The sequence below is a fragment of the Bacillus sp. FSL K6-2431 genome, from assembly GCF_038005165.1.
In the GTDB taxonomy this organism is placed as follows: domain Bacteria; phylum Bacillota; class Bacilli; order Bacillales; family Bacillaceae; genus Bacillus; species Bacillus pumilus.
In genome coordinates this window covers 863869-975869 of the sequence record NZ_JBBOSQ010000001.1, presented here as the reverse complement: position 1 = coordinate 975869, position 112001 = coordinate 863869, and the positions used below count along the sequence as shown (strand labels likewise).

Sequence of the window (112001 nt, the reverse complement as noted above, 5' to 3'; positions counted from 1 at the left end):
GGCTGCTCATTTAATAGAATGTACAGCTGCTCTCTAAAGCTTCGTTTAATTTCTTCAATTGTATAGGCATTTTTGTTAAACGTTCGAATGCCGCCGATCGTTCCAAGGACATAAGCAGAGCCGGCGGCTGCTTTTGCGATTTGTACCGCCTTTGTATTGATGCGCTTTGTTTCCTCCTCTAAGCCGTAGCGGGATAGTTTAATATAATTTGCGCCGTACGTATTTGTTTGAATGATGTCCGCACCAGCCTGCACATATGCTTCGTGCACGCGCCTTACTTCATCTTCTTTCGATAAATTTAATTCTTCAAAGCAGCGGTCAATGCCGTAAGAGTATAAAAGTGTTCCCATTGCACCGTCAGCAATCAGTACGCGGTTTTGTAAGTCTTGTAATAGGCCCATTGGTTTCCTCCTTATTTTTATGTAACAAAAAAAGCCTTCTGATAAGAAGAAGACTTTTTGGCTGTATCGTAATTCTTCTTCTTATCTTCCAAGCAGTTGCTTGCTGGATTTAGCACCTTGGTCATAGAAAATATATTTCTACTACACCGGTTGCTGAGGCTTCACAGGGCCAGTCCCTCTGCCTCTCTTGATAAGAAAGCGATATGAACATGTCAATAAATTGAACTTCCATCCACTGTATCGAAAAAATCGGAAATAATCAATGGAAAATTTGAAATTTATCGAAAATTTATAAATTGAACGTCAATCGGTAAATCTGCCTTGCGCATAAGAGAAATAACCTCTTGTAAATCATCTTTATTTTTTCCTGTTACACGCACTTGGTCATCTTGAAACTGTGACTTCACTTTGATGCCGGATTGCTTAATGAGTGCATTGATCTTTTTGGCGTTGTCTTGATCAATTCCGCTGATCAGTTTCGCGCGCTGGCGTACGGTTCCGCCAAGGGCATGCTCGGTTTTTCCGTAGTCGATGTTTTTAGTTGGAACATTTCGTTTGATCAGCTTTGACACAAGTACATCTTTTAGCTGCTCCAGCTTAAAATCATCATCAGAGATGAGCACGAGCTCCTCTTTTTCAAGAGAAATATCACTTTTACTTCCTTTAAAATCATAACGGTTTTTAATTTCCTTCAGCGCTGCTTGAACGGCGTTTTGCACCTCAGGCAGTTCAACCTTTGATACAATGTCAAATGAGCTTTCTTTTGCCATAACGCATGACCTCCATGGATAGATATTGCGTCTATTTTATCATGCAACGTGGAGAAGAAGAAACTTTATCAAAGAGATGAGTCAAAGAGTTCTGCCAGCAGCGGTATAAATCGCGTTCGGTTTGACCACTTTAGCTAACAGAACTAGAGATGTTCATGTGAGGAGAAGTATAGTAGAATAAAGTGAATCAAAAGATGAACGAACGCTCTTTTATGAGCAGATAGGAAGGAAGAGAACATGAGACCAGGTGAGCAACTGACCTTGCAAATAGAGAACGAGATGGAATACGGCTACTTTTTGACAGATGGTGAAGATTCTGTCCTCTTGCACCGCAGTGAAATGACAGAAGATATTGGTGACCAAGATGAAGTAGAGGTCTACTTATACGTAGATCATGAAGAAAGACTAGCTGCGACGATGAAAATACCGACAATCAATGCGCATACATATGGCTGGGTAGAAGTCGTAGACGTCGTAGAAGACATGGGCGCATTTGTGGATGTCGGGCTTTCAAAGGATGCACTTGTTGCAACAGAACATCTACCGCCTTTCGAGGAAGCATGGCCGAAAAAAGGAGACAGACTTTACTGTATGCTGAAAGTCACAAGCTACGGCAGAATGTTCGCAAAGCCAGCCACTGAAGATGTGATCAGTGAATTGTTTACAGAGGCACCCGAAACCTTAATGAACAAAGAAATCACTGGTACGATTTATCGCTTAATTGCGACAGGCTCGTTTATGCTGACAGATACAGGCGTGCGAGGGTTTATCCACCGCACGGAACGAAAGGAAGAACCAAGATTAGGATCGACCGTGACAGGACGCGTCATTGCAGTGAAAGAGGATGGGACCGTGAACGTTTCTCTGCTCCCTAGAAAACAGGAAGCGTTATCTGTCGATGCAGAAGAAATTTTAACCTATATGAGAACGAGAAATGGTGCCATGCCTTATGGAGACAAAAGTGATCCAGAAGACATCCGTGAACGATTCCAAATGAGCAAGGCAGCCTTTAAACGAGCATTAGGTCATTTGATGAAAAACGGCCTAGTCTACCAAAAAGAGGGCTGGACATACGAGAAAAAATGAGCAGCGTGAAAGAGAACCCTAACCTCATGGGTTTTCATATCACACTGAAATGAAGAAAAAGGGATAAAATCATCATGGTTTTATCCCTTTTTTTATATTTGTGATAAATAATGGGTTTTTTTAGTGAAAAAAGTCATGAAAAAAGCTGAAAAACCTTCACTTAATCATTGAAACAACGCCTCTCAAATCCGATAAGAAAGGAGTAAGGATGACAAAAGGAGTGTGTGTTTGGATGAAAGTGAAAATTTCATTGCTTCTGTTGGTAGCCGTGCTTATGGTGCTCGCCGCATGCAGCAATCAACAAGGGGAACCACCAGCATCAAATGCGAAGCATATTGGCGTTATGCTCACAGATGATGGTCTTGGTGATCAATCATTTAACGATTCATCGTTTAAAGGATTAGAAAAAGCACGTGATGACCTAGGTATTGAATTTGATTATAGAGAAATTGCAGAAACCGATACATATGAAAAAGGACTGACCGAGCTTGTAAAAGCTGGCAATGATCTCGTCATCGGGGTAGGCTTTAGTATGCAAGAAGACTTAGAAAAAGTCGCAAAGAAATATCCGAAGAAGCACTTTTTGCTCATCGATGCCGTATCTGAGCTGAAAAATGTGACCTCCGTGACGTTTAAAGAAGAGCAAGGCAGCTATTTAGCGGGCGCACTTGCTGCCATGACAACGAAAAGTGATGTCATTGGATTTGTTGGCGGTGTCGATGCGGAGTTGATCCATCGTTTTGAAAAAGGGTTCCAAAAAGGCGCCAAATCAGTGAATCCGAACATCAAGATCTTATCCACCTATGCTAATACGTTTAGTGATGCGGACAAAGGCAGTAAAATAGCCAAAGGCATGATCAAAAAGAAAGCAGACGTTTTATATGCCGCAGCTGGCTATACAGGTGTCGGTGTATTAAAAGAAGCGCAAGCGCAGGGCAAATATGCCATTGGTGTAGATAGTGATCAGTACTACACCGCTGAAAAAGCGGTGATTTCGTCCATGGTAAAAAAAGTCGATGAAGTGGTCTATCAATTCAGCGAACAGCTCGTCAAGAGCAATCAAATCAAAAATGGGCATGTTATCTACGACTTAAACAATGACGGAATCGATATGGCAAGAATTCGGGTGCTCAAAGATGCTGAAACATTGACCAAAAAAGTAAATGAACTGAAGCAGAAATTGCTAAAAGATGAGGGGGACGCATCATGAGCTTGCGCATCAAAATTTTACTCAACTCACTCGTCTCACTTCTTTTAGCAGTTGGCGTCATCGCCTTTATCATTGTCAGTATGACAAAGATCCAATCATCAAATGAAACAGAAGTTCAAGCCTTATTAAATGTTCAAAAAACGAAGGCAAGCTTTGAAAGCGTCGAACAAACCATGACCAATTATTCAATGACCCTTTCTGATGAACAGCTAGAGGTTGTTCAAACCGGTATTTCTACAGCAAAAAAACGGCTGCAAACGTTAAACAAACATGCAGGAAATATAAATAAAGATGAATTAACAAGGTTAAATGCAAAATATGACACGTGGACCAAGGAAGCAAATAATGCCATTGGTGAAAAAAACGCATCGGATGCAAGACGGGTCGCTGCAAGAATTGATGGTGTTTTAAACGACATCCATACAATGAATAAAAGAGCAGAAGAAGCATATAAACAAAATCTAGAGAATACAGCGGATAATGTGCAATGGATCATCACAAGTGCACTCGTCGCAGCCCTCACACTGATTGTCATTGCTGTCTTTTTAAATATTGGATTAACAAGATCCATCGTGACACCGATTAAATCACTTTCCTACCGAGCGAAGCAGATCGCAGAAGGCAACCTTGCTGTCGAGCGAATGGACATTCAGCGTAAGGATGAAATCGGCGGCTTGAATGAATCCTTTAATCAAATGACAGATCAACTGATTAGTTTGATTAAAGAAATCAGTAATGTCTCAAGTCAAGTAGAGACATTCTCGATCCAGTTAGATGATGAAAACAAAAAGCTGATGGAATCTGCAAATCAAGTATCTGTCTCGACAGACGAAATGGCAAATGGGTCACAGGCCATTTCAGAGGATCTCCAGCATGGCGTTAGCTTGATTGAAAAGATGGATCAGCATGGACGTAAAAATTCCGAACGTTCACAAACAGTCATCCAAAGTACAGGGGATGCGATAGAAGCAGTGGAAAGTGGAAAGCACACGTTAACAGAAACCAAAACGGCGATTGAAAAAAATACACATGCCACAAGGCAAATCGAGCAGTCGGCAGGAGAATTCACGCAATATGCTAGTGGGATCTCGGCTATGGCCAAAACAGTTTCTGACATTGCGGATCAAACAAACTTACTTTCGCTAAATGCAGCGATTGAAGCGGCAAGAGCAGGTGAGGCTGGAAAAGGCTTTGCCGTTGTAGCAGATGAAATTCGTAAGCTAGCCGACGAATCATCTAACGCTACAAGACAAATCTTTGATATGGTCAGTCATATTGAAAGAGGCATTCAATCCATTAGTCAAACTGTCAAAGAAGGAGTCAAGCTTTCACTTCAACAGCAGGATGCGATGGACAAAACCTCACACTCCTTTGAAGATATAGAAACAAAAGCGCAGCACATTAAACGAGAAATGGCGGTCTTAAATGACCAAATTGTTCAATCAACAGAGCTTGGCGGACAAGTACTCAACTCGATTGAAAATATTAGTGCGGTTGTAGAAGAAACAGCAGCTGGCAGTGAAGAAATTTCTGCCTCGGCCAATGAACAGCTGCAATCTTTCCATCAAATGAACAAACAGGTAGAAGAACTGATGAGTATGACGGCAAGGTTAAATGAAACCGTCCACCGTTTTAAACTTTCATAAGTCATAAGAAAAGCACCCTTCCCGTGATGTGTCAGGGAAGGGTGCTTTTTATGATGGTTTGCCTGTAAAGAAGATGGCAAGCGTACCTGGGCCTGAATGGGACCCAACAGCTGCGCCGACAATCTGAATATCAATTTCTTTTGGATGAAATTCGGCTTCAATCAATTCTCTCATGTCTTCTGCAAGTGCAGGATCATCACCATGACTAATGCCAACAGTTTGATTTGACCAATCCGTTCCACGTTCTTTCATCAGTTCAATAATGCGTTTCAACAGCTTTTTACGTCCGCGGATTTTCTCAAGGGGGATGAGCTTTCCATCCTCGACGTGTAAAATGGGCTTAATACTCAATAAACCGCCAACAAATGCGGACGCTTTACTAATTCTTCCGCCTCTTGCTAAATACGATAAATCGTCTACAGTAAAAATATGTTGTAAAGATTCGCAAAAATGCTTTACAGACGTTTCAATTTCTTGTATTGTATTTCCGTCAATGGCAAGTGATTGAGCGTGTTTGACAGCAAGCCCATAGCCGAGTGAAGCACATTTAGAATCAATGATTCGTAAATCAAAATCAGGGTATTCTTCCTTCACTTCGTTTGCCATCATCACAGCGGTTTGATATGTACCAGAAAGCTCTGATGAAAAGGCAACATAGATTGCAGATGTATGGGTTTGTGCGAGAGAAACAAAGGCTTCTTTGATTCGGTTTGGTGAAGCTTGTGACGTTTTTGGGCTAGCGCCTTGTCTCATCGCATCAAATACTTGTTTTGGTTCAATGGTGACCAAATCTTCAAATTCCTCTTCGCCAAGCAATACACGGAGCGGAATAACCGTCATGTTATGTTCATCATAATAAGAAAGAGGCAGATCAGCAGCACTGTCTGCTATGATATGAACAGTCATCAAAATCCCTTCTTTCTAAAAAAATCAGCCATATTTTACAACTTTTTAGCCTAACTATATCACAGAAATCAACTTTTCGTGTTCAAATTCTAAATTTTAGGGAAAACCATAGAGAGAATGGTAAGTGGAGGAATGACAATATGTTCATCGGAGAAGCAAAAAAACTCATTGTCGTCGTCATTGGTGCACTGCTCAATGCGATTGGACTAAATTTATTCTTAATTCCAGCTGATGTATACGCGAGTGGGTTTACAGGGGTAGCCCAGCTGTTATCTAGCTTAATGGATCAATATGCGCCATTTTATGTATCCACAGGGATTCTATTATTTATTTTAAATATTCCAGTCGGCATTTTAGGGTGGATGAAAGTGGGCCGTTCCTTTACGTTTTACAGCATCATCAGTGTGGCCCTGACGACCATTTTCCTCGGCATCTTACCAGAAACGAGTGTTTCACATGATATTTTACTAAATGCTGTGTTTGGCGGCGTGATATCAGCAGTAGGGATTGGGATCACGCTCAAATTTGGGGCATCGACAGGCGGACTCGACATCATAGCCATGATCTTAGCGAAGTGGAAGGATAAACCAGTCGGCACGTATTTCTTCATTTTAAATGGTATCATCATTTTTACAGCAGGATTATTACAAGGTTGGGAGAAAGCATTATATACCCTTGTCACATTGTATGTGACCACAAGGGTCATTGATGCCATCCATACAAGACATGAGAAGCTGACCGCGATGATTGTGACGAAGAAGGCTGATGAAATCAAGGAAGCCATTTATGGAAAAATGGTCAGAGGTATTACGACTGTACCTGCAAAGGGAGCTTTTACCAATGAGCCAAAAGAAATGATGGTGATCGTCATTACAAGGTATGAGCTGTATGAACTTGAACAAATTATTAAAGAAGTCGATCCAAAAGCCTTTACAAATATTGTGCAAACAACTAATATTCTTGGATTTTTCAGACGAGATTAAAAGGTGGGTAGCGAATGAAAAAAGGGTTGGTGCTTCTTCTCGTTGTATTGATTTTAACCGCTTGTGGACAACAAAAAAAGGATGAACCAAACAAGGAGGTATCAGGTCAAATGGGAGAAAAAACGGTTGTACTCACAGTAGACCCCGTCCAGAAAGGTTCTTCGGTTCAATTTAACATGTCACTGAAAAATGAATCAGATCGAGATATTGAATTTACCTTTAACACAAGCCAGAAATTCGAGCTCAGTGTGTATGATGAAAACGGAAATGAACAATACCGCTACTCAAAAGACCGTATGTTCACTCAGGCCATCCAATCATTTGTACTAAAGAAAGGCGAAGCCTATGATTTTCAAGATACGTGGTCAAATGGTGTCAAGCCGGGAACGTATGAAGCGGTCGTCACATTTAAAGGAAAAGCAGAAGGGCTGAAGCAAATCACGGAAAAGAAAACGTTCCAAGTGAAATAAGTGCTTTCAGCTTCATGAGAAACAGAAAAAGCTGTCCGATGGTGTGGACAGCTTTTTTATGTTAGAGATCATCGAGCAAGTCTTGGAAGGTATGCAGCTGGTTTCTTTCTGCATCTGTCGAATTGGCAAATGCAGATGATACGGCATTTTTGGCTCGTTTGACCGCCTGTTGACGCTCTAACCCAGATGGAAATGAAGAAGTAAGGGCTTCTTCAGTAAATGATTTGGCTTGATCAAAAAGTTCGTTTCTCACAATGAACCTCCAGAAGCATCAGTCTTCATATTTCCCCTGTCCTCCGCAGCTTCTTCAAGCGTAGAACGATAAGGAAAACGTGCATCATGCAGACTGACTGAATCTTTACCTTGTTGTATAAAGCGTTTCGATTTGCTTCTTTTACCCATTCGGAATCCGCCCCTTTACACAAGCTGACAGGACAACCTGTCTAAAGGTAGTATGCCCGCTTCCATCTGGTATGTATGAATGGAAAAATTAAAGCGAGAAGTAATTCGTTAGAAACTTTGCAATTCCATCTTGTTCGTTTGTATCAGTGACTTCATTTGAAATACGTTTCACAGCATCGATTCCGTTGCCCATAGCCACACCGCATCCAGCAAATTCAAGCATTTCTAAATCATTGTCTTCATCTCCGAATGCCACAATCCGCTCCTGTGGAACGCCGTAATAATCACTGATCTTTTGCAGTCCAACGGCTTTGTTCATGCCTGTTTTAATGATCTCAATCACGTGCCACGGAGCAGCCCATCGCCTATGATCAATCACTTCTGCATGAACATCTGATAAATAGCTTCGAATGGCTCCAACGTCCTCTTCTTTTGCGTGAATTAACACGCTCGTCACATTCTCTCCAAGGTTGTCTCTAAGGTCTCCAACAGTAACTTTATTTGCATTCATATTAAATATATCAATGAGCTTCTCATCATGATAATGGAAATACAAATCGTCTAACACTTCAGCTAGCACATTGTGTACTTTATACTCCTCACTAATGTCTACAAGCTGTTTAACGACTTGAAGATCAAGTGACGTATGAAACCTTCCCCATTTTTCATCAAGAGGATGATGGACAAACGCTCCATTAAAATTCACAATGGGTGAATCAAGCTGTAATTGCTGATAATAAGGAGAGCTGGAACGAAATGGCCGTCCGGTTGAAATACAGACATGATGCCCGCTGTCTTTCACTTTTTGAATGACGTCAAGTGTGTGTGTAGAGATGGTTTTATCATCTTTTAATAACGTGCCATCCAGGTCAAGTGCGATTAGATAAGGTTTAGTCTCCATAAAATCTCCTTTGATCTGTAAGTGATAGGAGGCAGTTCTTGCGGCGCCTCTACCTATAGTGTATCTTTATCACATCTTTGTTGTCTACATGTTAAAATAAACAAAGACGGGAATGATAAAGGAGGATTCATAGGCTGTGATCACCATTGATGAGCAAATTGCGCGCGATATTCCATTTTTACATATCGTAAAAACTGAAAATAAAAACAAACCGCTGCCGCTTGTATTTTTTATACACGGATTTACAAGTGCACGCGAGCACAACTTACACTTCGCCTTTCATTTGGCGGAAAAAGGCATGAGAGTGATTTTGCCTGACTGTGCTTATCATGGTGTAAGATCAGAAAACCTCAGCTTAGAGGAACTGGCGTCAAGGTTCTGGGAAATTGTCCTGAACGAAATACGTGAAATCGATATACTCAAAACATTTTTTCAAGAAAAACAATTGATTGAAGCCGATCTGATCGGTGTTGCAGGTACTTCCATGGGCGGCATCACGACCTTTGGTGCACTCGCCAAGCATGATTGGATTAAAGCGGCAGTTAGCTTGATGGGCAGTCCGAAATATACGACATTCCTACAAGCACAAATCATGAACATGCGGAACAAAGGGTTGATGAAAGAAATTACAGACGAAGAGGTTCATCAGCAATTAGACGCGCTGCGTCCTTATGATTTAACGCTGCAAACAGATCGATTAAACAAAAGACCGCTGTTATTCTGGCATGCAGAAAACGATCCAGTTGTCCCTTATCGGCATGCAAAAGCTCTTTATGACGAGTTAGTAGCAACCCAATATAAAGAAGATCCGCACCTGATTCGTTTTATTACAGATGGACAAGCTGGCCATAAGGTCTCAAGACAGGCAATGTTTGAAACGATTGACTGGTTTGTGACACATCTGAAAAGCACAAACGTTTAGTCAAAAGAAAAAGTACGTTATACTAATGGAAAAGGAGTGGATATCATGGATGAAGCATTGAAAGAAAATATTTTAGGCGCCCTAGAACAGGTGATTGACCCTGAGCTGAATGTCGACATCGTCAACCTTGGACTTGTCTATGATGTCGATCTTGATGAGAATGGAAAAGCGGATATCACGATGACCTTAACATCAATGGGGTGTCCCCTTGCACCAGTTATCGTGGATGAAGTGAAAAAAGCATTAAGTGATCTTCCAGAAGTGAAAGAAACAGAAGTTCACATCGTATGGAATCCGCCTTGGACACGAGACAAAATGTCAAGATACGCAAAAATCGCGCTCGGTATTCAATAAGCACAAATGAAAATGCCTGGTATGAGTTGAACTCATGCCGGGTTTTTTTATGAAAAAATAAGGTGGAGGAAGAGAATAGTACGATATAATGGGTGTAATTTCATAGAACGGAGTACCTATAATGAAACGAAAATGGTTATGGATTGTTCTTTTGATGGGATATGCTGCTGCATTTTTTACATCAATCACCATTCGTGAGGAGCAAGCACACAAAAAACAAGACCTTGAGGCATTTACAGATGTCAGTCATCTCATGCCTGTTAAAATAAAAAAAGTCGTTCAAGGTAAAGAAATAGACACTTTAAAAGAAGTAGTAGAAGAAGCGAAAGCAAAAAACCTGCCGATATCCATTGCCGGCAAACAGCATAGCATGGGCGGCCACACGTATTATGAAAATGGCATCGTGCTCGATATGACAGAATTCCGCCAAATTTTAGCATTTGATAAAAAAAAGAAAACCATCCGTGTCCAAAGCGGCGCTACATGGGATGATATACAAAGATATGTCAACCCATATGGTCTTGCCGTGAAGGTCATGCAATCACAGAACATCTTTACGATTGGCGGTTCCCTTAGTGCAAACGCACATGGACGTGACATTCGCTACGGATCACTCATTGACACCGTTCGTTCTTTCAGATTGTTAAAAGCAGATGGTGAGATTATCACAGTGAAGCCAGGCGATGATTTATTTACTGCCGTTATTGGAGGGTACGGCTTGTTCGGTGTCATTTTAGATGTTGAACTTTCCTTAACAAAGGATGAATTATATAAAATGGAGACAACCTCTCTAAATTACGATGAATACACTGATTATTTTCAAAAACATGTCAAACAAAATAAACAAGTACGCATGCATCTTGCCAGAATCTCAACATCGAAAACCAACTTTTTGAAAGAGATGTATGTAACGAATTATTCCCTCACTTCACAACAAGAGATCGAATCATATCAAGAGCTGAAAGAGGATCAACTCGTTATGCCACTCAAATTTATGCTCGGTCTTTCAAGAAGGTTTGATATGGGGAAAGATCTGCTATGGAATTTGCAAAAGAAGTATTTCCAAAGTCAAAATGATCAGCTGATCACAAGAAATAATGTGATGCGCTCAGATTCTGCTTTTTTAGACTATGAGAATGAGTCAGACACAGATGTACTGCAGGAATATTTCGTCCCAGTGGACCGCTTTCGTGCGTATATCGATGAAATGAGACACTTTTTACAACAGGAAGATTTGAATTTAATGAACATCACGATTCGCTACGTACAAAAAAATGAAAAAGCGGATCTCTCATATGCGAAAGAAGATATGTTTGCCCTTGTTCTTTTAGTGAATTATGGTTTTAAGAAAGAAGAGAAGGCAGAAGCAGAGCGGATCATCCGGCAAATGACAGATATCACGCTACGGCACCATGGAAGCTATTACTTACCGTACATGCCTTATCAAACGAAGGTACAAATGAAACAGGCGTATCCTAAAACGGATGTGTTCTTCCAAAAGAAAAAGCAAGCAGATCCGGATGGCAGGTTTATCAATTACTTTTATGAAAGGTACAATACACAATGAATGCAAAAGCAATGAAATGGTTCGTCTACTCACAAAGTCTGCTGTTTTTCGCCAGCAGTTTGATTTTCCCTTTTTACATTCTTTTTATTAAAAATGTTGGATCAAGCTACTCTCAGTTTGGTCTTGCCTATGGCCTGTTTGGTTTAAGCGGAGCGTTTATTCATTTACTTTTAGGGAAACTGCCCGAAACCACCGATAGGCGGCTCTTTTTGATTATTCATTCGTTCGGTATGGCATTTCTTTTGCTGCTATTTCCGCATATAACAGAAGTCGCGCAAGTGTATATGATTCAGCTGGTACTTGGTGCACTAGGCGGCTTTCAAAAGCACGGGGAAAAACTCATCGTTACGGAACTGACAACAGAGAATAAAAGAATGAAGGAGGTCGGCCGCTATCATTTTTGGACAGCTCTTTTTTCATCGATAGCAATTATGCTTGGCGGCCTGTTTGCAGATTTCTTCACCGTTTACTTCATTTTTTATGCAAGCTCTATCATATATTTATGCAGTGCTCTCATGATCATCTTGATGAAATATGAAAGATAAATCCGCATATCTCACGTAGATATGTGGATTTTTTTATGAAAAAAAATGAAAAGAAATATTAAATATACAATTGAATTAATTTTTATACATGTTATAATGTTAAATAATTTCACAAAGATCAAGAGGGTGTATTGACGTTGAAAATAGGTATTATAGGTGCTACGGGATACGGTGGTGCGGAATTAGTTCGTATCTTCAAGCAACATCCACACGTGGATGAATGTATATTGTATTCATCGAGTGGTGATGGGCAATTATACAGTCAATCTTATCCGCATCTCACAACGATTACTGATCAAACATTAAAAGCCATTGATCCTGCTGCCATTGTGCGAGAAACAGATGCTGTGTTTTTAGCGACACCAGCAGGCGTATCAAGTGAACTCACACCGAAGCTCATGAACCAAGGAGTGCCTATCATTGATTTATCAGGTGATTTGCGCATTCAAGACGGTGCAACCTATGAAGCTTGGTATAAACGAAGGGCAGCTGATCAAGCATCTGTTCAACAAGCTGTGTACGGGTTATCTGAATTGAATCGTGAAACGATTGAGCAGGCTGAAGTTATTGCAAATCCAGGGTGCTTCCCTACCGCAGTTCTTCTCGGTTTAGCACCGCTGATGAAACAGAATCTAATCGATGAATCTATGATCATAATAGATGCAAAAACAGGAGTGTCCGGTGCAGGACGATCTGCCTCACTTGGAACGCATTTTTCAGAGCTAAACGACAACTTCAAAATTTATAAGGTAAATGAACATCAACATACACCTGAAATAGAGCAAATATTAAGAGAATGGAATACGCACACGGCGAATATCACATTTTCAACGCACCTTGTCCCGATGACAAGGGGGATTATGGCGACGATGTATACCCAGCTGAAATCAGATATCACAAAAGAGGAATTGATGAAGCATATGAAAGGCTTTTATGAAGATTCCTATTTTGTCAGAGTGAGAGATCACGGGGTGTATCCGCAAACAAGGGAAGTATACGGCAGTAATTTCTGTGACATTGGCTTTCATTTAGATGAACGTACAGGCAGACTCACGATTGTGTCTGTGATCGACAATCTCATGAAGGGCGCAGCCGGCCAAGCGGTTCAAAACTTCAACATCATCAAAGGCTTAGATGAAGAGGCGGGCCTCACAATGACACCTCTCTATCCATAAGAACAGGGGAGACAACAAACATGATCGAATTGAATGAAAAAAGCATTGTTAAAATAGACGGTGACGTATCATCACCAAAAGGCTTTGAAGCAAAGGGGATTCATATTGGATTACGTTATTCAAAAAAAGACCTCGGACTGATCGTCAGTGAAGTGCCGGCAGCGAGTGCAGCGGTATACACACAAAGTCACTTTCAAGCTGCGCCTCTACAAGTCACTCAGAAAAGCTTAAAAAAGACAGGGCAATTAAAAGGGGTCATTGTCAATAGTGCCATCGCCAATGCATGTACCGGTGAGCAAGGTTTGAAGGACGCATACGAAATGCAGGCAGCTTGCGCAAATATGTTAGGGGTAGAACCTGATTACATTGCTGTTTCTTCTACTGGTGTCATTGGAGAGTGTCTGGATATGGAGAAAATCAAAAAAGGCATCACTCAGCTGAAAGAAGCAAAAGCAGGAAATGGTCATTTTGAAGAGGCAATCTTAACGACAGATACAGTCATTAAAAACACAACATACACCCTGACGATAAACGGCAAAGAGATTCTCATTTCAGGTGCAGCGAAGGGCTCAGGTATGATTCATCCAAACATGGCAACGATGCTTGGCTTCGTGACAACGGATGCAAATGTCGAACAAGAAGCTCTGCAAAACGCACTGCGTGATATTACCGATGTGACCTTTAATCAAATTACTGTCGACGGAGAAACATCGACAAACGATATGGTACTCGTGATGGCAAATGGCATGGCAGAAAATGATGTGCTAAATGAAGAGCATCCAGAATGGCCATTGTTCAAAGAAGGATTAAAGCTAGCTTGTGAGGATCTTGCCAAAGAGATTGCAAGAGACGGAGAAGGTGCAACGAAATTAATTGAAGCGCAAGTCGCTGGCGCTAAAAATCATTTAGAAGCCGGCATCATAGCGAAGAAAATCGTCGGTTCAAGCCTAGTGAAAACAGCCGTATACGGCACCGACGCCAACTGGGGGCGTATCATTGGAGCGATTGGCCATAGCGCAGCGTCCGTCACACCACAAGAGGTAGAAGTGTATTTAGGCGGGCAATGTCTGTTTAAACATAATGAACCGCAGCCATTCTCAGAAGAGGAAGCAAAAGCGTATCTAGAGCAGGATGAGATCACGATTTTGATTCAAATGAATGAGGGGAATGGTCAGGCAGCGGCATGGGGCTGTGACCTTACCTATGATTATGTGAAAATTAACGCGAGCTATCGCACATAATGAAGGAGATAGACATGGATAAAACGATCGTATTCAAGTGTGGAGGCAGTGTCATTCGAGAACTTTCAGATACCTTTTATGAAAATGTCCGCTCACTTCAAGCTGCTGGATTTAAGCTGGCTATCGTCCATGGCGGAGGCCCTGAAATCACGAACATGATGCAAAAATTAGAAGTGGAAACAGAATTTGTTGACGGGCAGCGCAAAACAACGAAGCCAGTATTAGAGGTAGCGGAAATGGTCCTTTCAGGAACGGTCAATAAATACTTTGTATCAGAGCTCGCAAAGCATGGTATCTCATCTGTCGGCGTGTCTGGGAAAGATGGTCAGATGCTTGTCGCTGATTTTCTTAATCAAGACGTGTACGGGTACGTTGGTGAAATCAAAGAAGTGCATCCAGAGATGGCAGAAGCATTAATGGAAAAACAATTTATTCCTGTGATTGCACCACTGTCTATGACAGAGGAATGCCAAACGTTAAACGTAAACGCTGATTTAGCAGCATCAGCTGTCGCAGGAGCGATGAAAGCTGATAAGCTCATGTTTGTTACAGATGTGGAAGGCATTTTAAAAAATGGCGAGCTATTAGATGTCGTCACCGAACAAGAAGCTCTCACGCTCATTGATGAAGGCATTATTTCCGGGGGAATGATTCCAAAGGTGCAATCCGCTTTGAGTGCTTTATCAGGAGATGTGAATGAAGTCATGATCGTGAATGGCAAAGGCAGTATCTTTACAGGGGAAACCTTTAAAGGAACAAGAATTGTGAAGGAAAAGGAGGCGGTCCTGTGAGTCATCTCTTTCAAACTTATGGACGGTGGAATGTTGAAATTAAAGAGGCAGCAGGTTCTTGGGCATTCGATACAAGTGGGAAAAAATATTTAGACTTTATACAAGGCATTGCGGTCACAAATCTCGGTCACAATCACCCAAAGGTCAATCAAGCCATCAAGAAACAGCTTGATCACGTCTGGCATGTATCGAATCTATTTGAAAATGGACTGCAAGAAAAAGCAGCAGAAAAACTGGCTGCAAACAGTTCAGGGGATCTCGTGTTTTTCTGTAATAGCGGAGCTGAGGCAAATGAAGGTGCAATCAAATTAGCGCGTAAAGCAACAGGGAAAACAAACATCGTGACATTTCTGCACTCTTTTCATGGGCGCACGTATGCTGGTATGGCTGCTACAGGTCAAGATAAAATCAAAACGGGTTTTGGTCCCATGCTGGAAGGCTTTCATTATGTCCCGTTCAATGACCCAGACGCTATTGCTGCATGTGAAGTCGATGATGTGGCAGCGGTGATGCTTGAGGTTGTGCAAGGAGAAGGTGGCGTAAATCCAGCGACAACAGAATTTCTAGAAGCTGTTCAAGCGTTTTGCCAAAAGCATGAAGCACTTCTGATCGTAGATGAGATTCAAACGGGTATTGGACGTACAGGAACAGCATTTGCATACGAACAGACGGGACTTGATCCTGATATTATCTCTTCTGCTAAAGGATTAGGAAATGGCTTCCCAGTCGGTGCAGTCATCGGGAAAAAGGCTTTAGGAGACGCATTCTCACCAGGTTCACATGGAACAACTTTTGGTGGCAACATGCTTGCCATGGCTGCTGTGAATGCAACACTCGATGTCATTTTCAAAGATGAGTTTCTGACAGAAGTCAAAGAAAAAGGTGCTTATCTGCTAGAAAAACTGCAAGATCTGAAACAACTGAATATCGTAAAAGAAGTACGCGGAAAAGGATTGATGGCAGGGGTTGAATGTCATCAGCCAGTCGGAGATTATATCACAGCTCTGAGAGAACAGGGGTTGCTAGTACTTCCAGCTGGTCCGAATGTGATTCGGTTATTGCCTCCGCTGAATGTAGAAAAAGCAGAAATAGATCAAGCAATAGAAGCGATGACTCATGTTTTAGCAAATGAAACAGTGACAGTATAAATTTTTTTACACCAAAACGCATAAAAATGCATTTATATTACTAATTATTCAATTTGGGGTGACACAAGCATGAAAGGTTATTTAAATTTAGAAGATGGAGCCTCTTTTGAAGGAGAACTGACAGGAGAAGCTGGCATGACAGGTGAAGTGGTTTTCTTTACAGGGATGACAGGTTACCAAGAGGTGCTCACAGACCCTTCCTATAAGGGACAAATCATTGTTTTCACATATCCACTCATCGGAAATTATGGCATTAATCATGAAGACTTTGAGAGCAAAAAACCACAAGTGAAAGCTGTCGTTGTGTATGAAGCAGCGGATCATTTCTCTCACCATCTTGCAGCGGTTAGCTTAAAAGATTATTTACAGAAGTGGAACATTCCGCTTCTGACTCATACCGATACACGTGCAGTCGTGCAAAACATCCGGGCAAATGGGACGATGAACGCTGTGATCAGTGTAGACGAAAACGAAACACCGCCGGCCATGAAACAAGACAATGTGATCGCACAGGTGACAGACGATGAAATCTACACTCAAGGCAGCGGCGAGGAACATGTAGCGCTTATTGATTTTGGCTTTAAAAAATCAATAGCAGATTCGCTTGAAGCGCGCGGCTGTAAAGTAACCGTCATTCCGTTCAAACATCTGGAAAAGGTGTTTGAGATTAAGCCAGATGCGGTCCTGCTATCGAATGGACCTGGAGATCCCAAAACAATGAAGCCATATTTAAAAACCATTCATGACATCATGATGACCTTCCCGACACTTGGAATCTGCTTAGGTCATCAATTAATCGCTCTTGCACTTGGCGGGGATACGTATAAGCTTCCATTTGGCCACCGCGGGGCGAATCACCCTGTACAAGATACAGAATCCAAACGTGTTTTCATGACAAGTCAGAATCACAGCTATGTGGTGAATGAAAAAAGCATGAATGACAAAGAAGTGGACGTGAAATTCCTTCATGTTAATGATGGATCTGTCGAAGGATTCATTCATAAAGAGAAGCTCATTATGTCAGTTCAATTTCATCCAGAAGCACACCCAGGTCCTGCTGAAAGTGAATGGGTATTCGATGATTTTATTGAGAAAGTGAAACAAGCAAGGAGAGAAGTTGCACATGCCTAAAGATCAAAGCATACAAACCATTCTAGTCATCGGGTCTGGTCCAATCATCATTGGTCAGGCAGCTGAATTTGATTACTCAGGAACACAAGGATGTATGGCCCTAAAAGAAGAGGGCTACAAAGTCATTTTAGTGAATAACAACCCAGCAACCATTATGACAGACGAATCATTTGCTGATGAAATCTATTTTGAACCGCTTTCAGTTGATTCAGTGACAAGAATCATCGAAAAGGAAAAACCAGATGGTCTTTTAGCCAACCTTGGCGGACAGACCGCTTTAAACCTTGCTGTCGAGCTCGAAAAAGCCGGTGTGCTGAAAAAGCACGGGGTAACCCTGCTCGGAACGTCAGTTGAAACAATTGAAAACGGTGAAGATCGAGAGAAATTCCGTGCTCTCATGAAGCAGTTGAACGAACCTGTGCCAGATAGTGAAATTGTGGATAATGCAAAGGATGCCCTTCAATTTGCAAAGGAAGTAGGTTTCCCAGTCATCCTAAGACCAGCATACACACTTGGCGGAAAGGGCGGCGGAATTGCTTTAACAGAAGAAGCGTTTAAACCGCTTATTGAAGGAGCCCTTTTAGCGAGCCCGATTCATCAGTGTTTAGTTGAAAAAAGCATTGCGGGCTTTAAAGAAGTCGAATATGAAGTCATGAGAGACCGTCAAAATACGTGTATTACGGTTTGTAATATGGAAAATATCGATCCAGTTGGTGTGCATACAGGAGATTCGATTGTCGTTGCACCTTCGCAAACATTAACAGACCAGGATTATCAAATGCTTCGTTCAGCAAGCCTGAAAATCATTTCAGCACTCGATGTAGTCGGGGGATGCAACATCCAATTTGCCCTTGATCCACTCAGTAAAGAATACTTTGTCATTGAGGTGAATCCGCGGGTTAGTCGTTCATCTGCTCTTGCCTCAAAAGCAACGGGCTATCCGATTGCTAAAATGGCAGCAAAGCTTGCGGTAGGCTATACACTAGACGAACTGAAAAACCCGCTCACAGGCACAACTTATGCTAGTTTTGAGCCGGCACTCGATTATGTCGTCGTGAAATTCCCGCGCTGGCCGTTTGATAAATTTAAACAGGCAGATCGGCAATTAGGTACAAAAATGAAGGCGACTGGCGAAGTCATGGCGATTGACCGTAATTTAGAGTCAGCCATCCAAAAAGCGGTCGCCTCTCTTGAAATCAAAACAAAGGGTTTCCACCTGCCAGAATTGAAAGACCAATCGACTGAACAACTATTTGAGCTTGTCAAAACACCAGACGATCGACGTTTCTTTGCTGTCATGGAACTTCTTTCAAGACAGGAAACGGTTGAAGCGATCCATCAAGCGACGAAAATCGATCTATTCTTCTTACATGTATTCAACAATATGATCACGCTCGAACAGGAATTGAAGAACCATGAAGGAACGCTCTCCAAAGACACCTTGAAAAAGGTAAAGGAAAAGGGCTTCCTTGATGAAACGATTGCTCTTCTAACAGGCAATAGTGAAGAGGCGATTAGACAGCTTCGTCAAGAATATGGCATTACGGCTTCATTTAAGATTGTCGACACATGTGCAGCGGAATTTGATGCAAAAACGAACTACTTCTATTCCACATACTTTGGCAAAAGTGATGGAGAGCATCAAGAGAAAACAAAACAGCGTGCACTCATCATTGGCTCTGGTCCAATTCGAATTGGGCAAGGAGTCGAGTTTGACTATAGTGCGGTGCATGGCGTTCTTACCCTGCAAAAGCTTGGCTTTGAAACGATCATGATGAACAACAATCCAGAGACGGTCAGTACGGATTATGAAATCGCAGATCGTTTATATTTTGAGCCCATTACATTAGAGCACATCTTAAACGTTGTGGAAGCAGAGCAAATTGATTTCGTCATCGTTCAATTTGGCGGACAGACTGCCATCAATGTAGCAGAAGGCTTAGAAAAAGCGGGCATTACGTTGTTAGGTACATCCTTTGACACGCTAGATGCGCTGGAAGATCGTGATCTGTTCTATCAGCTTCTTGATGAACTGAACCTACCTCATGCAAAAGGAAATACAGCTCATTCAAAAGAAGAAGCGCTCATGCATGCTAACAGCATCGGTTACCCTGTGTTAATTCGCCCATCGTATGTCATTGGCGGAATGGGCATGATTGTTGTCCAGTCAGAAGCGCATTTGACGTCACTACTTGATCAGCCAGATCATTTGCCGTATCCAATTTTAATTGATGAATATGTCACTGGAAAAGAAGTTGAAGTGGATCTGATTTCTGACGGAAAAACGACCTTCATCCCAACGATCGTGGAGCATATTGAGAAAGCAGGCGTCCATTCAGGTGACAGCTTTGCCATCTTACCAAGTGTCTCCATCAGCGAGGACATCAAACAGCAGGTGCATATTGCGTCCGAACAAATAGCGAAGAAATTAGCGTTTAAGGGCATTATGAATATCCAATTTGTGATCAAAGGGGATCAGGCGCTTGTACTAGAGGTGAATCCGCGGGCGAGCCGGACCGTTCCAGTTGTCAGCAAGGTGATGGGCATTGACATGATTCCGCTTGCGACTCAATTACTAGCGGGTGCAACGCTTGAAGAACTGAACCCAGTAACGAAAAACAAAGGGGGAACAGCGGTCAAATTCCCAGTCTTCTCATCACATGCCATTCAAGATATTGACTTAAAGCTGACACCTGAAATGAAAGCGACAGGAGAAGGAATGTGTGTAGGCAAAAACGCCGAAAGCGCCTTGAAAAAAGTGTTTGCATCGATCTGGCATCAGAAAGGTAGCCTCTTTATAAAAGGCAGTGAACAATTGGTAGATGAAGCAAAACATGCAGGCTTTGACGTCTGGACGGACAGCTTCGACACTTGGCTGCAAAACGAAGATAAATCCCTTCATATCCATTTAGGCGAGGATGAAGAGGCAAAAGAGCAACGTGTAAAAGCACTCACACACGGCGTCCAAGTTCTAACCGAATATGAAACAGTTCAAGCATTCCTACAAGGAAAAAATGGAGATGTATCACCAGTATCGCTCCAAGAATTATACAAAAAGGAAGTGACGGCATGAGTCAAGTTGACGTGCAACCGACATTATACGGAAAAGACTTTTTATCATTAAAAGATTTCTCAATCAATGACATTGCTTATTTAATTGAAAAAGCGGAAGAAATGAAACAAAACCCATACCAAGATTTATTCAAAGGGAAAACGTTAGCGATGATCTTTGAAAAATCGTCAACTAGAACCCGTGTATCGTTTGAAGCGGGAATGACGCAGCTGGGGGGACATGCGCTCTTCCTCAGCTCAAATGATTTGCAAATCGGCAGAGGAGAAACGATCAGTGATACAGCGCAGGTGCTGTCTGGCTATGTAGACGGCATTATGATTCGAACCTTTGAACATGAGAAGGTCGAGGAGCTGGCACAATACGCGTCCATTCCTGTCATCAATGGACTGACTGACTACTCCCATCCATGCCAGGCACTTGCTGATTTATTGACGATAAAAGAAGCAAAAGGAACATTAAAAGGAATCAAAGTCGCCTACATCGGTGACGGAAATAACGTGGCTCACTCCTTGATGGTTGGCTGTGCGCAGCTAGGCTGTGATATTGCAGTTGCATCACCAAAAGGCTATGAACCACTTCAAGAAGTAACAGACACAGCACGTGAATTTGCAAAACAATCAGGCGCAGAAGTCATCGTTACGACAGACCCTGTCGCTGCTGTCCAAAATGCAGATGTCATTTATTCCGATGTGTTTACAAGCATGGGGCAGGAAGCAGAAACAGAGAAACGCCTTGCTGAATTTAAAGAATATCAAGTCAATGATGAACTAATGCGTCATGCAGCAAAAGATTATATTTTCCTTCATTGTCTCCCAGCACACCGCGGAGAAGAAGTGACAGCAGACATTATTGATGGACCGCACTCAAAAGTATTTCAGCAGGCAGAAAACCGCCTGCATGTACAAAAAGCATTAATCAAAGAGCTCATGTATCAACAAACCAAATAAATGAAAAGCATCCCTGACTCGTAGGAGCAGGGACTTTTTGCATAAAGGATTGGAGAGGCAAGTCACGGGACATAATAACATCATCGAGAAAGGAGGATGGAAATGGGTCAGCAGCATCAGTTTAAATCAGGGAATAAAGCACCAAATAATGGTGTGTATGTCGAGATCGGTGAAACCGGCAGTATGGTGAAAGATCCTTTAAAGATTAAGCTTCAAGCAGGCGACGTCTTTCCGGATAACTCGAACCATAACCGTGTTTGGACCTATCAGAGAAAGCCATAAGCAATTGACTAAGAGTCGGCTGGAATAAGTCTTTAGAGGCATGTGTCATGCCTCTTTTTTCTTTATAATAAAAAACAATTAAGTTCAAATTTTCAAATAAATAGTATGAATAAAAGAGAATTTAAGGTAAAATATGTAAGTGAGATTAACTAGTTGAAAGGATTTGTGTGATGGAAAAGACGAATCTCAGTGAAAGTGTTTGGAATAAACGCTTCACCTCATTATTCATATCAAGACTCATTAAAAACACAGGAGAAAGTTTTGCTTTTACATCCGTCCTTTGGCTATTGATTTTGAGAGGGGATGGAGCGCTCGGTACAGGACTTCTCCTAGCAGTAACCGTACTTCCTTCATCTTTGCTAGCCCCAATACTAGGACCTCTTATGAAAAAGCACCATTTGTCTAAATGGATGTTCGCATCAGACGTCGTTCGAGCAACCATTGTACTCATTATTCCGCTACTGCATTTTTCGCATCTATTGCCATTATGGTTATTGATCTCATTAATGGTTATTCAATCGGCAACAGGTGCAGCGTATAACCCAGCCTCGGTGGCGATTTTACCGCAGATTGTACCGAAGCATCTGATTCAAAAAGCAAATGCCATCCTGCAATCTTCTTTTGAAATTGTCGCACTTGCAGCAGTCATGGTCGCTGGTCTCTTAGTCAAATTAATCGGACCTGCAGATACCCTGCTCATCACCACTGCCTTATTCATCATATCCGGCCTGTTTATTATCGGTGTTAAATTAAAGAAAACCGCTGAAGACAAAGCAGCAGGTATAAAACAAGCAAAGAATACATATTTTTATAACTTAAAAAGAGGGTTTCTCGTCGTCAAAAATCATCACATTTTATTTGCACTGACGCTGTATTGTATTTTAATGAATGTCGCTGCAGCTCCGTGGCAGGCACTATCTGCTGTATACGTAGCAGAAGCATTGCAAAGCGATTCTATGGTGTATTCCATTTTAAGAGGTGTTGCTGCAGTCGGCGCGTTTATGATGGGCTTTGCTCTGGCGAAGATAAAAATTAAGAGATTTGGTTTGTTCTTTATTGTCGCTGGTATGATTGAAGGAGCTGCGTTCTTTATCACAGGGATGAGTACATGGCTGCCAGTCGTTCTACTAGCTTCCTTTATATTCGGTGCCGCCGTTAGTGCGATCAATGTACCGGAAATGGTCATTATTCAAACGTCTGTCGACCAAGATGATCAGCCGCAAGTATACGCGGTGATCAATGCTTCATCAAATGTTTTCCTCCCGTTTGCAGCTGTCGTATCAGGCGTTCTGGCAGAAAGATTTGGAGCGGGACCTGTCATTGCTGGCGGCGGGGTCCTTGAAATTTTATCAGGTATCGCGATCTTCCTGTTTACAGGGCTTGCGAAAAGCCATTTGACTCAAGACAAACAGAAGTCCGAAACCGTCGAGGTGTAATCAATAAAAAACCCCCTGTAGCTGCAGGGGGTTTTAGCGTACCGCTTTTCAAGCAAAAAGAAAAAGAGCTAAAATCAAGATCATTTTAGCTCTTTCTCGCATTCATCTCTTACGTATTAAGAGTGTTTTGTTGAACTTTCCGTTTCTTTCATTGGACTTACTTCAGCAAAGATGAATAAAATAACCGTAAACACCACTGCAAGAATAGAAGTCAAAGTAAAGTCATAAGCAGCGCCATTCATCGAAGCAACGATGTAACCAGCCATATGTGTCAGCAGAAAAGTCCAAATGAGGGTGATAATATAATGCATAATCCCACCGTCCTTTATGTAACAATCTATTGATTATCATACCATAGGTACGAGTGAGGGGAAAAGACTGTTTTAGCCTTTATGTGACCATTTTTAGACCTTCTTCTATAAAAATAAAAAGAATTCTTCTGTCATTAGGGGATTTCCTTATTCCTACAAGAGTTGTTGTTCATATCATAGAAAGCAGAATCACTGAAAGGAGGCTGGCCATATGGGTGTAAGCGAACGGTTTTTCCAGCTTGGTTCCCAGTGGAACGTCATTCACCTTCCTCAAAAACCAAATGGCTTTGGCATTCTTATCCTCGGTGACCGAAATCACTTTGTGCAGGAAAATACATCATTCTGGCTTCAGCACTATGGAAGAAACCAGCTTTTAACTGCCTTAAAGGATGAAGGATATACATTGTTTAATAGTCATCTTCATGGGAATCACTGGGGATGCGAAGATGCTGTTTTTAGTACAAAGCAGCTCGTTCATCACACATTAAAACAAGAAATATTAAACCGGGAAATTCATGTGCTGGCAGAGGGGATGGGTGCACTCGTTGCTATGAGCCTTGCTGAAGAGATGCCAGAAGTGCTAAGATCCATTGCGATGGTGAATCCATGTCTGCATCTCTATGCACAACGGGAAAGAGAAAAGGAACACAAATTCTTTTATAAACAGCTAATCAAAGAATTAGCGAAAAGCTACGGCTGCTCTGAAAAGGAAGCGGAAACGTATCCGCTCCCAGCTTTCCCTGTTCATTCTGCTCATGTACCGATTCACATATGGCAAAGACTAAACGGTGCACCCTATGCATATGAACTGCATGCAAAGCCTTTTATTGATCAGCACATGAAGAATCCAGAGCATTGTCAGATCGATCTCACCTTGCATATGTTTGATCATCCGAGAAGAATCTTTCAATCCATTCACAAGTTTTATAAATCGCATGAAAGAGAATTGTGATGAATAGGATGATAACAGCCCTTCATGGAAAGGGCTCTTCTTTTTATTCGATAAGCTAAAAAAGGGGACATGAACATGGAGACAGGACTGATCATAGGGGCAGATGAATTTTTTGGCCTAGCGCTGTGTGAATATATGATGAAAGAGGGCATTCAAATGGATATCACATGCCCTCATGAGCAAACAGAAGAGCAAAAGAGGTTATTAGAAGAACGAATGATGTGGCTTGGCAGAAATGATCTTTTCCGTGTCATTGACCTTCAGGATGGGAAAGACACGTATGATCTGATCTTTATTCAATCAGAAGAACCAGATAAAAGATACGAAGACCTGAAAGCGGCGCAAGGTATGTACCGGGTTCTTTACGAAAAAAACGAAGACGAATCATCCAATCAGAATGTGCCGGCTGTTATTCTACCTCGCATGTTTGGACCATGGACACTTGATAAAGAAAGAACGAAGCGTGATGAGGCATTTTTTGTAGAAGATGTAGCAAGGGATTTGTTCAAATGGGCATCAGGCTCTGAACAAAGACAGGAAATAACACATGAACTGAAGGTAGAAAGACAAACAGATGACAAACAAGTAGAAGAAATGATGGCAGAATGGAAAAGACAAAACTCAACATTTTTCGACAAAAAGCAAGAATGATCTTCCATCTTATCTTTTTTCAGTATAAAATAAACCTATATTTAACATACAGGTTCATGCCTGCATGTGGCAAAGGGAGTTGAACATGGCATGAAGTATCAGCGGCTTGTCATGATCTTTTCGTTCCTTCTCCTATTATCTGCCTGCTCACAGGCACCTTTAAAAGGACAGATTGAGAAGGTGGGTTTACTCGTCCCCGATACAATTAATGATCAAGTTTGGGGAACGAAAGGTTATAAAGGCTTATTAAATATTCAATCAACATTTGGTGTAGATGTTTATTATAAGGAAGGAATGGTCGACAAAGAGAAAATCGTTGATGCCATTGAAGAATTTCACAAAAAAGGAGTCAATTTGATTATTGGCCATGGCAGTGAATACAGCGAAATTTTCAACATCATTAGTGAAGATTATCCGAAAACACAATTTATCACGGTAAATGGAAACAAGCCTCAGGCGGATAATGTTGCGAATGTGACGTTTAAAGGTGAAGCGATGGGCTTTTTCGGAGGCATGACAGCAGCACATATGTCAAAATCAAAAAAGATTGGTATTCTTGCTACATATGATTGGCAAAGCGAAGTAGACGGCTTTATTAAAGGTGCAAAATATCAAGATGAACATGTACAAGTGCTTGCCGAGTTTGTTGAAAACTGGGATGATGCGGACAAAGCCGTGGAGCTCTATCGAAAATTGGAAAAACAGGGCGTAGATGTTGTATATCCAGCAGGTGATGGTTATAATATCCCTGTCATTGAACAAATCAAAGCCGATAATTTATCAGCGATCGGATATGTCACCGATCAATCCAACCTCGGCAGCCATACCGTCTTAACAAGCACAGTCCAGCATGTGGATAAAGCGTATAGTATTATTGCGAAGAAATTTAATGAAGGCAAGCTAAATGCACAAGGTGAGTACTCCTTTGACTTTAAAGAAGGAGTGATCGAAATGGGGAAATTTAGTTCCACCATTGACCGTGCTTTTTTGAAAGACATTGAAAGTGATATTGCGTCTTACAAAAAAACTGGCAAACTGCCAAATGAAAAGTGAGGATACAACGATGCAGCACGAAAAATCGATGGAGTTTTTACAAATTGCCATGAAGTATTTTCCGCAGGCAAAAGAAGAATTAGATAAAGCAGGTATTCAGCTTGAGCCCGAAGCTCTTCAGCCGCTTTTATCATTGTTTACATCTGTTATGCAAGAGGCATATGAGCTTGGAAAAGCAGATGCAGAATCAGAAAAAGCCACAGAATAGTGGCTTTTTTTTATGATAATTTTTTCTTGAAGGCACTAATCATAGGGCCAACATCTTTAAACACAGGCTTCAGCTCATCGATGGAGTTCATAATGTTCCCAATTTGGTTCATGACATGCATGTAGTCAATGGACTCTTCACTTGAAGTTGTCTCCACGCGTTCCTCCTTTGCTTCTTCCTTGCTTTTCTCCTTTTCAAGCGGCTGTCCAAACATCATAGCCGAAAAAATATCTTTTTGCGCCATATCAAATGCTCCTTTCTACGATTGGTATATCAATAATCTATGAAAAAAGTGAGAGGAAAGGTTAGACGTTTGTATTGCCAAGGAGAAAAAAATAAGTTAAAATTAGTACCAGATACTAATATAAGATCACAATATCACATGCTCGTATGAGTAAAAGGAGTCTTATTCAATGAATGCTGGAATTATTGGCCTTGGCCGCTATATACCTGAAAAAGTGTTAACAAATCTTGATTTAGAAAAAATGGTTGAAACTTCTGACGAATGGATTCGTACTAGAACAGGTATAGAAGAAAGAAGAATTGCTTCTGATGATGTCAATACATCACATATGGCGCTTGCTGCTGCAAAAAAAGCATTAGCTGACGCAAATGTAGCTGCAGAAGATATCGATATGATTCTTGTGGCGACAGTCACGCCAGATCAATCATTTCCGACAGTCGCTTGTATGATTCAAGAGCAGCTCGGTGCACATAAAGCATGTGCAATGGATATTAGCGCTGCGTGTGCTGGCTTTATGTATGGGCTTGTTACTGGAAAACAATTTATCGAATCAGGTACGTTCAAGCACGTGCTCGTCGTTGGCGTTGAAAAACTTTCTCGCATTACCGACTGGGATGATCGCAATACTGCTGTTCTGTTTGGAGATGGAGCAGGTGCTGCTGTGTTAGGAGAGGTCAGCGAAGGGAAAGGAATTCTCTCATTTGAGCTTGGAGCCGATGGAAGAGGCGGTAAGCACTTGTACTTAGATGAAAAAGATCATACAATCATGAATGGACGAGAAGTATTTAAATTTGCTGTAAGACAAATGGGCGAGTCAAGCGTAAACGTCATCGAAAAAGCTGGACTATCAAAAGAAGACGTTGACTTCTTGATCCCGCATCAAGCAAATATTCGCATTATGGAAGCAGCCCGCGAACGCCTAGAGCTGCCAGTTGAAAAAATGTCGAAGACAGTCCATAAATATGGAAACACATCAGCAGCATCCATTCCGATTTCACTATGTGAAGAAATCGAAGCCGGAAAAATTCATGACGGCGATGTGATTGTAATGGTAGGTTTTGGTGGCGGATTAACGTGGGGCGCAATCGCTATGCGATGGGGCCGATAAAAGAGTGAGGTGCACAAATTAATGGATAAAAAACGAGTAGTTGTTACAGGATTGGGTGCTTTGACACCTCTTGGCAACGATGTAGAATCAACATGGAAAAATGCTTTAGCAGGTGTATCAGGAGTTGGACCAATCACACGTGTCGACTCAAGTGAATATACAGCAAAAGTGGCTGCAGAATTAAAAGATTTTAACATTGAAGATTACATGGAGAAAAAAGAAGCACGAAAAATGGCACGCTTCACACAATATGCAGTCGTTGCTGCTCAAAAGGCGCTAGAAGATTCACGTCTTGAAATCACAGATGAAATCGCACCGCGTGTTGGTGTATGGGTTGGATCTGGTATTGGCGGACTTGAAACATTTGAAGAGCAGTTTGAAGTGTATTCAAATAAAGGGGCAAGACGCGTAAGCCCGTTCTTCGTTCCAATGATGATTCCAGATATGGCAACAGGCCAAATTTCAATTGCACTTGGCGCAAAAGGGGTTAACTCTTGTACTGTCACAGCATGTGCAACAGGAACAAACTCAATTGGTGATGCATTTAAAGTCATTCAGCGCGGAGATGCAGATGCGATGATCACAGGCGGAACAGAAGCGCCGTTAACAAAAATGTCGTTTGCTGGCTTCTGTGCGAACAAAGCTCTTTCGACAAATCCTGATCCAGAGACAGCAAGCCGTCCATTTGACAAAAACCGTGACGGATTTGTGATGGGTGAGGGTGCAGGGATTGTCGTTCTTGAAGAACTTGAGCATGCATTAAAACGTGGCGCGACGATTTATGCAGAAATTGTTGGATATGGATCAACTGGAGATGCGTATCATATTACAGCACCGGCTCCAAACGGAGAAGGCGGCGTACGCGCAATGAAAGAAGCGATTCGAGATGCTGGTTTGTCTGTGGAAGAAATTGATTATATCAATGCCCACGGAACAAGCACACCGTACAATGATAAATTTGAAACAATGGCGATTAAAGAAGTGTTCGGAGAGCATGCGAATCAGCTTGCGATCAGTTCGACAAAATCGATGACAGGTCACTTACTTGGCGCAGCAGGTGGAGTAGAAGCTATTTTCTCTGTGCTTGCGATTAAAGACAGCGTTATTCCTCCAACCATTAACCTTGTAACACCGGATGAAGAATGTGATCTTGATTATGTGGCAAATGAAGCACGTTCAAAAGAAGTACAAGTGGCTCTAAGTAACTCACTTGGCTTTGGCGGACATAATGCGACAATTATCTTTAAAAAATACGAAGCGTAATATTTCCTAAGAAGGCGGCGATCTATAATCAGATCGCCGCTTTTTTGCATATGATGAAAATGGAGGTGTTTAGTAGTATGGGTCTAGTCAATACACAATATCTCATTCATCAATCTTCATCATTTCAGGAGCTTGCGTCGCGCTTTGTTCCTTATTTTAAAGGGGCGGAGGAAAAAGAATGGTCCTCTATTCTCTCCCACCTGCAACATCACGGCATGATTCGGTCTTTTCGATCATGCAAAGACATGATCGACAAGCTCAAAGAAAAAGGGTACTTCCAGCTCGTCATGAAAGAATACCGGGCGCTGCAAAAGCAGTGGAAAGGCCCTGACATTCCAGTCTTTATTTTGCCAGTCAATGAGAGCAGTAAAGAAATTAGAGAGCAATTTTATTATCAATCCGGCATGGCATTTGACGACAAGGTCTTTCTCTTTTTGTCGCCAAATACCCCGAAAGAACGTATCGGCACATTGCTGACTCATGAATATCACCATGTATGTAGGTTGCATTTTCTCACGAAAGAAGAAAAAGATTTTACATTCCTTGATACAATCATGATGGAAGGGCTCGCTGAATATGCTGTGTATCATAGATACGGAGAAAGCTATACAGCCAAATGGACCACTCTCTATGACGAAACGCAGCTTCAGCGTATGTATCAGAAATGGGTATCCAGTCATCTTGATCAAAAAGTGCAGGACGACGAAAGACTGATACAGAACCTCCTTTATGGAAAAGGGAACTACCCCAAAATGCTTGGTTACGCCACTGGGTTTTATATCGTGAAAAAGTATTTCAGCGAACACAGAATCAGCGAGGAGTCTATGATTGCAGAGCCGTCCGAAACTTTTTTAAAGGCGATAGACTCATAAAGTGAATGATTCACACAAAAAGAGACATATTACAAATTTACTAAATTCTTCTTGATTTCGTCATAACAATGTAATAATATACAAATATAAATTTTGATAATTCTTTTTATTCGAAAAAGATGAAATTTTTAGATTTTGTTCTATTGATTGATGGTGAAAGGGGCGAATACATGACCACGCTGCTTGAAGTGCAGAACTTAAAAACCTATTTTTTTAGAAAAAAAGAAGCGATACCTGCTGTAGATGGCGTTGATTTCAGTATCAACAGAGGAGAAACTGTCGCATTAGTCGGTGAGTCTGGATCTGGTAAAAGCATTACGTCCTTATCCATTATGGGCTTGATTAACGGCACTGGTGGAAAAATTATGGACGGTTCCATCAAGCTAGATGGCAAGGATCTCGTTACATATGGTGAAAAGGAATTATGCAGCATTCGTGGTAATGACGTGTCGATGATCTTTCAGGAACCCATGACCTCACTTAATCCCGTCCTAACCATCGGGGAACAAATAACAGAAATCCTCATCTATCACAAAAAACTTTCAAAAAAAGAAGCGACAAAAAAAGCGATTGACCTGCTGAAGCTTGTTGGTTTTTCCAGACCGGAACAAATCATCAAAGATTACCCGCACCGTTTATCAGGCGGCATGCGGCAAAGAGTGATGATTGCCATTGCGCTAAGCTGTGATCCGAAGCTCCTCATTGCAGATGAACCGACAACTGCCCTAGATGTTACGATTCAAGCCCAGGTGCTCACATTGATGAAAGATTTATGCACGACATTTGGTACATCGATTCTCCTCATCACTCATGATCTAGGTGTCGTGTCTGAAGTGGCAGATCGAGTCATTGTCATGTACTGCGGACAGGTTGTTGAAAATGGGACCGTCGAAGAATTATTTGATCAGCCGCTGCATCCTTACACAGAAGGGCTGCTTGAATCGATTCCTGTCATTGACGGAGACATACAGCCGCTAACAGCAATAAAAGGGAATGTCCCTGCACCGGATCAGCTTCCAGCCGGCTGCCGATTTGCTCCTAGATGCCCGCAAGTGAAGGAGCGCTGCCTAGGTGAACTGCCTAAACTGAGGACTTTTGAAAATGGCAGAAGCGTCAGATGCTTCTTATATGAGGAGGCAGACCAAACATGACCCTTGCTCAAAATCAACCACATGCAACAGATCTAATAGAGAAAGAAACCATAATTGAACTGAAACAAATCAAAAAACATTTTCCGATTAAAGCAGGCGTCTTTCAGAAGAAAGTCGGTGCAGTCAAAGCTGTTGACGGCATAGATTTGAAGATTTATAAAGGTGAAACGTTAGGGATAGTGGGGGAATCAGGATGCGGTAAATCAACATTAGGCCGGACCATGATTCGTTTATATGAGCCAACTGACGGTCAAATCCTTTTTAAAGGGCAAGATATCTCCCGTGTATCAGAATTAAAGCTAAGACAATCAACACGAAAAAACATCCAAATGGTTTTTCAAGATCCCTTTGCATCACTCAACCCTAGAAAAACACTTCGAAGCATCATCAAAGAACCCTACAAAACACACCACTTATATTCCTTAAAAGAAAGAAATGAAAAAGTAGAACAGCTTTTATCAAAGGTGGGCCTTCATCCAAGCTTTGCAAATCGCTATCCCCACGAATTTTCTGGCGGGCAGAGGCAGCGAATCGGCATTGCTCGTGCGCTTGCCATGAATCCTGAAATGATTATCGCAGATGAGCCGGTTTCAGCACTTGATGTATCCATTCAGGCGCAGGTGATTAATCTGATGGAGGAACTTCAGGAGGAATTTGACCTGACCTATCTATTTATCTCTCACGACTTAAGTGTGGTCAGGCACATTAGTGATCGAGTCGGCGTGATGTATCTCGGCAAAATGATGGAGCTTGCCGATAAGCACAGCTTGTACGATGAACCGCTCCACCCATATACACAGGCATTGCTTTCTTCTGTCCCTGTTACCCGTAAAAAAGGTCAGATCAAAAGAGAACGGATCATGCTTCAAGGCGATCTGCCAAGTCCTGCAAATCCGCCAAAAGGGTGCGTATTTCATACAAGATGCCCGTATGCGAAACAAATCTGTAAAGAAAAAATACCAGCATTTCAAGAATTAAAACCAAACCACTTCGTTGCCTGTCACCTCTACGACGCTTAATCGGCTTGGATGAATTCATCTTTGAGAGGGGGGATGAAGCGGCATCTGTCGTCATTTCTAAAAAAGGATAGGGGGAATTGTATATGAAAGGTAGAAATAGAAAATCCATATTGATTAGTTTACTGCTGATCTTCACGCTCATGCTTGCGGCTTGCTCTAGTGGAAATAAAACCTCTGGAGACAGTGAAAAGAAATCCACCGGTAAACCTGTACAGGGCGGAGATCTTGTCATCGGTTCCATTGCAGAACCAACATTATTTAACTCGCTGTATTCAACAGATGTGGCTAGCTCTGATATTGAAGAAAGAATTTACAGCTTCTTACTTCAAACTGATGGAAAGTTGAACCCTCAGTTATCACTCGCAGAAGATATTAAAGAATCTGATGACGGGAAGCAGTTTGATGTGACCATTAAAAAAGGCGTAAAGTTTCATGATGGAGAAGAATTGACAGCTGATGATGTTGTGTTTACATACAGCATTCCGATCAATAAGGACTACAACGGGGAGCGCGGATCAGGATTTGAAGTATTAGATTCAGTTAAAAAGACAGGGGATTACTCAATCGAATTCAAGCTCAATAAAAAAGATCCCTATTTTTATAATGTCACACTAGGAAGCTACGGCATTTTGCCTAAGCATATTTTAGGTGATGTGCCTATAAAAGATCTCGGTGAAAATGAATTTAACCGAAAAAAACCAATTGGTTCAGGTCCATTTAAATTTGCCGAGTGGAAAGAAGGCGACTACGTGAAACTAGAAGCCTTTGACGATTATTGGGATGGACGTCCATATCTTGATACCGTCACGATTAAAACGATTCCTGATCAGAACGCAGCAATTGCCCAGCTTTCAGCAGGTGATATTGATTTCTTTGCTGTACCGGGAGCAGAGCTGCAAACGGCTGAAAAAGTCAGCAACATTAAAATTGAATCTGATTTAGGGCTCAATTATTCATACATTGGCTGGAACCAGAAAAATGATCTCTTTAAAAGTAAAAAGGTCCGCCAGGCGCTGACACATGCCATTGATCGCCAAACGATTGTCGATCAAGTGTTAGATGGAGACGGCAAAGTAGCCAACATTCCAGAAAGTCCGCTGTCATGGAACTACCCTAAAAATGAAAGTGTTCCAGTGTTTGAATTTGATCAAGAAAAAGCGAAAAAGATGCTGAAAGAAGAGGGCTGGGAGGATACAGATGGAGATGGCTATCTTGATAAGGATGGCAAGAAATTCTCCTTTGTTATAAAGACCAACCAAGGAAACAAAGTCCGTGAAGACATTGCTGTCGTTGTCCAGCAGCAGCTCAAAGAAATTGGTGTGGAAGCGAAGCCGCAAATTGTGGAATTCAGTGCACTCATTGAGCAGACGACACCGCCTAAGTGGGATTATGATGCGCTGCTGCTCGGCTGGAGCCTTGCCACATTCCCTGATCAATTCAGCATCTTCCACTCAAGCCAGTCAGAAAAAGGCTTGAATAACATCTGGTATAAAAATAAAGAGGTCGATAAGCTGTTAGTAGATGCCAAGAACTTAAGCGATCGAAAAGAATATTCAAAGGCATATGAAAAAATTTATGAATTGATCGCAGAAGATCAGCCATATACGTTCCTTTATTATGCCAACTCACATCGCGCGATGCCATCTAATCTCCAAGGCTACTCTTACCACCCGAAAGATGAGTATTACAAAATCGAGAAATGGTGGATTGAACAGTAGGCTGCTAGTGAAAGAAGAGGAAAGTTCTCTCCTTTTAGCGTGAAGATATACCCTTTCATTCACCGAGCACCAGTTAGATTGAGAGGGTTCTCATATCACGATGCAATGAAGACAGAGGGCTAAAAGAAAGATCATTTTAGCCCTTTTTCATCACAGTATGGCGATCCGATGAAAAAGGAGTTGTGCATATGGTTACATATATCATTAGAAGGACACTGCTTTCCATTCCCATCTTATTTGGGATTACCATTTTGTCCTTCGCCATTATGAAAGCAGCACCAGGCGATCCGATGTCACTTATGATGGACCCAACCATTAGTGCGGCAGACCGGGAAGCTTTTATTGATAAGTACGGCTTGAACGACCCTGAATATGTGCAGTATATGAAATGGCTTGGCAATATGCTTCAAGGTGACTTTGGCACCTCCATTGTTAAAAAGGGAACGCCTGTGGCTGATTTGATTTTTGCCCGGCTGCCAAATACCCTCATCCTCATGATCTTTTCTACATTAGTCGCCCTGATTATCGCCATCCCATTCGGTGTTCTTTCGGCAAAACGTCCATATACAAAGCTAGACTATGGCATTACATTTACATCTTTTATCGGACTGGCTATTCCGAACTTTTGGTTTGGACTCATTCTAATAATGGTTTTATCTGTGAATTTAGGATGGTTCCCAACAGGCGGCGTCTCTACCTTAAACGCCGATTTTAATGTATTTGACCGGCTTCATCACATCATTTTACCAGCCTTTGTTTTAGCAACCGCTGATATGGCAGGGCTCACCCGGTACACAAGGTCGAGTATGCTTGATGTCATGAGGCAGGATTACATTCGTACCGCAAGAGCGAAAGGCTTTCGAGAAAACAAAGTCATTTTCAAGCACGGGTTAAGAAACGGTCTTATGCCTGTCATTACGATTTTCGGATTGATGATTCCATCCTTTATTGGTGGTGCAGTCGTAGTGGAACAAATTTTCACTTGGCCAGGGCTTGGAAAGCTGTTCATTGATTCTGCTTTTTCGAGAGATTATCCGGTCATTATGGCGATGACTGTTATTTCCGCAGTGCTCGTGGTGGTTGGAAATTTAATTGCGGATATTCTCTATGCGATCGTTGATCCGCGTATTGAATATTAGAAGGGAGCTGAAGCACAATTGGCACAGCCTAATATGGGAACACCTCCTGTTGATCTCAAATTAAAGGAGGGTCTTCCGCCAAAGCCAGAGACGATGCTGCGTTTATTTTGCGAGAAATTTTTCAAAAATAAATTGGCGGTTGCCGGCTCCGTGATCTTATTGGTCATTATCTTTTCAGCCATTTTCGCTCCTGTGATTGCCCCTTACGCACCAGAGCAGCAAGATTTATTAAAACGGCTCCAGCCGCCAAGTGTTGAGCATTTGATGGGAACTGACAAGTTTGGCCGCGATATTTTCTCAAGGGTGCTTTATGGCGCGAGGGTCTCTTTATTAGTCGGTTTCGTTTCGGTGGTCGGTGCGATTACCATTGGCACTGTGGTCGGAGCGGTAGCGGGGTATTTCAAAGGATTTGTTGATTCCTTGTTAATGAGATTTGTGGATGTCGTGTTGTCGATTCCCGACATTTTTCTCTTGATCACGCTCGTTACTATTTTCAAACCGGGCATTGATAAATTGATTTTAATCTTTGCTTTGACCGGATGGACCACAACCGCGAGACTGATCCGCAGTGAATTTTTATCACTGCGAACAAGAGAATTCGTACTCGCAGCAAGAACCATTGGAACGAAAAACCATGTCATCATCTTTTCGCATATTTTACCGAACTGTATCGGTCCTATTATTGTGTCAGCTACATTAAAAGTAGGTTCCGTCATTTTAGCCGAATCAACACTGAGCTATCTAGGGTTTGGCATACAGCCGCCAACAGCGAGCTGGGGCAACATGCTGCAAGATGCACAAAACTTCTCGATTATGGTGCAAGCGTGGTGGTATCCGCTCTTCCCAGGTTTACTGATATTGCTGACCGTTTTATGCTTTAATTTCTTAGGAGATGGGCTGAGAGATGCGCTTGATCCTAAAAAGTTAAAGTAATGCCTCATTTTTATGACAAGATGAAAGGGACTCTGCGACACCCTTTCTTTTCTTTATGTCATCAAGAAAAGCATGCCAGCATTCGCTCTGCTTGAAGTTTAATAAAGTTGGAATAATTTCTCTATCCCTTGCCCATACTGTGGACAACAGTTTTTATAAAGTGAGGGATTGGTTATGTTATTTCTTCATGACGTATGGGTGAATTGGTTTGAAGGGGAAGAAAATGGCTACAATGTGTGTCATTTTCATGAGTGGCGCAAGGAGGACAGTGTGGAGCTGTTAGATCAAGTACCTTTACTCAAGGTGCAGAGTCCTTTGTATGATTACATAGAGAATGATCTTTCAGAGCTGCCGAAGACGCTGCTAGAATCTGTTTTTGAGAAATCATATATTCGAAAAAATCATGAACGGCGTAAATTAGAATATTGCTTTGTGGTGACAGACGGCATACGAATTATTGCTGTGGATACGATTGGGTATTCTATTCCTGTGAGGAAAAGCCGCTTAATCCCAAGGCAGGAGCAATTGGTGTATGAAATGGTGAAGGATGTGAAGGCTGAGGAATATGAATTCTCTCAGGACCGTCTTGAGTCGGCGAAGGAGTATCACATTTTGTCTTTGCCGCCGCAGCACATCAGCGGATTAACGAGAAAAGAAAGACAGCTGAAGCAGCTAATGTTTATGGCGCTCGATCAATTAAAAGGTCTTCAAAACAGGGCGGAGATTGCGTATTGGTATACGGAATGGAATCCGCGCATGTACAATCAAATCAAACGAATGTCATTCGAAGAGATTTGGAACATGCTTTACAATGAAACCATTGATGGATGGTCAGAGAATCATTTAGCATTTTGTGAAAAAATGATTAAGGGACAGCCGTTTTTTGAAAAGCTTTGGGAAATGGAAAACGAATCAAAGGTGAATTAGAAAAAGCTTGCAGCGTGATGTGCTGCAAGCTTTTTTTATTTGCGCTTTCTGCCAAGACCCATTGCATTCTCCATTTTTTTCAGCATTTTGTTTGCTGCGCGGTTTGCTTTTTCAGCACCTTCGTCAAGAATGCGATCAAGCTCGTCTGACTCAATGAGTTCATAGTATCGATCTTGAATTGGTTTTAAAGCATCAACAACGACGTTCGCAAGATCTCCCTTAAACTCACCATACCCTTTGCCCTCATACTTTTGCTCAAGCTCTGCAATCGATATGTTACCTAACACAGAGTAAATCGTCAGCAAGTTGGCAATCCCAGGCTTGTTCTCTTTGTCGTACTTAACGATGCCTTCTGAATCCGTCACAGCACTTTTGATTTTCTTTTCAAGCTGCTTTGGTTCATCTAATAAAGTAATGAACGATTTTTGGTTCGGATCGGATTTGCTCATCTTTTTCACCGGATCTGCTAAAGACATAATCCGAGCGCCTTCTTTTGGAATCTTCACTTCAGGTACAGTGAAGATGTCATTGTATTTGCGGTTAAAACGTTCAGCAAGCGTTCTAGTCAATTCAAGATGCTGCTTTTGATCTTCTCCGACAGGGACTAAATCAGTACCATATAATAAGATATCGCCAGCCATTAATGGGGGATACGTTAATAGTCCTGAAACAACCGCTTCCTTACCAGCGGATTTGTCCTTAAATTGGGTCATTCTTTCTAATTCCCCAATATAAGCAACACATTGCAGCATCCATCCTGCCTGGGCGTGAGCAGGTACCTCTGATTGGATAAACAATGTCGCCTTCTCTGGATCAAGTCCAACCGCTAAATAAAGAGCTGCTAAGCTTCTAATATTTTGGCGAAGGGCTAGCCTGTCCTGACTCACCGTAATCGCATGCTGGTCGACTACACAAAAATAGCCGTGATAATCATGCTGCAAATCGACAAATTGCTTCATCGCTCCAATATAGTTCCCCAATGTGACCGAACCACTCGGCTGAATGCCTGAAAAAATTGTCTTCTTTGTCATACTAAAACCTCTTTTCTTCAATATAAAAAGGCCCACCCGTCACTTTTCAACAGAAAAGGGACGAATGAACCGTGGTACCACCCTTGTTATTTCACATGGAAATCACTCAAGACGTTGATATCGGAGACTGCTCCGTCTAAGCCTACTTACTTTCAAAAGTGTTCGGTTAGCTGCTCCAAAGCCCATTCCATACATGCCATTATCTGCTCGCACCAGCCGCAGACTCTCTGTAAATGGTGAATATATGTACTCTTCTTTTTCATCGCAACATTATGTCTATCTATTATAAAGGATGACCATGAAAAAGTCACGAAGCCCTCATGTGACCTTCTCATCATGTCGTTTGACACTTAAAATTTTAGGTAAAATACCAACTATCTGTCAGATTTTTTTAAAAAAGGATGATTAATTATATGTATAAAACATTATTCCTGCTGAATTTGTTAAATTATTTTAATCAATTTCCGCTTTAATTTGTTGAAGTGATTGAGACTTTAGTTTATAAAAATCCCTCTTTATCCCCATTTACGTTTTTTAAAAATATATGAAATTGATATTGCAATAAATTATTCTATTCATTATAATTAATTTGTTCACACGTTTGTGCTAGGCTCTTTACATAGTGAAAATTCAGAAAAAACAAAAGAAATAGAAAGTAAGCTATTTAGGGACTTTTTTACGCTATTTCTTAAATCTGAATCTCATCTTCTATCGAGACCTTTGAACTAAAACATATTATAAGGGGGAATACAGTTGAAAAAGCGTTGGTCTGTTGTTACTTTAATGCTTATTTTCACACTTGTATTAAGCGCTTGTGGTTTCAGCGGAAACAAATCAGGCGACAGCACGAGCAGTTCTGGAGAGGCTAAAACAACACTAAATGTGAATATCTCCACTGAGCCTTTTTCTCTACATCCGGGATTGGCAAATGATTCAACTTCAGGAAGTGTCATCCGTCAGACTTTTGAGGGATTAACAAGAATTAACGCTGAAGGTAAGCCAGAAAATGCAATGGCTTCTGATATCAAAACAAGTGCTGATGGTAAAACATACACATTCACACTTCGTGATGCAAAATGGTCTAATGGTGACCCTGTCACAGCTAAAGATTTCGAATATGCTTGGAAATGGGCATTAGATCCTAAAAATGAATCTCAGTATGCTTACCAGCTTTACTATATTAAAGGTGCTGAAGCAGCGAACAAAGGGAAAGCGAAAGTTGCTGATGTTGGTATTAAAGCAAAAGATGACAAAACGCTTGTAGTTGAGCTAGAGAACCCAACACCGTTCTTTACTGAACTAACTGCATTCTATACGTATATGCCAGTCAACAAAAAAGTGGCTGAAAAGAATAAAAACTGGTACACAAATGCTGGTGAAAACTACGTATCTAACGGACCATTCGTTCTTTCTAAATGGAAACATGGCGGTTCTATCACGCTTGAAAAGAACAATGAATACTGGGATAAAGACACTGTGAAATTGAAAAAGATTAACATGTCTATGATCAAAGACACAAACACTGAGCTTAGCATGTTCAAAAAAGGTGAGCTTGACTGGGCTGGTTCTCCAACTGGAAACCTTCCAACAGAATCTTTACAAACATTGAAAAAAGATGGCGGTCTTAAAATTCAAACGATCGCTGGTATTTATAACTACAAATTCAACACAGAATCAAAACCTTTAAATAATGCAAACATCCGTAAGGCCCTTGCATACTCAATCAACCGTCAAGCAATTGTTGACAAAATTACGCAAGGTGAACAAGTTCCAGCAATGGCAATCGTTCCTCCAACAATGGAAGGATTTACTGATAACAAAACTGGCTACTTCAAAGATCACGATGTAGCAACTGCTAAAGAATTTCTTGAAAAAGGTGTGAAAGAATTAGGTTATAAGTCAGTTTCTGATCTTCCAGCATTGAAACTTTCTTACAACACAGATGAAGCTCACCAAAAGATTGCACAAGCAATTCAAGAAATGTGGAAAAAAGATTTAGGTGTGAAAGTTGAACTTGATAACTCTGAGTGGAACGTATACATCGACAAAATCCACAGTGGAGATTACCAAATTGGACGTATGGGCTGGTTAGGTGACTTCAACGATCCAGTGAACTTCCTTGAGCTTTACAAAGATAAAGACGGTGGAAACAACGACACTGGATGGGAAAACAAAGAGTATCAACAATTGTTGAATGATTCTGCGAAAGAAACAGATAAAACGAAGCGTGAAGAAATGCTGAAAAAAGCAGAGAAAATCATCATCGACGATATGCCTATAGCACCAATCTACTTCTACACTCAGCTTTGGGTACAAGATCCAAAACTTAAAGGTGTCGTCGTATCTGGACTTGGTGATGTTCAATACAAATGGGCTCATTTCGAAAAGTAAGATTATAGTGTAAGAGATCTACGGCAAGGATCTTAAGGTATATGGAGGATGTCTCTCCATATACCTTTCTTGCTGATTAGAGAAAATGTTGTAAAATCATGGAGGTGCAATTCCGTTGCTTAAATATATCGGTAAGCGATTAATATATATTTTAATCACACTGTTTGTTATTGTAACTGCAACTTTCTTTCTCATGCAGGCAGCACCTGGTGGTCCATTCTCTGGGGAGAAGAAACTTCCTGCTGAAATTGAAGCAAACCTAAACGAGCACTACGGGTTGGACAAGCCCTTATTTGTTCAATATGTAAGCTACTTAGGTTCAGTTGCAAAATTAGATTTTGGTCCCTCATTTAAATACAAAGGACAAACCGTAAATGACTTAATCGGTTCTGGATTCCCCGTTTCCTTTACCCTCGGAATTGAGGCAATTCTCCTCGCATTAGCATTTGGTGTATTGTTTGGGGTCCTTGCAGCGCTCTATCATAACAAGTGGCAAGACTATACGATTGCTATTTTAACGATCTTTGGAATCTCAGTTCCAAGTTTCATTTTAGCGGCGCTACTACAATATGTATTTGCATCTGAGGCAAGCATTTTAGCGATTTTCCCAGTTGCAGGATGGGAGTCTTGGGCCAGCACCGTACTACCTTCTATTGCACTTTCCTTCATGCCAATGGCATTTATCGCTAGACTTTCACGGTCAAGTATGCTTGAAGTGCTAAACAGTGACTACATTAGAACGGCTAGAGCGAAAGGATTAACGAAATCAGCTGTTACGATCAAACACGCGATTCGAAACGCATTGTTACCTGTCATTACTTACATGGGACCAATGGCTGCTTCAGTTTTAACAGGTAGTTTTGTCGTGGAGAAGATTTTTGGCATTCCTGGATTAGGCTCTCACTTTGTCACAAGTATTACAAACCGTGATTACACCGTCATCATGGGTGTCACAGTCTTCTACAGTATTATTCTATTAATCAGTATTTTAGTCGTTGACATCCTCTACGGTATTATCGATCCTAGAATTAAACTGACGAAGGCGAAGAAAGGGGTCTAACACATGGAAGAGATGAGAAAAGACTTATTTGTGCCGGCGACGGCTGATGCAGCAGAATCTGAAAAAATTTCTAAACCTAGTCTATCTTTATGGAAGGATGCTATGCTTCGCTTCCGTGCAAATAAACTTGCAATGGTTGGGCTTACAATTATTTTCATTGTTGTGATGCTGGCGATCTTCGTTCCGGTGTTTTCTAAATATGATTACTCTACGACAGATTTGCTTAATGCAGATCAGCCGCCTTCAAAAGAGCACTGGTTCGGTACGGATGATTTAGGCCGAGACATGTTTGTTCGTACATGGGTTGGGGCAAGAATTTCGATCTTTATCGGTCTTGCAGCAGCTGTTCTTGACGTGATCATCGGTATTATCTGGGGAAGTATTGCTGCATTCAAAGGCGGACGTACGGACGAAGTGATGATGCGTATCGCAGACGTTTTATGGGCAATCCCAACACTATTAATGGTTATTTTAATGATGGTTGTTCTGCCAAAAGGATTATTAACGATTATCCTCGCCATGACAGTTGTAGGCTGGATTAACATGGCACGTATTGTTCGGGGACAGGTTTTACAATTGAAGAGCCAAGAGTACGTTCTTGCCGCACAAACATTAGGTGCGAAAACATCTAGACTTTTATTTAAACACTTGATTCCAAACTCAATGGGACCAATTCTTGTCACGATGACACTAACAATTCCTTCGGCTATTTTCACGGAGGCATTCTTAAGCTATCTAGGGCTTGGTGTACCAGCTCCATTAGCTAGTTGGGGAACAATGGCGTCTGACGGAATTCCAGCCATGACTTACTACCCGTGGAGATTATGGTTCCCAGCCGCATTTATCTGTATTACAATGTTTGGTTTTAACGTGGTTGGAGACGGACTAAGAGACGCTTTAGATCCGAAGTTGCGTAAATAAGGAGTGATTAGGATGGAACGTGAACGTATTCTAGAGGTGAAAGACCTTGCAATCTCATTTAAAACATATGGTGGAGAGGTTCAAGCCATTCGTGGTGTGAACTTCCACTTAAATAAAGGCGAGACACTTGCTATTGTAGGTGAATCTGGCTCTGGTAAAAGTGTGACATCACAGGCCATCATGAGATTAATTCCGATGCCGCCGGGTTATTTCAAGCGCGGACAGATCCTGTTTGATGGGCAAGATATTGTCAAGAAAACTGAAAAACAAATGCAAAACATTCGAGGAAAAGACATCTCAATGATCTTCCAAGATCCGATGACTTCCTTGAACCCAACGATGAAGGTCGGGAAACAAATTACAGAAGTGCTGTTCAAGCACGAACAAATTTCAAAAGAAGCGGCTGAAAAAAGAGCCATTGAATTACTGGAGCTTGTTGGAATTGCAATGCCTGAAAAAAGAATCAAACAATACCCACACGAATTTAGTGGCGGGATGAGACAACGGGTTGTCATTGCGATGGCACTTGCAGCAGATCCAAAGCTATTGATTGCCGATGAGCCGACAACAGCTCTAGATGTAACAATTCAGGCGCAAATTTTAGAATTAATGAAAGAAATTCAGCAAAAGGTTGAAACGTCAATTATCTTTATTACGCATGATCTTGGTGTTGTCGCCAACGTCGCTGATCGTGTAGCTGTTATGTATGCAGGTCAGATTGTTGAGACAGGAACTGTGGATGAAATTTTCTACAATCCACAACATCCGTATACATGGGGACTATTGGCATCAATGCCAAGCCTAGACACAGATGGCGGAGCTGAAGGAAAGCTGACTGCAATCCCAGGAACACCGCCAGATCTGACAAACCCGCCGAAAGGAGATGCATTTGCACTCCGAAGCGATTATGCAATGAAAATTGACTTTGAACAAGAACCGCCAATGTTCAAAGTATCAGATACGCATTATGTGAAATCATGGCTACTTCATCCAAATGCACCTAAAGTTGAACCGCCTGCTGCTGTAAAGGCGAGAATGCGTGAACTAGAAGGTAGCTACGAAAAACCTGTATTAGTAAAAGAGGGTGAATAGCATGGCAGAAAAATTGTTAGAAATCAAAAATTTAAAGCAGCATTTCCATACAGCAAGAGGAACGGTGAAAGCAGTTGACGGCGTTTCATTTGATATTTACAAAGGTGAAACACTAGGTCTTGTAGGTGAGTCTGGATGTGGTAAATCCACTACGGGCCGATCCATCATTAGACTTTATGATGCGACAGATGGCGAGGTTCTTTATAAAGGAGAAAATGTACACGGGAAGAAATCAAGACAAAAAATGCTTGAGTTCAACCGTCAAATGCAGATGATCTTCCAAGATCCATATGCCTCACTGAACCCTAGAATGACAGTCCTTGATATCATTGCAGAAGGCATCGACATTCATGGCCTTGCGAAAACAAAGCAAGCACGTAAAGAGCGCGTGTACCAATTGCTTGAAACTGTTGGATTGAACAAAGAGCATGCAAATAGATATCCGCATGAATTCTCTGGTGGTCAAAGGCAGCGTATCGGAATTGCCCGTGCATTAGCAGTTGAGCCAGATTTTATTATTGCCGATGAACCAATATCTGCATTAGATGTGTCGATTCAAGCACAGGTCGTTAACTTAATGAAAGAACTGCAAGAAGAAAAAGGCTTAACGTATTTATTCATTGCCCATGACCTGTCCATGGTAAAATACATCAGCGATCGTATTGGCGTGATGTATTTCGGGAAATTGGTAGAGCTGGCACCAGCGAATGAATTATACGAAAATCCGCTTCATCCATATACAAAATCATTACTATCTGCGATTCCGCTTCCAGATCCAGATTATGAGCGTAACCGCAAACGAATCAAGTATGATCCGTCCGTTCACAAAGGAACAAACACTGATTTCCGTGAAGTGAAGCCAGGTCACTTTGTGAGCTGCACAGAGGAAGAATTCAAAGAGCTTCAGGCAAAACAATTATAAGAAGGAAGGAGCACTGCTATGTCAGTGCTTCTTTTTTTTATTTTACAAAAAAACGAGATGATGGTAATTTTTAGTTAAAAACAAGCAGGTTCTAGGAGGAAATCAGATGTCGATATGGAAGACGTTTCGTTATTCATTCTTTCACTTTCTCATTGTATTCATGCTTTTTTCAACGTCCTTTTTGAGAAAGCCAAATGGAGGACAGTGGATGCTCATATTTATGGTGCTCATTGGCATCGTGTCTTTTTCCGTGGAATATATGCTTCACCGGAAAACAAGCAATCAGAAAGAGGAAGCACGGCGCAGCAAGTATCTTTATTTCATCATGTTCCAAACTGGGATGACACTTATCCTGTTTGTCTGTTTTCAATTACTCATGAATCGTTCGATATAAAACTTTTTTTCTGTTGTTTGAAAAAAAGTGAAACTAGAGGAGACTTTGCTGCGTCTTACTAGTACAGGCGTTTAAATAGCAGGAAATCGGGAATATCTAAGGAAGTGGTTCTTAACGATATCATAAGGAGCGGATCCATGAATTGGTATGTAAAGCTCAGTGAATACTTCCCGATAGAAGAAATGAAGTCAAAAGAGCATATGGAAGCTTTATTAAAGGAAAGAAGTGATGTTTATCATAAGGAGGAAGGACCTCATCATGTGATGATGTACGCCGAATTTGATAATTTTATCTTTATTGATTATTTATTTGTTTCCAGAGATGCAAGAGGTGAAGGCCTCGGATCAAAGCTCATTCATAAGCTGAAGGAAAAAAAGAAACCGATCTTGCTTGAGGTTGAGCCTGTAGATGAAGATGATGCAGATACTGCAAAACGCCTAAAGTTTTACCAAAGAGAGCACTTCAAGCATGCAGAATCAATCGGTTATAAACGCAGGTCACTTGCAACAAATGAAGTGAACCGCATGGAAATCCTTTATTGGTCGCCTCTTACAGATAATGAGGAAGAAATGATGGAGGCTATGAGGAAAACCTATGAACGAATCCATACGTATAAAGATGAAGAATGGTATGGGCAGTCGTATGAGGATGTTGATGATGTATTGAAGGTCATTGAAAATAGAAAACAAAAAAATATTTTCGATCATCTCGACTAAATGAGAATGTTCAGACATCAAGCAACACGAGAAAATGAATGAAATTGTCTAGTTTTTGTCACAAAAATTGCAAGAAAATCTGTTCACACTTACTTTTTTATAGTATAATCACTATAAAGATTACTTATTTAGAACAATTTTAATTTAAGAATACAGATCAATATTCATTCTACAAATTGAGGAGTGAAGATTTATGGTAACATTATACACATCACCAAGCTGTACATCATGTAGAAAAGCAAGAGCGTGGTTAGAAGAGCACAATATTCCGTATCAAGAGAGAAACATCTTTTCAGAGCCTCTTTCAATCGATGAAATCAAAGAAATTCTTCGAATGACTGAAGACGGTACAGATGAAATTATCTCAACACGTTCAAAAGTATTCCAAAAGCTAAATGTGAATGTTGAGACAATGCCTCTTCAACAATTGTATAAACTGATCAATGAGCATCCAGGTCTTTTAAGACGTCCAATCATCTTGGATGAAAAAAGACTACAAGTTGGCTACAATGAAGATGAAATTAGACGTTTCCTTCCAAGAACGGTTCGTACATTCCAACTAAGAGAAGCTCAGCGACTTGCTAACTAATAGAAAAACGAAAAGCTGCCGATCATTTGGCAGCTTTTTTCATTTGTTTTCAGCCGTTTGTTCGTAAAACAGGCTGGCTAAAATGACCATGACGACCGTTAAAAACGGAAGCATCAATTCAAGAGTTGCATGCTGAGCCATAAATTCATTCAATTTCACATCACGAACAATCATTTCACCGCCAGTAAAAGCCAAAAGAGCACTTCCTCCGTATAAAAGAAACGGGAATTTGGTGAAAGCGGCATGAATCAGCTTACTTCCCCAAATAATAATCGGTACTGAAATCATCAGGCCAAAAGCGGTCAGCAGCATGTTGCCTTTTGCCGCTCCTGCAACTGCAATCACATTATCAAGTGACATAAAGAGGTCGGCAATCACAATGGTCTGAACCGCACGCCAAAGGGAGCCGCTGCTTTTAATGCGAATTGATTCTTTCTTTTGTTCAATTAACAAATTGTATCCTATATAAAGGAGAAAAAGTCCGCCGATAAATTGCAAATAAGGGATGGTCAATAAATAAACTGCGGCACCTGTCATTGTAATTCTCATCAGCACTGCCAAAAGTGTGCCGATCCATATGGCTTTATTGCGTTTGTCATTTGACAAGCTGCGGCTAGCCATCGCAATGATCAACGCGTTATCTCCGCCTAAAATCAGATCGATGCCAATAATCATCAGTAAGGATATGATCCATTCTGTTTCCATCCATTTCACCTCATGTCTAATAGAGCTCGTACAACCAATATATGAAGACAATTCAAATATATGTTTCTGTAAGTTTTCTCTGCAAAAAATGCGTTTTTATTTCTTTTATTCATGTTTTATCATAAAATAGACAGTACGAAGCAATACCTCAATTCTTTAAAAGGTTAACATGTAGACGGAACGGGTAAAGTGTAGTAAAGTACTATTAATTGGGAGCTTGTATGTCCCTTCAACATCTTATATAGAAGGGAAGGTTGGCAAAATGGAAATCGAAAGAATTAATGAACATACAGTGAAATTTTATATTTCCTACGGTGATATTGAAGACCGCGGATTTGACCGTGAAGAGATTTGGTATAATCGTGAACGCAGTGAAGAGCTGTTTTGGGAAGTAATGGATGAAGTGCACGAAGAAGAAGAATTTGCAGTTGAGGGACCGCTTTGGATTCAAGTGCAGGCACTTGACAAAGGTCTTGAAATTGTCGTGACGAAAGCCCAACTTTCTAAAGATGGACAAAAGCTCGAATTGCCGATTCCAGAAGATAAAAAAGATCAAACAGATGAAGAAAGTCTAGACGCACTGCTTGATGATTTTCAAAAAGAAGAGCAGGATCAAGAAGACCATAATGAGAAGGACAAAAAACTTCAACTTCAATTTGTGTTGAAAATGGATGACTTTGAAGATTTGATTGCACTTTCTCAATTAAATATGCAGGATTTTACCTCAAGTTTATATTCGTTTGAAAACCGTTATTATCTATATGTTGACTTCCACGAGGATTTGTCAGATGAGCAAGTGGAGAATAAGCTCAGCATTTTGCTTGAATATGCTCATGAATCAGTGGTCAGCATTTACAGACTGAAAGAATATGGTCAGCTGATTATCGAAGGAAATGCCCTTGAAACGATTCAACAGCACTTCTCGTAACCAACAAAAGTCGATTTCTATAGAGGAATCGGCTTTTTTATCGGAATGAATAGGTAAATAAAGAGATCGGCAAGGAGAAAATGAAATGAGAAATTTAGTCAAAGTTCTATTTTTTCTTATCATTACGATAGGTGCTTATTTAGTCATTCAATTAATTGCCGGTGATTTAGCGGTAAGTGTATTAAGTTCAGTCAGCGTTCTGTTCACTTTATCGATTATCTTCATCGGGTTTGTCATATTCTTGGAGAACCGGAATCCATCTCAAACGATAACGTGGCTTGTCCTGCTTGGCAGCTTTCCGTTATTCGGCTTTTTGTTCTATATTTTCTTTGGACGCAATATCAAAAAGCGCCGGTTGTTTGAAAAGAAAGCCATCCTGGACGAACAGTTAATCCAGGAAGATGAACATATTCATAGAGAAGCGATTGAGAAAATGACGCATATGGGTGATCATCAGCAGCTCTTATTTAAGCTGGCCCACAGACTTGGACATACCCCTATTACGTATCGCACGTCCTCTAAAGTCCTGACGAATGGAGAAGAAACATTCTCTCATATTTTTGAAGAAATCAAAAAGGCGACACATCACATTCATTTAGAATATTATATTCTCCGCCACGATGACCTTGGACAAGAATTAAAAGATATTCTCATTGATAAAGCGAAAAATGGCGTGATTGTCCGCTTTTTATATGACGATGTAGGGAGTTTAAAGCTCTCTCGTCAATATATTGCTGACCTCGAAAAGGCTGGCGTTCAGATCGTTCCATTTTTACCCGTGAGGCTGCCACTGTTAAATAATAAAATCAATTTCCGAAATCACCGAAAAATTGTCGTGATTGATGGAGAAGTTGGATTTGTTGGCGGGCTAAACATTGGAGACGAATATATGGGCAGAAGCAGACAATATGGATTTTGGCGTGACACGCATTTGATGATTAAGGGTGAAGCTGTTCGTGATCTGCAGCAGATTTTCATGCAGGATTGGTACTATATGACGAATGAGAGATGTGCAGGTGTGGAATACTTCAAAGATTTCACCCACATTGAGATTACAACAGAAGGCGTACAAATGATTGCTGGTGGTCCTGATAAACAGTGGGAGGTCATTAAAAATCTCTTTTTCTCTATGATTATCTCTGCCAAAAAGTCTATTTGGATTGCTTCACCATATTTTGTGCCGGATGATGATATTTTGTCTGCATTGAAAATTGCTGCATTAAGCGGAGTAGACGTACGGATTATTGCACCGAAGAATCCAGATAAACGGATCGTCTTCCATGCGTCCCGTTCATACTTCCCGGAGCTTTTAGAAGCAGGGGCAAAGGTGTATGAATATGATCAAGGCTTTATGCATAGTAAATTTATCATTGTAGATAGCGAGCTGGCTTCGATAGGCACGGCCAACATGGATATGAGAAGCTTTCATTTGAATTTTGAAGTGAATGCCTTCCTCTATAAAACGAAAAGCACTGAGAAGCTCGTGAACGACTTTTTAGGTGATTTAGAACAGTCGCACGAGATTGTCCCAGAAGAATTTGCAAAGAGACCGTTAAGGGTAAGACTCTTTGAATCAACAGCAAGATTATTATCGCCATTACTATAAAGATTGTATTTTCCCCCTTTTTATCAGGGGGTTTTTTCATTTTCCTCAAGAAAACATCAGTAAAATCATATTTTCACACAATAAAAGCTCATTTTGCCTATTCGCTCTCTTATAGACGAACAAGCTATAATACGGTCATCAAAAACTAAGGGGCGAGCTGAATGAATACAGCGATCATGGATAATGGAAAGCTTATTCGAATTACACATCACTTATCTAAAAACAGGTTGGAGCATGTCAGGACAACGTGCAAATTTTACTGCCCTGAATGCAGGGAAGAAGTGCAATTAAAGCTTGGTGAACAACGTGTTTATCATTTTGCACATAAACAGCTGACAGCATGTCCACTAGCCTCAGGCGAAACGGCATATCATCAGGCGGGGAAAGAAGCCATGATGAATTGGCTTCAGCAGCTGGGACATAAACCAGTGCTTGAAAAGTATGTGTCAATGGTTCATCAGCGTCCTGACGTGACCGTCTCTATTGGAGGAACAAGCTATGCAATCGAATATCAATGCTCAAATATTTCACGGCAAGAGCTCCGTAAAAGAACAGCAGGACTCCGCGAAGCAGGGCTCTTCCCTATATGGGTCCTAGGAGCAAATCGTTTAAAGCGAAAATCTGCCCAGCTCTTTTCCTTCTCCTCCATTCATTGGGGAATGCTAAGGGAATCACAGAAAGGAAGTCTGATTTTTTATTGTCCGCTCCAGAATCGATTCATCCATCTTGCTCAACTCCTTGTATTTCAACCAACGAAAATATGTGCTGCCATGACTGTCAGACCGCCAACAGCATACCGCAAACTTTCGGATATCCTATCGCCGCCATCAAGCAAGCGTCAAGTTTCTAAGCAATGGCTAAGGTGCATACAGCAATTTAGGCAGCGGCCTCCTCGCATTTTATCAAATGAAAGCAAACGGTTGAGAGACGTTTTTTATGAGCATCATCAAACAGCTTTCCCTTTTCTACCGGCTGAATTATTTATCCCGCTGCCAGAAGCGTACATCTTTACAAGTCCCGTTTATGTCTGGCAGGGGTGTCTATATGATTGGATAATAAGGAAAAAAGGAAGCAGTCCAGTGACGATTCAACTGCTGATGAAAGAAATCAAGCGGTGTATCCAGATGAAAGAAGTAAAGCTTCGATATGGGGATGTTTCAATAGAAGAATTAAAAGAGGTTATCACATCATATGTTCATGCGCTTGTCAGACAAGGGTTTTTACACATGACGAAAGAGGGTAATTATGAAGTAGCGTCAAATCAAATGCCGATACAAACAGTAGATGAAGCGTTCAAACGAGATGCTTTCTTATTTCATTAGCATGTTTCATGCCCACTTTGATCATGATAAGAAAAAGGTGGTGCTGCGATTGAATAGAAAGAAACGCTTTTTTCTCATTTTTTTAGTCTGTTTGGTATTTATTTCTGCATATGATTTGACAAATATAGTTCAAAACAAAGAAGATAAATACAACACCAATTTCTTTCACTTTCCGAAAGGTTGGTTCAACACAACTTATGCAAGGGGGATTCATATGACTTCACAAAGCAAAAACAACCATTTACCAGACAGAAGCGAAGTAAAAGAAGAAAACAAATGGCGACTTGAAGATATTTTTGAAAGCGTCGATGCATGGAACAAGGAATTCGAAGCGGTCAAAAAAGAAATTCCTAAGCTCGCCCAATTTAAAGGCAAGCTCGCCCATTCTGCTGATGTACTGTATGAAGCCCTAACCTTTCAGGATCAGCTTTCTGAAAAGCTTGGTAAGCTTTATACATATGCGCACATGAAATACGATGAGGATACAACTAACTCATCATTTCAAGCGCTGAATGATAAAGCATCGAATTTATTTACACAACTCTCTAGTACTTCTGCTTATATTGTTCCAGAGATTTTATCGATTCAAGAAGATAAATTGCAGCAGTTTATTCTGGAAAAAGAAGAATTAAAACTGTATTCTCATGCTCTTGAAGAAATTAATAAAGAACGTCCACATATTTTAAGTGAGGAGCAAGAGGCCTTATTAGCTGAGGCATCTGAACCTCTCTCAACTTCATCTACTACTTTTAGTATGTTTAACAATGCTGATATTTCGTTCCCTTCTGTAAAGGATGAAAATGGGGAAGAAAAGAAAATTACCCATGGCAACTTTATCACATTTTTAAACAGTGATGACCGTGAAGTGAGAAAGAATGCCTTTAAAGCTGTGTATAAAACGTATGATCAGTATAAAAACACGCTTGCTTCGACACTGAGCGGTTCGATTAAAAAGGATAATTTTTATGCAAAAGTACGAAATTATAAATCGGCAAGAGAATCAGCACTATCTCGAAACAGTATTCCAGAAGAAGTATATGACAATCTAATTGATACAGTTCATCAATATTTACCGTTATTACACCGTTATATTGAATTGCGTAAAAAGGTGTTAAAGCTTGATGAAGTGCACAATTATGACTTGTATACGCCACTTGTAAAAGATGCTGGCATGAAGCTAACCTACGATGAAGCAAAGGATTATATGCTAAAAGGGTTAGCGCCATTAGGAGAAGAATATGTGTCCGTGTTAAAAGAGGGACTCAATAATCGCTGGGTAGACGTTTATGAGAATAAAGGGAAACGTAGCGGTGCGTATTCATCTGGAAGCTATGGCACAAATCCATATATCCTCATGAACTGGCAAAATAATATTGATAATTTATTTACACTGGCTCATGAATTTGGGCACTCCGTCCACAGCTACTATACAAGAAAGCACCAGCCATATCCGTATGGAAACTACAGCATCTTTGTAGCTGAAGTAGCTTCTACGACAAATGAAGCGTTACTTGGCGAATACCTGCTGAATCATCTAGATGATAAAAAGCAGCGTTTGTATGTGTTAAATCACTTGCTAGAAGGATTTAGAGGAACGGTATTCAGACAGACGATGTTTGCTGAGTTTGAGCATTTGATTCATGTGAAAGCACAAGAAGGAGAGGCTTTAACGCCAGAATTCATGACGAACCTTTATTACGACCTGAATAAGAAGTATTTTGGAGACGGCATGGTTGTGGATAAGGAAATCGGATTAGAATGGACGAGAATCCCTCACTTCTATTACAACTATTATGTCTATCAATATGCTACAGGCTATAGTGCTGCACAGGCATTAAGCAAGCAAATCTTAGAAGAAGGAAAACCAGCGGTAGAGCGCTACACAGACTTCCTTAAAGCAGGAAGCTCTGATTATCCAATCAATGTGCTGAAAAAAGCGGGTGTTGATATGGCTTCCAAAGAACCAATCGAAGCAGCATGTCAATTGTTCGAAGAAAAATTAAAAGAAATGGAAGAGCTCATCTCTAAAACGGGTGAGTAATGAAAAGACTTCTGTCAGACGTGTGAGTGCAAACTCATCTTTTGACAGGAGTTTTTTTCACAAAAAAGACCTCTTCACATGTAGAGGCCGTTCATTATCATCAACCTTTAAATCCCTTAAAGGTCTTCCGGTGGTTCAGTCGATAAAGTGTAAAAAGTATTGCAGCAAATAAGAGTGGCGATGTGAGATAAAGAGGAAGCATTTTCATTAAGCCTAATATGTTTAAAAAGAAACATAAGCCAATGGAAACAAGTCCAATGGTTGTGCTGCGCATGCAGATCCCTCCATTTTTTCGTTACTTTCACTATATGAAAGTGACAACCCTCTTATGTTTTGTGACAAAAATATGAACATATAGTATATCTGTTGTCATAAGTCGACAAAATTTGATATACTAAAGATGTGAAATTAATCACATACAAACATTACCCCTTTGTTTGACCGTGAAAAATTTCTCCCATCCCCTTTGTTGTCGTTAAGACATAGTGAAACCGCGCTTATCCCGGCGCGGTTTCTTCGTACCTAAAAATAGAACAAATGTTCTTTTGGAGAGTAAAGAAAAAACATGGGTCAGCACCCATGTTCATTCTCACAGCGATAGACATCAAGATCTGAATGATGATCATCTTCTTTATAGCGCCAAAACATTTCTTGCTGCACTTGTACACGTTCGACTTTTTTAGCGAAAGCCAGCTTTTTCATTTCTCGTTCAACTTCATCAAGTGTCAGGTCATAAACGACCGCAATCTCTTTGGCAGATGCAAATTGAAAGTAAGCAATAAACCATTCAATTGGAGGCCGTTCTGATGGGGTTGGTTTTTCACCAATCATTTCAAAAAGGATTTCCTCGTATACATCATAAGAGTACGCACCTGAAATTTTTAATCCTTCATCTCCGTTTACTGTATTAAAAAAGGCAAAGGTCGGAAGCTCAGACACGTCCATTTCAGCGGCAATTTTCATATCACATTTTAGTGCTTTGACAGCACTTTGAGAATGAATATCGCGCTGGAATTCCTCGATGTCTAGTCCAGCGCTTTTTGCATTTTCTAGCAGTACATGTTCACTTGTGACATCTTGCTGATGGCAAAAAAGTGATTCTTGAATGAGTCGCAGAAATTTCATTCCGCATTTTCTACCTTGAAGTTCAGCCGCTTTTAATGCAAGCGAGGCGAGATAGGGTGAAGTCACAATTTGTTCAGACAGCATTTGATCTTTTTTGGTCTGAGTTTTGGTCGCAAATTTCCCCCATGCTTCGGTCAGTAAATGCTTTTTTCGTTTTCGATTCAATGCATTAATACTAGAACTTGTCACCGTTCGTAAAGTGAAAAAACGGCCGTACTTCATTTTTAATTTTTTAATGGATGGTTCTAATAACCAGCAGTCTGGACTTAGAGGGTCAATGAATACATAGATTTCAATCGGCTTTTGAGGATGTCCGTGACAGTGTGAGAAATATTGATCGTGCGTATTGCAGCTCAAGATCGTCCATCCTTTTCAGGTGTTTGATTGACCATATGACGAGCCGTTAAAGAAAGTCGCTCAAATAAAAAGTCACGAATATCGCCGGTTAATCCTACTTGATCCATTGCATCCTCCATGCATTCAAGCCATGCGTCAGCCCGCTCCTCAGTAATTGGAAAAGGGAGATGTCTCGCCCGTAGCATAGGGTGGCCATGCTCCTCTGTATAAAGCGGGGGTCCGCCTAAATATTGCGTTAAAAACTGTTTTTGTTTTCTTGCTGTTTCTTTTAAGTCATCCGGGAAAATAGGATGAAGCAAAGGATGACACTTTACATTTTCATAAAAAGTATCAACAAGTTGCGATAGAAGTTCCTCTCCAACCGCTTCGTAAGGTGCGTTAAACGATTGTACCATGTTGACTACTCCTTTTACTCGTAGTTAATAGGATGAAGCGCCCTATTGTGAATTCATTTATTTCAAAAGTGATATTCAGTTTGTTCTATTTTAATGTTTCTATTCTTGTACTTATTTTAACAACCTCATCTCAATTCCACAAACAAACCGCTTTGGTCTATTGGAAATAAGGGGAGAGGTGGGTTCCGTGATCAATTGACCATATCATAACACATTCAGTCAAAAAAGGGTGAAAAGCGACATACAAAAAACCGAAGAGGTTATTCTCTTCGGTTTAAGCGAAATATTGTGCTGTGATTTTCTTTACATAATTTTGTGTTTCTTTAAATGGTGGAATGCCGCCGTATTTATCAACATTTCCAGAGCCTGCATTATAAGCAGCTAAGGCGAGTGAGACATTTCCATTGTATTTCTGAAGCATTTGTTTGATATACTTCGTGCCGCCTTCGATGTTTTGAGCCGCATCAAAGGCATTATTCACGCCAAGTGACTTAGCAGTTGATGGCATAAGCTGCATAAGGCCAAGCGCGCCTGCATGGCTGACCGCATTCGTACGATAGCCAGATTCTTGCTTAATGACCGCATGAATTAGCTTTTCTGGAACACCATGTTTTTGAGCCATTTGTGACACAATTTGATTAATTTCCTTTGATGATGAGCCGCTTGAAACAGCCTTTTGAAGCGGCGGCGTGTAGCTGTTGTTTAAGACATTCCCAATACCATTTGCTGTATTCAATGGAGCGTCATTCGCATATGAAGGTTGAGCTTGAAGCTGCTCACCGCCAGCGATAGCAGATAAGTATGGGTTTGTACGCGCGTATTGCGTGTTCGGAGCCGTTGATGGGTCCGTTCCCATAAATGCAGAAATTGAAAGCGGCAGGCGTGATAATTCTGATCCGCCTAAAAAATCTTGCAGCAGCGACTGAAATGAAGCTTGTGCAGTCGATTCTTGGCCGCCCGGCATTTGCGTTTGTCCAGGGTCTGATTGTAATGTTTTAAGCGCTTGGAGCTGCATAAAGGATTGAAGTTGATTGACGTTCATCATGTTCCTCCTTCAAGGAATTCATCTATTCTGTGTTTTCATTTTCTCTTCATAAAAACGTACGACTTTGTTTTTCGTGTTTCGAACAGGGATTTGGAATTGTTGGAGCAATGCGGAGAATGCGGCTTGTCCGATTTCCAGGTCGCTCACTTCAAATTCAAGTTCATGGTCCTCTACTGTTAAATATCGGCTGTGATCCAAAACAATTAAGCCTTCTTTGATCATTTTTTCTGCTCTTGACGTTTCAAGTGAACCAAAATACACAATTTGATCCTTTTGAATGTTCAAATGATCTAGCCTGTCAGCCACTTCACCTTTTGGCAGCTGGAAATCGTCAAGGCTTGAAGGAGGAGCGATCGTTTGGTGGGTTTCGAGCAAGCCTATTTCGTGTGGTTCCTTTAACGTGAGAACCCACTGACCGTTTCTTTCTCTCATTCTTAATGCAGCGAATTGAGATTTTATATCAAATTGAGGTGTATCAAAGTAATGGTTGGTTTGCGTGTGAAAATCCGAATCCTTCAATTGAAAATGTTGTTTCAACTGTTCAAATTCTTCTTTCATTAACAATTGCTTTAGTTCTATTTCAATTTCCTGTGCCATTTTGACATCAACCTTTCATTTAGAGGAAATATGATTATTGTACATGAAGTATGTTCATCATGTAAAAGACTGTTTTTATCTATTATTTCTCTTTCCACATGTGCCAAAATCAATGGATAATTACGTGAAAGGATCATTTATAAGAAGAAAATAGGATTTTCTCAATAAGTTCGGTTTATCAATATTGAACTTGATATGATAAAATAAAGCTGTACTTTGTTGTAAAGGAGATCATGATGCAAAACCGAATTGAAATCGCAGAAGCAACTTTAAAAGAAGACAGGCTGATTTTGACGACCAAGTCAGAAGAGCAAATCCAAAAAGCAAAAGCATCAGGACAAATGCTTGTTGATTCTGATCACTTTGCGTTCGTTTACATACTTGAAAACGAGGAGTCCTTTTCATATCTTATCTTAGGGAAACATACATGGACTCCATTAAAAGAAGCAATGAATCTTGACATCCCTGTCTATTTGACAGCGGGAGGACATTTGTTAGAACTCATTCAGCTTCATCAAGAATTACATTATTTAATCGACAATATTAAAGACAATGCCAATTACGGAGATATGGAAGAGAAAGTGAAGAGCACATTCCTCTGAAATAATTAGGTATATGGAATTGGGGGAAGTTTCATGGACAAAAAACAATGGGATCAATTCCTCGCACCGTATAAACAAGCAGTCGAAGAATTAAAAGTGAAACTAAAAGGCATTCGAAAGCTGTATGAATTCGAGGATGACCATTCACCAGTAGAATTTGTTACAGGCCGAGTGAAACCTGTTGCCAGCATATTAGAAAAGGCAAAGCGTAAAAACATCCCAATGCATGAAATCGAAACGATGCAGGATATTGCTGGGCTTCGCATTATGTGCCAGTTTGTAGAAGACATACAAGTCGTGAAAAAAATGCTCCAGTCACGAAAAGACTTCGTGGTTGTTGATAAACGCGACTATATTGCAGAGCATAAAGAAAGCGGATACCGTTCGTACCACCTTGTTGTGTTATATCCGCTGCAAACGATTAATGGAGAGAAGCAGCTCCTCGTCGAAATCCAAATTCGTACACTTGCGATGAATTTTTGGGCGACCATTGAGCATTCTCTGAATTATAAATATAGCGGGAATATCCCGGAGAAAGTCAAGCTGCGCCTTCAAAGAGCTTCCGAGGCAGCATCTCTTCTTGATGATGAGATGTCTGAAATTAGAGGGGAAATTCAAGAAGCACAAGTGGCATTTTCCCGGAAAAAGAAAAACGATAGCTGAGCCTGTGCTTGATCAAATATGATGCTGCCCTCTCATAGCAGCAAGGTGGAAAAGGAGAAGAATTCATGAAATTTGCAGTTTCTTCGAAAGGGAATTCTGTATCTGACACACTCAAAAGTAAAATTCAGACCTACTTATTGGATTTCGGGATGGAACTTAATGAAGAGGAACCCGATCTTGTCATTACGGTTGGTGGAGACGGCACCCTTCTTTATGCGTTTCACCGTTATAGCGACCGTCTGAATGAAACAGCTTTTGTCGGTGTTCATACAGGTCATCTTGGTTTTTATGCTGACTGGGTGCCAAGTGAAATTGAAAAACTCGTTTTAGCTATTGCGAAAACCCCTTATCACATTGTGGAATATCCGATCTTAGAAGTCATTGTCAGATACAACGATGGTGGCAGAGAAGAGAAATATTTAGCCATGAATGAATGTACGATTAAAAGTATGGAAGGGACACTTGTGGCAGATGTTGAAATTAGGGGTCAGCTGTTTGAAACATTCAGAGGTGACGGTCTTTGTCTGTCTACGCCGTCTGGCAGTACAGCCTATAATAAAGCACTTGGGGGCGCCATTATTCATCCTTCCATTAGAGCCATTCAGCTGGCAGAAATGGCTTCAATCAACAACAGAGTGTTTCGAACGGTCGGTTCGCCGCTTATTTTACCAGACCACCATACTTGTGTCATTAAACCGAGGAATGATGTCGATTTTCAGGTAACCATTGATCATTTGACGCTGCTTCATAAGGACGTCAAATCCATTCAATGCCGGGTAGCAGACGAGAATGTCCGCTTTGCCCGATTTAGACCATTTCCGTTTTGGAAAAGGGTGCAAGATTCCTTTATCGGAAAAGGTGAATAAGAAAGAGGTCGTTCTCGCTGGAATACTTTACACTAAACAAAACCATGACAGCCAAAGAAGAAGGGCTGCTTTTAAAGGATTATTTAATAGATATTGGCATTTCGAAAAGAATGCTGACGGATATTAAATTTGATGGCGGTGATCTCCTCATTAATGGAGAGCATGTGACTGTGAGATACAAGCTGCATAACGGAGACAGGCTCACCATTTTATTCCCAGAGGAAAAAGTGAGTGAAGGGCTAAAGCCTGCTCCGATTCCGCTTGATATTTTATTTGAGGATGAGCATGTCCTTGTGCTGAATAAAAAGCCATATATTCCGTCCATTCCTTCTCGGGAGCACCGAGAGCACAGTATTGCGAATGGATTGCTGCATCATTATGCAGAGCAGTCTGTTCGGCTGACGGTTCATTTAGTGAACCGCCTTGATCGTGATACATCTGGCGTCATGCTTGTGGCCAAGCATCGCTTTGCCCACAGCCTTTTATCAAAAGCGCAGAAAAGTGGAGCGGTCAAACGAACATACAGAGCGTTTACACATGGCATGATCAAAGAAAAGCATGGAACCATTCGTGCAAAAATTGCCCGAAAAGGAGATAGTATCATCGAGCGAATGGTCGATGATACTGGGCAGGAAGCTGTGACGCATTTTACAGTGCGAGCGGTGGATGCTGAGTTGAACATGTCAGATGTGACGCTGGCACTTGAAACGGGGAGAACCCATCAAATTCGTGTTCATATGCAGTATCTTGGTCATCCGCTCATCGGAGATACGTTATATGGCGGGACGAGTGAGCAGATGAACCGGCAGGCACTGCATAGTGAGACTCTTGTCTTTCCTCATCCGATGACCGGGGAGGAAATGACATTCTCGGCTCCGCTTCCTGAAGACATGAAATCATTGCTGCTTTAAATAGAGAAACCCGGCTACCTGCAAGCGCAGGACCGGGTTTTTTTATGATGTGAAATGCTGAAACCTTGAATCGTCATAAGGCATAGAGGAAGGAACAGAAACCGTTTCAAGCTCAGGATATTTAAGGGCAGACAGCCGATGGCCAAATACACAGCCTGTATCAATGTTGACAGTTCTGCCAACGAATCGCGGTTCTTTCACTGGTGTATGTCCGTAGACAATCCATGGTTTTCCGCGATATTCCTTTGCCCAATCCTTCCGCACAGGTCGCCCATCCGGCCACGTTTCTCCTGTGACTGCGCCAAATAATAGATAGGATCGCATCTGTTTGTTCGGCTTTCTTCCAATGTCCTTTTCCTTCATCGCTGCGTGAGCAATCATCAGTTCATCAGGAATAAGTACATCGTAAAGCGGAGCCTTCTCAAATAGCTGCTTAAATTCATGTGACAATTTGGTTTGTTCATGAAGGGGCAGCTTTTTTATTTCGTTCACTGTGGTTTCAATGCCATGAAGTAATTTCACCGGATTTCCTTTTAAATAGCGATAAAGCTTAAAGCAATGGTTGCCAGGTACGTAGCGGATCGCGCCGTGTGCGTAGGCATGAATGACAAATCGCATGACATCTACTGACTGAGGTCCTCGATCTGTTAAATCACCGACAAGTGCTAGCGTTCTCTTATCAGGATGGACGGGTAATCCATGTTTGAATTCGTATCCTAGTTTGTGTATGAGGGCAAGCAGCTCTTCGTAGCAGCCGTGGATATCACCAATGATATCAAATTTCATAAGATTTCCTCCTGATTTTTCTCATCCATTCATCGGGGTTAAAGAAGTTTGAATTTTAGAACATATAACGAATGGCTTTCTTTTCATTTAGGCAATTGTTAGAATCAATGCTTTAACGTAAACCATAAAAGATTAAACATCAATGTTAGGAGGCTTTAGCCAATGGAGCATACATCTGTTTCATCACTCGTTGTCGTTATTATTGTTGCCTTTTTCACCCCACTTTTATTGCACCGATTTAAGCTGACCATTCCGGTCGTTGTTGCTGAAATCATCATGGGGCTCATCATTGGAAAAAGCGGTCTTCAACTGGTAGTTGAACATGATGCATGGTTAGATACGTTATCCATGCTCGGTTTTATTTTTCTGATGTTTTTAAGTGGACTTGAAATAGATTTTTCTTCTTTCGAGTCAAAGAAGAAAGCACGAGAACTACCAAATGGTCTAAAAGAACCGAATACGTTTAAAGCAGCCACTATTGTTTTTCTTGGCGTATTTAGTATTTCTTTTATTCTGTCCTATGCGTTTGTCCTTGCAGGGTTTATCCAAAATGCCTTTTTAATGACGCTCATTATATCGACGATCTCATTAGGGGTAGTGGTTCCCACCTTAAAAGAGGAAAAATTGATGCAGACGAATATCGGTCAAATCATCTTGCTTGTCGCTGTCATTGCGGATTTGGTGACGATGATTTTACTTGCTGTATTTTCCTCCATTTATGGCGATGGTACAGGGAATATGTGGCTTCTGCTCTTATTATTTGCTGCGGGCATCCTTCTTTATTTATTTGGCCGCGTATTTAAGACAAAGTCAATTTTTCAGTCCATGTCAAAAGGGACTGTGCAAATTGGGACAAGGGCGATCTTTACTCTCATTATAGTCTTAGTTGCTTTATCTGAATCACTCGGTGCTGAAAATATTCTTGGGGCGTTTTTAGCGGGCGTACTTGTGTCCCTTCTTTCGCCGAATAAAGAGCTTGTCCAGCAGCTGGATTCATTTGGCTACGGATTTTTGATCCCCATCTTCTTTGTGATGGTCGGAGTGGATTTGAATATATGGGCACTGTTCAAGGACCCAACTATTATGATCATGATCCCGCTGCTATTTATTGCATTACTGATTAGTAAGCTCATCCCGATTCTTTATTTGAAAAAATGGTATGACATGAAAAAAGTAATCGGCTCTGGCTTTTTATTAACATCGACATTATCACTCGTCATTGCAGCTGCGACGATCGGGGAGCGGCTCGGAGTCATTGATCATAAAATGTCCGGCGCGCTGATTTTAGTCGCGATACTCACGAGTATTTTAACGCCAGTTTGGTTTAAAGCACTGTTTAAAAAAGAACAAGCTGTGAGCCATAAAAAACGTGTGACCTTTATTGGTGCAAATCAGCTGACCTTACCTGTCACACTCGATTTACATCAGGATGAATATGATATTCGAATTTTGCATGTCTTTCAAGAAAATAAAGAAGCGATGCTCGCCGACTCCATCTTTGAAGTCGAATCAATTGAAGAGTACGACGATGAGACGCTGCGAAAGGCAGGCGTTGGCCAGGAGGATGTCCTCGTCGTCGCAACAGGCAGTGAGACGAAAAATAAGGAAATTGCTTTATTTGCAAAGGAAGAAGGAGCAAAACAAGTCATTGCGAGTGTGAATAAAGCTGAGGCAGAGCTAACATTGAAGGAAGCGGGCATTGATACGTTTTCTAATTTCCTATCATCTAAAACGGTGCTAAGAGCCTTGATTGAAGCACCGGATGCGATTCGATTATTAACAAATGAGGATACTTCCTTGTATCAAATTCAAATGAACAATCATCGCTATCACAATGTCATGCTGAGGGAATTTCCGTTTACCGGCGATTTGGTCTTTGTCCGTATTTTCAGAGGGATAGACAGCTTAGTACCACATGGAGATACGACGCTTAGAAGCGGTGACCGTGTTCTTGTGTCGGGCTCTCGTGAGTATGTAGCAGGACTTAGAGCCCAATTAGAGTGAGAATGAACCCTTGACCAATGAACAATTCCTGATTAAGATAGAAGTACAACATCATATATTTGATCCACTAGGGGAGTCCTTTAAAAGGGCTGAGATAAAAGTATCGACTTTTAGACCCTCATTACCTGAACAGGTTCATACCTGCGTAGGGAAGTGGTGCGGTTTTTGATTATGCTTTTTACAAATTCCAAGCCACTTTCCATACGGAAAGTGGCTTTTTTATATGGAAAAACAGGAGGAGAGAAACATGACATTTTCAACTGAATGTAAAGAAGCAGCAGCACCATGGTGGAATGGAAGCTTTACACACCCCTTTGTGAAAGGGATTGGCGATGGCACGCTGTCACTCGATCGTTTCACGTATTATGTGATGCAAGATTCATATTATTTAACTCATTTTGCAAAGGTGCAAGCATATGGAGCGGCAATTAGTGAGGACTTACATACGACCGGCAGAATGGCGTATCATGCGCAGGGAACGTATGAAGCAGAGCTGTCGCTGCATAGAAAGTTTACAGAGCTTTTAGAGATTTCAGATGAAGCCATCGAGAACTTTAAGCCTTCTCCCACTGCATATGCGTATACGTCTCATATGTACCGATCTGTGAAAAGCGGACGATTCGAAGAGATATTAGCTGCGTTATTGCCGTGCTACTGGCTTTATTATGAGGTGGGTGAAAAGCTGAAACAAACCACACCTGACCATCCGATTTATCAGGAATGGATTTTGACATATGGAGGGGATTGGTTTAAGGAACTTGTCTTTGAACAGGTCAACCGCTTTGATGAACTAGCCGAAAAAGCACCAGAACATGTACGGGCCAATATGAAAGAAAATTTTGTGATTTCAAGCTATTACGAATACCATTTCTGGGAGATGGCGTATCAAAAAGAAATGTGGCAAACAGCATGCTTAGATGGGGTTGGTGCAAATGGAACTCCACGCAGTGACAAATGATTCGCTTCCTGCGGGTGAGCTGATCAAACAAATAAAAAAAATTGCACCTGAAGTGGATTTTATTCATATCCGGGAACGGTCTAAAACAGCAAGTGAGCTTGTTGATCTCGTGAAAGGTCTCCTTTTAGAAGGTGTACCGAAAGAGAAGCTCATCATCAACGACAGAGTAGACGTTGCACTGCTCACCAATATTCACCGGGTACATCTCCCGGGCCATAGCTTTTCGCCAAAAGAGCTGCGGCAAAAATTCCCTCATCTTCATGCGGGCGTCTCTGTTCATTCGATTGAAGAAGGGAAAGCAGCTGAGAAAAATGGAGCAGAGTATGTCATATTTGGTCACGTATATGACACCACTTGTAAACCAGGACTTCAGGCAAGAGGCGTACAGCTTGTGAAAGAACTGACATCTCTACTATCTATTCCAGTCGTGGCAATCGGTGGTGTGACACCTGACCGCATTCCAGAATTGAGACACGCGAATGTGAAAGGGATTGCTGTCATGTCTGGAATTTTTACTCATCATCAGCCGCGCAAGATGGCACAAGCATTTTCTAAACAAGTAAAGGAGCATCCTTATGAAGAAGCATTATGATGTGGCAATCATTGGTGGTGGAATCATAGGGATGTCCATTGCCTATCACCTTGCAAAAGCAGGAAAGCAGGTCGTCTTATTTGAGGCGAATGAGGTAGGGAAGCAAACGACAAGTGCGGCTGCTGGGATGCTTGGTGCACATGCTGAAGGAGAGGGTCATAAGGATATTTTTTTTCAAGTAGGCAGAGCAAGCCAGGCATTGTACGAAAAGTTAAAAGTCGATCTACAGCATGAATCTGGCATTGATATTCGAACATCAGCGGGCGGTATCATGAAGGTAGCCTTTACAGAAGAGGAGAAACAAGCACTTTGCCGCATGCAGCATTTGTCTACATTTGAGTGGCTTGACGCAAGCAGCGTAAAAAAATGCATGCCTCAAATAGCAGAGAACATCTTAGGAGCAGGTTTGATTAAAGAGGATGTTCATGTCGAACCTTATGCGGTATGCCGGGCATTTTGGCAGGCGGCGGTCAGGTACGGGGCAGAAGTGAATGAGTGTACACCCGTGATCGAAGTGAAGCGGGAGAAAGAAGCGTTAGCGATTAGAACAACGAAGGGAACATTCACATGTGATGATCTCACTGTAGCAAGTGGTGTATGGTCTGGCCGTTTTTTTGAAGAGCTTGGATTATCTCATTCTCTTTATCCAGTAAAAGGGGAATGTGTGTCTGTATGGAATCATGGTCCAGCACTCCAACACACCATTTACCATGATCATAGTTACATCGTTCAACGAGATAGCGGCAAACTGGTCGTTGGCGCAACGATGAAGCCAAACGAGTGGCAAACTGTTCCGACGCTTGGCGGCATTGAAGCTGTTATTCAAAAGGCGTCACAGCTGATGCCTTCGATCAAGGAGATGCCGATTGATCAGTGCTGGGCTGGCCTTCGTCCGGCGACAAGCGACCGGCATCCTTATATCGGAAGACACCCGGAAGATCAGCGTATTCTTTTTGCTGCAGGGCATTACAGAAATGGTATTTTACTTGCCCCGATTACTGGAGAAATCATTCGCGACCTGATATTAGGTGAACCGGTCCAAAAGGAATGGCTTCACGCATTTCGTATTGGCCGAAAGGAGGCACTGTTTGTATGAAAATTCAATTGAATGGCAGAATCGTTGATTTCGAACAAGAAAATGGAACGATCTATGACCTGCTATCAGACTATCAGCTTGAAAATCGAGTAGTGATTGTGGAAAAGAACCAAGAAATTATCGATAAAGAAGCGTTTCAACAAGTGAAAATTGAACCTAATGACACGATCGAAATCGTTCACTTTGTAGGAGGAGGATGACAACATGCTGCACATTGGCGGAAAGACATTCACATCAAGATTATTACTTGGTACAGGAAAGTACCCATCATTTGAAGTTCAAAAAGAAGCCGTGAACGTATCAGAAGCAGAAATATTAACCTTTGCTGTGAGAAGAATGAACATTTTCGAAGCATCTCAGCCAAACTTTTTGGAGCAGCTTGATTTATCAAAATATACGCTGCTTCCGAATACAGCTGGTGCTAGTACAGCGGAAGAGGCAGTTCGTATTGCTCGTTTAGCAAAGGCTTCTGGACTGTGTGACATGATCAAGGTAGAAGTCATTGGCTGCTCAAGGTCTCTTCTGCCAGATCCAGTCGAAACGTTAAAAGCATCCGAAATGCTACTCGAAGAAGGATTTATCGTGCTGCCATATACATCTGATGATGTGGTACTGGCAAGAAAATTAGAAGAGCTAGGTGTCCATGCCATCATGCCAGGTGCTTCGCCGATTGGTTCAGGGCAAGGCTTACTAAACCCTCTGAATCTCTCATTTATTATCGAGCAGGCAAAGGTACCGGTGATTATTGATGCTGGTGTAGGCTCTCCAAAGGATGCGGCTTATGCGATGGAGCTAGGGGCTGACGCTGTATTACTGAACACCGCTGTGTCAGGTGCAAAGGACCCTGTGAAAATGGCTAAAGCCATGAAGCTGGCGATTGAATCAGGAAGGCTCGGCTTCGAGGCGGGACGTATTCCTTTGAGAAACTACGGGACAGCAAGCAGTCCGCAGGAAGGAATGCCGGCATTTTGAGCACACGTTATTCACGACAAGAGCTCTTTCAGCCAATCGGCATAGAGGGGCAAAAGCGGTTAAATGACTCAAAGGCTGTCATTATTGGTGCAGGAGCGCTTGGAACAGCTAGTGCGGAAATGCTCGTTCGTGCTGGCGTTGGATCTGTCACCATTTTGGATCGAGATTATATTGAATGGAGCAACCTTCAGCGTCAGCAGCTTTACACAGAGCAAGATGTACAGGATCGGCTGCCAAAGGCTGTGGCAGCTGAAAATAGACTCAAGCAGGTGAACAGTGACGTGCATGTCAAAGGAATTGTCATTGATGTGACCGCTGAACATATTGATGAACTTGTCAGCGGAGCTTCAATCATTGTTGATGCAGCGGATAATTTTGAGGTGAGAATGATCGCAAATGATGCTGCCGTCAAACATCAAATTCCATTCCTTTATGGAGCTTGCGTCGCCAGCTATGGTATTCAATTTACTGTCATGCCAGGTGAAACGCCGTGTTTACACTGCCTGCTTGAACATTTACCCGCACAAGGCATGACATGTGATACAGCCGGTATCATTAGTCCAGTTGTGCAGCAGGTGGCAGCATATCAAGTGGCAGATGCTCTGAAGTATTTAACAGGTCATCAAGTGACGCCAATTTTAAGATCCTTTGATTTATGGACCAATGAGCGGTCTGACATCCGATCAGCCAGCTCCTTAAAGAAGAAGCAATGTCCAAGCTGTGGGCTGAAGACATATCCTTTTCTCTCCTATGACAAGAGAGCGAAAGCAGATGTACTATGCGGCCGCAATACGGTCCAAATCCGCAGTGCAGCCGAAACCCCGCCGCCATTACACGAAGTGGCTCTTCGGTTAAAGAAAGCAGGGATGGATGTCCTTGAAAATCCGTATTTGCTTTCCTGTCAAAAGGATGAATATAAGCTTGTCTTATTTAAAGACGGCAGAGCCCTTGTCCATGGCACAAATGATATGGCAAAAGCAAGAACCATTTATCATCAATGGATTGGCTAATGAGAGGTGTGATGAAATGACGATCAAAAAAGCATTCACAATTGCAGGTTCTGATTCTGGCGGCGGAGCAGGCATTCAAGCTGATTTAAAAACCTTTCAGGAGCTCGGTGTGTTCGGAATGTCTGCGATCACAGCGATTACAGCACAAAACACACTAGGTGTTCACGGAGTATATCCGCTTTCAAACGAGGCGTTAGAAAGTCAAATTGATGCAGTGGCAGAGGATTTACTGCCAGATGCCGTCAAAACAGGAATGCTGTGGAGCGCAGACATGATCAAGATAGTTGCTGAAAAAACGGTTCAATATGACATGAAGCTCATTGTCGATCCAGTGATGATCGCAAAGGGAGGCGCTTCTTTATTAAATGAAGATGCGGTCACAGCGTTGAAAACACACTTGCTGCCTGTCAGCTATGCCGTAACGCCGAATCTTCCTGAGGCAGAAGTGCTGACAGGCATGCGGATTCAGACAAAAGAGGATCGCTATCTAGCAGCGGAGCGTTTATATGAGCTTGGTACGAAACATGTCGTGATCAAAGGCGGTCACGGTCCATCTGGCGGAATGATTACAGACCTATTGTATGATGGAAAAGGCTTTATAGAAGTCACAAACGAACACATTGATACTCCCCATACACATGGCACAGGCTGCACGTTTGCAGCGGCATTAACAGCTGAAATTGCGAAAGGATCCTCCATGAGGGAGGCTTTTGACACAGCAGAAACCTTTGTCCATGAAGCCATCAAGTTCCCTTTGAATATTGGGGCTGGACACGGACCTACCAACCATTTTGCTTATCAGCAAAACCGGCTCAAACGATGAGAGAATCGAACCGTCTTCATTTGCGAGGACGGTTTTTTGATGAAAAAAAAAACTTTCTTTCTGCGGAAATTGTCATTCTCTCTTGATCTGTGATAATATTATGATCAGGTACTAATACTATGTCTTGAAAAAATAGGAGGCTTTATTACATATGAACTTTTCTTTAGAAGGCCGTAATATCGTGGTAATGGGTGTTGCCAATAAACGAAGCATCGCTTGGGGAATTGCCCGCTCACTTCACGAAGCTGGAGCTCGTTTGATTTTTACTTATGTTGGAGATCGTCTTGCTGAATCTGTAAAAGAACTTGCAAGCACACTTGAGCGCGATGATTCAATCATTCTTCCATGTGACGTGACAAGTGACGAAGAAATCGAAAAATGTTTCGCTACAATTAAAGAAAAAGTACAAGTCATTCATGGCGTTGCGCATGCGATTGCATTTGCAAACAAGGAAGAGCTTGTCGGTGAATACTTAAACACGAACCGTGAAGGTTTCCTTTTGGCGCACAACATTAGTGCATACTCTTTAACAGCTGTAGCAAAAGCAGCACGTCCATTAATGACAGAAGGTGGAAGCATTGTCACGCTTACATACCTAGGCGGAGAGCGTGTGGTTTCTAACTACAACGTAATGGGTGTAGCAAAAGCAGCACTTGAAGCAAGTGTGAAATACTTAGCAGCTGATTTAGGCGCAGAAGGTATCCGTGTGAATAGTATTTCTGCTGGTCCAATTCGTACGCTATCTGCAAAAGGCATCAGTGGTTTTAATACCATTCTGAAGGATATTGAAGAGCGTGCACCGCTTCGCCGTACAACGACTCCTGAAGAAGTTGGCGATACAGCTCTATTCTTATTCAGTGATCTATCACGCGGCATGACAGGTGAGAATCTGCATGTTGATTCTGGCTTCCATATCATTGCTCGCTAACCAATTAAATGATTTGCAGCATACCGAATAAGGGTATGCTGTTTTTTTATTTTTCTTCTGATTTGAGGCGTCCGCTCATATATATAAGGAATGAATCATTCGGGAGGGATTAGTATGTCAAATAAAGGTGATGAGAACCAGAAGCCACTTATGTATATTGTTCAGCCGAGCTATGATGAATCAATGCCGGCCATGCAAAATATTGTGAGAAAGCGAAAGAAATCAGAAAAACCACAAGAAATTTCTAAGAGTAAAAAAGACAAGATCGAAGAAAGTACGCACGAGGAACCCGTGGCTCAAGAAATCGAGAAGAAAAAAGAAGCAAAGCCGCCTGAGCGTCAGCAAGAGCAAGACATGATGCAAGAAGCAGAGCTTACCCAAGAACAAGACATCACAAAAGAGCCAGAGCTTATACAAGAACGAAAACCTCAGCGAGAAGAGGAGAAGCCGCCAGAAGGCGTTTTTCATGAAACAAAAGAAGAACCTAGAAGAAAACGAGTGAAAAAGCCTTTAAGTCAGATGAGCATTGACGAAAAAGTCGATTTTCTCACAAGCCTGCCTCATAATATGCCAAGAGCCCTTTGCCTGATTGAAGCTGATGGTAAAACATATAGAGGGATTATCATGGATCGAAAAGAAGATACAGTGGTCATTCGAACAGCGGGCGGGGGAAATCCAGTTGAATTAGCAATAGATGAAATTTCCTCGATTCATCCACTTGGCTTTTAACGAATAAAAAAAGTCCCATAGAGGGACTTTTTTTGTTAGCAGTTACGGTTGATGAGTCGTGGATTTAAGCACTCGATTGCGCAGAAGCAGTCAAGATCTACTTCAATGCAATACTTCGATTTTTCTAATCGGAACACATCACATACGGAATCTTTGTCTGTAAAATCTAAAATATGACGGTCTTTGTCAAATGCGATAAGCAAGCTGAGTGTTGCGCAGTGGTCAGAGATGTGTTCGACTCTGAAAAATGTAGTGCTGAAGCAAGGACCTGCATCTACTTCTCCGACGTTTCCGAATGCGACGAATGGTTTTGATTTGGATGTAAAGAGAACAAACGGGACAGTGTCACCTAATGAATGGGATGAAGAAAGGAGATTGCTGTAACAGCTGGTCGGGCATTCTTCTTCGACGGCATTTTGTAAGTCGTTAATATTTTCAACAGCCTCTGCTACACAATTCCATGAATGTTTGCGGCTCATATTCAACCCTCCTATACTAGGAAATTTGTTTGAGTGTTTGAGCACTGTCATCATCTACAAGCTTTTTGTTTTGCCGGTTGATACTTCTACTTACAATCAATGCGGAAGCGGCAGCTCTTATGCTGACTGCTCCGCATGATTGACTGTCATTCGTAAGGAAGGGGATGCTTTGACTCATGACAAGTGAGATCAATGGCCGGTTGATTTAGCCGTGGTGATGATGCTTTTTATCTTTCGATGGCATGACTCTGTCTACTAGTTCTGGGTTTAAACATTGGATTGCGCAGAAGCAGTTTAGATCAACCTCAATACAAAAGTCCGTTTTTTCTAAACCAAAGAAGTCAGGGTCACAAGGGTGACAAACGCTTAGCGTATGTCCGTGTACATCAACAGGTCTTAATACAGATAACGTAGCACAGCAGTCGTGTAATTTTTCAACCCGGAAGAAAATGGATTCGAAGCATTGGCAATCGTCAACAAATCCTCCAATGTTTCCGAAAGTAGAAAACAATCCGCCTTTTTTATCGAAAAGTAAAAACGGAATCGTATCTTTTCCAGAAACGGTTGGGCTTAATAAATTACTGTAGCAGCTCGTAGGACATTTATCTTCTACAGCTTCCTGCTCTGCTAAAATCTTATCAACCGCATCGCATACACAGTTTTCATCATGTCGGCCATGGTGTTTTCCGCAGCTCATGGATTTCAGCTCCTTTAACAAGGTATTTGACTTTAGTCCTTAACAACATATGTATGCGCCCTCTAGTTGGTGTGGGTAAATGACTATTTATATTTGTTGTATTTTTATAAAAGGAAAAGCAGAGCTTTTCGCTCTGCTTTTGGACATTAGAGGATACCGATTGCAACGATTGTCGCAACAAGTGTTTGAGTAAGTGTTTGGATTGCGATCGAGATGTCCGCATCGATTGTCGATACTGTAACGTTTCTTGAATTTTCGATGACAAGTTTTTGGCGGTTTGTTTGTTTGTGAGTAGCGGCTTGTAAAAGATCCTGTGTGACGCGGTCTGCTAAATCCCCGTCTGCGATTGAGATATTTGTAATGGTGATGATCGCTGTTTGAACAGCTACTTGAATAGATGCTGCAACCTGTGCGTCAACAGAAGATACGTTAATGTCACAAGAGTCTCTGACGATAATGACTTCCTCAGACGTCTGCTTTGTAAAACTCACTTGATCAAAGTCTTGTAAGACATCTTCATCATCAAAAAAGTGGCCGTCACAAACTGCTTTTCTTTCGTAGTTGTTGTAATCGCCGTGGTGTGTACAGTTACGATCTAGAGCGACCCAAGAGTATGGTTTAGATTCCATTTCTATTCCTCCTTCCGTTTACTTTATTAAATGCTGGAATGAATGGTTTTGTCTCGGGCATTTACCCTAGCAGGCAACCCATTTTTATTTAATCGTTGTTTCGCTGCGCATCACGGCGCTGCTGAATACGATCTCGAAGTGAATTTCGTTTTGGACGTACTTGCGGTTCAGGCGCTGCTTCTTCCACATGTTTTGCTGCCTCAGCCTGCCTTTTTTTCTCCTGCTGCTGCTGTACGAAGTCATCTGCTTTCTTTTGTAAGTCCTCAACTAATTTCAAAATCATTCTTCTTTGATCATCTGAAATATTTGCTTTCTGATCATCTGTGATATTGTTTTTGTTTAAAATATCACTTACAAGAAGACTCGTTAATGGATCAACATCAGTGTTGATTTGAAACTCCTTTTTTTCGTTCTCTTCAGCCACGATTATTTCACCTCTTTCATACATAATGTTAGAAAAAGAAAGGGTCAAAGAATGCCAGCTTCAACTAATAGTACATTCAATGTTTGAGTGAGAATTTGGACAGAGTTCATAATAGATGCATCTGATAATGTAATCGTGACGTTATAGCAATTGATGATTTGGATCACAGTTTTCTTTTGGACTGTCACTTGTTGTGTGGCTAAAAGCTGATCTGTGATGTCTGTAGCCAATTCATCGTCTGGTACAAGAAGTTGGATTAAAAGAGTAATGATTGTCGTTACGGTCGCTTGAAGGGAGAGTGCGGCTGTTACATCTGTTTTATGAATTGTGACATTTTCGGAATCTTTGATCTCAATGAAATCATCATAATTGCTGATTAATTCGTTTAACAGTTGTGTGTATAATAAATCAGCACTTTCTTCAATAGACAATACTTTCACTCCTTTCTTATCTATACATTATTTAATGCAGCAGAGGCTCAAGGTGGAATCGGAAAGTGTGAAAAAGTACAACCCAATTTTATTTCCGCTCGATTCATCATGGCGGTCTTTCTTTTTGCATATATAAAGAAAGGACGCAAAAAAGAAGAAAGAAGGAGGTGGAGGCTCCTGAGCGGTGCTTTGTCATTTGTCGTGTTTGCCCTCGCATCCTTTAGACTGACGAGGCTCATTGTGTTTGATACCATTACTGCTCCTTTCCGCCGTTTATTTCATGAAGAACAAGAAGAGGTCAATGAACAAGGTGAAGTAGAGACATATATTATCATTAAAGGTAAAGGGCTGCGGTCTTGGGTAGGAGAGCTGTTAAGCTGTTATTGGTGTACTGGCATGTGGTGCACTGCTGCTTTACTTCTGATATACATATTATTTCCTGTCATTAGCATGTGGCTTAATTTACTATTAGCGATTGCCGCAGCAGCAGGCATTATTGAAGCAATTGTCTCAAAGCTGGTGAAATAAACAGGCATTCTGATCAGACGCGCTTTCAAAAAATGCATATACTATCATGGAATAGGAAAGGAAGGGTTGCGATGAAACCAAATGAAACACCGTCACATATGCTTCAAGGTTATCCAGCGCAGTCAAATCAACAATCTGTTTATACGAAAAAAATCAAAAAAACAGGCTGCGGCTGTGGAAAGAAAAAGAAACCTCAATAGAAGAGAAAACAAAAGCCGGATTTATCCGGTTTTTTTGTTGCCCTTTTTTTGAGTGATGCATATGTAAGAGAGAAGGGGTGACCAGAATGGATGCATTCGAACAATTAATCGGTTCCTTGTTCACTAAACCCCATGATGGGAAAGAGCAAGCGCACGAAAAGGTTGAAATGGATCTAGCGGATAAAGCGAAGGATCTTGAGGAGCATTTAAAAGCATTTGGCGTGAAGATGGATGCTTTTGCGAAAGAAACAGAAGCATTCATTGTACGTCATGGAGAGGCAGATTACGTCTTTAAACAGCAGAAATAAAAATTCCGCACTTTTTTATGTGATCGTCCAAACCATTTGTTGTATTTTTCATATTTTGTAAGGGAGAAGAGGAGGTGCTTATATATGAGTTGTTACGGTTACGGTGGCGGTTCTTGCGGCGGCTACGGCGGAGGTTATGGCGGCGGATATGGATCAACATTTGTTCTTGTCGTTGTGCTTTTCATCCTTCTAATCATCGTTGGTGCTTCTTTCTTTAACTAAACAGTAAGAAGGTGAGGGAAGCAATAGGGGAGCCTTTTGCTTTCCTTTCTCTTTGGGCAAACAAGGCTTTAGGATAGGCACATATCTCGCCTATTTTCATATAGTAAGGTGATTACTCCACAAAGAGGAGGCAAATGAATGGATAATAAATTCTTTAAAAGCGTTGAAAATAAAACAGGTGTGAATATGAACGATGTCTTCAAGCTTGCAGGTTCTTTGCAAAATGCCAACTTTAAAGATGAAGCAACGGTTCGAGGCGTCATTAAAAAAGTAGCGCAGCTTGCGAATAAACGTGTACCGAAAGAAATGGAAGACAAAATCGTTCAATCGATTACAAGTGGAAAAGAAAAGCTTGATTTCAATACCATCGCTAAAATGATGAACAACAAAAAATAAACAACAGGCTCTCCGCTTAAAGGGGGGCCTGTTGTTTTTCTGTGAATAATTCTCGGCTTTTCTTTAGAAGGGGATATAAAAAGCGCGAGCGATGAGCGGTTTTCCCTCGTCTAAATGATGGAACCGATAGATAAAGAGATTGTTCAGCTCTTGTCATGGCCACATATAATAAACGGCGCTCTTCTTCCAAGGCTTCTTCATCACCGTTTCTGAGTTCATCAAGTGAGAAATCATGAGGCAGTGCTCCGTCGACCACGCAAGTGATGTACACCGTTTGGAATTCCAGACCCTTTGCCCGGTGAATCGTCATGAGCTGAACACCTGGTTCGTCTGTTTTTTCCTTTTCGGCAGATTTCATGTGTTCGGCATGTGCGAGAAAGGCTTCAATCGTTTCAAAGCGTTTGGCGGCGGTTTTTACATCTCGTACGTCATCCGCCCCTTTTTCAAGCACATTCGTATCATTCACTCGTTTTTTTAAGTAATCACCAAGTCCCATCTTTTGTTCAATAAACGCCACAGCATCAGACGGCTTTAAATTTCGTAACGTGCGGAACAGAGGAACAATAGATTGCAGCTTTTTCTGTTGAAACGGCTGAATATCAGTTAGTTTTCCGAGTGCGTCGACCATTGAACAATCTTCCGTGATGGTCAGTGCCTTCATTGTGTTTAAGGTCTGTTGCTTTAAAAAGAAAACTGGAAGCAGCTGTTTCATAGCAGCCACATCATCGGCATCCTGACTTAAAGAGAGAAAGGCGAGAAGAACCCGAACAATTCGTCTGCTGTAGAAGGCTTTGACACCAGCCTCCGTCTCATACGGAATCGCGGATTGATGCAGACGCTCATAAATCGCGCGGCCTCCCGTATTGGTGCGAAAGAGCACGCAGATATCATTCGGCTTTGCGCCGTTTTTAATTTTCTCCTGAATATCTGCCACGATCATGGTCGCTTCCTCTTCCTCGTCATATGGATAAAAGAGCGTAGGAGGGATTGTCTCCGATCGGACGGCTTTTAACGTTTTCTCATAACGATGCTGATTTTTCTTAATAATGGCATCCGCACTTGCGACAATTGTATGATGCGACCGATAATTGGCATGTAAATGGACAATCTGAGCCGAAGGATAATCTCGTTTGAATTCAAGAATGAAAGCAGGATTACTGCCCCTAAAGGCATAAATGGCTTGATCATCATCACCGACACAAAATAGCTGCTCACATTCTCCAGCTAACAGCTGAATCAATTGATATTGAACTGGATTTATATCCTGAAATTCATCCACCAATATATATTTGAACCGTTCTTGATACCGTTTCAGCAGTTCAGGCTTTTCAGTCAGCATGTGCAAGCAGGCAATGGCCATGTCATCAAAGTCAAATTGCTGATTGTCTCGTTTTTGATGTTCATAAGATTGATAGATCGTCCACATGTGTTTTTCCTTTTCATCCTTCAAATCAGGAAGCTCACCTGGTAAAAAAGCATTTTTCCAATAGCCGATCGATTGCAGGACTTGATCGGTAGGGTAGTCTTTTTCATCTAGTCCTTCATTCATGATGGCTTTCCGAATGTACTGTTCCTTCTGCCAATCAAACTTAATCAGGTGCTGGCCATTCCATTTGTTTGCGTCATCGTGAAGCAGCATTTTATAAAAAAGACTGTGGAAGGTGCCTGTCACCACTTGGCTTGCTTGTGATGGGTGAAGCTGATATTGCTTGCGCAGTCTTTCTTTCATTTCACTGCTGGCTTTTGTGGTGAAAGTCACGAGTAAGATATGGTGAGCAGGAATATGATGATGTGACATGAGATAAGCCGCTCTTGCTGTCAGGACTCTTGTTTTCCCGCTGCCAGCGCCAGCCAGCACCAGCATTGGACCGTCTTTATGTGTGACAGCTTGAAGCTGCGGTGTGCTAAAGGTGATATGCGGAAAGAGATCGATGGTATGTGCTTGTTCATTCTCTTCTAAATGTAACGCATCACTAAATTGAATCGACCTTGGTTCCTGCCAGTCATATGATTCATTCGTTTGCGAGATGATTTGTTTACCTGTTGGAAAACGGAAGCCCCCAAGTTCTTTATAAGAAGCACTTTCCTCTCGCTCTGCGTGTTTTTTCTGATCTTCTTGTTCTTCTGCTTGTTCACACAGCTCTTGCTGAGACATATGTTTATGAATAAAGGCAGGTTCTTCATGTATATTTAATCTGAAAAAGACTGGTTGTCCGCAATATGGGCAGAATAAGTGCCCTTTTTTTCCCTCGTCATGGAGGAATTGATAATGTTCTCTCGAATACGTATGTAATGAGATCGTTCGATCATGTCGTCGTGCGCATTTCAAAGCTAGTCCTCCAATAGTTAATCAATCTTAAAAAGAAACACATCTAATCATATCAAATGATACGTGTTTCAAACAGTATTAATTAGGGAATAGTAGAGTAGAAGAGAAGCAAAGGAGGCGTTCTTGATGGGATATATAGCCCCGATTCAGCCGGATCTGTATTTTCAATATATCAATCGTCCTGCTCCTCAGGATAAAGAAGACTACGCGAAAGTAACTAAGGTTACTCGCACCTTTCATGACAAGATATACAGAGAGTTGGAGAAAAAAGAGGACTTAGTGACAGAAGCGGAAACGAAAGTACAACAAAAAAAGCGGGAACGCTTTGTACGAGATATGTTTATGGAGGAAGGCAAAGGCGTTCATATTAATACGTATATATAAATGATTGCGCTTTCTTCCATTGACGAACGATGATAAAGAAAGAAAAGCCAGGGCATCTTGAATGCTCTGGCTTTTCTTTTGGTCAAACAGACAGTGTTTTTGTCATTTTGACATGTGTGATCCCCGCTTCTTCAAACGATTCAGATACGGCTTTGTAGCCTTTTTTTTCGTAGAAAGGAAGAGCTTGGACTTGTGCGTGCATAACCGCTTCCTTCGCTCCATTCGCAATGGCTTCTGTTTCCAGCGCTTCTAATAGTTTGTGGCCAAGGCCGAAAGCGCGCGCCTCTTTTAACACACAAATTCGTTCTAGCTTTGCCTTTGGCCCTTCAATGATCCGTAATCTAGCGGCTGCTTGAGGCTTCATTTCATCGTTATAAATGACAAAATGAATGGCCTCGTCTTCTAGTTCATCTATTTCAATCTCTATTGGGACTTCTTGTTCTTTGACGAATACTTCTTTTCGAACGTAATATGCATCTTCTCGTTGTGTTTGTGCTGTTGCGATGACTGTTTTCAAGTGTACTTAACCCTCTTCTCCTAAAATAAATGTTTCATAGACGGTCCAAGATCCGTTCTCTAATTGATATAAAAGGTGGAAGCGATCCACTGTTTCTTCATGGTCAATCTTTCTCAGCTTTAATGTGCCAAGTACGTCTGAATGCTCATCATCTGATAGTTTTTGAGCCACTGTCACATGCGGAACAAAGGCATATTCAGGTGTACCTTCAAGTGGATCTGCGTACAATCTTTCATTGAGCGCCATGATTTCCTCGTTCGGTTCTACTTTCATATAAATGACGTTGTTTACAGGAGCGAATGAACTGAATTTTTTAATACGTAACGTAATAGGAGAAACATTTTTTGCATACTCTCTTAACGTTGAGACGACCTCAGCCGCTTCTAGATCCGTTAATTCAAAAGGTGTTCTAAGTGTTAAATGAGGCGGTATGAGTGCATAGTTCGGATCATAACGCTTCCGGTAAGAGTTCGCAATATCTTGCAATTTTTTTGATGGAAATATAACAACTCCGTATTTCATCTTGTTCCCTCCTGATTAAGAAAGTATTTATTATTGTTTATTATAACAAAATTCAGTTGATTAACGAATATGGGAGCATTCTTTTTAACGAAGGCGCAATGAGCGGCTGCCAAAACGTCCATTTATGATCCCCTTCGAAGGTCTCAAATAAATAATCTGCACCTGACTGTTCAAGAAGTGCCTTTAAATCGTCGTTTGGCTGAATAAAATCAAGCACTTGGCCATCTGTTGTTTTCACAGCCGTTTCTTCCAGTCCAATTTGATGGATAATCGCATAATGAGAAAGGGCTGTCGACTGTTTAACAGCTTCTAAGACTGACTCATCGACGTAAGGGGACTGCAAAATGAGTCCGCCAAATAAAGAAGGATAATCAATCGCTGTCATAAGAGAAATCGTAGCACCCAGTGAATCACCAATAAACGTGCGACCTGAGCCAATTTGATAGGTTGGATAATGCGTATCAATATAAGGGACAAGTTCATTTGCTAAAAAGCGTTTATACGCTTCAAATTTTGTGCCGTCTGGATGATACGTATTCCGTCTTTCCGTGACATTTTCATAAGGAACACCAATGATAATGGAGCGTTCCATTTCTTTGTTTTGCATCAATTCTTCTGCCTGTCTGCCTATTTTGCCTAAGCGGAAATAATCATGACCATCTTGGGCAATGATGACATGATATGTATAAAGGGGGGAATAATTGACTGGCAAATAGATCAAAAGGGTCATATCCGCCCCAAGTTCTTTTGAATGTAAGGTTTCTTCTTGAATAATGCCTGTTTTCTTCACCATAATCCATTCCTCCAGCTAACCGATTTCATCACAAAGTGAAACGTTTCCATTCATTGTAACATGAAAAATAGCGTTGTTCCTATATGCTAACATGCAATCAATTCAGTTAACACCGAATCTGTTATAAAATACAGAAAATTTCAATTAATTGTTCAGATTCCTCTTGAAAAATGAGATTTAATGCGTTACAGTATTAAGAATTAGAACAGACAGACAACACATTCTTATCGTGAGAGGTGGAGGGACTGGCCCTTTGAAACCTCAGCAACCGGTATGCATCACTTCATGTGATGTACCAAGGTGCTAAATCCAGCAAGCAGCTTTTTTGCTTGGAAGATAAGAGGAAGCGATTAAAACCCCTTCTTCTTATGAAGAAGGGGTTTTCTGTTTTGAAATCAGATTTTTACTTAGGATGGTGTCAAATGACAGAACATGTGGAAACGACATTAGCGCAAATTGGAAACCGCAGCGAAGAGGCGACTGGTACGGTCAGTCCCCCCGTTTATCTTTCAACAGCCTACAGACATAGAGGCATAGGGGAATCAACCGGATTTGATTACATTCGTACGAAAAACCCAACAAGACAGCTTGTAGAGGATGCAATTGCTTCACTCGAAGAAGGGACGGCCGGATTTGCCTTCAGTTCGGGAATGGCTGCGATCCAAACGATCATGGCGCTATTTGAAAGCGGTGATGAACTCATCGTCTCATCAGACCTATATGGCGGTACATACCGTTTGTTTGAAAACGAATGGAAAAAGTACGGCTTACGTTTTCTTTACGATGATTTTTCAGATGAAGACTGTTTACGCTCTAAAATCACGCCAAACACAAAAGCAATCTTTATTGAAACGCCGACAAATCCACTTATGCAGGAAGCAGATATTCAAAAAATAGCGAAGATTGCAAAAGAACATGGCGCTTTGGTCATTGTCGATAACACCTTTTACACACCCGTTTTGCAAAAGCCGATTACGCTTGGAGCGGACATTGTCATCCATAGTGCAACCAAATATTTAGGTGGACACAATGACGTTCTTGCAGGGCTTGTGGTGACAAAAGGAGAGAAGCTCTCTGAAGACATGTTCCAGCATCAAAACGCAATTGGCGCCGTTTTATCTCCGTTTGACTCATGGCTGTTAATGAGAGGGATGAAAACACTGGCTCTTAGAATGCGCCAGCACGAGGCAAATGCGAAGGAGCTAGCTGAGTTTTTAAAGAAACAGCCAGAAATTCAAGATGTCCTTTACCCAGGCAAGGGAGGAATGCTGTCATTCCGTGTAGCCGAAGAGGACTGGGTCAATCCATTTTTAAAGCAGCTGAAAACGATATGTTTTGCTGAAAGTCTTGGCGGAGTCGAAAGCTTCATTACGTATCCTGCGACGCAAACGCACATGGATATTCCTGCGGAAATTCGCATTGCAAACGGTGTGTGTAACAAACTGCTCCGTTTCTCCGTTGGTATTGAGCACGTAGATGACCTGAAGGCAGACCTAAAACAGGCACTATCACAAGTAAAAGAGGAGGTACATGCCAAATGACCACACATGATTGGACATTCGAAACCCAACTCGTTCATAATGCATTCAAAACAGACCGTTCAACAGGTGCAGTCAGTGTGCCGATTCAGCATGCGTCCACCTTTCATCAAAGCAGCTTCGATGATTTTGGTCAATATGACTACTCAAGATCGGGGACTCCTACACGTCAAGCGTTAGAGGATACGATTGCGGCGCTAGAAGGAGGAACACGAGGGCTTGCTTTTGCATCAGGCATGGCAGCCATCTCAACCGCTTTTCTTCTATTATCAAAAGGAGATCACGTCCTTGTCACAAGAGATGTGTATGGCGGTACTTTCAGAATGATTACTCAAGTTCTTTCGCGATTTGGCATTGAGCATACCTTTGTGGACATGACGGATTTGAATGAAGTCAAAAGAGGCATTCAATCGAATACAAAAGTCATTTACATGGAAACGCCGTCAAACCCGACTCTAGGGATTACGGATATTAGGGGCGTCGTCCAGCTTGCCAAAGAACATGACTGTCTGACATTTTTAGATAATACATTTTTAACACCCGCTCTTCAGCGTCCGCTTGATCTTGGTGTTGACGTTGTCCTGCACAGCGCAACGAAATTTTTGAGCGGTCACAGTGATGTACTGTCAGGGTTAGCTGTAGTGAAAGACGAGAAACTGGGTGAGGAGCTTTATTCGCTGCAAAACTCCTTCGGTGCGGTCCTTGGCGTGCAGGATTGCTGGCTTGTGCTCAGAGGGTTAAAAACCCTTCAAGTCAGATTAGAAAAAGCAAGCCAAACGGCATTTGAACTCGCTTCATTCCTCAAAGAGCATCCTGCGGTGAAAAAAGTATACTATCCAGGCTTAGATGACCATCCTGGGGCAGACATTCAGCGAAAGCAAGCAAGCGGAGCTGGAGCAGTTCTCTCATTTGAATTAGAAAACCAAGCAGCGGTCAAAGAATTAGTGGATGCTGTCACATTACCTGTATTCGCCGTCAGCCTTGGCGCCGTCGAATCCATTCTGTCATACCCAGCCAAAATGTCACATGCTGCTATGCCAAAAGAAGAAAGAGAAAAAAGAGGGATTACGGACGGCCTGCTTCGATTAAGTGTAGGAGTAGAAAACGGAGAAGACCTCAAACGCGACTTCAAACAAGCACTCGATCAACTCAAGCCTGTTCTTGTAAACCAATCATAAAGAAGAGAAAAAGCCGGCGGCTGTGCCGGCTTTTTGACCTTTTTTGAACAAAACCATTGACGACGGATCATGATGATTATATAATAGAGACTGTCAGTAACAGAAAGCCCAGAACTGATACATAACCCGATTCCGTAGCTCAGCTGGGAGAGCGCTACCTTGACAGGGTAGAGGTCGCTGGTTCGAGCCCAGTCGGAATCATCGTTAGAACCCTTGCCTAGCAAGGGTTTTTTGTTTTTCTGAAAACGAATAATTGTTCTGTTTCTGTTTCTGTTGATTGGGGACGATCTTTATCCACCAGATTGTTTCTCAGTATTTTTTGGATCAAAACGATTAAGGTGTTCGACTTATCATCTGGCATCGTTAAAGTGACCGAGCTTTTGACACAATGGGATAGACGGCTACTTGGAGCAAAAACAGAAAATGTGGTTAAACGATTCCAGCTCATGTATGGGCTTAGTGCTGATGGTATCTATGGTCCGAAGACAAAAGCAGCTCTTCGAAAAGCATTGAAATAAGTAAATCCACTGTCCTTGATAGGGAATTTTTGTGTTTTAATAGTGAAAAGTTGGTTATAAGGTTAGGTAAAACGTGATATGATTGTAAAAAGGAGGTAATATGATGACATTTAAAAAAGCGTTCAATATAGGTTACCTTGTTTTGCTTTTATCTTTTATTGTCGTATATTTCTTGCTTCCAGTCGAACAAATATTTACTGCAATCATCATTCTAACCGTACTATTTGGAGTATATCAATTTGTGATTTTCAAAAAACTAAAAGAGCAAAAACAGCAATAAAAAAAGCCCTAGTCTGCATTAGACTGGGGCCTTTTTTATTCAACCAGTTCCACACATATAAACTTTTCCTGCCGATCCTACTTCGTCCAGTTTTTTATTTTTACGTTTACTGTCCGAGAACATTTTCAAGTGTCTCTTTCTCCACAAATAACAAATATCAGTGTCGGCTCGTGTTCCCCAACGTGCGGAGAAGTAACCTGTTTTCATTTTCAATTGAATCATTATTTGAGCAGCGGCAGTAGCAATCCAGCCAACATAAGGAATGCGGTTTAAAATGGCTGCTACAATCACCCCTAAAGCTGCCTTTCCTTCTACTGTAATACGGTAATGATCATATTTGGACCATGCCCATTTGCCCTTTTGTTTCTGTGTTATGAAATCATCATTTGCTAATTGTTCAATTGAATTAGTGACCGTTGGATTCATTTGATTTTCTAGTACAATGCTGTTTGCAATCTTATTTACCTGTTCTTCAATTGCTGCTATTTCGTCAGATTTTAGATAGTTACTAGAAACAGAAATATTACCTGTCTCTTTGTTAGAGGTATAGGTGATTGTGCCAAGTTTAGTTTTAAAAGTGGTAACATGTTGCGAATCGTTTTCCATGGTTTTTATATTTGTTTTCAATCCGTCTATTTCTTCGGTGAATTCTTCGTGATTTTTAAAAGAGTCGTTTTCTTTTGAGGTGTTTTTCTCAGTTGCAAAACTTGGGGGAACAGAGGTCAAAATCAGGGACAAGGACAACAAAATAATAAACAACGCCCGTTTTTTCATGTAATTCCTCCTATGGAAAATATAGTATTGCGACACAATCTTATCTTTTTCAACAAATATAAAAAAGAGACTTAAATACCATTTTATAGGAGTGTTGTGTTTTCATTGTGTTAATAGCTGAATGCACTTTTTGAATTAATTAAAATAAGCGCTAATAGGGCTTGAGATTGTTGAAATTTATAAAAAAAGAAAATGATAACGTTCAAGCGAATACATATTTAATAAAATATTTAGTGGAGGGGAAAATGATATGAAGTCATTTTTACTAATTGGACAATCCAATATGGCGGGTCGAGGCTTCATGCATGAAGTGCCGCCAATTTATAATGAAAGAATCATGATGCTGCGAAATGGTAGATGGCAAATGATGACTGAACCTATTCATTTTGATAGGCCGGTAGCTGGCGTTGGACTGGCGGCTTCCTTTGCGGAGGCTTGGTGTAAGGATCATGAAGGAGAGAAGATTGGTCTGATTCCATGTGCCGAAGGTGGCAGTTCCATTGATGAGTGGTCACGAGAGGGGGCTTTATTTCGTCATGCAATAAATGAAGCTAAATTTGCAAAGGAAAATAGCGAATTGGCCGGGATATTATGGCATCAAGGAGAAAGTGACAGCCAAGATGGGAAGTACAAAGCATATTATGAAAAAATACTAAGATTATTTCATGAGCTAAGAACTGAATTATCTGCACCTAACATTCCGCTTTTGATAGGAGGTTTGGGCGATTTCTTAGGAAAGAGAGCATTTGGCGCAGGATGTGTGGAATATCAACTGATCAATGAGGAACTACAAAAATCTGCACATCATCATGAAAATTGTTATTATGTTACTGCGAAAGGCCTTATACTTAACCCGGACGGAATTCACATCAATGCGATGTCCCAGAGAATATTTGGTATAAGATATTATGAAGCATTTCGAAAAAAAGAACATATACATGAGCCAATAACAAATGAAAATGAGTTAGTGAATGAATGTCATAATAGAATGAATACTTCAGCGGAGAAAACATATATAGCACTAGAAAAATTCACGTTGGGCAAGATGACTTACGAAGAGTTGCTGCAGGCTTTAACGTAGGCAAAGCTCATGGTAGACTTTGAATGGACAGAAACATGACATATCTCTTGAAAGGATGATTGTGGTGGTGAAAACAGATAAAGTCTCCTCCTGAATACAGTAAATCACATTCAGGAGGATATAAATATCCGCGAAAAGAGCACTTTCATCATTATATGACGATAATCCGATGCTCATATAGCCTGGTGGTCAATCTAGACATCACGAAATTGCATGCAATATTAAAAGAAAAAGGCTAAAAGTATATCCTGGCAAATTTATATGTTAGCAAGAGAGGAATTACACGAACAAAGGTCATTCGCAACGAACTAAAACAATTGATTTCTTCACTAAAAGTACGCTGGACATATATAGATGCTCTTTAATAAGTTTTACTTTGGTAAAACAGTTGAGAAGTATCTCAGTCATTCTTTCTAATATAGAGGAGGGGGGAATCGCAGCTAACTTATACAAATGTATGAACAGCACTTCATAGAACTTGCCTTACTAGGATGAATTTAAACTTATATAACACTTCTCTTAAAGTTGTTGGTTTTAAAAAGTAAAAAACATGGTAAAATTAGATAAAAGCATAAGAAAGAGTGATTCTATGGAATATGTAATTATGTTAATCTTTTTATTAGCACTTTTCTTTATTTTTACTGTTTTCCTAAAAACTCGTTATAGTTTTGATGAAAAATGTTTAGTCTTAAAATTTGGTTTATCTAAAACAGAAATACCAATTGATCAAATCGTTAGTATTAAAGAGTCGGACAAGTATGGAGTTGCAGATGATATTGATTATAGAATTGGTGCTCCATATGGTCAACCAGATAGAATCGTTATTGAAACTATAAATAAGCGTTTTCTAGTTTTTTTAAATGAAGGTCATCAATTTCTTCAAAAATATAAAAAAGCTAGTGCTAGAATATAAGATAAGTACCTTCTACAATAGAAGGTGCTTTTTTATTCGAGTTGCTGAAGGCTTTAACGTAGGCAAAGCTCATGGTAGACTTTGAATGGACAGAAACATGACATATCTCTTGAAAGGATGATTGTGGTGGTGAAAACAGATAAAATCTCCTCCTGAATACAGTAAATCACATTCAGGAGGAGATAAAAATGTTTAAACAAATAGACGAAAATTATCTGCGAAAAGAGCACTTTCACCATTATATGACGTTAACCCGATGCTCATATAGCTTGGTGATCAATCTAGACATCACGAAATTGCATGCAATATTAAAAGAAAAAAAGCTAAAAGTATATCCTGTGCAAATTTATTTGTTAGCAAGAGCTGTGCAAAAAATTCCTGAGTTTCGGATGGATCAAGTGAACGATGAACTGGGTTACTGGGAGATTCTCCATCCTAGTTATACGATTCTAAATAAAGAAACAAAGACGTTTTCAAGTATTTGGACGCCTTTTGATGAAAACTTTGCTCAGTTTTATAAAAGCTGTGTAGCCGATATTGAAACATTTAGCAAAAGCAGCAACCTATTTCCGAAACCTCATATGCCAGAAAACATGTTCAATATTTCAAGTCTACCGTGGATTGATTTTACTTCTTTTAACCTTAATGTATCTACAGATGAAGCTTATTTACTGCCAATATTTACGATAGGCAAATTTAAGGTGGAAGAAGGAAAAATCATTTTGCCCGTTGCCATACAAGTACATCATGCTGTTTGTGATGGCTATCATGCCGGTCAATATGTTGAATATTTGAGGTGGCTTATTGAACATTGTGACGAGTGGTTAAATGATTCATTGCATATTACCTGAAGACAAAAGGTGCTCCCATGAAAATCTAGAAGATGAAGGTAGACTGAAATGAGTCTGCCTTTTTGTTTTGTGATGATAATGTGCCAAAGGTTTATTGATGTAACAATTGTTCTTTTTGCGGTTTCTTTTCGGTGCTTTGTAAATTCCTATATGTGATAATAAATGTAATATAAGGGAAATTAGTGGAAGGGGAATAAGGGATGGAGAAAGTTCTTTCTTCACATGTAGGTGTGAAAATAAATGAATGGTATAAAATGATTCGGCAATTCAGTGTACCCGACGCAGAGATTTTGAAAGCTGAGGTAGAACAAGAAATTGAACGAATGGAAGAGGATCAAGATTTACTCATTTATTATCAATTGATGTGCTTTCGACATCAAATCATGTTAGATTACATTAAACCTGTAGACTTTAATAAAAACAGACCAACCATTTCATCCCTCTTAGATCTAATAGAAACCTCTCAAGAAACGCTCACCGGCATGTTAGAGTATTACAATTTATTTTTCAGAGGCATGTATGAATTCAGTAATAAAGAATATGTAGAAGCGATAAAATATTATAGAAAAGCAGAAATAAAGCTGGAGATTGTTTCTGACGAAATTGAAAGAGCTGAATTCCATTTTAAAGTTGCAGAAGCTTATTACATGATGAAACAGACACATGTATCTATGCACCATATTCTGAAAGCAATGGAGATTTACGATCAATATGACCTGTATAAAGTAAGAAAGATTCAATGCTCATTTGTAATTGCAGGAAACTACGATGATATGAAACGCAGCGATAAAGCTCTTCCTCATTTAGAAAAATCTTTAAGGATGGCTGAAGAAATTCAAAACAATAGATTGATCTCATCAGCATATTATAATCTGGCTGATTGCTATGAATGTTTAGGTGATACAGATCAAGCTATTGCTTATTGTGAAAAGGCTGTTCGTATCAACAAAAATGAACGATATGACAACTTACCACATTCGCTTTATTTTCTGTCATCGTTATTGATGAAAAAAGGCGATTATAAAAAGGGAAAAGATGTCCTTGATTATGGCTTTTCGATCTCTGTTCAATATGATGACGATTTATACAAACGACTGTTCCACTTTATCAAAGCCCTATATGTTGATAAAGTAAATATTGACCAAATTAAACAGGTCTTTCATTTTTTAGATGAGAACAAAATTTATGCTTATTTAGAAGAGCTGTCTTATGATGTGGCAGGTGTGTTCAAATCTAAAAATGATCACGAAACAGCAAATGAATTTTTAATGAAAATGTTGGACGCGCAAACAAAAATTTTGAAAGGGGACTGTCTTTATGAGTATTAAAAAAGTTGTTTTTTGTGCATTGGCAGTCATTGTACTCGCATCTACTGCTGGTATTCCATCACTTTCTAAAAGTGATAACAGCAACATCGAGGTTGCTTCAAGAAAACAAACGTAAAAAAGCCTCCTCCAAGGGGCTTTTTTATTTTGTCGTAAAGCTTACAGCCTTTAAGGTATCAGAGAGGATGAAAGGTTTATGATCTTCTCCTCATCACCAGTTTATTAATAGATAAGTTTGAGTAGAGAATTCATAATGAACCAATGTTATACTGACCTTAATACAGATTGGGAGGCACCCACTTTGAAATCATTCTGGGAGAAAGAAGAAGAGAGTCCTTTTACGTTAAAAAAGATAGATGAGGAACAAATTCATGAAGCAGAGGGCATACTTGGAGTCATTTTACCTGATACATACAAAAAGCTCCTTTTAGAATGGAATGGCGGGTTTACAGTTCGTAATGCTTTTCCAACCGAACAGCCGAATTCATGGGCTGAGGATCATGTTCAATTTGACCATCTAAGAGGAATCGCCAAAGGTGATGGCATCATGAATAGTCCCGAGTTATGTAATGAATTGAATCTGCCTGAGGGACTTGTGATCATCAGCGGAGAAGAAGATACATGGATCGCCATGGATTATCGAGAAACGGAGGAACATCCTTCTATTCACTATTTTGATTTAGAGCTGGAAGTAGATTTTAAGCTGGCAGAAACTTTCGATGACTTTATTGAGAAGTTATATACAGCTGAAGATGCGATGGTCGAAGTAGTAGAGATTAAGGAGGAAGATTCTGATTTATATGTCAGTAAAGAAGAGCTTGAACACATATTTGAGAGGCAGGACCTTCGTCAGCAGAATCTCTTCAAAATGGCACATTATCCGATGGAAGAAACGGAAGAGATCGAATGGTTTTTCGATCGTATGAAACAATGCATCCAACAGATAAAAGATCAACATGTCTTGTATGAAACAGCGACAACGATTCACTCCATCCTTCTGTTAAACCCGGATATGCCAAGGAATGACCGTATCGATCAAGAGCTGCAAGAAATTGCTGAATTTCTAGAAAAGAGTGGAGAGCCTAATATCGCCTTTTTGGGAGAAGACATTCATCCAGTGGAAAAACGATAGTGAAAGAAGAAAAGCCCCTGTAAAGGGCTTTTTAAATGTATTTAAGACCTCTTTTTATTTAAAATTTTCATGATGAATAATGCTATATATGAAGCAATGAATGAGCCAAAAGTGTAAACAACTGCCCAGCCTAAGAAGGAGACATTAAAAAGTGTAAATGTCAGGATGAGTAAAATGATAAAGCTCACAACTGGCATGAAATAAACTTTTTGTACATCAATGTGACGATAAAAGAAGCGATGATCATACTGACTGGAAGCAAGCCGAATGCGAATTCTAAATGAGTCATATCAATTCTCCTTTTAGAATCACTTATTAAATATTTTGAGAATATCATTTCTATTTTGTTCTAACATCAAAAAATCATATTCAGATACATGATTCTTATCCAGAATTTTGTCGAGACCTTTTATCTTTAAAGAATTCAATCTTTTTCCCTTTTGGTATGAATAAGAAGAAATTTCATATTCTCCAGTCTTTTTTTGGTTTAATAAGTAGATATGATCAGAATTTAAATAGACGAACTTAACATTGAGTCCTTCCTCATGCTCTAAGGAATAGGATTCTTCTGATTTCATCGTTTTTGTGTTAAATGTATAAATCTTAGAATTTGCAGTTAAGTGATATAAAATATCGTCTTTTATATAGAAGTGCTTTTCATTTGGTGGAATTAGTTGATCTTCACTTTTATAGCTGCCAAGTAAATATGCTCCTCTTAATTTTTTCTTTTCTATATCAAATACTGCTACTTTAAAAGACACATCCTTAGAATCTTCAGGAGTGTGATAGAGGATAAAATAAGCTAATTTGTCCTTAATGATAATATTTGAATAAACTTCCCAGTCTTCATTAATGAGTTTAATATGACCACCATTTTGAAGAGTCGGTTTGTCCTCTAAATTCAATTCTTGAAAAGTAGATCGATCAGTATCCATATCTTGATTGATCACGTAAATTTTATCTTCGTCGTTTCCTGTACTAACAAAGTATCCATTTAAAATCTGCTCGTGAAAGTTTTGACTGTTGCCCCATCTAATTAAACTTTTATAGTCCTTCTCTCCAAAACCTTGGTTGTTTAATGTATAAAATATTTCTTTGTTCTTTAAATATCCATTAGCTTGTCCATAACCAGTATGTACTTTATTTTTGAACTTAAAATGAGCAGTTTTTTTTCCAAGAATATTTATTTCTGAAGGGTTTTCTTTCAGTAACATCTGTTCACCTTGAGCAATAGAACCTAATTCAATTGCATCACCTTCTGAAGTAGTTAATTCACCTTTTTTATTCATATATATTGTGTAGCTCCCTTCACGCTGATAATCAATTGATGCTGAAAGGTAGATGGTAGCTAATTTGTCATTTAGAAATGAAGGTTTGAACTCATTTTCTGAAACGTGTGTAGCATGTTCTTTTAAGAATAAATTTTTTAGTAGATAATAGGAAGAAAACAAAACAAAACCAATGATGATGCTAATAACTAATTTTTTCTTGGGTCTCATTTTCAAAACAACCTTCCTCATTAGGGCTTGTATAATAAAAAGAACATTCTTAGAAAAATTCACTTCACTTAGAGAGTATTAAACCTCTCTAAAGGGAGCTTACTTTATTTAACTTTGGAAAGCTAATCAGAACGTATCCAAAAAAGCCCTAAAAAGGGCTTTTTAAGCTGCTTAATCTAATTCATGAAAAAACTGTTTGAGTTGATCAATGAAAACTGATTTGGATTTTCCTTTTTTATAAATGAACTCGATATTGATGTTGAAATTGATGGATGGATCGATTGAAATTTGTTTTAATGTTCCTTGTTCTACCTCATTTCTCACGCAATGATGAGGTAGAAACGATAGTCCCATTCCTTGAAGCACTAAATTTTTTGCGGTTTCCATATGATCAACCTCAATGGAAATGTTCGGTGTGATGCTGTTTTTTTGAAATAATCGGTGGAGCATCAACCAATCAAATGACCCATAGTCAAAGAAAATAAAAGGCTGTTCTTCTAGTTCTTTCATATTAATGTTGTCAAGGCTAGCGAGCGGGTGATGAGTTGGGACGAACAGCCCGATTGGATCACTGAAAATCGGGATTGATTCAATTTGAGGATGTGTTTCAGTCCTGACAATGCCAAAGTCTACTTGGTTGTTAATCACTTTTTGGACAACATCCTTTGAGTGTCCTGTTACGATTTTCACTTTCAGGTTTTCGTATTTTTCTTTTAGGGCGGGCAATATGTTAGGCAATAGATTATTGGAAATAGAGGATGCGCATCCAATCGTCAATTCATAAGGAATCATCGTTTGTTTGAGACTATGCTTTGCTTCTTGATAAGAATGGAGGATCTTTTTGGCATGCGGGTAAAACTGTTCACCTTTTTCCGTCAGAGATAGTTTATTTCTCTGTCTATCAAATAATTTCAGGTCTAATTCTTTTTCTAACGATTGAATACGTGCCGAAACAGAAGGCTGGGTTAAATACAGTGCTTCCGCAGCTTTATTGATACTGCCTAGCTGGCATACGTAAATAAACGCTTCTATATTCTCAATATTCATTTTATCCCCTTATACTACGTTCTTTAAATGTTTAGCTTTTCAAGCTCATACACTAATTTTACAGCTTCTTTCGCCAAAATGACAGTAGGGTCAATCACTTTCACATCTTTAGTTGACCTTAAGACTAAGGGGATTTCTGTACAGCCGGCAATGATGGCTTCTGCCCCTTGATTGATTAAAATCTCTGCAGCTACCGCTAATTCACTTTCGCCTTTACTTAATTTTCCTGCTTTCACCGCATATATCCCATTCATAACGCTCTTCTGAAGATTTTCACTAGGAGTCATGACGTCAATCTTGTGATGAGCACAAGCCCTTTGATAGAGCTGGGTTTTTAATGTGCCATCAGTACATAGTAAGCCCACAGATGTATAGTGATGTTTGTTTAGGTAATTTGCGGTTTCTAATGGCATATTCATGATAGGGATATGAGTGGAATGTCGTATGTTTTCTAAAAAGAAGTGAGCGGTATTGCATGCAATGAGAATAAAGTCCGCTCCTGCACGTTCTAATCTCTTAGCTGATGCAATCATATCATCTGTAGGATCTTTGCCTTTCCCAAATATGGCATTGGTTCTGTCAGGGATTTGCGGATAATTATCAGCAATCACATGGAGATGATCCTGATCTTTTATCGCTGGAGTATGAGAAATGATTTTTTTCATCAGATCAATCGTTGCTAAAGGACCCATCCCGCCCATAATTCCGATCGTTGTAGACATATACGCCACCACATTTCTTTTTTTTCTATTATAAAAAAAGAAAGCATGGTGAGCGTTATAGAAAAGTTCTATATGTATATAGAAGGTTTATCAAAAGCGTCTTTTACTGGCGCTTAGCGGTCCACTCCGATTGAAGAATCGCATATTGATATTCTTCAACCCAATGTCCTTTCGACATATCATTTTGAAGCAAATGTCCTTCGCGTCTCATTTCTAAACGTTCCAGCACGCGAATAGATTTTTCATTGCGCATATCAGTAAAGGCAATGATTTTATGCTTGTTCAGTGTAGTGAAAATATATTCGATCATTGAACTCAAGGCTTCGTGAATATAGCCCTTTCCTTTAAATAGATTGCAATAGAGGGGTTTGCTCGATACTGATAAAATGCTTCAATATCTTGCAGATCAAATTGACGAATCGCTACCCGGTTTGTCCTTGTAAATATGCTGTTTGCATTCTTCATGTTTTACCCTCATTTTTAGTTTGTTTTTGATTTGAAAAAGTCTATCAGCCATTCAGATAGCTGCTGCTGTGCTTTGCTAACAAATCGATCTGCATAATAAGTTAATTCTAAGTGACGAACAGGTGCCGGATCAGCAATAGGAATCGAAACAATATTTGGCCATGTCGCATGTTGTTGCAGCAATCCTCGCGGCTGAATGGTTGCACCGATGCCGGCTTCAACCAGCTGCAATAATGAAGATGCGGACCCAACCTCCATGACAGTGTCTAGTTCCACACCCTGTTCTTTACATACGTCTTCTACTAAATCTCTTCCTAGATATCCCTTCGGATACATAACCAAAGCATGCTGCGTCAGCTCTTCCAATGTCACTTCACTCTGTTGGGCTAGTTCACTTTCTGAATGAGCAAATAATTCGTAGGGCTCACTTCCAAGTGGAATTTGAATGAGACGCTTATCCGCAGGCCCTCTCAGCCCGATGCCGAGATCCACCTTATGCGACAGAACCTCTTCACGAACGAAGATCGTTGAATATGCTTTCAGATTGGTTTCAGGATAAAGTGTTTTAAATTCTACAAATAGCGGAACAAGCTGAAAGTCAAGATCGGAAGGGAGAACGGCAAGTCGAACGTTTCCCCGTTTTTCAGATAGTAGTTCTTTCATCGCATTTTTTGCATCTCTTTCAGCTTGAAGCATTTTCATCCCATATTGATATAGCAGAGAACCCGCTTCGGTAGCGACGACTTTTTTGCCGATTCGATCAAAGAGCGGCATCCCAACTTCTGCTTCAAGCAGCCGGATCTGCTGGCTTAATGTAGGCTGTGATATCCCTAATTGCTCAGCAGCTTTTGTGAAATGTAAATGATCGAATACAGCCATGAAATATGTAATATGCCGAGTATCCATTTGTCATCCTTTCATTAATAATAGTTTTTTACTATCATCATAATACGAATTATTGTATTGATCAATGAATGCGGCGGATTTATACTCAAAGTAACTTCAACAAGTAGAGAGGAAGAAGTGCATTGATGAAAAAAATATTTTATTTAGCCGCTTTATTTTTAGCTGCATTAAACTTGCGCCCAATCATTACGTCCGTGGCTTCTATGATGAGTATGATCCAATCAGAGCTTGGTGTGAACGCACTGACAGCCAGTCTTTTGACCACTTTGCCTGTCCTTTGTATGGGGGTGTTTGCTCCCGTTGCGACGACACTCAGCCGGCGTTTTGGTTTAGAGAGAACGCTTTTTTTCTCGATTCTTCTCATCACGATCGCCACAGCGCTGCGGGGTACAAGCCAATCGGTCGCTATTCTGCTCATGACTGCATTTGCAGGAGGGGTAGGGATTAGCTTCGCGGGTCCTTTATTGTCTAGTTTTATTAAAAAGTATTTCCCGAGAAATCCTGGTATTGTCAGTGTTTATTCCATTTCGATGACAATAGGTGCAGCACTTGCTTCCGGCTTCACCATTCCGATTTACCTACGCAGTCACCATCTTCCGTTTGCATTGTCTTGCTGGGCTATTCTAGGGGTAATCGCGCTTATTCTCTGGGTAGGTATAGCTCGCAAAAATGAGCAGAGTGATCATGTAACCTTGCCGTTAAAATTGCCGCTGCGAAACAAAAAGGCGATTCAATTTACCTTGTTTTTTGGCTTTATGTCCAGCATGTTTTATTCTTTGACGGCATGGATTTCACCGATTGCTCTTAGTTTCGGAAACAGTCCGCAATATGCTGCCATGCTGCTGACCATATTTACACTCATTCAGATTCCGGTGGCACTACTCGTTCCAGCGGTCGTTACTCGATTAGGAAAACCGAAATTATTTCTCATCTTATGCAGTCTGTCTGAGCTGATTGGCCTCATCTTTCTTCTTCTGCCAATGCCGATCTTGCCAGCTGTCATTTTCCTAGGTATGGGTGCAGGTGGATTATTTCCTTTAGCGCTCATGCTACCGATTATAGAGACGCGTACTCCAGAGGAAGCCGGAACTTGGTCCGCCATGTCGCAGATGGGCGGGTATATCATGGGAGGATTCGGTCCATTTTTCATTGGCTTGGTTTTCGATCTAAGCGGACATTTTTATGCTTCTATTGTGGCAATGCTTGTCATCGTCATGCTGATGATTGGCGTTCAGTTATCCATGAATCTCGGTAAAAAGCGTGAAGTAGGATCCAATTAACGATAAATTGACCGACGTTTTAATATGAGTGCTCAATTGAAATCGCCATAGCCTATTATTCTTAAATAAATAAGCTATGGCGATTATTTTTGCTCAATTTTAGAAGCTACACCTGAACCAATTATCGTGCAAGATATTTTTCAACTTTACGGGTGGCCATTTCTGCAGCTTCCATGATCATTTCACCTAATGTTGGGTGAGGATGAATCGTCATTGCTAAATCTTCTACTGTAGCACCAATTTCAATAGAGAGAGAAAGTTCTGATATAAGAGTAGATGCTTCTGCACCTACGATTTGTGCTCCTAAAATAAGGCCAGATTCGGCATGAGCTACAATCTTCACAAATCCTTCTGGTTCTTTTAATGCCAGCGCTCGACCATTAATGGAGAACATTGTTTTTCCAATGACAGTCGGAATGGATTGTTGCTTGCAATCTGTTTCGCTCAGTCCAACACTCGTCAATTCTGGGCTGGAAAACACAACAAGTGGGATCGCTTTATAATCTATAATAGAAGGTTTACCAGCGATTGCCTCTGCTGCAACCTTCGCTTCATAGGAAGCTTTATGAGCCAGAGCAGGACCCTCGGTGATATCACCAATGGCATATATGTGCGGAATGGATGTTCTGCATTGTTCATCAACTTCAATCAGTCCGTGAGGGGTAATGGACAACCCGATAGAATCAAGGCCTAATGAACCATCTGTATTCGGTTTTCTTCCGACAGTAATCAGTGCATATTCCGCTTTCACCGTGTAGCTTTCTTTCTGTTTCTCATAATGAAGATCAATTCCGTTTATATGCTGCTTGGCATCTGTGACGTTTGCTCCTGTAATCAGGGTGATGTTATCTTCTTTCAATTGTCGAACGACAGGCGAGACAAGTTCACTTTCAAAGCCAGGCAATACTTGATTGCCACCTTCCAAAATGGTGACGTTTGCTCCAAACCTTGCAAACATCTGTCCTAGTTCAACCCCAATATAACCACCTCCAACTACGACAAGGCTTTTCGGAATTTTAGGAAGGGATAGTGCTTCAGTTGAAGACAATATACGACCTCCGAAAGGGAGTGTTCTAATTTCGATTGGACGGGAACCAGTTGCTAGTATTAGGTGTTTGAAATTGATTCGCTTTTCACCTTTTTCGGCATGTTGAATCACCGCTGTATGATGATCGATCAAGCTTGCCTCACCTTCCAGAATGGTAACTCCTGCTGACTTTAGCAAAAATTGGACGCCTCCAGCTTGTTTTTTCACAACAGCTTTTTTGAACGCTTGAGCATCCTTGAAAGAGCCGCTTTCTTGAAAAACCCCCAACTGTGTGCGGAGTTTGAACCGCTCTGCTTCTGCTATTAGCGCTTTAGAAGGGATACAGCCTACATGGGTACATACTCCACCTAATTGATCACGCTCTACAATCGCTGTTTTCATGCCGAGATGAGCTGAACGTAATGCCGCCACGTAGCCTCCCGGACCTGATCCGATCACTAAAGTATCTACTGTTTCTAAATGAATCATTTCTTGCACCTCCGTCTTAAATATGATGATCATAATATATTATAGTCATCATATTTTGATGAAGTCAATCCCATCTAAGTGAGGAAAGATGGATTTCAGTCAATTGACACAAGAAAATATGATGATTATAATATTTTGATAAAGACACTTAAAAAGAGTTAAAGTGAAGGAGGGGAGTAAAAAGATGCCTTATCCGAAAGGTCATAAGTCAAAAGTGAGAGAGCAAATCATTGCAAGTGCTGCACGAGCATTTCGAACAAATGGCGTTCGTAATATCAGTTTGCCATTCATTATGAAAGGGGCAGGTCTAACTCATGGAGGGTTTTACGCTCATTTTAAGAACAAGGATCAGTTGGTGATAGAGGCTTTTCATTTTGCTATTACTGATACGATAAAGCTGCTGCAAAGTGTTGCAGACAAGAAAGCAGACCAGTCTCGAATTCAGACGATCATTGAATTCTATTTAAGTTCTGTTCACCGTGATCAGACGGAGATCGGCTGTATACTGCCTGCACTTGCAGGGGAGATTTCTCAATTATCGCAAGAGGTACGGAAAGCCTATACGGATGAATTGAAACGGTTTATGGCGTTTATAGCCGATACGGGAAACATCGGTCTCTCTACGAGTTACGCACTAGTAAGCAGCATGGTCGGTACAATCGCTCTTGCACGTGCTGTCAATGATTCGCAGTTCAGCGATCAATTGTTATTGGCAGGTAGAATACAGGCAAAACACATTCTAGAGGTGAATTAACATTCAAATAAAAACAGGGGGGATGTTGTGATGTTGATTAGAGAAGCAAGCATAGAAGATTATCCAAAATTAAGACAAATCTATTTAGAATCCCGCCGTCAGAGCTTTCACTGGCTCAATACAGAAGAAATCAATCTGCAAGATTTTGATCAAGATACGCTGGAAGAGCAAATTTTCTTAGCAGAGGAAAACAATAAAATCCTCGGATTCATTTCTCTATATGTACCAGATCGTTTTATTCACCTCTTGTTTGTACATCCCGAAGCTGCTGGTCAAGGAGCTGGCGACTTGCTTCTCAAACATGCTATAAAAGTGCTCGGAACACCGGTCACCCTCAAATGTGTCTCTGACAATCACAAAGCTTTGGCTTTTTATCAAAAAAGAGGCTGGAAGGCTGTTGTAGAAGAAGGGGAACCTGGGGCGAAATACTGGGTGCTTGTTTATGATAGAACGTAAAGAGTGTCTTTATTTTTCGCAGCCGGTTTTATAGATATTCTTTATTAAACTTACGTAGATGCTTTCATTTAACCAGAAATGCTATTGCTTTTTTGCTCGATTAAGAGTTTGATTATAATAGAGACAATAAAGCAGAAAACATTAGAATAATTCAGTATCATGAGCTCTAGTTATTTTTTTTACTTTTGCAAGATGTGTTCTGAGGAAAATTTTCACGAAAAGAACTAGAGGTGAATATGATGACAACCTATGAGTCGAAAGACATTTTAAAACAAGCAATCATGAAATCGTACAATCAATACGATGAAGAATTCGATATGATTCCAGAAGAAATGAAAGATGATCGAATAGAGGATGTAAGCCGCACTCCTGCAGAAAATTTGGCCTATCAAGTTGGTTGGACAACCCTGCTGCTTCAATGGGAGCAAGACGAAACTGAAGGAAAGGTTGTCCATACGCCAGCAGAAGGATACAAATGGAATCAGCTTGGCGCATTATATTCTCTTTTTAATGAGAAGTATGCCTGTCAATCACTAGTCGCATTAAGAGCTCAGCTCAAACAGAATGTGTTAACTATTTGTGATATGTTGGATCGTATGAGTGAAGAAGAAGTGTTTGAACCTCATCAACGAAAATGGGCGGATGACGCTACAGCAAAGGCGGTTTGGCCAGTTTATAAATTTATTCATGTGAATACCGTCGCCCCTTTTAAAAATTTCCGTACTCAAATTCGTAAATGGAAACGATTAAATCAAGTATGACGTGAAGGGTATACTAGATGTAAATATTTCGTTAGACCTGATTGTATCATCTTATTTCAGAGAGTACAGGGGCGCGAGCTCAGTTATTCCTCCTTATCAAAATGACGATCAATCACTTGGCTTCTTTAGAAGAAGTTTTTTTGTTCTTTTGCGGTTTCTTTTCGGTGCCGGATGGCTCATGAAATGATAATATATGTCATTATAGGGGAAATAGAGGAAGGGGTAAGGGCTGATGGAGAAAGTACTTTCTTCTCACGTCGGTTTGAAAATCAATGAATGGTATTATCATATTCAACGATTTAACGTACCGGACGCCGAAGCATATAAAGAGGAAATCAAATCAATGCTTGATCATATGGAAGAAAATCAAGATTTATTATTGTATTTCTCACTCATGGAGTTCAGACATAAATTAATGCTTGATTACTTAAATCCTTTAGAAAATGGGAAAGAGCGGGCGAACTTTAGGGAACTCGCAATGAAGATCAAAAGGGATCAAGAAAAATTAACAGGATTGCTCGAGTATTACTTTAATTTTTTCTACGGCATGTACGAATTTGAAAACTATGAATACCTAAATGCGATTACCTTCTATAAGCGGGCAGAAAAAAAGCTGTCTCTTGTCAGCGACGATATTGAACGTGCCGAGTTCAATTACAAGATGGCAGAAATCTATTACCACATGAAACAAACCCACATGTCGATGCACCATATCGCACAGGCGATAGAATGTTACCGAGAAAAAGATACATACACCGTCAGAGAAATTCAATGTTCTTTTGTCATTGGATTAAACTATATCGATATGGGCTGCCCCGAAAAAGCGATACCCCATTTTCAGCACGCACTAGAAAAAGCCGCCGACAACTCAACAAAACGATTAAAAGGATCAGCACTTTATAATTTAGGGTTGAGTTATTTTCATAACAAAGAATTAGCACAAGCGATTATTCACTTTAATGATTCAATTCGAGCATTTAAAGAGCAGGGATACGAGCATTTAAATAGAATCTTAGATCCGCTCATTATGTTGTCAAAAGCCTACTTCAAAAAGAAAGAACAGGACTTAGGTACATATGCATTAAATAACGGCATAGAACTATCTGAAAAGCTGAAAGACCATGTTCTATTATTGATATTCAAGTTTTTAAGATCCCTATACATTGACAACAATTTTGAGCAGTTGGAAAAAATAATGGAATTGTTAGAAGTAAAGTCAATGTATCCTGACCTCGAAGATTTAGCAAAAGATGCTGCAAAATATTATAATGAAATGGGAGATAAAGACAATGCGATGCATTTCTATGAAAAGATTCTTTATTTCCAAACTCAAGTAAAGCGGGGGGACTGTCAGTATGAAATTTAAAACGTTATCAGTAGTATTCGTGATGATTAGTGTCATAAGTGTTGTTGGTTATTTTACGTCTGAAGTGACAGCAAGTCATGATGAAGCTAGGAGAGGTCATACTGCAAGTATTGGTTATACTGCTTAAGTAAAAAGCCCTTTATGGGCTTTTTACTATAAAACGGAATATACGCTATGAACAAAGAATATTTTTTTCATAGAAAACATACTGAGGAGGAAGTGAAATGACAATGTTAAAATCAACAGTATTTCGAAAGATTTTCATTATATTTTTTGCTTTAACCTTTATGATTAGTCTGTTCAATATGGCTGTGTTTCCAGGGACGCCAGTGTCTTATTATGTTGGCCTAGTTTGTGAAATATTGTTTATCAGCTTGTTAAGTGGTCTGTTTTTCGGAACAATTATCTATTTGATTGTCACCCTCCTCTTTGCTAAATCTTCAAAGGGAAATCAATAAACAAGTGAGCGGCTAAAGACCGTTCTTTTTTATTTTAAAAAATTGGATATGCTATTTAAAGAGAAAATGAGATGACTTAATTTATGATCTAAATCGCAATTCCTGTGAATGTTTTTCCAACATAATTCAATTATTTTTAATATCCTACTGTATTATATTTTAAAGGATGTTACCGTTGGATGTAAGGAATGATTGGCCAATCTTCCAATAAGAGTTGGAGGGAAATCATGAATTACAAAATTGAAATGTTAACGAATATGAAAATGGTGTTTATGAGAAATATAGGACCATATGGTAGCAAAGAAAATGTAGAGATGATGAAAAGATTTAAAAAATGGATCAATCAACATCAATTAAATGATGAATTAAAGGAATTTGGTATATATGGTGTTCCTCAAGATGATCCTGGAAAAATTTCATCAGAAAAATGCAGATACGACCTCATGTTGATGACAAATAGAGATTTCTCAAAAGATCAAATGGTTCAGACTGGACATTTTGAAGGGGGAAAGTATGCTGTGTTTACAGTGACACATACAACCGAAAAAGTGAATTTGTTTTGGAGCCAATTGCCTCAAATGATCCAAAACAATCAATTGAACATGCGTCAGGCATCTATTATGGAGAGATATAGAGAAGAAGAAGGCATGTGTGAGTTCTTACTGCCTATCTTTTAAACACTTGAATGAAGTTCAATGGGAAAACAGATCTTTATGGTCTGTTTTCTTCATATAAATATTCTTAAATCACCTTACTTCAAATGCTATACTATGGCTAAACCATTCATGAAGGGTCATGATAGGAGGAGCATTGAGTGATATTCATCATAGGCATTATCATTGCTTTTATGATTGCTATTTTAGGTTTTACTGTTTTCGTAGATGTAGGGAATGGATGGGGAACGGCTCTCAGCATCATCGGAGGACTGGTCATTTTAATCATAGCCGGTAGATGTCAAAGACGAAAAGAACAGAATGATCCCAACATATTATTGGACAAAATGATGATGCTTTTTCACGAAGATGGGTTTCAGGCATCTACCTATATCTTTTCGGAGCAAGTTGATAAGGGCTTTGCGATTGATGATGAGTTAAAGAAAATGCGCTTTATTGAATATCAGCCTGGCGGGTCAACTAGAAAAAATAGATTTGCAGTCACTGAGCTATCCATGAAAGATTTGAAACAAGTTGAGATGTTAGAAGATGGGGTGCCGATTGCTTCAGCTGAGAGAGATGATAAAGAAGAGGTCTCAACGCTTGAATTAAGATTAATAATGAATGACCGAGAGTCATCAACGATCACGATCAACTTCTTGCAATTTGATGTGCCTGTTCATAAAAGCAATGCTCAATACTTAGCTGAACGGGAAAATTTACAGGAGATTTATCATGATATTGATGCAATGATGAAATCTGCGGATGACATTGAATATCATCGCACATAGAGAAGAAATCACAGTTGATGTGGTTTCTTTTTTTTGTGAGATAAGACAAAGCAGGTTCAGTCATTGTAGTTGAATGTTTTTCTTAAAAATGAATAAAGATAGACTAGACGCAAAAGTGAACATGGAGATAGAAAGAACGCTCATGTGATGAGGAGGAAAAATAAATGAAAAAGCTATGCAGGGAAGTCTGGATCGAAGTCAATCTTGATGCGATTAAAAGAAATATCGAAGCCATTCAAGCGCATATTCCAAGGAAAAGTAAGATCATGGCTGTCGTGAAGGCGAATGCTTATGGACATGGCTCAGTGGAGGTAGCCCGGCAGGCACTAGAAAGCGGTGCGACGGAGCTTGCAGTTGCTAGCTTGGAGGAGGGCATTGTGCTGCGAAGAGCAAAAATTGAAGCGCCGATTTTGGTTCTTGGGTTTACTCCGCTCGACTGTGTGAAAAGGGCTGCGGCCTGGAGAATTGATCTATCTGGCCTTCGTGAAGACTGGATTGTTGAAGCAAATGAGATCTTAGCGGAAGAAGAAGAAAGTCATCGCCGGCTTGGGATTCATGTCAATGTCGACACAGGGATGGGACGATTAGGTGTAAGAACGAAGGAAGAGCTTTTAGGCGTAGTGGAGGCACTTGAAAAGAGTGAAAACCTTAGATGGGACGGAATTTTTACGCATTTCTCCACTGCGGATGAGCCTGACCCTGATTTCACGCTGCTGCAGCACAGCATTTTTATTGAATTTCTTCGCTTTTTGAAAAAACAAGGAATTAAGCTGCCAACCGTACATATGAACAATACAGCGGCTGCTATCGCGTTTCCTGAATTTAGCGCTGATATGATTCGGCTGGGCATCGGGCTATATGGTCTGTATCCCTCGCAATACATTGAGAGTTTAAACTCTGTTCAGCTAGAGCCCGCTCTCAGTTTAAAAGCAAGGATTGCGTTCGTAAAGGAAATGGTGACAGAGCCAAGGACCGTCAGCTATGGGGCAACGTATGTAGCAAAACCTGATGAGGTTATTGCGACCATACCGATCGGTTACGCAGATGGGTACTCACGTGCTTTATCAAATCGGGGATTTATGCTTTTCCGCGGAAAACGAATGCCGATTGCTGGCCGAGTCACAATGGATATGACGATGATCAGTTTAGGAGAAATGAAAGCAAAGCAAGGCGAGGAAGTCGTCATATACGGTCGTCAAAAGGGCGGAGAAATTTCTGTCGATGAAATCGCCGAAATGCTCAATACAATCAACTACGAAGTCATCGCCACCTTAAGCCGCCGCGTCCCAAGATTTTATCGTCGAGGCGGGAAGATCATTAAAATATCAACGCCGGTGATGTATGTGTGAGGGGAAATAACTGGAGATGGTCATTCTAGCATACAATGATAAAAATTAAATTTAATTACAAATATGTCGATAAAAGGAGGGATATTTAAGATATGGAGGAAAGAAACGATGAAAAAAGGTTTATTTTTAGTGCTTTTGACCATTTTTATGATGGTTACAATTCATCCGTTAAAAGCTCATGCAGCAGAGACAAATGGCTGGACGAAGCGAGCGGACTTACCGGAAGAGCGAATCGGAGCAAGTGTAGGAGTGGTTGATGGGAAAATATATGTATTCGGTGGAGCAAGTCAACAGTCTAAATTCAACAATTCAACATATATGTATGATCCTAAAATTGATTTGTGGTCAGAAAAAACAAGTATGCCTAGATTAAGAACAGGAGCTACCTACGCAACAGTAGGTAAAAAAATCTATGTCATTGGCGGCCTTATTGATACAACTAAAACAGTTCACAAAACCATCGATGTTTATGATACAGAACTAGATCAATGGACAGAAGAACCAATTAAGATGCCTGAGAAATTTATATATACATCTTATATAACTGGTTCCTTAAGAGCAGCTACAGTTGGAGAAAAAATTTATATAGTAGCATCTTTATCAAGCTCTCAAGTAAATTTTTATTCCTATGATACGGTAAGTGGAGAGTGGGAAAGTTTAGATAATTCTCAATTAGCTTCTCGTCAGGGTAGAAGTATTTCGGAGATAAATGGAAAGTTATATATTGCTGGTGGTGAGGCTAACGTTAGCCGAGTGAATGATAAAGATATATTAGAATATGATATGAAGCTAGGGAAGTGGCAACGCTTAAAGGATGTTCAATTAAATTCTTTTGCATATGAAGCCGCATATGCGACATACGATCATAAATTTTTTATGATTGGCGGTCAGCAAATTGGAGATAGATCGAGCAAGTTATTAAAACAAGTTCAGATATTTGATCCACAAACTAGTCAAGTTAAAGATTCTTTATATGAAATCCCTGAAGGTAGAGTTGGATCTGTGGCAGTTATTGCTGATGATCAATTATATGTGATTGGTGGAAGAGATTATGCTGAGCCAATTGGTAGTCATTCTGTTAAAAACAATTTTAAATCTGTGATCTCAATTTCATTGAAAGATCTGGAAAAAGTGTCTAAGGATGAGGATGAAACAAAGCCAGATGATGGGACAGCAGAAGATCCAAAGGATCAAGACGGAAAAAAAACAGATGAAGGGACAACGGAAGATCCAAAAGACCAAGACGGAACAAAACCAGATGATGGGTCAACAGAAGAACCGAAAGATCAGGACGGGACTAAGCCTGGGGATGGATCAACAGAAGAACCAAAGGAACAAGACGGAACAAAACCTGGTGAAGAAGTAACAAAGGGTATACTTTCAATTACTATGATAAATGGACTGCAAAAAGATTATTTGCTTTCAATGAAAGAAATCAACGATTTTCTTAACTGGTATAAAGAAAGAAGCTTTGGAATTGGTATGAACTTCTATGAAATCAATGATGAACATAATAAAGGCCCGTTCACAAGTAAGAAGGATTACGTGGTGTACCAAAATATCTTAATGTTTGATATCAAGCAATACTGATATTCATAAAACGATTAAGCTGCTGATGATAGATCAGCAGCTTTTGTTTTTATAGAATTGTTCAAATTAGGATCAACGTCATGAAAAAATACGATATTTTTTTAAAAATCTGCTAAACATCCTATAACCACATCCGATAATAGAATTGTCAGGGTTGATAAGCCCTAGAATAAAGGACTTTTTTCAGACAAGGACGTCTGTCAGGTCCCACATACATGGAGGTAATAGGAAATGAGAATTAACCACAATATCGCAGCACTTAACACATTAAACCGTTTGTCTGCAAACAACGGTGCTAGCCAAAAGAACATGGAGAAACTTTCTTCTGGTCTTCGTATTAACCGTGCAGGAGATGATGCAGCAGGTCTTGCAATCTCTGAAAAAATGCGTGGACAAATCCGCGGATTAGAAATGGCATCTAAAAACTCACAAGACGGTATCTCACTTATCCAAATCGCTGAAGGTGCATTGACTGAAACTCACTCAATCCTTCAACGTGTTCGTGAACTTACAGTTCAAGCTGGTAACACAGGTACACAAGACAATACTGATCTTCAGTCTATCCAAGAAGAAATCGCAGCATTGGTTGAAGAAGTCGGTGGAGAAACTGGAAGTAAAGGTATTGCTGATCGTACTCAATTCAACGGTAAAAACCTTTTAGATGGTTCTTTTGCTAGTGGTACAGCTGATTTAGTATTCCAAATTGGAGCTAACGGTGGCCAACAACTTACTGTAAACATTGACAGCATGAAAGCAGCTGATCTAGGAAGTGCTACAGTTAAAATTAGTGATATTGATGTAACTGCATTCGCAACTACATCTTTTGACAACCAACTTGCTGGAATTGATGAAGCTATCAACCAAGTGTCAACTCAACGTGCTAAACTTGGTGCGGTTCAAAACCGTCTAGAGCACACAATCAACAACCTAAGTGCTTCTTCTGAAAACTTAACAGCTGCTGAGTCTCGTATCCGTGACGTTGACATGGCGAAAGAAATGAGTGAGTTCACGAAGAACAACATTCTTTCTCAAGCGTCTCAAGCAATGCTTGCACAAGCGAACCAACAGCCACAAAACGTACTTCAATTACTACGTTAATGACAGGCCCCTTTATGGGGCTTTTTTTTATGCTGTTTTTTTCTTCGTATTTTCTCCAGTCTTATGATTCTTAAATCCCTCTGATAAATTATGAAAAATGACCTTTAAATTTGGCATACTCTAGCGAAACGATCATAACGAATGAGACTTATTCCTTATTTATTCCTTTTTTGTTAAACAAATTCCATTAAGGTTCGATAAATGGATTGTAAGGCTTACAAAAAAATTCTAATTTAGAACTTTTGGACAAGGATGTTCAATTGGTTCAAACACATGGAGGTCATGAAACATGAGAATTAACCACAATATCGCAGCACTTAACACACTGAACCGTTTGTCTGCAAACAATGGAGCAGGGCAAAAGAACATGGAGAAGCTTTCTTCTGGTCTTCGTATCAACCGTGCAGGAGATGACGCAGCAGGGCTAGCCATCTCTGAAAAAATGCGTGGACAAATCCGCGGCTTAGAAATGGCATCTAAAAACGCACAAGACGGTATCTCTCTTATTCAAACAGCTGAAGGTGCATTAACTGAAACACATGCGATCCTTCAACGTATGCGTGAATTAACAGTTCAAGCGGGTAACGTTGGGACTCAACAAACAGAAGATTTAACAGCTATTCAAGAAGAGCTCACGGCTTTGGTAGATGAAATTGATGGAATTTCTCAGCGTACAGCATTTAACGGAAAAAATCTGTTGGATGGTAGCGTTGAAGATGGATTCCAATTTCAAATTGGCGCTAACATTGAGCAAAATATCAACGTTCAGATCGGCAAAATGGACGCTGAAACCTTGACTGTCAAAGATATTAAAGTAAATGAAGATGGTTTTGACTTTGACGTTGAAGTAGCAAAAATTGATGAAGCCATCGGCGCAGTATCTAAACAGCGTTCAGCACTTGGAGCAGTCCAAAACCGCCTAGAGCACACAATCAACAACCTTGGTGCTTCTGCTGAAAACTTAACAGCTGCTGAGTCACGTATTCGTGACGTTGACATGGCGAAAGAAATGAGTGAGTTCACAAAGAACAACATTCTTTCTCAAGCATCTCAAGCAATGTTAGCTCAAGCAAACCAACAGCCGCAAAACGTACTTCAATTATTACGTTAATGAAAAAGCCCCACTAAGGGGCTTTTTTTGTTTCAATCTAATGAAAGCAAGTGATGCAAACGAAAGTCAGGAACCGCTTCATGGAAAAAAGCTCGATTGCGTTTATCGTCCTCTTGATCCCACTGACTCCACCATTCAGCCGTTTCTCCAGAAGTGTCAGCTTGAATCATGTCAAGCAGCTGTTCTAAGTTGATGATGTCTCTCGGTTCTATTAAGAAAGAATGCATCCGGTGATACGCTTCAAGACATTTAGGCTGTTTTGTGACAATGGCGTATTGTACGTAGCGATTTAAAAATTCTTGTACAAACGATAAATGAGGAATGGTTTTTTCTCCTTTTAACTCGACGCCTTCCCACGCCATATCAGCAATTGCACAAAGCCACCAGCCAAGTTCACTCGCTTGCTGCATTTGTTGTAACGTGTCCTTTTCAAAAGGTAGCCGCTCATTTTCTTGTGCTTGTTTGAGCATGCGCTCAAGAGTTTGTGCTTCGAGTGCGGCCTTTGTCATTCCTTGACCATGAATGGGATCTAATGTACACAAGGCATCGCCCATCACCAATAATCCACTTGGCCAGTCGTGCATTTGTTCATAGTGATATCTCACGCAAGAAGGGACTCTAAATCCTTTTGGCTTTGTATAGGGCGTTAAATGAGTGATGGCATCTGCTATTGCGGGATGCGCGAGTGCAGCTGTTTCTGAATCAAATTGATCAGCGTCTGTTGTTGGATAATGTGATCCGCCAGCTGCAGAGAGAAGAACAGCTACTAAATCATGATCTACCCGTTCAAATAGTCCTGTTGGGATTTGCCTTTCCGGCTGACCCACTACGACCATTGATTGCTGGTATGGCGCTTCTGGTTGTATCTTGTAGTATCTTGTGCTGTAACCGAGTGACACCGTTAATTCATCTGCCCGTGGTAAGGTCAGTCCAGCATCCTTCAGCCATTTTGGCAATTTAGATATTCTTCCAGACGCATCGACCACTAAGTCTGCTTTCATTTCACGAATGCTTCCTGGTTTTTCATGCCGATCTTTCACGACCAGTCCGATGACTTGGTTTGTTCCCTCTTTCAACTGAAGTGAGAGGGCTTCATGTTTTTCTAAACATTGCACCCGTCCCTCATTTAACATTCTTTGCATCAGCACCCACTCTAGCATGGCACGTCTTGTGACGGCTGTTTCTTCGGTATCAGTAAGCGTTAACTCACCATCTTTTGTAATAAAACGAGAGGTTTGATGCCACGTATTAAATCCGCCCATTGTCAGTAACTCTTTTGTATAACCAGGAAATAGACGTTCCACTATTTGCTTGCCTAGTGGCAGCATTCTATGTGGATGAAAAGCTTGAGGAGTGCCGAGACGATTCTTAGGAGAGTCTGGCATTTCGTCCTTTTCGATAATGAAAACTTGATGATAAAACGTTGATAAAACTTTTGCAGCGAGTATTCCCGTCATGCCGCCGCCAATGACGATCGCCCGCTCATATGTCATAGGTTGTCTCACAACATGCGCCTCCAATGAATATATAAAATGATTACATGACCATTTCATCATATGTTGATACTTAAAGTATAGCAAATTTACGTTTTGTTGAATATAAAGAGGGAATTTCCTTCTTTTTACTCGTACATATGAGAAATAACTTTCATCATCATCATTATTTTTAAAAATTAACTATTATTTTAAGAAGAACGACCGATAAATAATACAAGGGGGTAGAGGAAATGGATATACTACAGAGTATAGTGACAGCAGCACCTTATATGATGCAGATTTTAAAAAATGAAGTGACGATGGGTGTCATTGACCGAGAGAAATTTTTGCTGTATTTGCCATCGAAAGATGTTGATTTTCAAATTCGAGCTGGTGAACGTATTAAACCAGATGATCTGAATATGAAAAAAGCGCTGAGAGGTGAGACATCGAGTATGTTTGTGCCTGAATCAGTATATGGAGTACCATTAAATGCGATGGGATTGCCCATTTTTGATGAAAACGGGCAAGTGATTGGTGCCCTCGCTTTAGGATTTCCACTCAAAAATCAAATAGAGCTTGAAGCGTATATGGATTCATTGAATGACATTATTCAAAGTATTCAAGAAAAAGTGCACGTGGTGGCGGCACATTCAGAAGAGCTCTCTGCTACAAGTGAGGAGATGACCTTACAAACGCAGCAAACTCTTGAAAGCTCGAAACAAACAGCCGATATTACAAAAATGATTAAAGGCATCTCGAAACAAACGAGTTTGCTAGGATTGAATGCGTCAATTGAAGCTGCCAGGGCAGGAAAAGAGGGAGCAGGTTTTAGTGTTGTAGCAAGTGAGGTTCAAAAGCTTTCAAGTGAAACTTCACGTGCAACAGAAAACATCGAAAGCTCACTGCAAGGAATCTCCTCCAATATACATACATTACTTGAAAGTATGGACCATATGAAAGGTTCTTCATCGGAACAGGCTTTACTTGTGACAGAGTTTAGTGAAATTGTCGATCGATTGACGACGGTTAGTAAGAATATGAAGAAATTCATGCAAACCGTCATGTCAACGTAAAAAACGAATCCAAGAGGGATTCGTTTTTTTGATGCATTATTTTCTCTTGTTCTGATCAAAGCGATAATCGTACGTATCGCCTTTCACCACATTTAAAAACTCATGTCCAATTTGAACAAGCTGTCCGTTTTTCCATTGGATGAGAGGGTCCTTATCAGGGTATTTCCAGTAAATCGTTTTCTTGCGATGGGTCAGTTTGTTTTCAATTTCTGCTCTGACTGCGTTTTCCTTTAGCTTTCCTCCGCTATGCTGATAGGTGTTGATGATATACATTCCGTCAGGTGATGACATCGAGCGGATGAATGTTCCGTGAGACACGCCTTGAAGAGAGAAGCATTTCCAATAAATAATGCCAGCGAAGCTAAAGAGTAAGATGATAAGAGTGAGGGTCGTTTTCTTTTTTAACATGAATTCCTCCAGATGTAGATCACAATATTTCTAATTTATGAGAGAGAATACAAAAAGATTCATATAGTCCAAAAGTTCTATTCGTTTCAATTATCGGTCATTTTTTCTCAAAATTCAACAGAATGCCGTAAATGTAAGGAAAATTTAAGGAAGAATTCAAGTGGTATATTTGATTCGAAACCTCTTTACAAAAGAATGAGGGATCAGTAGACTTATGCTCATATAAAGAAATGGAGCAGATGACATGAGGCAAATTATCGATACGTATGAAAATTATGAAGAGCTCTCCGCTCATGAAAGAAAAGGGATTGATTATCAAATTCTTCACGAGCGGAAAGGTGACCAGCTGCTAGTTTTGTCGCCTCATGCCGGAGGAATTGAATCAGGCGTGAGTGAACTCATTCATGAAATATCTAGTGATTATTCTATGTATTTATTTGAAGGCCTTAAAGTAAAAGGCAATCATGTTCTTCATATTACAAGCACACGCTTTGATGAGCCGCTTTGCCTTTCAGAAGTGCATACCCATCATTATACGTTTGCACTTCATGGCTACGGAGAAACAGAGGTGCTTCAAACGTTAGTAGGAGGTACGGACAGAGAAAGAGCGGCAGAAACAGTGAAACGTTTAACGCAAAATGGCTTTCAAGCATTGCTGCTAGCCGAATCTGATCGTTTTTCTGGAACGCATCCTGATAATATCAATAACAAATGTCTGACAGGAAAAAGTGTACAACTTGAAATTAGTCAGGCGCAAAGAAGAGCATTCTTTCAAGACTTTAGGCGTCAATACCGGCGAGATACACAAACTGAACAATTTTATCGGTACACAAATGTACTCAAACAAGTATTAGCCCTTTATGAATAAACTTTTATGCGATGATTTACGTTTGATAAACTGCTTCTTTTTCAGCGACTCTTTCTGCTTTCATTAAATAAGACGTAAACTCCTGTTGAAAGCGAATACCTGCTTTTCGCTGTTCGAATAAGGCAAGCCGTTTTTCAGCAAAAGCCCAAGTGACGTGAAACGTTTGAGCAATATGCAAAATGGCTTGCTGCCGAAGGGGTGGAAGCTTCATTTTCATCAGTATAAAGGTTGGAACACAAAAGTGATACATGAATTGTTTTGCCTGAAACTCCTGCAGTTCTCGAAAGAGTTTGTTCATTTTGAAATGATTGCCTGTATGCTTTAGCACATGACAAAGCTCGTGGGCGAAATCCTGCCACTGTTCTTCAGGTGATAGGGATCTGTTTAAGATAATACTGTAAAGACCTTGATGCTGGATCATCATGCTGCCAGTCTCCTCGTAATGGACCCACACGCGAAATTCAGAAGCGATCCTTTGCATCTCTCTATAAGCAGGACCGCTTATTTGTAATTGAGCATATAAACGCTTAATATCTTCTTCTAAATGGGTTAAAAAACCAGTCATTTGAAAACCTCCATACAAACGTATGTTCTATTTTTGGCGTAAAAGAAAAGTCCATATAGGACTAAATAGCTAAATGAGCTATTACTTACTTTTATTATCGGCTTATTTTTAACAATTTTAACATAAAATCAAGGAAAAATGGAATTAATTCCTGTTTTTTTCTGTATTTTTGCACGTTTCACGACTAAAAAGAGTGAATTGAATTCAAATTTTACCATAGTCTTCTCATGAAAACAAACAAGTATTGTCTTACGAATGCCACCGATTGATGAGAAAGATCAATTCAATTTAGCAAAAGGGAGTGCAGTACATGGTACAAATTTATCAAGATTTTATTCCAGTTGGAAACGGAAACCGCCCAGGATATGCGATGACACCGGAGTATGTAACGGTGCATAACACAGCAAACACGTCAAAGGGAGCGGATGCGAAAAGTCATGCGGCCTATGTAAAAAGCCCAACGACAGAGGTGAGCTGGCACTTTACAGTGGATGATCATGAAATCTTTCAGCATCTGCCGTTAAATGAAAATGGCTGGCATGCAGGGGATGGTCATGGGAATGGTAACCGGAAGTCGATCGGAATTGAAATTTGTGAGAATGTAGATGGGAATTTTCAGCAAGCGGTCAAACATGCACAATGGCTCATTCAAAAGCTGTTAAAAGAACATCACATTCCGCTAGCAAACGTGGTCACACATCAGTACTGGTCTGGAAAAGCATGTCCACGCCAGCTTCTATCTACTTGGGATGAATTTAAAAAAGGGATTGGAACGGCAGAAGATCCGGAGACGGTCATCACGTATGTCGTGAAAAGCGGTGATACGTTAACGAGTATTGCGAAAGCTCACGGGGTCACAGTTCAGGATTTACAGAAGTGGAATGACATTAGCGATCCGAACAAGATTCAAATTGGACAGGTTCTCAAAATTTATCGTAACGATGCAAAGAGCTTGTATGAGCTGCCAGATGGGGTTTTAAAGGTGACTTCTCCATTGACAAAGGGAGAGCATGTACGCCTCGTCCAGCAGGCGCTTGCTGCTGTTTATTTTTATCCTGATAAAGCAGCTGCAAATAAAGGAATAGACGGAGTTTACGGAGAAAAAACGGCGAACGCCGTAGCGCGTTTTCAGCTGGTAAATGGTTTGACAAGTGATGGGGTATACGGACCTAAAACGAAGGAAAAGCTTCTGAAGCTGTTAAGTAAGTGAGTGTTTCTGTTTGTATGATTGGATGACTGCTTCACTTTGCTCATTTAATCGACGCATATAAGGCGACGACTTATATTCAGCAAACTGAACATATCTCAATTGTTTGATTTTCTTTTTCATTTATTGGCACCTCAATCGTTGCAGCGTATAGATTATTGTATGCAAGTCTATGTGAAAATGGAAGCAGGACGCGGATTTTGTTCCGCGTCCTTTAGTGTAATCAAGCCCTTTTATTTTTATACTCATCCAATAGCTGTTCATTCTTTTTAAAAATACGCTCAGTATGGGGGCTTACCTTGTAATCCGCCATACTAATATGTTGCTTTTTCTTTAAAATCTTAAAAGGGTTTTTCTTGCGATTGTTGTTATCCCCTTGAAGTGCGTGGTCCATCTTCATCACCTTCCTCTTCGTCAGGCAAGATTAGGTCATAAATTGTTGTAAGTGACGTCATTAATAAATAGTCGAACTCAGTGACAATGTCATCAGAGGTGAGCTTAATGACGAAGTGATCATCTGCTACAGAAAACGGGATGAGCACCAATTTGCCGAAATCATCGTAATAGACTTCCTGCCTGTCAAGCTTCGCCTGAATAAGAGCGCGCTGGTCAAGTGTCCGCAGCAGGTCATCTTTTTGTTCCTGCGTATCGTATGGACAAAGAACCGCTTGAATATTCATTTTGTCGGCAAAAGAATAAATGAGCCGTTCAATTCCCTCTATATATGCCTCTACACTTCCATAATATACATGAATCGGTTCATTTTTCAATAGGTATTGGTACGTTTTTAGCTTATTGAGGTAAGAATGAAGTAGATCGTTATTTTGTTCTAGGAGTTGATGGGTGTCGGTTTCCAGTTCGTGATTTCCGAGTTTTTTAATATAGGAGCTGAGAAAGATGAATGCATCGGTTAATGCAAAAAAAACGGCAATAATCAAGTAGTGCATCCAATCGGTGAAGATTGAAGAAGGGCCATTTGTCCAGTACACAACAGCACCAGCTACATAAATCCAATACC

The 112001-nt window shown here is 40.6% G+C and carries 127 protein-coding genes, 1 tRNA gene, 4 pseudogenes, 3 riboswitches and 1 other annotated feature (2 of these 136 only partly in view); of the genes and pseudogenes, 92 read left to right on the top strand and 40 right to left on the bottom strand.

From position 1 onward, the window contains the following. Together MHH40_RS05035 and MHH40_RS05030 are read right to left on the bottom strand one after the other, a co-directional pair. On the bottom strand, window positions 1–401 hold the 5' end (the start) of the coding sequence (locus MHH40_RS05035) for a bifunctional homocysteine S-methyltransferase/methylenetetrahydrofolate reductase (RefSeq protein ID WP_137054802.1). Its footprint begins 1441 nt before the window's first position; the window shows 401 of its 1842 coding nt (coding positions 1–401); it begins with the start codon at window positions 399–401; its stop codon lies off the left edge, out of view. Window positions 402–479: 78 nt separating this feature from the next. Next, window positions 480–598: riboswitch (SAM riboswitch) on the bottom strand. A gap of 81 nt (window positions 599–679) precedes the next feature. After that, entirely contained in the window at window positions 680–1171 is a 492-nt protein-coding gene (locus tag MHH40_RS05030) for a YajQ family cyclic di-GMP-binding protein (protein ID WP_003211707.1), read from the bottom strand. 237 nt (window positions 1172–1408) lie between these two features. Here MHH40_RS05030 and MHH40_RS05025 point away from each other — a divergent pair, with 237 nt between their 5' ends. The 3 genes from MHH40_RS05025 to MHH40_RS05015 all read left to right on the top strand — a co-directional run bounded on the left by MHH40_RS05025 (window position 1409) and on the right by MHH40_RS05015 (window position 5113). Beyond that, window positions 1409–2257: a CvfB family protein gene (locus tag MHH40_RS05025; protein ID WP_340900712.1), complete on the top strand. Its 849-nt coding sequence runs from the start codon at window positions 1409–1411 to the stop codon at window positions 2255–2257. Window positions 2258–2489: 232 nt separating this feature from the next. Further along, a complete protein-coding gene (locus MHH40_RS05020; RefSeq protein WP_268458893.1) occupies window positions 2490–3467 on the top strand; it encodes a BMP family lipoprotein in 978 nt (325 codons plus the stop codon). Then, window positions 3464–5113, top strand: coding sequence for a methyl-accepting chemotaxis protein (locus tag MHH40_RS05015; protein WP_340900710.1), 1650 nt, complete (start codon window positions 3464–3466; stop codon window positions 5111–5113). Before MHH40_RS05020 ends, MHH40_RS05015 begins: the two co-directional genes overlap by 4 nt. Window positions 5114–5161: 48 nt before the next feature. Here the strand turns inward: MHH40_RS05015 and MHH40_RS05010 are convergent, their stop codons facing one another. Further along, window positions 5162–6019: a DegV family protein gene (locus tag MHH40_RS05010; protein ID WP_050945322.1), complete on the bottom strand. Its 858-nt coding sequence runs from the start codon at window positions 6017–6019 to the stop codon at window positions 5162–5164. Between the two features lie 140 nt (window positions 6020–6159). Between MHH40_RS05010 and MHH40_RS05005 the strand changes: the two genes are divergently transcribed. Then, the gene (locus MHH40_RS05005; protein WP_003211320.1) at window positions 6160–7002 is read left to right on the top strand and encodes a YitT family protein; all 843 of its coding nucleotides are present in this window, start codon (window positions 6160–6162) and stop codon (window positions 7000–7002) included. A 14-nt stretch (window positions 7003–7016) separates the two neighbouring features. Beyond that, entirely contained in the window at window positions 7017–7472 is a 456-nt protein-coding gene (locus MHH40_RS05000; protein WP_044139906.1) for a BsuPI-related putative proteinase inhibitor, read from the top strand. Between the two features lie 61 nt (window positions 7473–7533). On the opposite strand, the gene MHH40_RS04995 is transcribed toward MHH40_RS05000, so the two are convergent. The 3 genes from MHH40_RS04995 to MHH40_RS04985 all read right to left on the bottom strand — a co-directional run bounded on the left by MHH40_RS04995 (window position 7534) and on the right by MHH40_RS04985 (window position 8775). Beyond that, complete coding sequence (locus MHH40_RS04995; RefSeq protein ID WP_003211719.1) at window positions 7534–7725, bottom strand: DUF3813 domain-containing protein; 192 nt, start codon at window positions 7723–7725, stop codon at window positions 7534–7536. After that, entirely contained in the window at window positions 7722–7874 is a 153-nt protein-coding gene (locus tag MHH40_RS04990; protein WP_008348539.1) for a hypothetical protein, read from the bottom strand. The genes MHH40_RS04995 and MHH40_RS04990 overlap by 4 nt, the downstream gene beginning before the upstream one ends. 88 nt (window positions 7875–7962) lie before the next feature. Beyond that, window positions 7963–8775, bottom strand: coding sequence for a Cof-type HAD-IIB family hydrolase (locus MHH40_RS04985; RefSeq protein WP_050945320.1), 813 nt, complete (start codon window positions 8773–8775; stop codon window positions 7963–7965). A gap of 136 nt (window positions 8776–8911) precedes the next feature. Here MHH40_RS04985 and MHH40_RS04980 point away from each other — a divergent pair, with 136 nt between their 5' ends. The 13 genes from MHH40_RS04980 (at window position 8912) to MHH40_RS04920 (ending at window position 23387) form a co-directional block, all read left to right on the top strand. Beyond that, complete coding sequence (locus MHH40_RS04980) at window positions 8912–9697, top strand: alpha/beta fold hydrolase (RefSeq protein ID WP_340900706.1); 786 nt, start codon at window positions 8912–8914, stop codon at window positions 9695–9697. Between the two features lie 45 nt (window positions 9698–9742). After that, complete coding sequence (locus MHH40_RS04975) at window positions 9743–10051, top strand: metal-sulfur cluster assembly factor (RefSeq protein WP_003211530.1); 309 nt, start codon at window positions 9743–9745, stop codon at window positions 10049–10051. A gap of 121 nt (window positions 10052–10172) precedes the next feature. Beyond that, window positions 10173–11618 (top strand): FAD-binding oxidoreductase, encoded by a 1446-nt coding sequence (locus MHH40_RS04970; RefSeq protein ID WP_050945317.1) that lies wholly within the window; start codon window positions 10173–10175, stop codon window positions 11616–11618. Next, a complete protein-coding gene (locus tag MHH40_RS04965; RefSeq protein WP_253622735.1) occupies window positions 11615–12163 on the top strand; it encodes an MFS transporter in 549 nt (182 codons plus the stop codon). Before MHH40_RS04970 ends, MHH40_RS04965 begins: the two co-directional genes overlap by 4 nt. A 137-nt stretch (window positions 12164–12300) precedes the next feature. After that, entirely contained in the window at window positions 12301–13338 is a 1038-nt protein-coding gene (argC, locus tag MHH40_RS04960) for an N-acetyl-gamma-glutamyl-phosphate reductase (protein ID WP_340900705.1), read from the top strand. 20 nt (window positions 13339–13358) lie between these two features. Beyond that, a complete protein-coding gene (argJ, locus tag MHH40_RS04955) occupies window positions 13359–14579 on the top strand; it encodes a bifunctional ornithine acetyltransferase/N-acetylglutamate synthase (protein WP_050945316.1) in 1221 nt (406 codons plus the stop codon). Between the two features lie 14 nt (window positions 14580–14593). Then, window positions 14594–15370, top strand: a complete 777-nt coding sequence (argB, locus tag MHH40_RS04950) for an acetylglutamate kinase (protein WP_113386936.1) — start codon at window positions 14594–14596, stop codon at window positions 15368–15370. Beyond that, complete coding sequence (locus MHH40_RS04945; protein WP_106029955.1) at window positions 15367–16518, top strand: acetylornithine transaminase; 1152 nt, start codon at window positions 15367–15369, stop codon at window positions 16516–16518. Before argB ends, MHH40_RS04945 begins: the two co-directional genes overlap by 4 nt. Before the next feature lie 69 nt (window positions 16519–16587). After that, window positions 16588–17649 carry a carbamoyl phosphate synthase small subunit gene (locus MHH40_RS04940; protein ID WP_340900702.1) on the top strand — a complete coding sequence of 354 codons (1062 nt, stop codon included), beginning with the start codon at window positions 16588–16590 and terminating at the stop codon, window positions 17647–17649. Then, complete coding sequence (locus MHH40_RS04935) at window positions 17642–20722, top strand: carbamoyl phosphate synthase large subunit (RefSeq protein WP_340900701.1); 3081 nt, start codon at window positions 17642–17644, stop codon at window positions 20720–20722. The genes MHH40_RS04940 and MHH40_RS04935 overlap by 8 nt, the downstream gene beginning before the upstream one ends. Further along, window positions 20719–21669, top strand: coding sequence for an ornithine carbamoyltransferase (gene argF / locus MHH40_RS04930; RefSeq protein ID WP_050945307.1), 951 nt, complete (start codon window positions 20719–20721; stop codon window positions 21667–21669). The genes MHH40_RS04935 and argF overlap by 4 nt, the downstream gene beginning before the upstream one ends. Before the next feature lie 102 nt (window positions 21670–21771). Continuing rightward, window positions 21772–21951: a YjzC family protein gene (locus tag MHH40_RS04925; RefSeq protein ID WP_003211282.1), complete on the top strand. Its 180-nt coding sequence runs from the start codon at window positions 21772–21774 to the stop codon at window positions 21949–21951. Window positions 21952–22121: 170 nt separating this feature from the next. After that, the gene (locus MHH40_RS04920; protein ID WP_253622731.1) at window positions 22122–23387 is read left to right on the top strand and encodes an MFS transporter; all 1266 of its coding nucleotides are present in this window, start codon (window positions 22122–22124) and stop codon (window positions 23385–23387) included. A 116-nt stretch (window positions 23388–23503) separates the two neighbouring features. Here MHH40_RS04920 and MHH40_RS04915 read toward each other — a convergent pair whose 3' ends face one another. Further along, window positions 23504–23698: a YjzD family protein gene (locus MHH40_RS04915; RefSeq protein WP_003211779.1), complete on the bottom strand. Its 195-nt coding sequence runs from the start codon at window positions 23696–23698 to the stop codon at window positions 23504–23506. 211 nt (window positions 23699–23909) lie between these two features. Between MHH40_RS04915 and MHH40_RS04910 the strand changes: the two genes are divergently transcribed. The 4 genes from MHH40_RS04910 to MHH40_RS04895 all read left to right on the top strand — a co-directional run bounded on the left by MHH40_RS04910 (window position 23910) and on the right by MHH40_RS04895 (window position 26562). Beyond that, complete coding sequence (locus MHH40_RS04910; RefSeq protein WP_050945303.1) at window positions 23910–24650, top strand: hypothetical protein; 741 nt, start codon at window positions 23910–23912, stop codon at window positions 24648–24650. A gap of 75 nt (window positions 24651–24725) precedes the next feature. Beyond that, a complete protein-coding gene (locus tag MHH40_RS04905; RefSeq protein ID WP_268458875.1) occupies window positions 24726–25301 on the top strand; it encodes a nad binding enzyme in 576 nt (191 codons plus the stop codon). Window positions 25302–25391: 90 nt separating this feature from the next. Continuing rightward, window positions 25392–26354: a BMP family ABC transporter substrate-binding protein gene (locus MHH40_RS04900; RefSeq protein ID WP_050945301.1), complete on the top strand. Its 963-nt coding sequence runs from the start codon at window positions 25392–25394 to the stop codon at window positions 26352–26354. A 10-nt stretch (window positions 26355–26364) separates the two neighbouring features. Next, window positions 26365–26562: a ComZ family protein gene (locus tag MHH40_RS04895; RefSeq protein WP_003211983.1), complete on the top strand. Its 198-nt coding sequence runs from the start codon at window positions 26365–26367 to the stop codon at window positions 26560–26562. Between the two features lie 10 nt (window positions 26563–26572). On the opposite strand, the gene MHH40_RS04890 is transcribed toward MHH40_RS04895, so the two are convergent. Further along, window positions 26573–26806 carry a hypothetical protein gene (locus MHH40_RS04890; protein ID WP_212046074.1) on the bottom strand — a complete coding sequence of 78 codons (234 nt, stop codon included), beginning with the start codon at window positions 26804–26806 and terminating at the stop codon, window positions 26573–26575. 169 nt (window positions 26807–26975) lie between these two features. Here MHH40_RS04890 and MHH40_RS04885 point away from each other — a divergent pair, with 169 nt between their 5' ends. The 9 genes from MHH40_RS04885 (at window position 26976) to MHH40_RS04845 (ending at window position 36936) form a co-directional block, all read left to right on the top strand. Continuing rightward, window positions 26976–27914 carry a beta-ketoacyl-ACP synthase III gene (locus MHH40_RS04885; protein WP_003212296.1) on the top strand — a complete coding sequence of 313 codons (939 nt, stop codon included), beginning with the start codon at window positions 26976–26978 and terminating at the stop codon, window positions 27912–27914. Between the two features lie 21 nt (window positions 27915–27935). Next, the gene (gene fabF / locus MHH40_RS04880) at window positions 27936–29177 is read left to right on the top strand and encodes a beta-ketoacyl-ACP synthase II (RefSeq protein ID WP_003211631.1); all 1242 of its coding nucleotides are present in this window, start codon (window positions 27936–27938) and stop codon (window positions 29175–29177) included. A gap of 77 nt (window positions 29178–29254) precedes the next feature. Then, complete coding sequence (locus tag MHH40_RS04875; RefSeq protein ID WP_050945299.1) at window positions 29255–30049, top strand: DUF2268 domain-containing protein; 795 nt, start codon at window positions 29255–29257, stop codon at window positions 30047–30049. A 170-nt stretch (window positions 30050–30219) separates the two neighbouring features. After that, window positions 30220–31200, top strand: coding sequence for an ABC transporter ATP-binding protein (locus MHH40_RS04870; RefSeq protein ID WP_212046073.1), 981 nt, complete (start codon window positions 30220–30222; stop codon window positions 31198–31200). After that, window positions 31197–32219 (top strand): ABC transporter ATP-binding protein, encoded by a 1023-nt coding sequence (locus tag MHH40_RS04865; protein WP_340900697.1) that lies wholly within the window; start codon window positions 31197–31199, stop codon window positions 32217–32219. Before MHH40_RS04870 ends, MHH40_RS04865 begins: the two co-directional genes overlap by 4 nt. Before the next feature lie 83 nt (window positions 32220–32302). Beyond that, window positions 32303–33937, top strand: coding sequence for a peptide-binding protein (locus MHH40_RS04860; RefSeq protein WP_050945295.1), 1635 nt, complete (start codon window positions 32303–32305; stop codon window positions 33935–33937). A 188-nt stretch (window positions 33938–34125) separates the two neighbouring features. Beyond that, on the top strand, window positions 34126–35076 hold the full coding sequence (locus tag MHH40_RS04855) for an ABC transporter permease (protein ID WP_050945293.1): 951 nt from the start codon (window positions 34126–34128) through the stop codon (window positions 35074–35076). A 33-nt stretch (window positions 35077–35109) separates the two neighbouring features. After that, complete coding sequence (gene opp4C / locus MHH40_RS04850; RefSeq protein ID WP_003212337.1) at window positions 35110–36009, top strand: oligopeptide ABC transporter permease; 900 nt, start codon at window positions 35110–35112, stop codon at window positions 36007–36009. Window positions 36010–36183: 174 nt separating this feature from the next. Continuing rightward, a complete protein-coding gene (locus MHH40_RS04845) occupies window positions 36184–36936 on the top strand; it encodes a YjbA family protein (RefSeq protein ID WP_050945290.1) in 753 nt (250 codons plus the stop codon). A 35-nt stretch (window positions 36937–36971) separates the two neighbouring features. Here the strand turns inward: MHH40_RS04845 and trpS are convergent, their stop codons facing one another. Next, complete coding sequence (gene trpS, locus MHH40_RS04840; protein ID WP_003212181.1) at window positions 36972–37967, bottom strand: tryptophan--tRNA ligase; 996 nt, start codon at window positions 37965–37967, stop codon at window positions 36972–36974. Between the two features lie 53 nt (window positions 37968–38020). After that, window positions 38021–38239, bottom strand: a binding site (T-box leader). Between the two features lie 481 nt (window positions 38240–38720). Between trpS and MHH40_RS04835 the strand changes: the two genes are divergently transcribed. The 8 genes from MHH40_RS04835 (at window position 38721) to spxA (ending at window position 46052) form a co-directional block, all read left to right on the top strand. Further along, entirely contained in the window at window positions 38721–40358 is a 1638-nt protein-coding gene (locus tag MHH40_RS04835; protein WP_050945285.1) for a peptide ABC transporter substrate-binding protein, read from the top strand. 115 nt (window positions 40359–40473) lie between these two features. Then, on the top strand, window positions 40474–41418 hold the full coding sequence (locus MHH40_RS04830) for an ABC transporter permease (protein WP_050945284.1): 945 nt from the start codon (window positions 40474–40476) through the stop codon (window positions 41416–41418). Window positions 41419–41421: 3 nt separating this feature from the next. Further along, entirely contained in the window at window positions 41422–42339 is a 918-nt protein-coding gene (locus MHH40_RS04825; RefSeq protein WP_050945283.1) for an ABC transporter permease, read from the top strand. Window positions 42340–42351: 12 nt separating this feature from the next. Next, window positions 42352–43431 (top strand): ABC transporter ATP-binding protein, encoded by a 1080-nt coding sequence (locus MHH40_RS04820; RefSeq protein WP_003211577.1) that lies wholly within the window; start codon window positions 42352–42354, stop codon window positions 43429–43431. 1 nt (window position 43432) lies between these two features. Next, a complete protein-coding gene (locus tag MHH40_RS04815) occupies window positions 43433–44353 on the top strand; it encodes an ABC transporter ATP-binding protein (RefSeq protein WP_050945282.1) in 921 nt (306 codons plus the stop codon). 106 nt (window positions 44354–44459) lie between these two features. Continuing rightward, on the top strand, window positions 44460–44747 hold the full coding sequence (locus tag MHH40_RS04810) for a hypothetical protein (protein ID WP_050945281.1): 288 nt from the start codon (window positions 44460–44462) through the stop codon (window positions 44745–44747). Between the two features lie 137 nt (window positions 44748–44884). Further along, on the top strand, window positions 44885–45463 hold the full coding sequence (locus MHH40_RS04805; protein ID WP_050945280.1) for a GNAT family N-acetyltransferase: 579 nt from the start codon (window positions 44885–44887) through the stop codon (window positions 45461–45463). Between the two features lie 193 nt (window positions 45464–45656). Next, on the top strand, window positions 45657–46052 hold the full coding sequence (gene spxA / locus MHH40_RS04800; RefSeq protein WP_003211421.1) for a transcriptional regulator SpxA: 396 nt from the start codon (window positions 45657–45659) through the stop codon (window positions 46050–46052). A 39-nt stretch (window positions 46053–46091) separates the two neighbouring features. Here spxA and MHH40_RS04795 read toward each other — a convergent pair whose 3' ends face one another. Beyond that, window positions 46092–46757 carry a TerC family protein gene (locus MHH40_RS04795; protein ID WP_050945279.1) on the bottom strand — a complete coding sequence of 222 codons (666 nt, stop codon included), beginning with the start codon at window positions 46755–46757 and terminating at the stop codon, window positions 46092–46094. 175 nt (window positions 46758–46932) lie between these two features. Here MHH40_RS04795 and MHH40_RS18830 point away from each other — a divergent pair. The 5 genes and pseudogenes from MHH40_RS18830 to pepF all read left to right on the top strand — a co-directional run. Beyond that, window positions 46933–47053, top strand: a pseudogene (locus MHH40_RS18830) (hypothetical protein); the annotation flags it as partial. After that, window positions 47020–47685 (top strand): adaptor protein MecA, encoded by a 666-nt coding sequence (gene mecA, locus MHH40_RS04790; RefSeq protein WP_050945278.1) that lies wholly within the window; start codon window positions 47020–47022, stop codon window positions 47683–47685. The pseudogene MHH40_RS18830 and the gene mecA, both read left to right, overlap by 34 nt. An 85-nt stretch (window positions 47686–47770) precedes the next feature. Then, complete coding sequence (gene cls, locus MHH40_RS04785) at window positions 47771–49291, top strand: cardiolipin synthase (protein WP_050945276.1); 1521 nt, start codon at window positions 47771–47773, stop codon at window positions 49289–49291. Window positions 49292–49452: 161 nt separating this feature from the next. After that, a complete protein-coding gene (locus tag MHH40_RS04780) occupies window positions 49453–50613 on the top strand; it encodes a competence protein CoiA (RefSeq protein WP_050945274.1) in 1161 nt (386 codons plus the stop codon). 214 nt (window positions 50614–50827) lie between these two features. Continuing rightward, window positions 50828–52654, top strand: coding sequence for an oligoendopeptidase F (pepF, locus tag MHH40_RS04775; RefSeq protein WP_284906233.1), 1827 nt, complete (start codon window positions 50828–50830; stop codon window positions 52652–52654). A gap of 100 nt (window positions 52655–52754) precedes the next feature. Here the strand turns inward: pepF and MHH40_RS04770 are convergent, their stop codons facing one another. The 5 genes from MHH40_RS04770 to MHH40_RS04750 form a co-directional block, all read right to left on the bottom strand. After that, a complete protein-coding gene (locus MHH40_RS04770; protein WP_226805021.1) occupies window positions 52755–52928 on the bottom strand; it encodes a hypothetical protein in 174 nt (57 codons plus the stop codon). A gap of 296 nt (window positions 52929–53224) precedes the next feature. After that, window positions 53225–54136 carry a ClpXP adapter SpxH family protein gene (locus MHH40_RS04765; RefSeq protein ID WP_050945270.1) on the bottom strand — a complete coding sequence of 304 codons (912 nt, stop codon included), beginning with the start codon at window positions 54134–54136 and terminating at the stop codon, window positions 53225–53227. After that, entirely contained in the window at window positions 54133–54531 is a 399-nt protein-coding gene (locus tag MHH40_RS04760; protein WP_008355333.1) for a globin domain-containing protein, read from the bottom strand. The genes MHH40_RS04765 and MHH40_RS04760 overlap by 4 nt, the downstream gene beginning before the upstream one ends. A gap of 274 nt (window positions 54532–54805) precedes the next feature. Beyond that, complete coding sequence (locus MHH40_RS04755) at window positions 54806–55573, bottom strand: lytic transglycosylase domain-containing protein (RefSeq protein WP_050945269.1); 768 nt, start codon at window positions 55571–55573, stop codon at window positions 54806–54808. 21 nt (window positions 55574–55594) lie between these two features. Next, window positions 55595–56173 (bottom strand): CYTH domain-containing protein, encoded by a 579-nt coding sequence (locus tag MHH40_RS04750; protein ID WP_050945267.1) that lies wholly within the window; start codon window positions 56171–56173, stop codon window positions 55595–55597. Window positions 56174–56409: 236 nt separating this feature from the next. Between MHH40_RS04750 and MHH40_RS04745 the strand changes: the two genes are divergently transcribed. The 4 genes from MHH40_RS04745 (at window position 56410) to MHH40_RS04730 (ending at window position 59215) form a co-directional block, all read left to right on the top strand. Next, window positions 56410–56775 carry a UPF0738 family protein gene (locus MHH40_RS04745; RefSeq protein ID WP_050945266.1) on the top strand — a complete coding sequence of 122 codons (366 nt, stop codon included), beginning with the start codon at window positions 56410–56412 and terminating at the stop codon, window positions 56773–56775. A 33-nt stretch (window positions 56776–56808) separates the two neighbouring features. After that, window positions 56809–57438 carry a GTP pyrophosphokinase gene (locus MHH40_RS04740; protein WP_003211990.1) on the top strand — a complete coding sequence of 210 codons (630 nt, stop codon included), beginning with the start codon at window positions 56809–56811 and terminating at the stop codon, window positions 57436–57438. 65 nt (window positions 57439–57503) lie between these two features. Continuing rightward, on the top strand, window positions 57504–58304 hold the full coding sequence (locus tag MHH40_RS04735) for an NAD kinase (protein ID WP_003211364.1): 801 nt from the start codon (window positions 57504–57506) through the stop codon (window positions 58302–58304). A gap of 44 nt (window positions 58305–58348) precedes the next feature. Continuing rightward, window positions 58349–59215: an RluA family pseudouridine synthase gene (locus tag MHH40_RS04730; RefSeq protein ID WP_050945263.1), complete on the top strand. Its 867-nt coding sequence runs from the start codon at window positions 58349–58351 to the stop codon at window positions 59213–59215. A gap of 42 nt (window positions 59216–59257) precedes the next feature. Here MHH40_RS04730 and prpE read toward each other — a convergent pair whose 3' ends face one another. After that, entirely contained in the window at window positions 59258–60001 is a 744-nt protein-coding gene (gene prpE / locus MHH40_RS04725; RefSeq protein ID WP_003211819.1) for a bis(5'-nucleosyl)-tetraphosphatase PrpE, read from the bottom strand. Window positions 60002–60163: 162 nt separating this feature from the next. On the opposite strand from prpE, the gene MHH40_RS04720 reads away from it, so the two are divergent. The 10 genes from MHH40_RS04720 to MHH40_RS04675 all read left to right on the top strand — a co-directional run bounded on the left by MHH40_RS04720 (window position 60164) and on the right by MHH40_RS04675 (window position 69113). Continuing rightward, on the top strand, window positions 60164–62005 hold the full coding sequence (locus tag MHH40_RS04720; protein WP_050945261.1) for a monovalent cation:proton antiporter family protein: 1842 nt from the start codon (window positions 60164–60166) through the stop codon (window positions 62003–62005). Between the two features lie 59 nt (window positions 62006–62064). Further along, window positions 62065–62174: riboswitch (TPP riboswitch) on the top strand. Between the two features lie 78 nt (window positions 62175–62252). After that, window positions 62253–62963: a thiaminase II gene (gene tenA / locus MHH40_RS04715; protein WP_003211004.1), complete on the top strand. Its 711-nt coding sequence runs from the start codon at window positions 62253–62255 to the stop codon at window positions 62961–62963. Then, window positions 62938–63555, top strand: a complete 618-nt coding sequence (gene tenI, locus MHH40_RS04710) for a thiazole tautomerase TenI (RefSeq protein WP_050945259.1) — start codon at window positions 62938–62940, stop codon at window positions 63553–63555. Before tenA ends, tenI begins: the two co-directional genes overlap by 26 nt. Beyond that, a complete protein-coding gene (gene thiO / locus MHH40_RS04705) occupies window positions 63539–64651 on the top strand; it encodes a glycine oxidase ThiO (RefSeq protein WP_050945258.1) in 1113 nt (370 codons plus the stop codon). Before tenI ends, thiO begins: the two co-directional genes overlap by 17 nt. Then, window positions 64648–64851 (top strand): sulfur carrier protein ThiS, encoded by a 204-nt coding sequence (gene thiS, locus MHH40_RS04700; RefSeq protein ID WP_044139614.1) that lies wholly within the window; start codon window positions 64648–64650, stop codon window positions 64849–64851. Before thiO ends, thiS begins: the two co-directional genes overlap by 4 nt. Window positions 64852–64855: 4 nt before the next feature. Further along, a complete protein-coding gene (locus MHH40_RS04695; RefSeq protein WP_050945257.1) occupies window positions 64856–65623 on the top strand; it encodes a thiazole synthase in 768 nt (255 codons plus the stop codon). Next, a complete protein-coding gene (locus tag MHH40_RS04690) occupies window positions 65620–66633 on the top strand; it encodes a thiazole biosynthesis adenylyltransferase ThiF (RefSeq protein WP_050945256.1) in 1014 nt (337 codons plus the stop codon). Before MHH40_RS04695 ends, MHH40_RS04690 begins: the two co-directional genes overlap by 4 nt. Window positions 66634–66649: 16 nt before the next feature. Then, window positions 66650–67456 carry a bifunctional hydroxymethylpyrimidine kinase/phosphomethylpyrimidine kinase gene (gene thiD, locus MHH40_RS04685; RefSeq protein WP_050945255.1) on the top strand — a complete coding sequence of 269 codons (807 nt, stop codon included), beginning with the start codon at window positions 66650–66652 and terminating at the stop codon, window positions 67454–67456. A gap of 151 nt (window positions 67457–67607) precedes the next feature. Further along, entirely contained in the window at window positions 67608–68384 is a 777-nt protein-coding gene (gene fabI / locus MHH40_RS04680) for an enoyl-ACP reductase FabI (protein WP_003211867.1), read from the top strand. Window positions 68385–68498: 114 nt separating this feature from the next. After that, window positions 68499–69113, top strand: coding sequence for a spore coat CotO family protein (locus tag MHH40_RS04675; protein ID WP_050945254.1), 615 nt, complete (start codon window positions 68499–68501; stop codon window positions 69111–69113). A gap of 35 nt (window positions 69114–69148) precedes the next feature. Here the strand turns inward: MHH40_RS04675 and MHH40_RS04670 are convergent, their stop codons facing one another. From MHH40_RS04670 to MHH40_RS04650, 5 genes are all read right to left on the bottom strand, one after another. Then, complete coding sequence (locus MHH40_RS04670) at window positions 69149–69592, bottom strand: CotY/CotZ family spore coat protein (RefSeq protein ID WP_044140422.1); 444 nt, start codon at window positions 69590–69592, stop codon at window positions 69149–69151. Between the two features lie 205 nt (window positions 69593–69797). Continuing rightward, window positions 69798–70289 carry a CotY/CotZ family spore coat protein gene (locus MHH40_RS04665; protein ID WP_003211658.1) on the bottom strand — a complete coding sequence of 164 codons (492 nt, stop codon included), beginning with the start codon at window positions 70287–70289 and terminating at the stop codon, window positions 69798–69800. 146 nt (window positions 70290–70435) lie between these two features. Next, window positions 70436–70918, bottom strand: a complete 483-nt coding sequence (locus MHH40_RS04660) for a spore coat protein (protein WP_044140423.1) — start codon at window positions 70916–70918, stop codon at window positions 70436–70438. Between the two features lie 88 nt (window positions 70919–71006). Further along, on the bottom strand, window positions 71007–71342 hold the full coding sequence (locus tag MHH40_RS04655) for a hypothetical protein (protein WP_050945253.1): 336 nt from the start codon (window positions 71340–71342) through the stop codon (window positions 71007–71009). 44 nt (window positions 71343–71386) lie between these two features. Further along, window positions 71387–71773, bottom strand: a complete 387-nt coding sequence (locus MHH40_RS04650) for a spore coat protein (protein ID WP_044140425.1) — start codon at window positions 71771–71773, stop codon at window positions 71387–71389. A gap of 177 nt (window positions 71774–71950) precedes the next feature. Between MHH40_RS04650 and MHH40_RS04645 the strand changes: the two genes are divergently transcribed. The 5 genes from MHH40_RS04645 (at window position 71951) to MHH40_RS04625 (ending at window position 73427) form a co-directional block, all read left to right on the top strand. Next, the gene (locus tag MHH40_RS04645) at window positions 71951–72301 is read left to right on the top strand and encodes a DUF1360 domain-containing protein (protein WP_034620057.1); all 351 of its coding nucleotides are present in this window, start codon (window positions 71951–71953) and stop codon (window positions 72299–72301) included. A gap of 71 nt (window positions 72302–72372) precedes the next feature. Then, window positions 72373–72501, top strand: a complete 129-nt coding sequence (locus MHH40_RS04640; RefSeq protein WP_267885153.1) for a hypothetical protein — start codon at window positions 72373–72375, stop codon at window positions 72499–72501. A gap of 86 nt (window positions 72502–72587) precedes the next feature. Continuing rightward, window positions 72588–72809, top strand: a complete 222-nt coding sequence (locus tag MHH40_RS04635; protein ID WP_050945252.1) for a hypothetical protein — start codon at window positions 72588–72590, stop codon at window positions 72807–72809. Window positions 72810–72893: 84 nt separating this feature from the next. Continuing rightward, the gene (locus MHH40_RS04630; protein ID WP_003212017.1) at window positions 72894–73031 is read left to right on the top strand and encodes a YjcZ family sporulation protein; all 138 of its coding nucleotides are present in this window, start codon (window positions 72894–72896) and stop codon (window positions 73029–73031) included. A 138-nt stretch (window positions 73032–73169) separates the two neighbouring features. After that, entirely contained in the window at window positions 73170–73427 is a 258-nt protein-coding gene (locus MHH40_RS04625) for a stage VI sporulation protein F (RefSeq protein ID WP_003212292.1), read from the top strand. Between the two features lie 16 nt (window positions 73428–73443). Here the strand turns inward: MHH40_RS04625 and MHH40_RS04620 are convergent, their stop codons facing one another. Next, window positions 73444–75756 carry a UvrD-helicase domain-containing protein gene (locus MHH40_RS04620; protein ID WP_050945251.1) on the bottom strand — a complete coding sequence of 771 codons (2313 nt, stop codon included), beginning with the start codon at window positions 75754–75756 and terminating at the stop codon, window positions 73444–73446. Window positions 75757–75882: 126 nt separating this feature from the next. On the opposite strand from MHH40_RS04620, the gene MHH40_RS04615 reads away from it, so the two are divergent. Continuing rightward, on the top strand, window positions 75883–76140 hold the full coding sequence (locus MHH40_RS04615; protein WP_003210759.1) for a hypothetical protein: 258 nt from the start codon (window positions 75883–75885) through the stop codon (window positions 76138–76140). A gap of 82 nt (window positions 76141–76222) precedes the next feature. On the opposite strand, the gene MHH40_RS04610 is transcribed toward MHH40_RS04615, so the two are convergent. Genes MHH40_RS04610 through MHH40_RS04600 form a run of 3 tightly spaced genes read right to left on the bottom strand, consistent with a single transcriptional unit; the run spans window position 76223 to window position 77972 of the window. Continuing rightward, a complete protein-coding gene (locus tag MHH40_RS04610) occupies window positions 76223–76657 on the bottom strand; it encodes a GNAT family N-acetyltransferase (RefSeq protein WP_050945250.1) in 435 nt (144 codons plus the stop codon). Between the two features lie 6 nt (window positions 76658–76663). After that, window positions 76664–77179, bottom strand: coding sequence for a YjcG family protein (locus tag MHH40_RS04605; RefSeq protein ID WP_003210845.1), 516 nt, complete (start codon window positions 77177–77179; stop codon window positions 76664–76666). A 52-nt stretch (window positions 77180–77231) separates the two neighbouring features. Continuing rightward, window positions 77232–77972: an alpha/beta hydrolase gene (locus tag MHH40_RS04600; protein ID WP_012009609.1), complete on the bottom strand. Its 741-nt coding sequence runs from the start codon at window positions 77970–77972 to the stop codon at window positions 77232–77234. Between the two features lie 221 nt (window positions 77973–78193). After that, a riboswitch (SAM riboswitch) is annotated at window positions 78194–78315 on the top strand. Between the two features lie 79 nt (window positions 78316–78394). On the opposite strand from MHH40_RS04600, the gene MHH40_RS04595 reads away from it, so the two are divergent. From MHH40_RS04595 to MHH40_RS04575, 5 genes and pseudogenes are all read left to right on the top strand, one after another. Then, on the top strand, window positions 78395–79513 hold the full coding sequence (locus MHH40_RS04595; protein WP_050945249.1) for a methionine biosynthesis PLP-dependent protein: 1119 nt from the start codon (window positions 78395–78397) through the stop codon (window positions 79511–79513). Beyond that, on the top strand, window positions 79510–80688 hold the full coding sequence (metC, locus tag MHH40_RS04590) for a cystathionine beta-lyase (RefSeq protein WP_050945248.1): 1179 nt from the start codon (window positions 79510–79512) through the stop codon (window positions 80686–80688). Before MHH40_RS04595 ends, metC begins: the two co-directional genes overlap by 4 nt. A gap of 128 nt (window positions 80689–80816) precedes the next feature. Next, a tRNA-Val gene (locus tag MHH40_RS04585) sits at window positions 80817–80889 on the top strand. Window positions 80890–81072: 183 nt separating this feature from the next. Continuing rightward, window positions 81073–81206 (top strand): annotated as a pseudogene (locus MHH40_RS04580) (peptidoglycan-binding domain-containing protein); the annotation flags it as partial. Between the two features lie 103 nt (window positions 81207–81309). Further along, window positions 81310–81486 carry a hypothetical protein gene (locus MHH40_RS04575; RefSeq protein WP_199852773.1) on the top strand — a complete coding sequence of 59 codons (177 nt, stop codon included), beginning with the start codon at window positions 81310–81312 and terminating at the stop codon, window positions 81484–81486. A gap of 39 nt (window positions 81487–81525) precedes the next feature. Here the strand turns inward: MHH40_RS04575 and MHH40_RS04570 are convergent, their stop codons facing one another. After that, a complete protein-coding gene (locus MHH40_RS04570; protein ID WP_050945247.1) occupies window positions 81526–82260 on the bottom strand; it encodes a hypothetical protein in 735 nt (244 codons plus the stop codon). A gap of 250 nt (window positions 82261–82510) precedes the next feature. On the opposite strand from MHH40_RS04570, the gene MHH40_RS04565 reads away from it, so the two are divergent. From MHH40_RS04565 to MHH40_RS04535, 8 genes and pseudogenes are all read left to right on the top strand, one after another. Beyond that, a complete protein-coding gene (locus MHH40_RS04565; RefSeq protein ID WP_050945246.1) occupies window positions 82511–83341 on the top strand; it encodes a sialate O-acetylesterase in 831 nt (276 codons plus the stop codon). A 155-nt stretch (window positions 83342–83496) separates the two neighbouring features. After that, window positions 83497–83614, top strand: a pseudogene (locus tag MHH40_RS18825) (CatA-like O-acetyltransferase); the annotation flags it as partial. A 19-nt stretch (window positions 83615–83633) separates the two neighbouring features. Then, window positions 83634–83768 (top strand): annotated as a pseudogene (locus tag MHH40_RS18820) (UV damage repair protein UvrX); the annotation flags it as partial. A 162-nt stretch (window positions 83769–83930) separates the two neighbouring features. Next, on the top strand, window positions 83931–84254 hold the full coding sequence (locus MHH40_RS04555) for a SunI/YnzG family protein (protein ID WP_050945245.1): 324 nt from the start codon (window positions 83931–83933) through the stop codon (window positions 84252–84254). 188 nt (window positions 84255–84442) lie between these two features. Further along, on the top strand, window positions 84443–85105 hold the full coding sequence (locus tag MHH40_RS04550) for a type A-6 chloramphenicol O-acetyltransferase Cat86 (protein WP_050945244.1): 663 nt from the start codon (window positions 84443–84445) through the stop codon (window positions 85103–85105). 200 nt (window positions 85106–85305) lie between these two features. Next, window positions 85306–86433, top strand: coding sequence for a response regulator aspartate phosphatase (locus MHH40_RS04545; protein WP_050945243.1), 1128 nt, complete (start codon window positions 85306–85308; stop codon window positions 86431–86433). Beyond that, window positions 86423–86548: a hypothetical protein gene (locus MHH40_RS04540; RefSeq protein ID WP_262982764.1), complete on the top strand. Its 126-nt coding sequence runs from the start codon at window positions 86423–86425 to the stop codon at window positions 86546–86548. Before MHH40_RS04545 ends, MHH40_RS04540 begins: the two co-directional genes overlap by 11 nt. Window positions 86549–86731: 183 nt before the next feature. Continuing rightward, a complete protein-coding gene (locus MHH40_RS04535; protein WP_050945242.1) occupies window positions 86732–87562 on the top strand; it encodes an SMI1/KNR4 family protein in 831 nt (276 codons plus the stop codon). A 41-nt stretch (window positions 87563–87603) separates the two neighbouring features. Here the strand turns inward: MHH40_RS04535 and MHH40_RS04530 are convergent, their stop codons facing one another. The 7 genes from MHH40_RS04530 to MHH40_RS04505 form a co-directional block, all read right to left on the bottom strand. After that, complete coding sequence (locus MHH40_RS04530; protein WP_233421735.1) at window positions 87604–87759, bottom strand: DUF2651 family protein; 156 nt, start codon at window positions 87757–87759, stop codon at window positions 87604–87606. 111 nt (window positions 87760–87870) lie between these two features. Continuing rightward, window positions 87871–89061 carry a hypothetical protein gene (locus tag MHH40_RS04525; protein ID WP_080984801.1) on the bottom strand — a complete coding sequence of 397 codons (1191 nt, stop codon included), beginning with the start codon at window positions 89059–89061 and terminating at the stop codon, window positions 87871–87873. A gap of 171 nt (window positions 89062–89232) precedes the next feature. After that, window positions 89233–90108 carry a LysR family transcriptional regulator gene (locus MHH40_RS04520; protein WP_003211978.1) on the bottom strand — a complete coding sequence of 292 codons (876 nt, stop codon included), beginning with the start codon at window positions 90106–90108 and terminating at the stop codon, window positions 89233–89235. A gap of 23 nt (window positions 90109–90131) precedes the next feature. Continuing rightward, on the bottom strand, window positions 90132–90830 hold the full coding sequence (locus tag MHH40_RS04515; protein WP_050945240.1) for an aspartate/glutamate racemase family protein: 699 nt from the start codon (window positions 90828–90830) through the stop codon (window positions 90132–90134). 103 nt (window positions 90831–90933) lie between these two features. Continuing rightward, on the bottom strand, window positions 90934–91140 hold the full coding sequence (locus MHH40_RS18815; protein WP_233421734.1) for a GNAT family N-acetyltransferase: 207 nt from the start codon (window positions 91138–91140) through the stop codon (window positions 90934–90936). A 5-nt stretch (window positions 91141–91145) separates the two neighbouring features. Next, entirely contained in the window at window positions 91146–91295 is a 150-nt protein-coding gene (locus MHH40_RS18810) for a hypothetical protein (protein ID WP_233421733.1), read from the bottom strand. 15 nt (window positions 91296–91310) lie between these two features. After that, entirely contained in the window at window positions 91311–92201 is an 891-nt protein-coding gene (locus MHH40_RS04505) for a LysR family transcriptional regulator (RefSeq protein WP_050945239.1), read from the bottom strand. Between the two features lie 125 nt (window positions 92202–92326). Between MHH40_RS04505 and MHH40_RS04500 the strand changes: the two genes are divergently transcribed. Next, window positions 92327–93481: an MFS transporter gene (locus MHH40_RS04500; protein ID WP_050945238.1), complete on the top strand. Its 1155-nt coding sequence runs from the start codon at window positions 92327–92329 to the stop codon at window positions 93479–93481. A gap of 121 nt (window positions 93482–93602) precedes the next feature. Here the strand turns inward: MHH40_RS04500 and lpdA are convergent, their stop codons facing one another. Then, window positions 93603–94997: a dihydrolipoyl dehydrogenase gene (lpdA, locus tag MHH40_RS04495; protein ID WP_050945237.1), complete on the bottom strand. Its 1395-nt coding sequence runs from the start codon at window positions 94995–94997 to the stop codon at window positions 93603–93605. Window positions 94998–95181: 184 nt separating this feature from the next. Between lpdA and MHH40_RS04490 the strand changes: the two genes are divergently transcribed. The 11 genes from MHH40_RS04490 (at window position 95182) to hag (MHH40_RS04440) (ending at window position 105384) form a co-directional block, all read left to right on the top strand. After that, window positions 95182–95751 carry a TetR/AcrR family transcriptional regulator gene (locus tag MHH40_RS04490; protein ID WP_050945236.1) on the top strand — a complete coding sequence of 190 codons (570 nt, stop codon included), beginning with the start codon at window positions 95182–95184 and terminating at the stop codon, window positions 95749–95751. A 30-nt stretch (window positions 95752–95781) separates the two neighbouring features. Continuing rightward, window positions 95782–96207 carry a GNAT family N-acetyltransferase gene (locus tag MHH40_RS04485; protein WP_050945235.1) on the top strand — a complete coding sequence of 142 codons (426 nt, stop codon included), beginning with the start codon at window positions 95782–95784 and terminating at the stop codon, window positions 96205–96207. A 239-nt stretch (window positions 96208–96446) separates the two neighbouring features. Further along, entirely contained in the window at window positions 96447–96968 is a 522-nt protein-coding gene (locus MHH40_RS04480; protein WP_050945234.1) for a ClbS/DfsB family four-helix bundle protein, read from the top strand. 232 nt (window positions 96969–97200) lie between these two features. Then, window positions 97201–98334: a Rap family tetratricopeptide repeat protein gene (locus MHH40_RS04475; RefSeq protein WP_050945233.1), complete on the top strand. Its 1134-nt coding sequence runs from the start codon at window positions 97201–97203 to the stop codon at window positions 98332–98334. Next, a complete protein-coding gene (locus MHH40_RS04470) occupies window positions 98324–98461 on the top strand; it encodes a hypothetical protein (RefSeq protein WP_012009633.1) in 138 nt (45 codons plus the stop codon). Before MHH40_RS04475 ends, MHH40_RS04470 begins: the two co-directional genes overlap by 11 nt. Window positions 98462–99019: 558 nt before the next feature. Continuing rightward, complete coding sequence (locus MHH40_RS04465; RefSeq protein WP_340900680.1) at window positions 99020–99469, top strand: GyrI-like domain-containing protein; 450 nt, start codon at window positions 99020–99022, stop codon at window positions 99467–99469. Between the two features lie 137 nt (window positions 99470–99606). Next, on the top strand, window positions 99607–100236 hold the full coding sequence (locus tag MHH40_RS04460) for a hypothetical protein (RefSeq protein ID WP_050945230.1): 630 nt from the start codon (window positions 99607–99609) through the stop codon (window positions 100234–100236). Between the two features lie 164 nt (window positions 100237–100400). Continuing rightward, the gene (gene alr / locus MHH40_RS04455; RefSeq protein WP_050945229.1) at window positions 100401–101585 is read left to right on the top strand and encodes an alanine racemase; all 1185 of its coding nucleotides are present in this window, start codon (window positions 100401–100403) and stop codon (window positions 101583–101585) included. 108 nt (window positions 101586–101693) lie between these two features. Beyond that, window positions 101694–103175 (top strand): Kelch repeat-containing protein, encoded by a 1482-nt coding sequence (locus MHH40_RS04450; RefSeq protein ID WP_050945228.1) that lies wholly within the window; start codon window positions 101694–101696, stop codon window positions 103173–103175. A gap of 231 nt (window positions 103176–103406) precedes the next feature. Then, on the top strand, window positions 103407–104273 hold the full coding sequence (gene hag, locus MHH40_RS04445) for a flagellin Hag (protein WP_050945227.1): 867 nt from the start codon (window positions 103407–103409) through the stop codon (window positions 104271–104273). A gap of 289 nt (window positions 104274–104562) precedes the next feature. After that, on the top strand, window positions 104563–105384 hold the full coding sequence (gene hag / locus MHH40_RS04440) for a flagellin Hag (RefSeq protein ID WP_044141245.1): 822 nt from the start codon (window positions 104563–104565) through the stop codon (window positions 105382–105384). A gap of 32 nt (window positions 105385–105416) precedes the next feature. Here hag (MHH40_RS04440) and MHH40_RS04435 read toward each other — a convergent pair whose 3' ends face one another. Next, window positions 105417–106889 (bottom strand): NAD(P)/FAD-dependent oxidoreductase, encoded by a 1473-nt coding sequence (locus MHH40_RS04435; protein ID WP_340900675.1) that lies wholly within the window; start codon window positions 106887–106889, stop codon window positions 105417–105419. A gap of 221 nt (window positions 106890–107110) precedes the next feature. On the opposite strand from MHH40_RS04435, the gene MHH40_RS04430 reads away from it, so the two are divergent. Beyond that, window positions 107111–107935, top strand: a complete 825-nt coding sequence (locus MHH40_RS04430) for a methyl-accepting chemotaxis protein (protein ID WP_050945225.1) — start codon at window positions 107111–107113, stop codon at window positions 107933–107935. Between the two features lie 36 nt (window positions 107936–107971). Here MHH40_RS04430 and MHH40_RS04425 read toward each other — a convergent pair whose 3' ends face one another. After that, window positions 107972–108343: a DUF5412 domain-containing protein gene (locus MHH40_RS04425; protein ID WP_340900674.1), complete on the bottom strand. Its 372-nt coding sequence runs from the start codon at window positions 108341–108343 to the stop codon at window positions 107972–107974. 244 nt (window positions 108344–108587) lie between these two features. On the opposite strand from MHH40_RS04425, the gene MHH40_RS04420 reads away from it, so the two are divergent. After that, the gene (locus tag MHH40_RS04420) at window positions 108588–109211 is read left to right on the top strand and encodes a poly-gamma-glutamate hydrolase family protein (RefSeq protein WP_340900673.1); all 624 of its coding nucleotides are present in this window, start codon (window positions 108588–108590) and stop codon (window positions 109209–109211) included. A gap of 16 nt (window positions 109212–109227) precedes the next feature. Here the strand turns inward: MHH40_RS04420 and MHH40_RS04415 are convergent, their stop codons facing one another. Then, entirely contained in the window at window positions 109228–109776 is a 549-nt protein-coding gene (locus MHH40_RS04415) for an ImmA/IrrE family metallo-endopeptidase (RefSeq protein ID WP_050945223.1), read from the bottom strand. Window positions 109777–110086: 310 nt separating this feature from the next. On the opposite strand from MHH40_RS04415, the gene MHH40_RS04410 reads away from it, so the two are divergent. Next, on the top strand, window positions 110087–110986 hold the full coding sequence (locus tag MHH40_RS04410) for an N-acetylmuramoyl-L-alanine amidase (protein WP_050945222.1): 900 nt from the start codon (window positions 110087–110089) through the stop codon (window positions 110984–110986). On the opposite strand, the gene MHH40_RS04405 is transcribed toward MHH40_RS04410, so the two are convergent. The 3 genes from MHH40_RS04405 to MHH40_RS04395 all read right to left on the bottom strand — a co-directional run. Beyond that, window positions 110975–111106: a hypothetical protein gene (locus tag MHH40_RS04405; protein ID WP_257474525.1), complete on the bottom strand. Its 132-nt coding sequence runs from the start codon at window positions 111104–111106 to the stop codon at window positions 110975–110977. The two genes, MHH40_RS04410 and MHH40_RS04405, sit on opposite strands and share 12 nt — an antisense overlap. 100 nt (window positions 111107–111206) lie before the next feature. Beyond that, window positions 111207–111377 (bottom strand): type II toxin-antitoxin system SpoIISB family antitoxin, encoded by a 171-nt coding sequence (locus tag MHH40_RS04400; RefSeq protein WP_012009650.1) that lies wholly within the window; start codon window positions 111375–111377, stop codon window positions 111207–111209. Continuing rightward, on the bottom strand, window positions 111352–112001 hold the 3' portion of the coding sequence (locus MHH40_RS04395) for a type II toxin-antitoxin system SpoIISA family toxin (RefSeq protein ID WP_340900672.1). It continues 121 nt past the right edge of the window; 650 of the gene's 771 nt are visible here — the last part of the coding sequence; its start codon lies off the right edge, out of view; the stop codon is at window positions 111352–111354. Before MHH40_RS04395 ends, MHH40_RS04400 begins: the two co-directional genes overlap by 26 nt.

Excerpts from the sequence above, each read along its gene's own strand:
- MHH40_RS04405 (WP_257474525.1), bottom strand. The coding sequence starts at position 111,106 with ATGAAAAAGAAAATCAAACAATTGAGATATGTTCAGTTTGCTGAATAT.
- MHH40_RS04865 (WP_340900697.1), top strand. The coding sequence starts at position 31,197 with ATGACCCTTGCTCAAAATCAACCACATGCAACAGATCTAATAGAGAAA.
- opp4C (WP_003212337.1), top strand. The coding sequence starts at position 35,110 with ATGGGAACACCTCCTGTTGATCTCAAATTAAAGGAGGGTCTTCCGCCA.
- MHH40_RS04430 (WP_050945225.1), top strand. The coding sequence starts at position 107,111 with ATGGATATACTACAGAGTATAGTGACAGCAGCACCTTATATGATGCAG.
- MHH40_RS04740 (WP_003211990.1), top strand. The coding sequence starts at position 56,809 with ATGGACAAAAAACAATGGGATCAATTCCTCGCACCGTATAAACAAGCA.
- MHH40_RS04795 (WP_050945279.1), bottom strand. The coding sequence starts at position 46,757 with ATGGAAACAGAATGGATCATATCCTTACTGATGATTATTGGCATCGAT.
- MHH40_RS05030 (WP_003211707.1), bottom strand. The coding sequence starts at position 1,171 with ATGGCAAAAGAAAGCTCATTTGACATTGTATCAAAGGTTGAACTGCCT.
- MHH40_RS04420 (WP_340900673.1), top strand. The coding sequence starts at position 108,588 with ATGAGGCAAATTATCGATACGTATGAAAATTATGAAGAGCTCTCCGCT.
- MHH40_RS04525 (WP_080984801.1), bottom strand. The coding sequence starts at position 89,061 with ATGAGACCCAAGAAAAAATTAGTTATTAGCATCATCATTGGTTTTGTT.
- MHH40_RS04555 (WP_050945245.1), top strand. The coding sequence starts at position 83,931 with ATGGAATATGTAATTATGTTAATCTTTTTATTAGCACTTTTCTTTATT.
- MHH40_RS04505 (WP_050945239.1), bottom strand. The coding sequence starts at position 92,201 with ATGGATACTCGGCATATTACATATTTCATGGCTGTATTCGATCATTTA.
- pepF (WP_284906233.1), top strand. The coding sequence starts at position 50,828 with ATGACTTCACAAAGCAAAAACAACCATTTACCAGACAGAAGCGAAGTA.
- MHH40_RS04920 (WP_253622731.1), top strand. The coding sequence starts at position 22,122 with ATGGAAAAGACGAATCTCAGTGAAAGTGTTTGGAATAAACGCTTCACC.
- spxA (WP_003211421.1), top strand. The coding sequence starts at position 45,657 with ATGGTAACATTATACACATCACCAAGCTGTACATCATGTAGAAAAGCA.
- argB (WP_113386936.1), top strand. The coding sequence starts at position 14,594 with ATGGATAAAACGATCGTATTCAAGTGTGGAGGCAGTGTCATTCGAGAA.
- metC (WP_050945248.1), top strand. The coding sequence starts at position 79,510 with ATGACCACACATGATTGGACATTCGAAACCCAACTCGTTCATAATGCA.
- tenI (WP_050945259.1), top strand. The coding sequence starts at position 62,938 with ATGGAACTCCACGCAGTGACAAATGATTCGCTTCCTGCGGGTGAGCTG.
- MHH40_RS04820 (WP_003211577.1), top strand. The coding sequence starts at position 42,352 with ATGGAACGTGAACGTATTCTAGAGGTGAAAGACCTTGCAATCTCATTT.
- MHH40_RS04670 (WP_044140422.1), bottom strand. The coding sequence starts at position 69,592 with ATGAGCCGCAAACATTCATGGAATTGTGTAGCAGAGGCTGTTGAAAAT.
- fabF (WP_003211631.1), top strand. The coding sequence starts at position 27,936 with ATGGATAAAAAACGAGTAGTTGTTACAGGATTGGGTGCTTTGACACCT.
- MHH40_RS04905 (WP_268458875.1), top strand. The coding sequence starts at position 24,726 with ATGGAGACAGGACTGATCATAGGGGCAGATGAATTTTTTGGCCTAGCG.
- MHH40_RS05005 (WP_003211320.1), top strand. The coding sequence starts at position 6,160 with ATGTTCATCGGAGAAGCAAAAAAACTCATTGTCGTCGTCATTGGTGCA.
- MHH40_RS04630 (WP_003212017.1), top strand. The coding sequence starts at position 72,894 with ATGAGTTGTTACGGTTACGGTGGCGGTTCTTGCGGCGGCTACGGCGGA.
- MHH40_RS04480 (WP_050945234.1), top strand. The coding sequence starts at position 96,447 with ATGACAACCTATGAGTCGAAAGACATTTTAAAACAAGCAATCATGAAA.
- cls (WP_050945276.1), top strand. The coding sequence starts at position 47,771 with ATGAGAAATTTAGTCAAAGTTCTATTTTTTCTTATCATTACGATAGGT.
- MHH40_RS04870 (WP_212046073.1), top strand. The coding sequence starts at position 30,220 with ATGACCACGCTGCTTGAAGTGCAGAACTTAAAAACCTATTTTTTTAGA.
- hag (WP_050945227.1), top strand. The coding sequence starts at position 103,407 with ATGAGAATTAACCACAATATCGCAGCACTTAACACATTAAACCGTTTG.
- MHH40_RS04425 (WP_340900674.1), bottom strand. The coding sequence starts at position 108,343 with ATGTTAAAAAAGAAAACGACCCTCACTCTTATCATCTTACTCTTTAGC.
- thiO (WP_050945258.1), top strand. The coding sequence starts at position 63,539 with ATGAAGAAGCATTATGATGTGGCAATCATTGGTGGTGGAATCATAGGG.
- MHH40_RS04465 (WP_340900680.1), top strand. The coding sequence starts at position 99,020 with ATGAATTACAAAATTGAAATGTTAACGAATATGAAAATGGTGTTTATG.
- MHH40_RS18810 (WP_233421733.1), bottom strand. The coding sequence starts at position 91,295 with ATGAAGAATGCAAACAGCATATTTACAAGGACAAACCGGGTAGCGATT.
- MHH40_RS04890 (WP_212046074.1), bottom strand. The coding sequence starts at position 26,806 with ATGGCGCAAAAAGATATTTTTTCGGCTATGATGTTTGGACAGCCGCTT.
- MHH40_RS04895 (WP_003211983.1), top strand. The coding sequence starts at position 26,365 with ATGCAGCACGAAAAATCGATGGAGTTTTTACAAATTGCCATGAAGTAT.
- MHH40_RS04990 (WP_008348539.1), bottom strand. The coding sequence starts at position 7,874 with ATGGGTAAAAGAAGCAAATCGAAACGCTTTATACAACAAGGTAAAGAT.
- lpdA (WP_050945237.1), bottom strand. The coding sequence starts at position 94,997 with ATGATTCATTTAGAAACAGTAGATACTTTAGTGATCGGATCAGGTCCG.
- MHH40_RS04965 (WP_253622735.1), top strand. The coding sequence starts at position 11,615 with ATGAATGCAAAAGCAATGAAATGGTTCGTCTACTCACAAAGTCTGCTG.
- MHH40_RS05015 (WP_340900710.1), top strand. The coding sequence starts at position 3,464 with ATGAGCTTGCGCATCAAAATTTTACTCAACTCACTCGTCTCACTTCTT.
- MHH40_RS04410 (WP_050945222.1), top strand. The coding sequence starts at position 110,087 with ATGGTACAAATTTATCAAGATTTTATTCCAGTTGGAAACGGAAACCGC.
- MHH40_RS04975 (WP_003211530.1), top strand. The coding sequence starts at position 9,743 with ATGGATGAAGCATTGAAAGAAAATATTTTAGGCGCCCTAGAACAGGTG.
- MHH40_RS04595 (WP_050945249.1), top strand. The coding sequence starts at position 78,395 with ATGACAGAACATGTGGAAACGACATTAGCGCAAATTGGAAACCGCAGC.
- fabI (WP_003211867.1), top strand. The coding sequence starts at position 67,608 with ATGAACTTTTCTTTAGAAGGCCGTAATATCGTGGTAATGGGTGTTGCC.
- MHH40_RS04530 (WP_233421735.1), bottom strand. The coding sequence starts at position 87,759 with ATGCCAGTTGTGAGCTTTATCATTTTACTCATCCTGACATTTACACTT.
- MHH40_RS04475 (WP_050945233.1), top strand. The coding sequence starts at position 97,201 with ATGGAGAAAGTACTTTCTTCTCACGTCGGTTTGAAAATCAATGAATGG.
- MHH40_RS04910 (WP_050945303.1), top strand. The coding sequence starts at position 23,910 with ATGGGTGTAAGCGAACGGTTTTTCCAGCTTGGTTCCCAGTGGAACGTC.
- MHH40_RS04745 (WP_050945266.1), top strand. The coding sequence starts at position 56,410 with ATGCAAAACCGAATTGAAATCGCAGAAGCAACTTTAAAAGAAGACAGG.
- MHH40_RS04780 (WP_050945274.1), top strand. The coding sequence starts at position 49,453 with ATGAATACAGCGATCATGGATAATGGAAAGCTTATTCGAATTACACAT.
- MHH40_RS04855 (WP_050945293.1), top strand. The coding sequence starts at position 34,126 with ATGGTTACATATATCATTAGAAGGACACTGCTTTCCATTCCCATCTTA.
- alr (WP_050945229.1), top strand. The coding sequence starts at position 100,401 with ATGAAAAAGCTATGCAGGGAAGTCTGGATCGAAGTCAATCTTGATGCG.
- MHH40_RS18815 (WP_233421734.1), bottom strand. The coding sequence starts at position 91,140 with ATGATCGAATATATTTTCACTACACTGAACAAGCATAAAATCATTGCC.
- MHH40_RS04625 (WP_003212292.1), top strand. The coding sequence starts at position 73,170 with ATGGATAATAAATTCTTTAAAAGCGTTGAAAATAAAACAGGTGTGAAT.
- MHH40_RS04675 (WP_050945254.1), top strand. The coding sequence starts at position 68,499 with ATGTCAAATAAAGGTGATGAGAACCAGAAGCCACTTATGTATATTGTT.
- MHH40_RS04730 (WP_050945263.1), top strand. The coding sequence starts at position 58,349 with ATGACAGCCAAAGAAGAAGGGCTGCTTTTAAAGGATTATTTAATAGAT.
- MHH40_RS04760 (WP_008355333.1), bottom strand. The coding sequence starts at position 54,531 with ATGGTACAATCGTTTAACGCACCTTACGAAGCGGTTGGAGAGGAACTT.
- MHH40_RS04875 (WP_050945299.1), top strand. The coding sequence starts at position 29,255 with ATGGGTCTAGTCAATACACAATATCTCATTCATCAATCTTCATCATTT.
- MHH40_RS04540 (WP_262982764.1), top strand. The coding sequence starts at position 86,423 with ATGAGTATTAAAAAAGTTGTTTTTTGTGCATTGGCAGTCATTGTACTC.
- MHH40_RS05020 (WP_268458893.1), top strand. The coding sequence starts at position 2,490 with ATGAAAGTGAAAATTTCATTGCTTCTGTTGGTAGCCGTGCTTATGGTG.
- MHH40_RS04615 (WP_003210759.1), top strand. The coding sequence starts at position 75,883 with ATGGGATATATAGCCCCGATTCAGCCGGATCTGTATTTTCAATATATC.
- MHH40_RS04770 (WP_226805021.1), bottom strand. The coding sequence starts at position 52,928 with ATGCGCAGCACAACCATTGGACTTGTTTCCATTGGCTTATGTTTCTTT.
- MHH40_RS04815 (WP_050945282.1), top strand. The coding sequence starts at position 43,433 with ATGGCAGAAAAATTGTTAGAAATCAAAAATTTAAAGCAGCATTTCCAT.
- prpE (WP_003211819.1), bottom strand. The coding sequence starts at position 60,001 with ATGAAATTTGATATCATTGGTGATATCCACGGCTGCTACGAAGAGCTG.
- MHH40_RS04565 (WP_050945246.1), top strand. The coding sequence starts at position 82,511 with ATGAAGTCATTTTTACTAATTGGACAATCCAATATGGCGGGTCGAGGC.
- MHH40_RS04660 (WP_044140423.1), bottom strand. The coding sequence starts at position 70,918 with ATGGAATCTAAACCATACTCTTGGGTCGCTCTAGATCGTAACTGTACA.
- MHH40_RS04400 (WP_012009650.1), bottom strand. The coding sequence starts at position 111,377 with ATGGACCACGCACTTCAAGGGGATAACAACAATCGCAAGAAAAACCCT.
- MHH40_RS04720 (WP_050945261.1), top strand. The coding sequence starts at position 60,164 with ATGGAGCATACATCTGTTTCATCACTCGTTGTCGTTATTATTGTTGCC.
- MHH40_RS04575 (WP_199852773.1), top strand. The coding sequence starts at position 81,310 with ATGACATTTAAAAAAGCGTTCAATATAGGTTACCTTGTTTTGCTTTTA.
- MHH40_RS04450 (WP_050945228.1), top strand. The coding sequence starts at position 101,694 with ATGAAAAAAGGTTTATTTTTAGTGCTTTTGACCATTTTTATGATGGTT.
- MHH40_RS04940 (WP_340900702.1), top strand. The coding sequence starts at position 16,588 with ATGAAAGGTTATTTAAATTTAGAAGATGGAGCCTCTTTTGAAGGAGAA.
- argF (WP_050945307.1), top strand. The coding sequence starts at position 20,719 with ATGAGTCAAGTTGACGTGCAACCGACATTATACGGAAAAGACTTTTTA.
- MHH40_RS04805 (WP_050945280.1), top strand. The coding sequence starts at position 44,885 with ATGAATTGGTATGTAAAGCTCAGTGAATACTTCCCGATAGAAGAAATG.
- thiD (WP_050945255.1), top strand. The coding sequence starts at position 66,650 with ATGACGATCAAAAAAGCATTCACAATTGCAGGTTCTGATTCTGGCGGC.
- MHH40_RS05000 (WP_044139906.1), top strand. The coding sequence starts at position 7,017 with ATGAAAAAAGGGTTGGTGCTTCTTCTCGTTGTATTGATTTTAACCGCT.
- trpS (WP_003212181.1), bottom strand. The coding sequence starts at position 37,967 with ATGACAAAGAAGACAATTTTTTCAGGCATTCAGCCGAGTGGTTCGGTC.
- MHH40_RS04470 (WP_012009633.1), top strand. The coding sequence starts at position 98,324 with ATGAAATTTAAAACGTTATCAGTAGTATTCGTGATGATTAGTGTCATA.
- MHH40_RS04810 (WP_050945281.1), top strand. The coding sequence starts at position 44,460 with ATGTCGATATGGAAGACGTTTCGTTATTCATTCTTTCACTTTCTCATT.
- MHH40_RS04635 (WP_050945252.1), top strand. The coding sequence starts at position 72,588 with ATGGATGCATTCGAACAATTAATCGGTTCCTTGTTCACTAAACCCCAT.
- MHH40_RS04845 (WP_050945290.1), top strand. The coding sequence starts at position 36,184 with ATGTTATTTCTTCATGACGTATGGGTGAATTGGTTTGAAGGGGAAGAA.
- MHH40_RS04925 (WP_003211282.1), top strand. The coding sequence starts at position 21,772 with ATGGGTCAGCAGCATCAGTTTAAATCAGGGAATAAAGCACCAAATAAT.
- MHH40_RS04755 (WP_050945269.1), bottom strand. The coding sequence starts at position 55,573 with ATGAACGTCAATCAACTTCAATCCTTTATGCAGCTCCAAGCGCTTAAA.
- MHH40_RS04915 (WP_003211779.1), bottom strand. The coding sequence starts at position 23,698 with ATGCATTATATTATCACCCTCATTTGGACTTTTCTGCTGACACATATG.
- MHH40_RS04520 (WP_003211978.1), bottom strand. The coding sequence starts at position 90,108 with ATGAATATTGAGAATATAGAAGCGTTTATTTACGTATGCCAGCTAGGC.
- MHH40_RS04515 (WP_050945240.1), bottom strand. The coding sequence starts at position 90,830 with ATGTCTACAACGATCGGAATTATGGGCGGGATGGGTCCTTTAGCAACG.
- MHH40_RS04415 (WP_050945223.1), bottom strand. The coding sequence starts at position 109,776 with ATGACTGGTTTTTTAACCCATTTAGAAGAAGATATTAAGCGTTTATAT.
- MHH40_RS04570 (WP_050945247.1), bottom strand. The coding sequence starts at position 82,260 with ATGAAAAAACGGGCGTTGTTTATTATTTTGTTGTCCTTGTCCCTGATT.
- MHH40_RS04750 (WP_050945267.1), bottom strand. The coding sequence starts at position 56,173 with ATGGCACAGGAAATTGAAATAGAACTAAAGCAATTGTTAATGAAAGAA.
- MHH40_RS04490 (WP_050945236.1), top strand. The coding sequence starts at position 95,182 with ATGCCTTATCCGAAAGGTCATAAGTCAAAAGTGAGAGAGCAAATCATT.
- hag (WP_044141245.1), top strand. The coding sequence starts at position 104,563 with ATGAGAATTAACCACAATATCGCAGCACTTAACACACTGAACCGTTTG.
- MHH40_RS04860 (WP_050945295.1), top strand. The coding sequence starts at position 32,303 with ATGAAAGGTAGAAATAGAAAATCCATATTGATTAGTTTACTGCTGATC.
- MHH40_RS04885 (WP_003212296.1), top strand. The coding sequence starts at position 26,976 with ATGAATGCTGGAATTATTGGCCTTGGCCGCTATATACCTGAAAAAGTG.
- argJ (WP_050945316.1), top strand. The coding sequence starts at position 13,359 with ATGATCGAATTGAATGAAAAAAGCATTGTTAAAATAGACGGTGACGTA.
- MHH40_RS04485 (WP_050945235.1), top strand. The coding sequence starts at position 95,782 with ATGTTGATTAGAGAAGCAAGCATAGAAGATTATCCAAAATTAAGACAA.
- MHH40_RS04970 (WP_050945317.1), top strand. The coding sequence starts at position 10,173 with ATGAAACGAAAATGGTTATGGATTGTTCTTTTGATGGGATATGCTGCT.
- tenA (WP_003211004.1), top strand. The coding sequence starts at position 62,253 with ATGACATTTTCAACTGAATGTAAAGAAGCAGCAGCACCATGGTGGAAT.
- MHH40_RS05025 (WP_340900712.1), top strand. The coding sequence starts at position 1,409 with ATGAGACCAGGTGAGCAACTGACCTTGCAAATAGAGAACGAGATGGAA.
- mecA (WP_050945278.1), top strand. The coding sequence starts at position 47,020 with ATGGAAATCGAAAGAATTAATGAACATACAGTGAAATTTTATATTTCC.
- MHH40_RS04695 (WP_050945257.1), top strand. The coding sequence starts at position 64,856 with ATGCTGCACATTGGCGGAAAGACATTCACATCAAGATTATTACTTGGT.
- MHH40_RS04665 (WP_003211658.1), bottom strand. The coding sequence starts at position 70,289 with ATGAGCTGCGGAAAACACCATGGCCGACATGATGAAAACTGTGTATGC.
- MHH40_RS04640 (WP_267885153.1), top strand. The coding sequence starts at position 72,373 with ATGAAACCAAATGAAACACCGTCACATATGCTTCAAGGTTATCCAGCG.
- MHH40_RS04550 (WP_050945244.1), top strand. The coding sequence starts at position 84,443 with ATGTTTAAACAAATAGACGAAAATTATCTGCGAAAAGAGCACTTTCAC.
- MHH40_RS04500 (WP_050945238.1), top strand. The coding sequence starts at position 92,327 with ATGAAAAAAATATTTTATTTAGCCGCTTTATTTTTAGCTGCATTAAAC.
- MHH40_RS04935 (WP_340900701.1), top strand. The coding sequence starts at position 17,642 with ATGCCTAAAGATCAAAGCATACAAACCATTCTAGTCATCGGGTCTGGT.
- MHH40_RS04825 (WP_050945283.1), top strand. The coding sequence starts at position 41,422 with ATGGAAGAGATGAGAAAAGACTTATTTGTGCCGGCGACGGCTGATGCA.
- MHH40_RS04735 (WP_003211364.1), top strand. The coding sequence starts at position 57,504 with ATGAAATTTGCAGTTTCTTCGAAAGGGAATTCTGTATCTGACACACTC.
- MHH40_RS04985 (WP_050945320.1), bottom strand. The coding sequence starts at position 8,775 with ATGGAGACTAAACCTTATCTAATCGCACTTGACCTGGATGGCACGTTA.
- MHH40_RS04605 (WP_003210845.1), bottom strand. The coding sequence starts at position 77,179 with ATGAAATACGGAGTTGTTATATTTCCATCAAAAAAATTGCAAGATATT.
- MHH40_RS04900 (WP_050945301.1), top strand. The coding sequence starts at position 25,392 with ATGAAGTATCAGCGGCTTGTCATGATCTTTTCGTTCCTTCTCCTATTA.
- MHH40_RS04545 (WP_050945243.1), top strand. The coding sequence starts at position 85,306 with ATGGAGAAAGTTCTTTCTTCACATGTAGGTGTGAAAATAAATGAATGG.
- MHH40_RS04600 (WP_012009609.1), bottom strand. The coding sequence starts at position 77,972 with ATGGTGAAGAAAACAGGCATTATTCAAGAAGAAACCTTACATTCAAAA.
- MHH40_RS05010 (WP_050945322.1), bottom strand. The coding sequence starts at position 6,019 with ATGACTGTTCATATCATAGCAGACAGTGCTGCTGATCTGCCTCTTTCT.
- thiS (WP_044139614.1), top strand. The coding sequence starts at position 64,648 with ATGAAAATTCAATTGAATGGCAGAATCGTTGATTTCGAACAAGAAAAT.